The sequence below is a fragment of the Streptomyces anulatus genome (assembly GCF_014650675.1).
Classification (GTDB): Bacteria; Actinomycetota; Actinomycetes; order Streptomycetales; family Streptomycetaceae; genus Streptomyces; species Streptomyces anulatus.
Genome location: NZ_BMVK01000005.1, coordinates 114,089 through 229,431, shown reverse-complemented (window position 1 = coordinate 229,431; position 115,343 = coordinate 114,089). Strand labels below are relative to the sequence as shown.

87 protein-coding genes (2 of these 87 running past the window's edge) are annotated in these 115,343 nt (G+C 70.9%); 30 read left to right on the top strand and 57 right to left on the bottom strand.

Annotation, left to right across the window (positions count from 1 at the left end):
- Nucleotides 1–438, bottom strand: partial view of a uroporphyrinogen decarboxylase gene (gene hemE / locus IE272_RS15150; protein ID WP_056698400.1) — the 5' end (the start) only. 660 nt of this gene lie to the left of the window's left edge; 438 of the gene's 1,098 nt are visible here — the first part of the coding sequence; it begins with the start codon at nt 436–438; its stop codon lies off the left edge, out of view.
- 92 nt (nt 439–530) lie between these two features.
- Between hemE and IE272_RS15145 the strand changes: the two genes are divergently transcribed.
- From IE272_RS15145 to IE272_RS15105, 9 genes are all read left to right on the top strand, one after another.
- Nucleotides 531–1,187, top strand: coding sequence for a DUF3000 domain-containing protein (locus IE272_RS15145; protein WP_050357159.1), 657 nt, complete (start codon nt 531–533; stop codon nt 1,185–1,187).
- 215 nt (nt 1,188–1,402) lie between these two features.
- Entirely contained in the window at nt 1,403–2,065 is a 663-nt protein-coding gene (locus IE272_RS15140) for a response regulator transcription factor (RefSeq protein WP_003965521.1), read from the top strand.
- 114 nt (nt 2,066–2,179) lie between these two features.
- Nucleotides 2,180–3,451 (top strand): HRDC domain-containing protein, encoded by a 1,272-nt coding sequence (locus IE272_RS15135; protein ID WP_073959850.1) that lies wholly within the window; start codon nt 2,180–2,182, stop codon nt 3,449–3,451.
- A gap of 287 nt (nt 3,452–3,738) precedes the next feature.
- Nucleotides 3,739–4,965 carry a thiolase family protein gene (locus tag IE272_RS15130; protein ID WP_050357157.1) on the top strand — a complete coding sequence of 409 codons (1,227 nt, stop codon included), beginning with the start codon at nt 3,739–3,741 and terminating at the stop codon, nt 4,963–4,965.
- Nucleotides 4,962–7,091: a 3-hydroxyacyl-CoA dehydrogenase NAD-binding domain-containing protein gene (locus IE272_RS15125; protein ID WP_050357156.1), complete on the top strand. Its 2,130-nt coding sequence runs from the start codon at nt 4,962–4,964 to the stop codon at nt 7,089–7,091. The genes IE272_RS15130 and IE272_RS15125 overlap by 4 nt, the downstream gene beginning before the upstream one ends.
- 170 nt (nt 7,092–7,261) lie before the next feature.
- Nucleotides 7,262–8,305: a phage baseplate protein gene (locus IE272_RS15120; RefSeq protein WP_190007068.1), complete on the top strand. Its 1,044-nt coding sequence runs from the start codon at nt 7,262–7,264 to the stop codon at nt 8,303–8,305.
- Nucleotides 8,306–8,603: 298 nt separating this feature from the next.
- Nucleotides 8,604–10,619: a hypothetical protein gene (locus IE272_RS15115; RefSeq protein ID WP_056698413.1), complete on the top strand. Its 2,016-nt coding sequence runs from the start codon at nt 8,604–8,606 to the stop codon at nt 10,617–10,619.
- A gap of 102 nt (nt 10,620–10,721) precedes the next feature.
- Nucleotides 10,722–12,218, top strand: a complete 1,497-nt coding sequence (locus IE272_RS15110; protein ID WP_050357153.1) for a bifunctional cytidylyltransferase/SDR family oxidoreductase — start codon at nt 10,722–10,724, stop codon at nt 12,216–12,218.
- A gap of 35 nt (nt 12,219–12,253) precedes the next feature.
- Nucleotides 12,254–14,260: a glycosyltransferase gene (locus IE272_RS15105; protein WP_190007067.1), complete on the top strand. Its 2,007-nt coding sequence runs from the start codon at nt 12,254–12,256 to the stop codon at nt 14,258–14,260.
- Between the two features lie 77 nt (nt 14,261–14,337).
- On the opposite strand, the gene IE272_RS15100 is transcribed toward IE272_RS15105, so the two are convergent.
- Complete coding sequence (locus IE272_RS15100; RefSeq protein ID WP_179890671.1) at nt 14,338–15,477, bottom strand: PLL family lectin; 1,140 nt, start codon at nt 15,475–15,477, stop codon at nt 14,338–14,340.
- 339 nt (nt 15,478–15,816) lie between these two features.
- Here IE272_RS15100 and IE272_RS15095 point away from each other — a divergent pair, with 339 nt between their 5' ends.
- The 9 genes from IE272_RS15095 (at nt 15,817) to IE272_RS15055 (ending at nt 26,001) form a co-directional block, all read left to right on the top strand.
- The gene (locus tag IE272_RS15095; RefSeq protein WP_190007066.1) at nt 15,817–16,896 is read left to right on the top strand and encodes an LCP family protein; all 1,080 of its coding nucleotides are present in this window, start codon (nt 15,817–15,819) and stop codon (nt 16,894–16,896) included.
- Between the two features lie 39 nt (nt 16,897–16,935).
- On the top strand, nt 16,936–17,331 hold the full coding sequence (locus IE272_RS15090; RefSeq protein WP_050357149.1) for a PIN domain-containing protein: 396 nt from the start codon (nt 16,936–16,938) through the stop codon (nt 17,329–17,331).
- A gap of 244 nt (nt 17,332–17,575) precedes the next feature.
- Nucleotides 17,576–17,698, top strand: coding sequence for a hypothetical protein (locus tag IE272_RS39105; protein WP_256726093.1), 123 nt, complete (start codon nt 17,576–17,578; stop codon nt 17,696–17,698).
- 407 nt (nt 17,699–18,105) lie between these two features.
- Complete coding sequence (locus tag IE272_RS15080) at nt 18,106–19,302, top strand: glycosyltransferase (protein WP_190007065.1); 1,197 nt, start codon at nt 18,106–18,108, stop codon at nt 19,300–19,302.
- A complete protein-coding gene (locus IE272_RS15075) occupies nt 19,277–20,269 on the top strand; it encodes a DUF6895 family protein (RefSeq protein WP_190007064.1) in 993 nt (330 codons plus the stop codon). Before IE272_RS15080 ends, IE272_RS15075 begins: the two co-directional genes overlap by 26 nt.
- Nucleotides 20,266–21,456: a radical SAM protein gene (locus IE272_RS15070; protein ID WP_190007063.1), complete on the top strand. Its 1,191-nt coding sequence runs from the start codon at nt 20,266–20,268 to the stop codon at nt 21,454–21,456. The genes IE272_RS15075 and IE272_RS15070 overlap by 4 nt, the downstream gene beginning before the upstream one ends.
- Nucleotides 21,457–21,458: 2 nt before the next feature.
- On the top strand, nt 21,459–22,421 hold the full coding sequence (locus tag IE272_RS15065) for a DUF6895 family protein (protein ID WP_190007062.1): 963 nt from the start codon (nt 21,459–21,461) through the stop codon (nt 22,419–22,421).
- Entirely contained in the window at nt 22,406–23,866 is a 1,461-nt protein-coding gene (locus tag IE272_RS15060) for an MFS transporter (RefSeq protein WP_190007061.1), read from the top strand. The genes IE272_RS15065 and IE272_RS15060 overlap by 16 nt, the downstream gene beginning before the upstream one ends.
- Nucleotides 23,863–26,001 (top strand): prolyl oligopeptidase family serine peptidase, encoded by a 2,139-nt coding sequence (locus IE272_RS15055; RefSeq protein WP_190007060.1) that lies wholly within the window; start codon nt 23,863–23,865, stop codon nt 25,999–26,001. The genes IE272_RS15060 and IE272_RS15055 overlap by 4 nt, the downstream gene beginning before the upstream one ends.
- A 21-nt stretch (nt 26,002–26,022) precedes the next feature.
- On the opposite strand, the gene IE272_RS15050 is transcribed toward IE272_RS15055, so the two are convergent.
- From IE272_RS15050 to ngcE, 9 genes are all read right to left on the bottom strand, one after another.
- Nucleotides 26,023–27,489, bottom strand: coding sequence for an amino acid permease (locus tag IE272_RS15050; RefSeq protein WP_050357142.1), 1,467 nt, complete (start codon nt 27,487–27,489; stop codon nt 26,023–26,025).
- Between the two features lie 199 nt (nt 27,490–27,688).
- Entirely contained in the window at nt 27,689–29,602 is a 1,914-nt protein-coding gene (gene dxs / locus IE272_RS15045; protein ID WP_050357141.1) for a 1-deoxy-D-xylulose-5-phosphate synthase, read from the bottom strand.
- Between the two features lie 163 nt (nt 29,603–29,765).
- A complete protein-coding gene (locus tag IE272_RS15040) occupies nt 29,766–31,079 on the bottom strand; it encodes a sugar ABC transporter permease (RefSeq protein WP_190007059.1) in 1,314 nt (437 codons plus the stop codon).
- Nucleotides 31,076–31,864 (bottom strand): ATP-binding cassette domain-containing protein, encoded by a 789-nt coding sequence (locus tag IE272_RS15035; protein ID WP_007450432.1) that lies wholly within the window; start codon nt 31,862–31,864, stop codon nt 31,076–31,078. The genes IE272_RS15040 and IE272_RS15035 overlap by 4 nt, the downstream gene beginning before the upstream one ends.
- Nucleotides 31,865–32,144: 280 nt before the next feature.
- Complete coding sequence (locus IE272_RS15030; RefSeq protein WP_056698436.1) at nt 32,145–33,257, bottom strand: sugar ABC transporter substrate-binding protein; 1,113 nt, start codon at nt 33,255–33,257, stop codon at nt 32,145–32,147.
- A 120-nt stretch (nt 33,258–33,377) separates the two neighbouring features.
- The gene (locus IE272_RS15025; RefSeq protein ID WP_050357138.1) at nt 33,378–34,577 is read right to left on the bottom strand and encodes an ROK family transcriptional regulator; all 1,200 of its coding nucleotides are present in this window, start codon (nt 34,575–34,577) and stop codon (nt 33,378–33,380) included.
- A gap of 213 nt (nt 34,578–34,790) precedes the next feature.
- The gene (locus IE272_RS15020) at nt 34,791–35,729 is read right to left on the bottom strand and encodes a carbohydrate ABC transporter permease (protein WP_057666451.1); all 939 of its coding nucleotides are present in this window, start codon (nt 35,727–35,729) and stop codon (nt 34,791–34,793) included.
- The gene (locus IE272_RS15015; RefSeq protein WP_050357136.1) at nt 35,729–36,649 is read right to left on the bottom strand and encodes a carbohydrate ABC transporter permease; all 921 of its coding nucleotides are present in this window, start codon (nt 36,647–36,649) and stop codon (nt 35,729–35,731) included. The genes IE272_RS15020 and IE272_RS15015 overlap by 1 nt, the downstream gene beginning before the upstream one ends.
- A gap of 49 nt (nt 36,650–36,698) precedes the next feature.
- Nucleotides 36,699–38,144: an N-acetylglucosamine/diacetylchitobiose ABC transporter substrate-binding protein gene (gene ngcE, locus IE272_RS15010; protein ID WP_050357135.1), complete on the bottom strand. Its 1,446-nt coding sequence runs from the start codon at nt 38,142–38,144 to the stop codon at nt 36,699–36,701.
- Between the two features lie 505 nt (nt 38,145–38,649).
- Between ngcE and IE272_RS15005 the strand changes: the two genes are divergently transcribed.
- Nucleotides 38,650–42,534 carry a GH92 family glycosyl hydrolase gene (locus IE272_RS15005; RefSeq protein ID WP_190007058.1) on the top strand — a complete coding sequence of 1,295 codons (3,885 nt, stop codon included), beginning with the start codon at nt 38,650–38,652 and terminating at the stop codon, nt 42,532–42,534.
- A 96-nt stretch (nt 42,535–42,630) separates the two neighbouring features.
- Here IE272_RS15005 and IE272_RS15000 read toward each other — a convergent pair whose 3' ends face one another.
- The gene (locus IE272_RS15000; protein ID WP_050357133.1) at nt 42,631–43,248 is read right to left on the bottom strand and encodes a histidine phosphatase family protein; all 618 of its coding nucleotides are present in this window, start codon (nt 43,246–43,248) and stop codon (nt 42,631–42,633) included.
- A gap of 96 nt (nt 43,249–43,344) precedes the next feature.
- On the opposite strand from IE272_RS15000, the gene IE272_RS14995 reads away from it, so the two are divergent.
- A complete protein-coding gene (locus IE272_RS14995; RefSeq protein WP_190007057.1) occupies nt 43,345–43,956 on the top strand; it encodes an FxLYD domain-containing protein in 612 nt (203 codons plus the stop codon).
- Between the two features lie 82 nt (nt 43,957–44,038).
- Here IE272_RS14995 and acnA read toward each other — a convergent pair whose 3' ends face one another.
- On the bottom strand, nt 44,039–46,753 hold the full coding sequence (gene acnA / locus IE272_RS14990; RefSeq protein ID WP_050357131.1) for an aconitate hydratase AcnA: 2,715 nt from the start codon (nt 46,751–46,753) through the stop codon (nt 44,039–44,041).
- 326 nt (nt 46,754–47,079) lie between these two features.
- Between acnA and IE272_RS14985 the strand changes: the two genes are divergently transcribed.
- Complete coding sequence (locus IE272_RS14985) at nt 47,080–47,808, top strand: alpha/beta fold hydrolase (RefSeq protein WP_098891273.1); 729 nt, start codon at nt 47,080–47,082, stop codon at nt 47,806–47,808.
- A gap of 100 nt (nt 47,809–47,908) precedes the next feature.
- On the opposite strand, the gene IE272_RS14980 is transcribed toward IE272_RS14985, so the two are convergent.
- Nucleotides 47,909–48,343, bottom strand: coding sequence for a VOC family protein (locus IE272_RS14980; RefSeq protein ID WP_032791567.1), 435 nt, complete (start codon nt 48,341–48,343; stop codon nt 47,909–47,911).
- Between the two features lie 268 nt (nt 48,344–48,611).
- Between IE272_RS14980 and IE272_RS14975 the strand changes: the two genes are divergently transcribed.
- Nucleotides 48,612–49,052, top strand: a complete 441-nt coding sequence (locus tag IE272_RS14975) for a RidA family protein (protein ID WP_056698464.1) — start codon at nt 48,612–48,614, stop codon at nt 49,050–49,052.
- Between the two features lie 197 nt (nt 49,053–49,249).
- A complete protein-coding gene (locus IE272_RS14970; protein WP_007450457.1) occupies nt 49,250–50,779 on the top strand; it encodes a helix-turn-helix domain-containing protein in 1,530 nt (509 codons plus the stop codon).
- A 119-nt stretch (nt 50,780–50,898) separates the two neighbouring features.
- Here IE272_RS14970 and IE272_RS14965 read toward each other — a convergent pair whose 3' ends face one another.
- From IE272_RS14965 to IE272_RS39100, 12 genes are all read right to left on the bottom strand, one after another.
- Nucleotides 50,899–51,453, bottom strand: coding sequence for a hypothetical protein (locus tag IE272_RS14965; RefSeq protein WP_190007056.1), 555 nt, complete (start codon nt 51,451–51,453; stop codon nt 50,899–50,901).
- Nucleotides 51,454–51,571: 118 nt separating this feature from the next.
- Complete coding sequence (locus tag IE272_RS14960) at nt 51,572–53,359, bottom strand: carbamoyltransferase family protein (protein ID WP_190007055.1); 1,788 nt, start codon at nt 53,357–53,359, stop codon at nt 51,572–51,574.
- A gap of 22 nt (nt 53,360–53,381) precedes the next feature.
- A complete protein-coding gene (locus IE272_RS14955) occupies nt 53,382–54,611 on the bottom strand; it encodes a class I SAM-dependent methyltransferase (protein WP_190007054.1) in 1,230 nt (409 codons plus the stop codon).
- Between the two features lie 61 nt (nt 54,612–54,672).
- Nucleotides 54,673–55,449 (bottom strand): class I SAM-dependent methyltransferase, encoded by a 777-nt coding sequence (locus IE272_RS14950; protein WP_050357116.1) that lies wholly within the window; start codon nt 55,447–55,449, stop codon nt 54,673–54,675.
- Between the two features lie 39 nt (nt 55,450–55,488).
- Nucleotides 55,489–56,457, bottom strand: a complete 969-nt coding sequence (locus IE272_RS14945) for an NAD-dependent epimerase/dehydratase family protein (protein WP_050357795.1) — start codon at nt 56,455–56,457, stop codon at nt 55,489–55,491.
- Between the two features lie 16 nt (nt 56,458–56,473).
- Nucleotides 56,474–57,403: a glucose-1-phosphate thymidylyltransferase RfbA gene (rfbA, locus tag IE272_RS14940; protein WP_190007053.1), complete on the bottom strand. Its 930-nt coding sequence runs from the start codon at nt 57,401–57,403 to the stop codon at nt 56,474–56,476.
- The gene (locus tag IE272_RS14935; RefSeq protein WP_050357115.1) at nt 57,400–58,041 is read right to left on the bottom strand and encodes a dTDP-4-dehydrorhamnose 3,5-epimerase family protein; all 642 of its coding nucleotides are present in this window, start codon (nt 58,039–58,041) and stop codon (nt 57,400–57,402) included. The genes rfbA and IE272_RS14935 overlap by 4 nt, the downstream gene beginning before the upstream one ends.
- A 185-nt stretch (nt 58,042–58,226) precedes the next feature.
- Nucleotides 58,227–59,384, bottom strand: a complete 1,158-nt coding sequence (locus IE272_RS14930) for a nucleotide disphospho-sugar-binding domain-containing protein (RefSeq protein ID WP_056698513.1) — start codon at nt 59,382–59,384, stop codon at nt 58,227–58,229.
- A 90-nt stretch (nt 59,385–59,474) separates the two neighbouring features.
- Complete coding sequence (locus IE272_RS14925) at nt 59,475–60,608, bottom strand: nucleotide disphospho-sugar-binding domain-containing protein (protein WP_190007052.1); 1,134 nt, start codon at nt 60,606–60,608, stop codon at nt 59,475–59,477.
- A 13-nt stretch (nt 60,609–60,621) separates the two neighbouring features.
- Nucleotides 60,622–61,809, bottom strand: coding sequence for a cytochrome P450 (locus IE272_RS14920; RefSeq protein ID WP_057666442.1), 1,188 nt, complete (start codon nt 61,807–61,809; stop codon nt 60,622–60,624).
- Nucleotides 61,810–61,875: 66 nt separating this feature from the next.
- Entirely contained in the window at nt 61,876–63,081 is a 1,206-nt protein-coding gene (locus IE272_RS14915; RefSeq protein WP_190007051.1) for a nucleotide disphospho-sugar-binding domain-containing protein, read from the bottom strand.
- 58 nt (nt 63,082–63,139) lie between these two features.
- On the bottom strand, nt 63,140–64,384 hold the full coding sequence (locus IE272_RS39100) for a nucleotide disphospho-sugar-binding domain-containing protein (RefSeq protein WP_057666438.1): 1,245 nt from the start codon (nt 64,382–64,384) through the stop codon (nt 63,140–63,142).
- Nucleotides 64,385–64,475: 91 nt separating this feature from the next.
- Here IE272_RS39100 and IE272_RS14905 point away from each other — a divergent pair, with 91 nt between their 5' ends.
- Nucleotides 64,476–65,066 carry a TetR/AcrR family transcriptional regulator gene (locus tag IE272_RS14905; RefSeq protein WP_050357109.1) on the top strand — a complete coding sequence of 197 codons (591 nt, stop codon included), beginning with the start codon at nt 64,476–64,478 and terminating at the stop codon, nt 65,064–65,066.
- A 60-nt stretch (nt 65,067–65,126) separates the two neighbouring features.
- Here the strand turns inward: IE272_RS14905 and IE272_RS14900 are convergent, their stop codons facing one another.
- The 19 genes from IE272_RS14900 to IE272_RS14810 form a co-directional block, all read right to left on the bottom strand.
- Nucleotides 65,127–65,930, bottom strand: coding sequence for an SAM-dependent methyltransferase (locus IE272_RS14900; protein WP_050357108.1), 804 nt, complete (start codon nt 65,928–65,930; stop codon nt 65,127–65,129).
- Nucleotides 65,930–66,970 (bottom strand): Gfo/Idh/MocA family protein, encoded by a 1,041-nt coding sequence (locus IE272_RS14895; protein ID WP_190007050.1) that lies wholly within the window; start codon nt 66,968–66,970, stop codon nt 65,930–65,932. Before IE272_RS14895 ends, IE272_RS14900 begins: the two co-directional genes overlap by 1 nt.
- Nucleotides 66,967–68,367 carry an NDP-hexose 2,3-dehydratase family protein gene (locus IE272_RS14890; RefSeq protein WP_098891303.1) on the bottom strand — a complete coding sequence of 467 codons (1,401 nt, stop codon included), beginning with the start codon at nt 68,365–68,367 and terminating at the stop codon, nt 66,967–66,969. Before IE272_RS14890 ends, IE272_RS14895 begins: the two co-directional genes overlap by 4 nt.
- Nucleotides 68,368–68,394: 27 nt before the next feature.
- On the bottom strand, nt 68,395–69,150 hold the full coding sequence (locus tag IE272_RS14885; RefSeq protein ID WP_050357106.1) for an NAD-dependent epimerase/dehydratase family protein: 756 nt from the start codon (nt 69,148–69,150) through the stop codon (nt 68,395–68,397).
- Between the two features lie 55 nt (nt 69,151–69,205).
- A complete protein-coding gene (gene rfbH, locus IE272_RS14880) occupies nt 69,206–70,516 on the bottom strand; it encodes a lipopolysaccharide biosynthesis protein RfbH (protein ID WP_050357105.1) in 1,311 nt (436 codons plus the stop codon).
- Nucleotides 70,517–70,526: 10 nt separating this feature from the next.
- Nucleotides 70,527–71,525: a dTDP-glucose 4,6-dehydratase gene (gene rfbB / locus IE272_RS14875; RefSeq protein WP_050357104.1), complete on the bottom strand. Its 999-nt coding sequence runs from the start codon at nt 71,523–71,525 to the stop codon at nt 70,527–70,529.
- Between the two features lie 95 nt (nt 71,526–71,620).
- Nucleotides 71,621–72,670 (bottom strand): aldo/keto reductase, encoded by a 1,050-nt coding sequence (locus IE272_RS14870; protein ID WP_190007049.1) that lies wholly within the window; start codon nt 72,668–72,670, stop codon nt 71,621–71,623.
- Between the two features lie 11 nt (nt 72,671–72,681).
- On the bottom strand, nt 72,682–73,266 hold the full coding sequence (locus IE272_RS14865; protein WP_050357102.1) for an NADPH-dependent FMN reductase: 585 nt from the start codon (nt 73,264–73,266) through the stop codon (nt 72,682–72,684).
- A 55-nt stretch (nt 73,267–73,321) separates the two neighbouring features.
- Nucleotides 73,322–74,515, bottom strand: a complete 1,194-nt coding sequence (locus IE272_RS14860; protein WP_073959872.1) for an acyltransferase family protein — start codon at nt 74,513–74,515, stop codon at nt 73,322–73,324.
- A 91-nt stretch (nt 74,516–74,606) separates the two neighbouring features.
- Nucleotides 74,607–75,878 (bottom strand): MFS transporter, encoded by a 1,272-nt coding sequence (locus tag IE272_RS14855; protein ID WP_190007048.1) that lies wholly within the window; start codon nt 75,876–75,878, stop codon nt 74,607–74,609.
- A 112-nt stretch (nt 75,879–75,990) separates the two neighbouring features.
- On the bottom strand, nt 75,991–76,752 hold the full coding sequence (locus tag IE272_RS14850; RefSeq protein ID WP_190007047.1) for an SDR family oxidoreductase: 762 nt from the start codon (nt 76,750–76,752) through the stop codon (nt 75,991–75,993).
- Between the two features lie 74 nt (nt 76,753–76,826).
- Complete coding sequence (locus tag IE272_RS14845) at nt 76,827–78,335, bottom strand: FAD-dependent monooxygenase (protein ID WP_159392601.1); 1,509 nt, start codon at nt 78,333–78,335, stop codon at nt 76,827–76,829.
- A gap of 4 nt (nt 78,336–78,339) precedes the next feature.
- The gene (locus IE272_RS14840) at nt 78,340–79,287 is read right to left on the bottom strand and encodes an aromatase/cyclase (protein WP_050357098.1); all 948 of its coding nucleotides are present in this window, start codon (nt 79,285–79,287) and stop codon (nt 78,340–78,342) included.
- A 41-nt stretch (nt 79,288–79,328) separates the two neighbouring features.
- A complete protein-coding gene (fabG, locus tag IE272_RS14835) occupies nt 79,329–80,111 on the bottom strand; it encodes a 3-oxoacyl-ACP reductase FabG (protein ID WP_047179322.1) in 783 nt (260 codons plus the stop codon).
- 69 nt (nt 80,112–80,180) lie between these two features.
- A complete protein-coding gene (locus IE272_RS14830; RefSeq protein ID WP_050357097.1) occupies nt 80,181–80,444 on the bottom strand; it encodes an acyl carrier protein in 264 nt (87 codons plus the stop codon).
- Nucleotides 80,441–81,670 (bottom strand): ketosynthase chain-length factor, encoded by a 1,230-nt coding sequence (locus tag IE272_RS14825; RefSeq protein ID WP_190007046.1) that lies wholly within the window; start codon nt 81,668–81,670, stop codon nt 80,441–80,443. Before IE272_RS14825 ends, IE272_RS14830 begins: the two co-directional genes overlap by 4 nt.
- Complete coding sequence (locus IE272_RS14820; RefSeq protein ID WP_050357095.1) at nt 81,667–82,971, bottom strand: beta-ketoacyl-[acyl-carrier-protein] synthase family protein; 1,305 nt, start codon at nt 82,969–82,971, stop codon at nt 81,667–81,669. Before IE272_RS14820 ends, IE272_RS14825 begins: the two co-directional genes overlap by 4 nt.
- Nucleotides 82,968–83,297 carry a TcmI family type II polyketide cyclase gene (locus IE272_RS14815; protein ID WP_050357094.1) on the bottom strand — a complete coding sequence of 110 codons (330 nt, stop codon included), beginning with the start codon at nt 83,295–83,297 and terminating at the stop codon, nt 82,968–82,970. The genes IE272_RS14820 and IE272_RS14815 overlap by 4 nt, the downstream gene beginning before the upstream one ends.
- Nucleotides 83,298–83,345: 48 nt before the next feature.
- Nucleotides 83,346–84,815, bottom strand: coding sequence for an FAD-dependent monooxygenase (locus IE272_RS14810; protein ID WP_057666427.1), 1,470 nt, complete (start codon nt 84,813–84,815; stop codon nt 83,346–83,348).
- 846 nt (nt 84,816–85,661) lie between these two features.
- On the opposite strand from IE272_RS14810, the gene IE272_RS14805 reads away from it, so the two are divergent.
- Entirely contained in the window at nt 85,662–86,252 is a 591-nt protein-coding gene (locus IE272_RS14805; protein ID WP_190007180.1) for a hypothetical protein, read from the top strand.
- A gap of 110 nt (nt 86,253–86,362) precedes the next feature.
- On the opposite strand, the gene IE272_RS14800 is transcribed toward IE272_RS14805, so the two are convergent.
- From IE272_RS14800 to IE272_RS14745, 12 genes are all read right to left on the bottom strand, one after another.
- Nucleotides 86,363–87,121 (bottom strand): response regulator transcription factor, encoded by a 759-nt coding sequence (locus IE272_RS14800; RefSeq protein ID WP_229897316.1) that lies wholly within the window; start codon nt 87,119–87,121, stop codon nt 86,363–86,365.
- A gap of 572 nt (nt 87,122–87,693) precedes the next feature.
- Nucleotides 87,694–88,296 carry an NADPH-dependent FMN reductase gene (locus tag IE272_RS14795; RefSeq protein WP_050357091.1) on the bottom strand — a complete coding sequence of 201 codons (603 nt, stop codon included), beginning with the start codon at nt 88,294–88,296 and terminating at the stop codon, nt 87,694–87,696.
- Nucleotides 88,293–89,885, bottom strand: coding sequence for an MDR family MFS transporter (locus IE272_RS14790; RefSeq protein ID WP_050357090.1), 1,593 nt, complete (start codon nt 89,883–89,885; stop codon nt 88,293–88,295). Before IE272_RS14790 ends, IE272_RS14795 begins: the two co-directional genes overlap by 4 nt.
- A 243-nt stretch (nt 89,886–90,128) precedes the next feature.
- Entirely contained in the window at nt 90,129–96,542 is a 6,414-nt protein-coding gene (locus tag IE272_RS14785; RefSeq protein ID WP_190007045.1) for a non-ribosomal peptide synthetase, read from the bottom strand.
- Nucleotides 96,543–96,663: 121 nt separating this feature from the next.
- Entirely contained in the window at nt 96,664–97,977 is a 1,314-nt protein-coding gene (locus tag IE272_RS14780; RefSeq protein WP_079044289.1) for an MFS transporter, read from the bottom strand.
- A gap of 33 nt (nt 97,978–98,010) precedes the next feature.
- Nucleotides 98,011–98,229, bottom strand: a complete 219-nt coding sequence (locus IE272_RS14775) for an MbtH family protein (RefSeq protein ID WP_047179313.1) — start codon at nt 98,227–98,229, stop codon at nt 98,011–98,013.
- Nucleotides 98,226–99,461: an aminotransferase class V-fold PLP-dependent enzyme gene (locus tag IE272_RS14770; RefSeq protein WP_190007044.1), complete on the bottom strand. Its 1,236-nt coding sequence runs from the start codon at nt 99,459–99,461 to the stop codon at nt 98,226–98,228. Before IE272_RS14770 ends, IE272_RS14775 begins: the two co-directional genes overlap by 4 nt.
- On the bottom strand, nt 99,461–100,744 hold the full coding sequence (locus tag IE272_RS14765) for a phenylacetate--CoA ligase family protein (protein ID WP_050357086.1): 1,284 nt from the start codon (nt 100,742–100,744) through the stop codon (nt 99,461–99,463). Before IE272_RS14765 ends, IE272_RS14770 begins: the two co-directional genes overlap by 1 nt.
- The gene (locus IE272_RS14760; RefSeq protein ID WP_050357085.1) at nt 100,741–101,748 is read right to left on the bottom strand and encodes a TauD/TfdA family dioxygenase; all 1,008 of its coding nucleotides are present in this window, start codon (nt 101,746–101,748) and stop codon (nt 100,741–100,743) included. The genes IE272_RS14765 and IE272_RS14760 overlap by 4 nt, the downstream gene beginning before the upstream one ends.
- Nucleotides 101,745–104,864, bottom strand: coding sequence for a non-ribosomal peptide synthetase (locus IE272_RS14755; protein WP_229897315.1), 3,120 nt, complete (start codon nt 104,862–104,864; stop codon nt 101,745–101,747). Before IE272_RS14755 ends, IE272_RS14760 begins: the two co-directional genes overlap by 4 nt.
- The gene (locus tag IE272_RS14750) at nt 104,864–105,454 is read right to left on the bottom strand and encodes a DUF6817 domain-containing protein (RefSeq protein ID WP_050357083.1); all 591 of its coding nucleotides are present in this window, start codon (nt 105,452–105,454) and stop codon (nt 104,864–104,866) included. The genes IE272_RS14755 and IE272_RS14750 overlap by 1 nt, the downstream gene beginning before the upstream one ends.
- A 99-nt stretch (nt 105,455–105,553) precedes the next feature.
- A complete protein-coding gene (locus tag IE272_RS14745) occupies nt 105,554–106,960 on the bottom strand; it encodes a condensation domain-containing protein (RefSeq protein ID WP_098891294.1) in 1,407 nt (468 codons plus the stop codon).
- A gap of 1,557 nt (nt 106,961–108,517) precedes the next feature.
- Here IE272_RS14745 and IE272_RS14740 point away from each other — a divergent pair.
- The 5 genes from IE272_RS14740 to IE272_RS14720 all read left to right on the top strand — a co-directional run.
- Nucleotides 108,518–110,968: a sensor histidine kinase gene (locus IE272_RS14740; RefSeq protein ID WP_190007042.1), complete on the top strand. Its 2,451-nt coding sequence runs from the start codon at nt 108,518–108,520 to the stop codon at nt 110,966–110,968.
- Nucleotides 110,965–111,369, top strand: a complete 405-nt coding sequence (locus IE272_RS14735) for a roadblock/LC7 domain-containing protein (RefSeq protein WP_056698572.1) — start codon at nt 110,965–110,967, stop codon at nt 111,367–111,369. Before IE272_RS14740 ends, IE272_RS14735 begins: the two co-directional genes overlap by 4 nt.
- Before the next feature lie 132 nt (nt 111,370–111,501).
- Complete coding sequence (locus tag IE272_RS14730) at nt 111,502–112,707, top strand: ABC transporter substrate-binding protein (protein ID WP_056698575.1); 1,206 nt, start codon at nt 111,502–111,504, stop codon at nt 112,705–112,707.
- Nucleotide 112,708: 1 nt separating this feature from the next.
- Nucleotides 112,709–114,853, top strand: coding sequence for a branched-chain amino acid ABC transporter permease (locus tag IE272_RS14725; RefSeq protein ID WP_190007041.1), 2,145 nt, complete (start codon nt 112,709–112,711; stop codon nt 114,851–114,853).
- On the top strand, nt 114,850–115,343 hold the 5' portion of the coding sequence (locus IE272_RS14720) for an ABC transporter ATP-binding protein (RefSeq protein ID WP_190007040.1). The gene runs 364 nt beyond the window's last position; the window shows 494 of its 858 coding nt (coding positions 1–494); its start codon is at nt 114,850–114,852; the stop codon falls past the right edge of the window. The genes IE272_RS14725 and IE272_RS14720 overlap by 4 nt, the downstream gene beginning before the upstream one ends.

Here is a 115,343-nt window from a genome sequence, read left to right as displayed (position 1 = left end):
GGCCTCGGTGACGTACGGGACGTCCTCGGGGGTGAGGTCGCGCAGCCGGGCCAGGTCGGCGCGGGTGCGGATCGGCTCGGCGATGACGGGGCCGACGCCGGGCTTGATGTCGAGGTCGATGCCGATGGCCTTCAGGGGCACGACGATGTCGCTGAAGTAGATCGCGGCGTCGACCTTGTGGCGGCGTACGGGCTGCAGGGTGATCTCGGCGACCAGCTCCGGCATCATGCAGGAGTCGAGCATCGCGATGCCCTCGCGGACCTTCAGGTACTCGGGCAGCGAGCGCCCCGCCTGACGCATGAACCAGACCGGCGTGTGCGGGACGGGTTCGCGGCGGCAGGCCCGCAGGAACGCCGAGTCGTGGGTGGCGTGGCGGACCGCGTCGAGGCTGGCGGAGGTCGTCGTCTGCTGGCCCGAAGGGCTGTCGTTGGCACTCACGCACAGAATCTTCGCACGCGCGCCGAAGGAGCCCGGCCCCGCACGGGTGTCTCTCCCTGCGCGAGGCCCGGCTTCCGCCTACTCTTCCCCGCATGGCTCCGGCTCAGGGACAATTTTCCGATCATTCCGATGGCGTTGAAAGCAAGGACCGCGCGGAGGGTCCTTCCGTGCCGCCCGCGTTCCTGGCGGCGGTCGACGCTCTGCGTTCCGCGCGCCTGCGCCCGGAGCTGGAGGTGGAGGTGACCAGGCCGCCCCAGCGCCTCGCTCCGCACGCGTTCGCCCTGGAGGCGGCGGTGGTGGACGGCGAGGACGATCTCGCGGACGGCAGGCTGGTCCTGCTGCACGATCCGGCGGGGCACGACGCATGGCAGGGCGCGTTCCGGCTGGTGACGCTGGTCCGGGCGGAGCTGGAGCCGGAGATGGCGGCGGACCCGCTGCTGCCGGAGGTGTGCTGGTCCTGGCTGACGGGTGCGCTGGACGCGCGGGGCCTGTCGTACGGAGAGGCCGGCGGGACGGTGACACGCGCCGGATCGCACTACTTCGGTGCGCTGTCCGCGCGCCGCCCGGCGACGCAGATCGAGATCCGGGCCTCGTGGACGCCGAGGGAGTCGCGCGGCGGTGTGCCGGACACGGCGTCGCACCTGATGGCCTGGGGCGATCTGCTGTGCCAGATCGCGGGACTGCCGCCGTCCGATCCGGCGGACGCGGCGGTGGTGACGTTGCCGCAGCGGCGCGGGCCACAGGTTTAGTAACACTCCGTCACCCGTTTCGCACAAGCACCGGCTCTCTTTTCGTACAATCGATCGCGCGTCCTATTTGCCCGAATTGTTACGCATCAAATCGCGATCTTCCCCTAAAGGAGGACGGGTCCGCTGCCGAAGAGGTCAATGACCCTTCAAGCACGGTTCGCCCCCGGCTTCACCCCCCGAGCCGGCCCGTCCCGCCACTCCCCCCAGGAGGCCTGGTGTCCGTTCTCCTTGAGCAGCCCGCAAGCCTGGTCGCCTACCGCCCGAACAAGCCGACGGCCATGGTCGTCGTGGCCGACCCGCGCGTCCGTTCCACCGTCACCCGCCATCTGTGGGCCCTCGGAGTTCGTGACGTCATCGAAGCGTCGTCCATCGCGGAGGCACGCCCCCGCGTCGGCAACCCGCGCGACATCTGCATTGCCGACGTCCACCTGCCCGACGGTTCCGGGCTGACCCTGCTGTCCGAGACCCGCGCCGCAGGCTGGCCCAACGGTCTCGCCCTCTCCGCCGCCGACGACATCGGCGCCGTTCGCAACGCCCTCGCGGGCGGCGTGAAGGGCTACGTCGTCACCGGCACCCGAACCAACATCGGCCATCCCACCCGCCCCGGCGTCGCCCCCATCGGCGCCAACGCGGCCCGTATGCACCGCAGGCCTCCCGGCTCCCCGAGCCACCCGGGCGGCTACCGCGAACTGTCCGGACGTGAGGTGGAGGTGCTCCGCCTGGTCGCCGAAGGCCAGTCCAACAAGGCCATCGGCGTCTCGATGGGCCTCTCCGCCCTGACCGTCAAGTCCCACCTCGCCCGCATCGCCCGCAAGCTCGGCACCGGAGACCGTGCCGGAATGGTCGCGGTCGCCCTGCGGACGGGCATCATCCACTGACCGCACCCCGCCGGGACGTGCATCGATGCGCCTCCGGCTGGAATACGCGCATGGCCGCCCGTCGACGGAACGTTCCGTCGACGGGCTCCGTGCATACACAGATACCCTTGACACGTGACCGACGCCCAAGAGACCGCAGCAGACACTTCACTGCGAACCACCGGGGGCGCTCCCCCGGACGACGTCGCCCCGGCGCCGATCCCCTTGCTCGAACCGCGCGAGGGCATTCCCCCGGTGGTGACGTCCGACGACGCCCTCGCCGAGGTGGTCGCGGCCTTCGCCGCGGGCACCGGCCCGGTGGCCGTCGACGCCGAGCGCGCCTCGGGGTACCGCTACGGCCAGCGCGCCTATCTCGTACAGCTGCGCCGCGAGGGCGCGGGCAGCGCCCTGATCGACCCGGTCGGCTGCCCCGACCTCTCCGCCCTCGGCTCCGCGCTGTCCGGCACGGAGTGGATCCTGCACGCGGCGACCCAGGACCTCCCGTGCCTGCGGGACATAGGCATGACCCCCACCTCGCTGTTCGACACCGAGCTGGCCGGACGGCTCGCGGGCTTCCCGCGCGTCGGCCTCGGCGCGATGGTGGAGAACGTCCTCGGATACGCCCTGGAGAAGGGCCACTCCGCCGTCGACTGGTCCACCCGCCCGCTGCCCGAGCCCTGGCTGCGCTACGCCGCGCTCGACGTGGAGCTCCTGATCGACCTGCGCGACGAGCTGGAGGAGGAGCTGGAGCGGCAGGGCAAGCTGGAGTGGGCCCGGGAGGAGTTCGACGCCATCGCCTCCGCGCCGCCCGCACCGCCCCGCAAGGACCCCTGGCGCCGCACGTCGGGCATGCACAAGGTGCGCCGGCGCCGTCAGATGGCCGTCGTACGGGAGCTGTGGACCACCCGTGACCAGGTCGCCCAGCGCCGTGACGTCTCGCCGGGCAAGGTGCTCGGCGACGCCGCGATCGTCGAGGCCGCGCTCGCGCTGCCGGTCGATGTGCAGGCCCTGACCGCGCTGCCGGGATTCGGCCACCGCATGGGACGCCGTCAGCTGGAGCAGTGGCAGGCGGCCGTGGAGCGGGCCAAGGCGCTGCCCGAGTCGGAGCTGCCGCAGCCCGGCCAGCAGCCGGCCGGACCGCCTCCCCCGCGTTCCTGGGCCGACAAGGACCCGGCCGCCGCGGCCCGGCTCTCCGCCGCCCGTACCGCCGTCTCCGAGCTGGCCGAGCGCCTCCACATGCCCCAGGAGAACCTGATCACCCCGGACACCGTGCGCCGGGTCTGCTGGGAGCCGCCGAAGAACCCGACCCCGGGCGCCGTCGAGGACACCCTCGCCGGGTACGGGGCGCGGAACTGGCAGATCCAGCAGGTCGCCCCGCTCCTGGTGCGGGCGCTGGACGCCTCCTGATCCCGTGACGCAGCGGACACCCCCGGTCACCGGCCGGGGGTTTTCCGCTACCCGGGCCCGGTCCGCGGACCGAACCGATGGTCGAAATCACGCCAGGTTCTGGGCCCTTTCCTCCACCGCGGGGCGGCTTCGGCGGCCTGCACCGGGCGCCGGGGCGGTGTGACCTTCGACGCTCCGGCCGCGAGGGGTGGGCAGTCTGGTTACCCGCAAGTAGCATGAGGGCAGGCGGCGCGCCCCCGTGGCGTGCCCCGCAGCAGTGCCATCCCGCACCCTGGAGGAGAGCCACCGTGCCTCGTACCATCCGGGACGTCGTCTTCGTCGACGGCGTCCGCACCCCGTTCGGCAAAGCGGGCCCCAAGGGCATCTACCACGAGACCCGCGCCGACGACCTCGTCGTGAAGGCCATCCGGGAGCTGCTGCGCCGCAACCCGGACCTGGACCCCAAGAAGATCGACGAGGTCGCCATCGCCGCGACCACGCAGATCGGGGACCAGGGCCTCACGCTGGGCCGTACCGCCGGAATCCTGGCCGGTCTGCCGCAGTCCGTCCCGGGCTACTCGATCGACCGCATGTGTGCGGGCGCGCTGACCGCCGTCACCTCGACGGCCGGTTCGATCGCCTTCGGCGCGTACGACGTCGTCGTGGCCGGTGGCGTCGAGCACATGGGCCGCCACCCGATGGGCGAGGGCGTCGACCCGAACCCGCGCTTCGTGTCGGAGAAGCTGGTCGACGAGTCCGCCCTGTTCATGGGCATGACGGCGGAGAACCTGCACGACCGCTACCCCACGATCACCAAGGACCGTGCCGACGCGTACGCGGTGCGTTCGCAGGAGAAGGCCGCCAAGGCGTACGCCAACGGCAAGATCCAGCAGGACCTGGTGCCGGTCTCCGTGCGCCGCACCAACGCCGAAGCCGGTGAGACGGGCTGGGGCCTGGTCACCGCCGACGAGCCGATGCGTCCGGGCACCACGATGGAGTCCCTCGCCGGTCTGAAGACCCCCTTCCGCGCCCACGGCCGCGTGACGGCCGGTAACGCCGCGGGTCTCAACGACGGCGCCACCGCGTCCCTGCTCGCCGCCGAGGACGTCGCCCGCGAGCTGGGCCTCCCGGTCAGGATGCGCCTCGTCTCCTACGCCTTCGCGGGCGTCGAGCCGGAGGTCATGGGCTACGGTCCGATCCCGGCGACCGAGAAGGCGCTGGCCCAGGCCGGCCTGTCCATCGAGGACATCGGTCTCTTCGAGATCAACGAGGCGTTCGCCGTGCAGGTGCTCGCCTTCCTGGAGCACTATGGCATCGCCGACGACGACGCCCGCGTCAACCAGTACGGCGGCGCGATCGCCTACGGCCACCCGCTGGCCTCCTCCGGTGTCCGGCTCATGACGCAGCTGGCCCGGCAGTTCGAGGAGCAGCCCGAGGTCCGCTACGGCCTGACCACCATGTGCGTCGGCTTCGGCATGGGCGCCACGGTCGTCTGGGAGAACCCGCACTTCAATGCTGACGGAGGCAACAAGTGAGCTCCACCACTGAGCTTCTGAAGGGTGCGGCCGAGCTGTTCCCCGGCGAGGTCGTCACCCAGGCGCACGTACGCCACCTGGACCTTCCGGCCGGTGCGGGCAACTTCGCCCTCATCACGCTGGACAACGGCCTGGACCACACCAAGCCGACCACCTTCGGACCGCAGTCGCTGGCGAACCTGAACGCCGCGATCGACCAGGTCGAGAAGGAGGCTGCCGAGGGCACCATCACCGGTGTCGGCATCACCGGCAAGCCGTTCATCTTCGCGGTCGGCGCCGACCTCAAGGGCGTCGAGCTGCTCGGCCGTCACGAGGACGCGCTGGCCATCGGCAAGGGCGGCCACGACGTCTTCCGCCGCCTCTCCGGCCTCGCGGTCCCGACCTTCGCGTACTACAACGGCGCGGCCATGGGCGGCGGTGTCGAGGTCGGTCTGCACTGCACCTACCGCACCGTCTCCACGGCGCTCCCGGCGTTCTCGCTGCCCGAGGTCTTCCTCGGTCTGGTCCCCGGCTGGGGCGGCTGCGCGCTGCTCCCGAACCTGATCGGCGCGGACCGCGCGGTCTCGGTGATCATCGAGAACTCGCTGAACCAGAACCGTCAGCTCAAGGGCAAGCAGGTCTTCGAACTCGGCATCGCGGACGCGCTGTTCGAGGGTGCGGACTTCCTGGAGCAGTCGCTGATCTGGACCGCGAACGTGCTCAAGGGCACGGTCGCGCCTCAGCGCGCCGAGGTCGACCGCGGTGACGCCTGGGACGCGGCCGTCGCCCGCGGCCGGGCCATCGCCGACTCCAAGGTGCACGGTGCGGCCCCGGCCGCGTACCGCGCGCTGGACATCATCGCCGCGGCGAAGGACGGCGACCTGTCCGCCGGCTTCGACGCCGAGGACCAGGCGCTGGCCGACCTGATCATGGGCGGCGAGCTGCGCAGCGGCATCTACGCCTTCAACCTGGTCCAGAAGCGCGCCAAGCGTCCGGCCGGCGCCCCGGACAAGAACCTGGCCCGCCCGGTCACCAAGGTCGGCGTCGTGGGCGCGGGTCTGATGGCCTCGCAGCTGGCGCTGCTGTTCCTGCGCCGCCTGGAGGTCCCGGTCGTCCTCACGGACATCGACCAGGCGCGTGTCGACAAGGGTGTGGGCTACGTACACGCCGAGATCGAGAAGCTGCTCGGCAAGGGCCGTATCAACCAGGACAAGGCCAACCGCCTCAAGGGCCTGGTCTCGGGTGTCCTCGACAAGGCCGAGGGCTTCGCGGACGCGGACTTCATCATCGAGGCCGTCTTCGAGGAGATCGGCGTCAAGCAGCAGGTGTTCGCGGAGGTCGAGGCGGTCGCCCCGGCGCACGCGATCCTCGCCACCAACACCTCCTCGCTGTCGGTGACCGAGATGGCGTCGAAGCTGAAGAACCCGGAGCGGGTCGTCGGCTTCCACTTCTTCAACCCGGTCGCGATCCTCCCGCTGCTGGAGATCGTGCGCGGCGAGCAGACGGACGACGCCTCGCTGGCCACCGCGTTCGGTGTGGCCCGCAAGCTGAAGAAGACCGCGGTCCTGGTGAAGGACGCCCCGGCGTTCGTCGTCAACCGCATCCTCACCCGCTTCATGGGCGAGATCCAGAACGTCATCGACGAGGGCACCCCGGTCGAGGTCGCGGAGAAGGCCGTCGAGCCGCTCGGCCTGCCGATGTCCCCGCTGGTGCTCCTGGAGCTGGTGGGCCCGGCCATCGGTCTGCACGTCTCCGAGACCCTGAACCGCGCCTTCCCGGAGCGCTTCACGGTCTCCGAGAACCTCGCGGCGGTCGTGAAGGCCGGAAAGCGCGGCTTCTACGTCTACGACTCCGGTGCGCCGGTCCTCGACCCCGAGGTCGCCGCCCTCCTCAAGCAGGGCGACACCGTCCTGACCGAGGAGCAGACCCGCGACCGCGTGCTCGACGCGGTGGCGCAGGAGATCGGCCTGATGCTGGACGAGGGCGTCGTCGCCGAGGCCCAGGACATCGACCTGTGCCTGATCACCGGCGCGGGCTGGCCCTTCCACCTGGGCGGCATCACGCCGTACCTGGACCGTGAGGGCGTCTCCCAGCGGGTGAACGGCAAGCCGTTCCTGGAGCGGGGCGTGGCGAGCGTGCCGGCGTAACGCTCACGACGGACGGAACGCGAAGGGTACGGCTCGGCGACGAGTCGTACCCTTCGTGCCTGCCCGGACCGGTCCCGGTGGGGTGATGACAGAATGCCCTGATCTCACCCCTGAGCAGCCCGGGAAGTGGACGGTTGCCGTCCACGGGCGGAACGGCGTTCGCACACGGTATGACCGGCACCAGAAATCACATAAGCCGCAGAGCGGTCCTCCTCGCGGGCGGGGGCACGGCGATCGTCGCGACGGGTGGCGTGCTGACCTGGGTGAGCGGACGCGAGAACCGTGTACCGACCCCGGCGACCGTCGGGCTGTTCGCCGTGGACGATGCGGTGGCGCTGCTGCCGCCGAGCCCGTTGCGCACCGTCAGCGGGCCCCAGTCGTTCGCCTTCGACGCCGCGGGCGACCGGGTGTACGCGGTGCAGGTGATGGCGGACGGGCTCCGGCTCCCCGACGAGGAGGAGCCGGTCTCCGGTCACGACCGGAAGATGGCGGGCGACATGTGCGTCTCGGTGCTGTCCCTCTCGGGGCGTGCCGCCGGGCACATGTATCTACGGGGGTTCGGCCACGGGGTCTCGATGGGCGTGGAGTCCTCCGGCGAGGACGTGCTGCTCTGGGTGGAGTCCGATGTGGACGAGGGGACCGGTTACGGACGTGCCGTCGCCCGGGTCCCCTTCCGTGACGGGGCCGTCCTGGACAGTTCGTCGTCGGCCGTGCGGCACCACCGGCCGCTGCCGGGCAGCCGCCAGCTCCATCCGGCGTTCGACCCGGTGGACGGCCGGGTCCTGGTGAGCCACTGGATCGGCGAGGCGCACCACTACGCGGTCTACCGGACGGACGACTTCCTCGACGGGCGGTACGAACCCCTGCACACGGTCGTCGACGGCGCTCTGCGTGACGGCGAGTGGGTCCAGGGGTGCGCGCTGCACGGGAACCACATCTACCAGCTGACCGGCAAGGGCTACACGGACGAAGCCGGCGCCAACCCTCCGTCGGGCGGGGGCGACACCTACGTGTCGGCGCTCGACGTACGCACCGGCGAGGTCGCGGGCCGGCGCAAGGTGACCGTGGCGCCCGAGCTGGAATACCGCGAGCCCGAGGGGATAGCGGTGCGGGCCGCGCCGGAGCCGCAGCTCTGCGTGGGCTTCTCGGTCAAGACACCGGAGCACCGGCGTCTCGCCGTCTACGCGTGCCCGGCTCCGGGCGTCACCGCCTGAACCGGGACCACCGCCGTTACGTACGACGCAAATCCATCAATTCGGTCACGCGACAGCCAACCGTTCATAACTGTTCGGTATCCAGACGACAATTGTTCTACTTTTAACCCTTGAAAGTTCTCAGTTGAGTCCGCTCAGTGTCTAAAGTTTGACCGGATGCTTCACAAGTTCCTTACACACCGTCCGCACCTGAGCCTCACCGCGGAACGGCCCCACTGTGACGTGCGGCAGTCCCTGTTCCTGGCCGGCACCGTAGCCAGCACCGCACAAGATCATTAGAGGGAGGGGTCGGCAGCCCATGGGCAAGCAAAAACGTCAGGCCGTGCTGGGGGTCCTGATCACAGCTGCTCTGGTGCTCAGCTTCGTGGCCATGATGGCCGCGGTCGTGATGGTGTCGCTGCCCGTCTTCGCCTTCGCGGCGGCCGTCAGCTATCTGGCCGACCTGCTCCTGCACACCGCCGAGTCCTCCACCCTGGACCGGCTGAGGGACTCGCGCTTCGGGCTCACCATCCGCTTCCTGATCCGTCAGTTCCTGCTGCTCGCGCTCTGCGGCGCCATCATCGACCTCGACTCGTTCGTCATCCAGATGACGGCGGTGGGCCTGCTGCTGCTCTTCACCCTGCAGCTCGTCTACGGCGCGATGATCAAGCGGGTCAAGTCCGAACGCGCGGCGCTGCCCTTCACCACCCGCGGGCTGGACCTCGAAGCCCTGGGCATCCGCCGCCTGCCGCATCCGTTCCTCACGAGCAAGCACGTCCGCAAGATGCTGCACCTGGACGTCCCGCTGGTGGCCGGCGCGATCGGCACCGTCGCCACGGACGACTGGCAGTACGTGACCTTCGGCGGAATCGCCGCGGTCTGGCTCGCCTTCCTGGCCGTGCTCGTCCTGCTGCCCGGCGCCCGGAACGCGCTGATCCTGCCCACCCCCGACGAGGCCCTCGACGAGCTGAACTGGCAGCTCGGGCAGTACCGGCCGCAGGTCGCCCTGTACTTCACCTTCGCCGCCGTCTCCCGGGACTTCATGTACCAGGTGAACATGTGGCTGGAGTCGCTGGAGGAACTGGACCTGCGCCCCATCATCGTGCTGCGTGAGCGGGCCACCCTGCGCTTCCTGGACGCCACCTCCGTACCGGTCATCTGCGTCCCCAAGGCCGAGTACCTGGCCCGCGTCGAGATGCCCGAGCTCCGCGTCACGCTCTACCCCGGCAACGCCGGAAAGAACGTGCACATGCTCCAGCGGCACGAGGTCAAGCACGTCTTCATCGGTCACGGCGACAGCGACAAGCTGGCCAGCAGCAACCGCGTCAGCAAGGTCTTCGACGAGATCTGGGTGGCCGGACGCGCCGGACGCGACCGCTACGAGCGCATCAAGCACGCGGTGACCGCCCATCAGATCGTGGAGGTCGGCCGCCCGCAGCTGATGCCCCTGCGCCGCTGGACGGGTTCGGTCGACAACGAGATACCCACCGTCATCTACGCCCCCACCTGGGAAGGCTGGACGGACGACGCCTGCTACACCTCCGTCATCCCGGCCGGCGAGCACCTCATACGCACCCTGCTCTCGTACAAGGAGCAGCTGCGGATCATCTACAAGCCGCACCCGCTGACCGGCACCCGCTCCCCCGCGGCGGCGGCCGCGCACCGGCGGATCATCGCGCTCCTCCAGGAGGACAACACCCGCCGGTTCGGGCGCAAGATCCTCGACTCGAAGACCGCGGCCCGCCGGCTGGCCCGGATCGACAAGCGCCTCGCCGCACTCCAGGAGCGCGGCGTCCGCTCCAAGTACCCGGACCTGACGGAGGCGGAGCGGACGACCCGTATCCGCAAGTTCCGCCACCAGGCCGGCGCGCTCTACTGGGACTCGCTGCCCGTCGACGCGCACCATGTCGTGACCGACAAGGTGCCCACGCTGTACGACTGCTTCAACCACTCCGATCTGCTCATCGGGGACATGTCGAGCGTGGTCTCGGACTTCGTGGCGACCCGTAAGCCGTACGCCATCTTCAATCTCGAAGGGCTCCCCGACGCCGAGTTCCGGAACGAGCAGCGCACCGCGTACGCCTCGTACCTCCTCGACGCCGAGTGCAACGGTCTGGAGACGGCGCTCACCGCGATGCTCTCCGTGGACCAGGACGTGATGGCCCCGTACCGGGAACAGCTCAAGGAATACCTGCTGGGACCGGACAACCCGCCGTCGACCGTCCGCTTCGCCGAGGCCGCGAACACGCTGTACCGGTCCGGGATCCGGGACTTCCCCGTCGAGCACCCGGACCAGCCCGGCTTCCCCGAGCAGCAGCCGCGTCAGCCCGCCTGACCGCGTACCCGCCGCGCACACCCCGCAGAACTCCGCACCGCCCGGACGCTCCGTGTCCGGGCCTCGCGTCCTCCCTCATCCTCGACAGGAAGCAGGCTCCTCTTGACCACGCGCGCCAGCCGTCGCCGCACAGTCGCCGTCGTCCTCGCCGGTGGCACCGGGCAGCGCATCGGGCTCGCCATCCCGAAGCAGCTCCTGAAGATCGCGGGGAGGCCCATCCTGGAGCACACCCTGCGGGTCTTCGAGAACGCTCCGGACATCGACGACGTCATCGTGCTGATGACGCCGAGCCATGTGGCCGAGGCCGAGAAGATCGTCTCCGGTGCGGGGCTGCGCAAGGTGTCGGCGGTACTGGCGGGAGGCGGCACCCGGAGCGAGACGACGAACATCGCGATCGCGGCGGTGTCCGGGCGGCTCGGCGCCGACGAGGACTGCAATCTGCTGTTCCACGACGCCGTGCGCCCGATGCTGTCCCAGCGTGTGGTCAAGGAATGCGTGGCCGCGCTGGAGCGCTACCGTGCCGTCGACGTGGCCATCCCGTCGGCCGACACCGTGATCGTCACCCGGACGCACGGGGACGACGGGGAGTTCATCACCGAGGTGCCCGACCGCGCCCGGCTCCGGCGGGGGCAGACCCCGCAGGGCTTCCGGCTCTCCACCATCCGCGCCGCGTACGAACACGCCGCCGCGGACCCGTTCTTCCAGGCGACCGACGACTGCTCGGTCGTCGTGAAGTACCTGCCCGACGTCCCCGTCCACGTGGTGACCGGCGACGAGTACAACATGAAGGTGACCCAGCCCGTCGACGTCTTCATCGCCGACAAGCTGTTCCAGCTGGCCTCCACGACGGCTCCGGCACACAGCGGCGAGGAGTTCTACCGGGACCGGCTGGCGGGCCGGACCATGCTCGTCTTCGGCGGCTCGTACGGGATCGGCGGCGACATCGCCCGGATAGCGCGGGAGTACGGGGCGAACGTCTACGCCCTCGGGCGCTCCACGACCGGCACCCATGTCGAGAACCCCGACCACGTGGACGAGGCCTTCGCCAGGGCGTACGCCGAGACCGGCCGGATCGACTTCGTCGTCAACACGGCGGGCGTGCTGCGCATCGGCCGGCTCGACCAGGCCGACAACGCCACGGTCCGCGAGGCGATGGAGGTCAACTACCTCGCGCCCGTGAACATCGCCCGCACCTCGTACAAGTACCTGGCCGAGACCGGCGGACAGCTGCTGCTCTTCACCTCCAGCAGCTACACGCGGGGCCGCGCCGAGTACAGCCTGTACTCCTCCACCAAGGCCGCCATGGTCAACCTCACCCAGGCCCTGTCGGACGAGTGGGCCGAGGACGGCATCCGGGTCAACTGCGTGAACCCCGAGCGCACCGCGACCCCGATGCGGACCAAGGCGTTCGGGCAGGAGCCGGAGGGGTCCCTGCTCTCGTCCGAGGAGGTCGCGCGCAGCTCGCTCGACGTGCTCCTCTCCGCGATGACGGGGCATGTGATCGACGTACGGCGGCAGGACCCGACGTCGGCGCCCGACTCCGCCTTCGAATCCGCACTCTCGCAGGTCCTGAACCACTCCGAGAGTCAGACCGACTGAGCCGGGCCGCACGGCCACTGATCCAGGGGAACCCCGTGAAGATCGCATTCCTGATGTACAGCGCGTACGGGCAGGCCGGTACGTCCGTCGCCACGCAGACCCTCGCCAACTCCCTCGCCGCCCGGCAGCACGAGGTCGAGCTGGTGAGCACGTTCCAGTACCACGACACCCCGCCGCTGCGGTTCGACCCGGGCATCACGCTGCGCACCCTCATCGACACCCGTGACGGCTCGCCGGACCTCGCCCATCCGCAGCACCAGGTCGCCACCGAGCGCTGCCCCGGCGCCGGGTGGAAGCCCGACGACAAGAACCGCTACAGCCGGCTGATGGACGAGCGTGCCGCCGAGTACCTGAAGAGCGCCGATGCCGACGTCGTCATCGCGACGTCGCCCAGCGCCATCGCGCTCGTGGCCGCCCTGGGCACCGGCAGATACATCACGCTGGGCCAGGCGCACACGCACTACCACCACCAGAGCCGCGCCTCGCGGCAGATGCTGGACCTCGCCATCCCGCAGCTGGACGGCTTCGTCACGGTGACGTCGAAGGACGCCCAGACGCACCGGGACGCCTACGGCGCGGTCGGCACCGACTTCCACGCCGTTCCCAACGCGGTCACCGGTACGTTCATGCGGTCCGACGTACGTGAGTCGCGCATCGTCACCGCGTCGGGCCGGCTGGTCGACTGGAAGCGGTTCGACCTCCTCGTCGACGCGTTCGGGCGGCTCGGCGCGAAGTACCCCGACTGGACCCTGCGCATCTACGGAAGCGGTGCGGAGAAGCCGAAGCTCCGCAAGCAGATCGACGACATGGGCGCGACCGAGCGCATCCTCCTCATGGGGCACACGAAGCACCTTCGTGAGGAGCTGGCCAAGTCGGCGCTGCACACCTCGACCTCGACGGACGAGACCTTCGGACTGACGATCGTGGAAGCCATGACCTGCGGCGTCCCGGTGCTCAGCACCGCGGGCCCGCACGGCCCTTCCGAGATCATCTCCGACGGTGTGGACGGCGCGCTGTCCCCCGTGGGCGACGCGGAGACGTTCGCCAAGAACCTCGACTGGCTGATGGGGGACGCCGAGACGCGGGCGCAGATGGGTGCCAACGCGGTCGAGAAGGCCCGCAACTACAGCAACGAGTCGCAGGCCGTCACGTACGAGACGTATCTCGCCAGGCTGCTCACGGCCCGCGACTACCGCCCCGAGGCGCTGTGCCGGGCCACCTCCTCGGGGGACCTCGAACTCGTCGTCGACCCGACCCGGGCCACCGGCCACCGGTTCACCGTCCTGTGCGTGAACGCGGCGGACGGCCGGCAGGCCCTGATGACGGGTCCCGCGGAGCAGACGGCCAACGGGCACTACGCGGCCATCCCCGGGCAGCTCCGGCTGGCCACCGGGACCTGGAACGTCCTGCTGCGCCGCGAGGACGACGGGGTGATGCGCCGGATCAAGGTCAAGGAACTCCAGCAGTCCGCGAACTCGCTCATCTCCGGCGCGAGTTCCTCCCCGGTGCGCTTCCGGTCGTTCACGCGCTCGCCCGACGGCGGGTATCTCCAGATCGTCTCCCGCGAGCTTCCCGCGCACGCGGAGGTCCTCGGGATCGAGACGGCGGGTTCCCATCTCAACGTGCAGATGTTCGCCCTGGGAGTCGCCGCCGCGCAGGGCGGCCCGCAGGTCGACGCCGACGGGCACGGCGCGCACATCATCGCGCAGAGCCGGAAGAACAAGGAGTCGTTCTTCACGATCCCCTGCGCGTTCTCGAACGGTGGCGCCAGCTTCACCATCGATCTCCTGCAGTACGGCGACCGCTTGATCGAGCTCGACACCATCTGGGACCTGTCCCTGAGCATCCCGGCGAATCTGACGGTCTCGGGGACGGCGCACCGGCTGCGTATCGGCCGTTTCGCCGACGACATCGTGCAGCGGAAGCCCGTGAACGTCTTCCCCCAGCGGGTCGTCGCCACGCCCCAGGGCCGGTCGGTGAGATTCCACCCGTACTACACGGACAGCAACTACCTGTCGATCGGGCTGAAGCTCCTCACCTGAGCCCGCCACGCGGGCCCGGCCGGGCCCGGGAACACGAACGGCGGGAGCGCCCCGAGGGTGCTCCCGCCGTCGCCGTCTCACACGCGTACGGAAGGCTCCAGGGCGAGACCGGGCTCGCGCCGCTGGCGGGCCACGTGCAGGGCCCCGTCCTCGCCGATCAGGGCCAGCACCACACGCCCGTACACGTCGTGCGCGAGCGCGGGACCGCCCGCACAGCTCTCCCCGGTGGGCGACCACCACACGCCGCCGCCCTCGTTCTCCGTACCGCAGGCCGCGAGCATGACCTGGCCGTCGTGACCCCGGTGGGCGAGCACCGTGCAGTCGTAGCCGTCGAGCGCGGCGCGCAGGGCGGCCACCGGGACGTTCGACGCCGAGCCGCCCAGGGAAATGGCCCAGGTGCCCGGACGGTACGCCACGACGCCTCCCGTGCCCTCGTCCGCCCAGTAGAACGTCATCCGTTCCGGCGCGGTCTCCAGTGCGACGGCGCTCCCGGGGGCGTGGCCGAACGGGATGTCCTGGTCGCGCCGGAAGGCGCCGCCGGGCTCGCTCTGGGTCCAGCGCATCGTCAGACCGTCGCCGGGGGCGACCAGCTCGACGCGGCCGGTCGAGGTGGCGGCCGCGGCCGCGCCGTCCCGGACCTTTCCGACCTTCAGGTCCTGCCATCCCTGCCAGCTGCCGGCGGCGGTCTCGCGCCGCACGACGAGACTGCCGTTCGCGTTCCGTACGAAGACGTGGAGCGCACCGGACTGGCCCACCGCGGCCGCCGGGATGCCGATGCGCGCCGCCTTCTCGGGTTCCTTGTGCTGGTTCCCGAGCGACCGCCATTCGGTGAGGGGCCGGCCGGACTGGAACTGGGTGGCGCTCACCAGGTCGACGGCCTGGCCGTGGTCCCGCTCGACGGCACGGCGGCCGACGAAGTGCACGAAGCCGCCCGCGCCCTGGGCCACGGACAGATGTGTGAGATGCGGAGCCGGAAGAAGCACCGGGCCGGTCCACCGGGGTCCGCCGGGGGACTCCTCCGTCCAGCGCAGGAGTCCCTGTGCGGCCAACGCGTAGGCGGTGAGCCTGCCGTCCTTGCCCAGGACGAGCCACCGGCCGCCGGCGGTGGAACGGGCGCGGAGGGATGCGGGATCGTCGTGCTGTACGCGGGCGTCGTGGTCCTCGGCACCCGGGTGCGGGGCCCCTCTCCGGGCAGCGCGCTTGGATCTGACCGGCATGACGTGAGGTCGTCCTTCCCAGAAGTTCCTCGGCCCCGCCCCGGACAACGCGTTGGCGTTCCGACAGGCGGCAGACCGATACGCACCCATCATAGAATCTCTGTTCGGCCCGGAGTGCAGCGCTCCCCCGGCACGACGACGTGACGGAGGAGTCCACGCGGCATCGCGCCACGGGTGACGATCGTGTACGGGACCCGAAGAGTCCGTGAAGAATTACACAACATTCGAAAATCTGTCTATAGTGCACGCTCAAGCCCCCCACGCGCGTGGACCGGCCCCACCCGAGTCCCCAACTCCACACCGCCCTTCCGGGCCAAGAGAACAAGGGACTCCTGCAGGATGAGCAACGACGTCATGCCTCCGGGCCCACGCGCCTCCCGACGCTCGCCCAAGCCCCGCAAGCGGCGTCGCGGCCTCAAGATCACGCTCGGTGTCCTGCTCGTCCTGCTGCTCGCCGCCGGCGGAACCGTGTACTGGCTCTACAGCCAGCTCGACGGGAACATCAAGGGCGTCGACATCAACAAGGCGCTCGGTGAGGACCGCCCGGAGAGGCTGCCCACCAGTGGGCAGAACCTGCTGGTCCTCGGCTCGGACTCGCGTGCCGGGGCGGAGAACAAGGAGCTGGGCGGCGGCGGGGCCGTCAGCGGCGCGCGCTCCGACACCGCGATGGTGGTGCACATACCCGAGGGCCGGTCGAAGGCCGTCGCCGTCTCCATCCCGCGCGACACCCTGGTGACCCGGCCCGAGTGCGTCGGCGACAACGGATCCACGGTGTCCGCCAAGGAACGCGTCATGTTCAACTCCGTCTATTCCCAGGTCGGTCCGGCCTGTGTGGTGAAGACGGTGGAGAAGATGTCCGGCGTCCGCATCGACCACTACCTGGAGATCAACTTCGCCGGGTTCAAGGACCTGGTCGACGCCATCGGCGGGGTCACCGTCGACGTACCGCAGGACATCGACGACAAGGCCTCCGGGCTGAGCCTCACCGCGGGCCCGCAGAAGCTGAACGGCACCGAGTCCCTGGCGTACGTCCGGACCCGGCACGGCATCGGCGACGGCAGCGACCTCGGCCGCATCGGGCTCCAGCAGCAGTTCCTGATGGCCCTGCTGAGCGAGGTCAAGTCGCAGGACCTGCTGGGCAGTCCGGCGAACTCGTACAAGATCGCCAAGTCCGCCACCAAGTCGCTCACCACCGACTCGGGGCTCGCCTCGCTCACCTCGCTGGCGGAGTTCGCCCGCTCGATGAACGGCGTCGACCCGGCCTCGATGGAGACGATCATGCTGCCGGTGGCCTACGACAAGATCGACAAGAACCGGGTGATCGCGGTCGAGCCGCAGGCGGGTCAGCTGTGGAAGGCGATCCGCGAGGACACCGCGATCCCCGAGGAAGCGAAGAAGTCCCCCGCCACCGGGAACTGACGACCCGTCGCACCGCGCCCCTCGTGACACCCTGCGGGGATGAGCGAGGACGATGCGGTGCTGGTGATCATCGATGCCGCCAACGTGGTCGGTTCCGTGCCCGACGGGTGGTGGCGTGACCGGCGCGGGGCGGCGACCCGGCTGCGCGACTCGCTGGTCCCGTACGCGGCGGCCGGACTGCCGGGGCTGCCCGGCCCCGTCGAGCTGGTGCTCGTCGTGGAAGGGGCCGCCCGGGGCGTCGCCTCCGTGGCCGGGGTCCGGGTGGACCCGGCCCCCGGCAGCGGCGACGACCTGATCGCCGAGCTGGCGGCCGGGGCCGCCCCGGACCGGGACTGCGTCGTCGTCACCGCCGACCGCGGACTGCGGCAGCGGGTCGAGGCGTACGGGGCCCGGTGCGTGGGACCCCGTACGGTACGGCCGTCGCCGGACGCGTAGCGCCCCACCGGTCTTCACCTGCCGAGGCCGCTCCACCGGCCCGCATCCTCTGAAGCCGCTCCCCCAGGCACGCACTCCGTGAAGGCCGCTCCCCCACGCACGTACCCCGTGAAGGCCGCTCCCTCCGTGCCCGTGTCATGGGCCGTATACCGGCGTCGTGCCGACGATCAGGCGTTCCCATACCGCGCATCCGTACGTTCCTTCTCAGCCGGTGCAACCGACACCGTCGACTGAGGAGAAGAACATGCCTGAGAACCAGAGCCAGGAGCCGACCGAGGCCGAGGACTTCGAGGTCGTCGCGCACAGCGAGGACGGCGAGGACGAGGCGGGCGTCTGCGTCACCAACAACAGCGACATGCTGCAGTAACTCGCCCCGTCGAGTTCAGTTCACCGCGCGGGCCCCGGCGCTCGGACCGACCGTTCCGGGCGCCGGAGTCCCTGCCATCGTCGGGCCCGCCCGCTGTGAGGCGTGAGGCCCGACCGCTGCGGCCCGGCCGCCGTCAGGCGCGCCCGCCGTCAGCCCCGGCCGCCGTGAGGCCCGCCCCGTCGGCCTTCCGCCCTGTCAGCCGCGCCACCGCCGGCCACCGCCCGCCACGCCACGAGGGAGCACCGCGTGACCCCCGCCGCCCTACCGGCACAGCGCCGGCGCCCGCACCGGGCCCCGCAGCACGCGGTGCACGCGGTGCACGCGGTGCGGGAACTCCCGGCATCGGCCGCTCCGCTCCGGTACGCCTCGTCCGGCATCCGGCCGGCCCGCCCCGGCCGGGAGGCGTCATGAGGATCCTGCTGTGCCCGCTCAGCGACGGCGGCTACCTCTACCCGACGATCGCGGCCGGTCGTGAGCTACGGCGCCGCGGCCATCACGTCAGCGTGCTGGGCAGGTCCGGCGCCGCGCCCGTCGCGGCCGACGCCGGACTGCCGTTCGCGGCGACGGAGGACTTCGGCGAACGGCGCGCGTTCTCCGTCGCGTGGTGGGGCAGTTCCGCCATGGCCCAGTACCGGGCGACCGTGCGCGCCGCCCGCGCGGACCGGGCCGACCTGCTCATCACCTCCGTGCTGTGCCACGGCACCCTGCTCGCCGCCGAAGTGCTCGGCCTTCCCGTGGTGGTGGTCGGGCTCTCGGTCCATCTGTGGGACTACCGGGCGGGCGGGGACGACGAACCGCCGCTGGGCAGGCCCCGGCGGAACCGCACCCGCGAGATGCGTCAGCAGTACGCCGAGGTGCGGGAACAGGCCGGGCTGCCGGCGCGTGGCTCCCGGTGGGGGGACGACCCGCTGCCGGGCGACGCCCTGCTGCTGCGTGGCGACCCGGCGCTGGAGTACCCGGGCGCCGAACTGCCGGACCGGGTCCGGCACGTGGGGCCCCTGCGCTGGGAGCCGACGCCCGGAGCGGGCGAGGTCGAAGCGGTCCGGGAGCAGGTGGCGCGGTCCGGGAAGCCCGTGGTGTACGTCCACCTCGGGCGCGTCTTCGAGGGCGGCAGCCGGTGGCCCCACCTCAACGAGACCTTCACCGGCGGCCGGTTCCAGGCCGTGGTCGAGCAGGGACGCTCCCCGAGCCCCGAACCGGCCCCGGGCGCCGACATCCTGACGGTGCGCAAGCCGTGGATGGGCCCGCTGATCGACCTGGCCGACATGGTGCTCACCAGCGGCACCTCCGCCCCCGTGCTGGCCGCCCTGGTACGCGGCCGCCCCCTCGCGGCCTCGCCCAACGGCTCCGAGCAGCCGCTGCTCACCGGTGCCTGCATGCGGGCCGGTGTGGGCGTGCACCTGCCGAAATCCGCACGGCCGGACTGGCCGGCGCTGCTGGAGTCGGCCTGGCGGGACGACGCCCTGCGCGACCGCGCCCGGACCCTCGGCCGGAGGCTGGCCGCGATGGACGGCGCCGCCCGTGCGGCCGACATCGTCGAGCGGGTGGCCCAGCACTCCGCGATCCCGAAGGAAGACCATGACTACGCGAACGTCAGGCCCTGACGCGGACGGCGGGACGACCGCCGCCGGGGAGACCGTCGCGACCCTGGCCGCGGGGACGGGCCGGTGGCTGGGGCTCCACGCGGGCCGTCTCGACTCCCCGGCCGGCCGCGCCGAACTGCCCGTGACGCCGAGGGTGAAGGCGCTCCTGCAACTCGCGCTGCTCTGCCGCTGCTGGCGGAAGGCCGCGCCGGACGACCTCGCCATGGAGCCCGTGCTCGCGGTCGTGGAACACGCCTGGCGGCGGCCGGACTTCCCGCGCCTCCTCGCCCATTCCCCCGACAGCGCACGGCCGTTCGGTCTGATCTGGGCGGCCCTGGCACCGGCCGGGGCCGTCACCGACGCCCGACGCGGCGTGCTCGACCGGCTGTCCGCCGACGGCTATCTGATGCCTCGCCGGAAGTCGCCCTACCTCCACCTGGGAACCCGGTTCTACGCCGAACTCGCGGGCGTCGGCCACGAACTGGCCTCGTACGAGGAGCTGTACGCGTGCAGCATGCTGGCGCGCGCCGACCGCGTGCCGGTGGCCGAACTGGACGTCTGCCAGGTGACGGACACCGTGTTCTACCTCTCCGACTACGGCTTCCGCGACACCGGCCTGGACGCGGAGGCCCGGGAGCGGGCGCTGCGCGTGGTGGAGCGGCTCACCGACCACTGCGTACGCGAGGGCGCGTGGGAGTACGCGGCCAAGCTGCTGCTCGCCCGGCACTGCCTGGGCTCGGACCCGCTGCGGACGCCCTCGGGGACGGCGGCCCTCGGGATGCTCGCGGGGGCCCGGTCGCCGGACGGCTCGATACCCGGCAAGACCGCCCGGGGGCGGGCCCCGGCTTCCGCCGCTCCCCAGCAGTACTTCCGGTGGGCGTATCAGCCGACGCTCGTCACGGCGCTGACGACTCTGCTCCTCACGAACGGCCGCCACCCCCACCCCGTCCCGACCACGGCACCACCCACAGCTCGGAGGACGCGATGAGCCTGCAACAGGTCCAACTCCCGGACGGCGCACGCCTCCTCGAAGGCAAACGCAACTGGTGGTTCCTCGGCCGGGGCGGCGTCGTCCGCCTCGGCGGCCGGCACGTCACCCCCGATGGGGGCCTGCGGCCCGACACGGAGCGCCGGCTGCGCGAGCGCGGCATGTTCGCCTCCCCGCCGGCCCGCTCCTACGCGCTGACCGTCCTCACCAGCACCAACTGCAACCTGGGCTGCGGATACTGCTTCCAGAACACCGCCCAGGACGCCACGAACGGCAGCCGTCCGCCCCGGATCGCCCGGACCCGTCTCACCTCGGAGACCATCACCTCGATCCTCGGGTTCACCGAGCGGCAGATGGCAGCGGCCGAACTGGACCGGCTGCGGATCCTCCTGTTCGGCGGGGAGCCCCTGCTCAACCCGCGCGGCTGTCTGGAGCTGCTGGAGCGGGCCTCGGGCATCGGGATGACGTCGGCCTGGATGATCTCCAACACCACCCTGCTCACCCCGCGGCTCGCGGGGCGGCTCTCCGACCTCGGGCTCGACTCCGTCCAGGTCACCTTCGACGGCGACCGCGCCGACCATGACCGTATCCGGGTCAACAGAGCCGACAACGGCGGCACTTACGACAAGATCGTCCGCAACATCGTCGCGGCGAGCGAGGTCACGCCGATCCGGTGGACCCTTCGGGTCAACGTCTCCCAGGAGACCTTCGACGGCGTCGACGCGCTCATCGACCGGCTCGCGGCGGAGCTGGACCCCTCCCGGTGCGCGCTGTACTTCGCCCGGGTCGGCGACGTGGGCATCGGCTACGCCAACGACCTGCTGCACACGGGCGAGCTCTCGGCCCACTTCACCCGGTGGCAGCGCCGGGCGCTCGAACTCGGCTTCACCGTGAGCCGTCCCGGCGCCCGCCGGCCCTGCCGCACCTGCGGCCACACCGAGGGCCGCTACGGCGCGGTGATCAGCGCGGACGGCACCCTGGCCAGCTGCTGGGAGACCGCGGGCAAACCCGACTGGGAGGTCGGCACGGCCGCGAGCGGCTACCTGCCCGCCGACGCGACCCGCGACCGCTGGATCGCCTGCGAGGACCTCTACCGCTACGACGAGGACACCCGCGTCCTCGCGCGGTTCCGCGACGACGTGGACGCGACCCTGCTCGACTACCTGGACGAGACGGAGCGCCTGTAGCCATGACGTCATCCCTCGACCAGCTCTCCGTCGGCACGCTCGACTGGTTGGGAGCGAACCTGGACCACTTCGACCCGTTCGCGGCCGGCGCGGGGACGGCGACGCACCAGCAGGCGGCGAAGGCCGTGCTGGAACTGGCGCTGCTCCGCCACTGCTCGACCTGGACCGGCGGACCCCACGGCGAGCGGCTGGGCGGGGCGACCGCCCTGCTGCGCAAGCTCTGGCAGCGCCCGGAGTTCCCGCGGCTCTTCGACGCCCACCCTCCTTCCGCTCCCACCTACGGACTGGCCTTCGCCGCGCTCGCCCCCGACGGGATCGACGACACGGTGCGCCGGGCCACGCTCGCGCGGCTCGCTCCCGACTTCCTCTCGCCGGCCGGCAAGTCGCCGCTCAAGCGCATGGAGATCCGCTTCTACGCGGACAAGGCGGGTGCGAGCCACACCATCGAGCCGTACGCCGGACTCGTCGGACAGAGCCCGCTCGTCACCCTGACCGCCGCGACGCCGGGGGACGCGGCCGAGGGGGAGGCGGCCGACGGGGACACGGCACCGCTCACCGACTCCGAGGGGTACTCCCTCACCCACGCCGCGTTCTTCCTCGGCGACTACGGGCGGACCCCGACCGGTCTGGACGGGGACGCCCTCGCACACGCGCGGGAGCTGGTCCGCCGGATGCTGGACCACTGCGTCGGGCAGGACCGGTGGGACCTGGCCGCCGAACTCGTCATCTCGCAGTTCATCCTGGGTCTCGATCCGCTGCGCACCCCCTCGGGGGCCGCGGCCGTGGAGTGCCTGGTGCGGGCCCAGCGGTCCGACGGGGCGATACCCGGGCGGTCGGCCGCGCTCATGGCGTCCCCGTCGGCGCCGGCCGGGGAGTTCTTCCGGAAGGCGTACCACACGACGCTGGTGACCGCTCTCATGACACTGGTCCTCTCCTCGGGGAGGCCGTCATGGCACCGCGACTGACCCTCATCAGCCCCGACTTCACGCGGCTCTGGTTCGGACAGGCCGTCTCGTCCATCGGGGACATGGTCTTCAGCACCACCCTGATGCTGTGGGTGGCCACCGTCCTGGCGAAGGACGAGAGCTGGGCCCCGGCGGCGGTGAGCGGCGTCCTGGTGGCGGGCGGCACCGCCGTGCTGGTCGTCGGTCCGATCGCGGGCGTCTTCGTCGACCGCTGGGACAAGATCCGCACGATGCTCGGCACCGAAGTGCTGCGCGGCGGTCTGGTGGCCCTGCTGGCCGCCGTCTCCTTCCTGCCGGCCGACGCGCTGCCGGCCGGGGTGTGGCTCGCCCTCGTCTACGGCACCGTGCTGCTCCTGCACGCCGCCGCCCGGTTCTTCGCACCGGCCCGCTTCACGATCATCGCGGACCTGGTGACCGGTGATGCCGACCGCGCCAGGGCGGCCGGCATCACCCAGGCGACCAGTCAGACGGCCCTGATCGTCGGCCCGCCGCTCGCCGCGCCCCTGTTCTTCACGCTGGGCGTGCAGTGGGCCATGCTCTTCAACGCGCTCTCCTACCTGGTGTCGTACATCGCGATCCGTTCGGTACGGGTGGCCCCCTCCGCCAAGGCTCCGGTCGCCGGGAGCGGCACGGAGAAGGCCGCCGGCCGCCGGTCCGGCGTGCTGCGGGAGCTCGTGGCGGGCCTCCGCTTCTTCGGGCGCAGCAAGTTCCTGGTCGCGCTGCTGGTCTTCGCCGTGATCGGCCAGTTCGGGGCCGGTGCGCTGAACACGCTCAACATCTTCTTCACGACCGAGAACCTCGGGATGTCGGCCCGGCTCTTCGGTTACGTCGGCATGGCCATCGGGGTGGGCGGCATCGCCGGCGCGCTGTGCGCCGGCCGGGTGGTGCAGTGGATCGGGGCGCGGCGGACGACGTGGGTCAGCCTGCTGGTGAGCGGCGCCCTGCTGATCGCCTACTCCCGGCAGACCGGATTCATCGGCGGCATCATCCTGCTCGTCCTGTTCACCATTCCCCTCACCGTGCTGAACACCGCGATGGCACCGCTGCTGCTCTCGGCGGCGTCCGCCGAGTACCGAGGGCGGGTGGTCGCCGTGTTCCAGCCGATGACGCAGCTGGCGGCGATGGTCGCGGCGGCGCTGTCCGGCTGGCTCGCGGGCACCGTGCTGCGGGACTTCGACGGCTCGGTGGCAGGCCTCCGGTTCGGTCCCATCGACACGATCATCGCCGTGGCCGGGCTGTGCATCCTGCTGTCCGGTCTCTACGCCCGCGGCGCCCTGCCCGACGCGGAGGCCGGCGAGGACGGTGAGCCCGCCGGAGGACCGGCCGGTGAGGAAGAGGCCGGAGAGGAAGAGGCCGGTGAGCTCGCCGGACCGGCCGAGGAGGCGACCGCGAAGGCCGCCGCCGCCGGAACCCCCGCCCCACCACGACGAGGGAGCACCGAGTGACCTCCGCAGCCCGACCGGCACAGCACGCATACCCCCGCACGGCCCGGCAGGACGTCGTGGACGAGCTGCACGGGGTACGCGTCCCCGACCCGTACCGCTGGCTGGAGGACGCGACGGCGGACGCGGTGATCCGCTGGGACGCCGAGCAGGAGGCCCTCTACGCGGCGGAGCGGGCGGCCTGGCCCGGCCGGGAGCGCTGGGAGGCGGAGGTGGCGGCGCTCACCGCGGTCGATCGCGCGACACCGCCCAGGGTCCGCGGCGGCAGGGTCTTCTGGCTGCGCCAGGACGCGGGCCAGGAGCATCCCGTGCTCATGGTGGCGGAGCCCGGGGCGGATGCGGGGCGGGTGCTGCTGGACCCCCAGGTCCTCGATCCGTCCGGCCGCACCGTCCTCGACGCCTGGCAGCCGTCCCTGGAGGGCGGTCTGCTGGCCTTTCAGATCTCCCGGGACGGCACCGAGGACTCGCGGCTCCACGTGATCGACGTAGCGACCGGGAAGGTCGTCGACGGGCCGGTGGACCGGGTGCGGAGGTCGTCGGTCGCCTGGCTGCCCGGCGGCGGGGCGTTCTACTACGTCCGGCGGCTGGACCCTCGGCTGAACCCCGGCGAGGAGCAGTACCACCGCCGGGTCTGGCTGCACCGGGTCGGGACCGCGCCCGGCACCGACGCCCTGGTCTTCGGCGAGGGCCGGGACAGGACCCAGTTCTACAGCGTGTCGGTGTCCGTCGACGGCCGCTGGCTCGGGGTCAGGGCCACGCTCGGCACCGGCCGCCGCACCGACCTCTACCTGGCCGACCTGACCGCGGGACCGCTGGAGAGGCCACCGCTGGTGCCGGTCCAGGAGAACACGCCGGCCGCCACCCATCTGCACGTGGCGCCCGGCACCGGTCCGCAGGACCCGGTGTGGCTGCGCACCGACCACGGCGCCGCGCGCGGCCATGTCGTGGCATGCCCGCCGGACGCGCTCCACCGGGGCCCCGAGGCGTGGCGGGAGGTGGTCGCGGGACGTCCCGACGCGGTCCTCACCCACTTCGCGGTGGTCTCGGGACCCGAGCTCGACCACCCGCTCGGCCTGGCCGCCTGGACCCGTCACACGGTGGCGGAAGTGACCGTGCACGATCTGACGGACGGCAAGCAGGTGGCCTCGGTACCGCTGCCGGGCAGCGGCACCGTCGGGGGCTTCGCGGCCGGACCGGCCGGCAGCCACGAGGCCTGGTTCACCTACACCGACTTCGTGACGCCGACGCGCATCCTCCGCTTCGACGGGCGGACGTGCCGCGTGACGCGCTGGGAGCACGGCGCCCGGCACGCGCCGGAGGCCGAGGGCGCGGTCACCCGGCAGGTCGCCTTCCCGTCCCGGGACGGGACGACGGTACGGATGTTCGTGATCTCCCCCACCGGCCGCCCCGACGTGCCGCGCCCGGCCCTGCTCACCGGATACGGCGGCTTCGGCCAGATCATGTCGCCCCGGTACCGGCCCCAGGTCCTCGCCTGGGTCAGGGCGGGCGGCGTCTTCGCCTGGGCGGGGCTGCGCGGCGGCGGCGAGGAGGGCGAGGAGTGGCACCTCGCCGGCAGCGGGGCCAACAAGCAGAACACGTTCGACGACTTCGCCGCCGCCTCCGACCATCTGCTGGCGGCCGGCTGGGCCGCACCGGGCCGGGTCGCGGTCATGGGCTCCTCCAACGGCGGGCTGCTGGTCGGCGCGGCCCTCACCCAGGAGCCCGGGAAGTACGCCGCCGCGGTCTGCCGGGTCCCGCTCCTGGACATGGCCCGCTTCGAGTCGTCGGGGCTGGGGCCCAGCTGGGTGCCCGAGTACGGCAGTGTGCGTGACCCCGCACAGGCGCGGACACTGCTGAGCTACTCCCCGTACCACCGCGTCACGCCCGGCGTCAGCTACCCGGCGGTGCTGCTGGCCGCCTCGGACGGCGACACCAGGACCGATCCGCTCCACGCGCGCAAGATGTGCGCCGCCCTGCAGCACGCCACGTCCGGGGCCGGGCCGGTCCTGCTGCGCCTGGAGCGCGGCGTCGGGCACGGTGCCCGCGCCGTCTCGCGCGTGGTGGCGCTGGAGGCCGAGTGCCTCGCGTTCCTGGCCGGGCAGGTGGGGCTGCGGGCGCCGGGCGGGGCCGCTCCGTGAGGACCCGGCCCGGCGCGGACGTCAGCGGCCCTCCTTGGCCATGCGGCTGTGGGAGCGCCCGTACACGAAGTAGATGATCACCCCGAGGACCATCCAGGCGCCGAAGCGCACCCAGGTCTCCACCGGCAGGTTGAGCATCAGCCAGACCGAGGCGGCCACCGAGGCGATCGGGAGTACCGGCACCCACGGGGTACGGAACGCGCGGGGCAGGTTCGGCTGGGTGCGGCGCAGGACCAGCACGCCGAGGGCGACGATGACGAACGCGAAGAGCGTGCCGATGTTCACCAGGGTGGCCAGCTCCTCGATGCTCGTGAACCCGGCGATGATCGCGATCAGTACGCCGAGCAGGATCGTCGGGCGGTAGGGCGTGCGGAAGCGCGGGTGCGTCTTGGAGAAGAAGCGCGGGAGCAGGCCGTCGCGGCTCATCGCGAAGAAGACCCGGGTCTGGCCGAGCAGCAGGATCATGCAGACGGTGGTGAGACCGACCGCCGCGCCGAAGCTGATCAGCCCGGCGTAGAAGGGGTGCCCGGTGGCCTTGAAGGCGTCGGCGAGCGGGGCGCTGACGGAGAGTTCGCTGTAGTGCTGCATGCCGGTGACCACGATCGAGACCGCCACGTAGAGGACCGTGCAGATGATGAGCGATCCCAGGATGCCGCGCGGCATGTCGCGCTGGGGCAGCTTGGTCTCCTCGGCGGCGGTGGCCACCACGTCGAAGCCGATGAAGGCGAAGAAGACGATGGAGGCGGCGGTGAAGATGCCCATCACGCCGAAGTTCGTGGGTTCGTAGCCGAACAGCAGCTGCACGAGCGGGGCGTCCCAGCCCGAGCCGGCGGGCTGCTTCTCGGCCGGCGGGATGAAGGGCTTGTAGTTCTCGGCCTTGATGAAGAAGAGGCCCGCGATGATCACCATGAGGACCACCGCGACCTTGATCGCCACCACGACGGAGGTGACCCGGGCGGACAGCTTCATGCCGACGACCAGGATGACGGTCAGCACCAGCACCAGGGCGAAGGCCAGGATGTCGAAGCCGAAACCTTCCGCCACATCCGTCCCCGAGAGCACTTCGGGCATCGTCCAGTCGACGTTGTCCATCAGTGAGCGGACGTAGCCGGACCAGCCGACCGCGACCACCGCGGTGCCCAGCGCGAACTCCAGCACCAGGTCCCAGCCGATGATCCAGGCCACCAGTTCGCCCAGCGCGGCGTACGCGAAGGTGTACGCGGAGCCGGCCACGGGGACCGTGGACGCGAACTCGGCGTAGCAGAGCGCGGCCAGCGCGCACACGACGCCCGCGACGGCGAACGCGATGGCGGTGGCGGGGCCCGCCGTCTCCTTGGCGACCTGTCCGGTGAGGACGAAGATGCCGGTGCCGATGATGACGCCGACCCCGAAGACCGTCAGGTCCAGGGCGGAGAGGGACTTCTTGAGCGCGTGTTCCGGCTCCTCGGTGTCCAGGATCGACTGTTCGACGGACTTGGTGCGGAACATGCCGTTTCCGCGGGGTGGTGTGACCTGCGCGCTCACCTGCGATACCTCCACGCATTGGTTGTGAACGCCATTATGGGGGCCGTGCCGCACGTGATCGCGCCATCTGGCCCGTTTCACGCGAATGGGCCGGGAGAACCACCCGTACAGGGGCGGTTCTCCCGGCCCATCGGCCGAACGGAGAGAGGTGAGCGGGGGCGTCCTAGTCGCGGGCGGGCTCCACCGCGCGGCTCTCGAAGCGGCCGTCGAGCTTGGCGACCAGGCCGGTGACCTGTCGGGCGATGTCCGGCGCGGTCAGTCCGATCTCGGCCATGACCTCGCCGCGCGAGGCGTGGTCGAGGAAGACCGGCGGGATGCCGAAGTCGCGCAGGGGTACGTCGACCCCGGCGTCGCGCAGGGACTGGGCGACGGCGGAGCCGACGCCTCCGGCGCGGCTGTTGTCCTCGACCGTGACGACGACGCGGTGGCGCTCGGCGAGCGGGGCGAGCGCCTCGTCGACGGGCTTGACCCAGCGGGGGTCGACGACGGTGCTGGAGATGCCCTGGGCGTCCAGCAGGTCGGCGATCTCCAGGCACATCGGGGCGAGCGCGCCGACGGAGACGATCAGGACGTCCGGGCGGGCGGCCTTCGGCTCGCGCAGGATGTCCATGCCGCCGGCCTTGCCGACCGCCTTGACGGCGGGGCCGACCGCGCCCTTGGAGAAGCGGACCACGGTGGGCGCGTCGTCGACGGCGACGGCCTCACGCAGCTGGGCGCGGACCTGGTCGGCGTCGCGCGGGGCGGCGATCCGGAGCGTGGGCACGCACTGGAGGATCGACATGTCCCACATGCCGTTGTGCGAGGCGCCGTCCGTGCCGGTGATACCGGCCCGGTCCAGGACGAAGGTCACGCCGCACTTGTGCAGGGCGACGTCCATCAGGACCTGGTCGAAGGCGCGGTTGAGGAAGGTGGCGTAGACCGCGAAGACCGGGTGGAGTCCGCCGGTGGCGAGGCCGGCCGCGGAGGCGGCGCCGTGCTGCTCGGCGATGCCGACGTCGTAGATCCGGTCCGGGAAGGCGGCCTCGAACTTGCCGAGGCCGACGGGCTGGAGCATGGCCGCGGTGATCGCGACGATGTCCTCGCGCTCCTCGCCGAGCTTGACCATCTCCTCGCCGAAGACAGAGGTCCAGTCGAGGCCGGAGGTGGAGATCGGCAGGCCGGTGTCCGGGTGGATCTTGCCCACCGCGTGGAAGCGGTCGGCCTCGTCCTGGAGGGCGGGGGTGTAGCCGCGGCCCTTCTCGGTGAGGCAGTGCACGATGACGGGGCCGCCGAAGCGCTTGGCGCGCTGGAGCGCGGATTCCAGGGCCTCGATGTCGTGGCCGTCGATCGGGCCGACGTACTTCAGGCCGAGGTCCTCGAACATGCCCTGCGGGGCGATGAAGTCCTTGAGGCCCTTCTTGGCGCCGTGCAGGGTCTCGTAGAGCGGGCGGCCGACGACGGGCGTGCGCTCCAGGATGTCCTTGCCGCGGGCCAGGAACCGTTCGTAACCGTCGGTCGTACGGAGCGTGGCGAGGTGGTTGGCCAGGCCGCCGATGGTCGGGGCGTAGGAGCGCTCGTTGTCGTTGACGACGATGACGAGGGGGCGGTCCTTGGCGGCGGCGATGTTGTTCAGCGCCTCCCAGGCCATACCGCCGGTGAGCGCGCCGTCGCCGATGACCGCGACGACGTGGTCGTCCTTCTTCAGGACCTCGTTGGCCTTGGCGAGGCCGTCGGCCCAGCCGAGGACCCCGGAGGCGTGGCTGTTCTCGATGACGTCGTGGTCGGACTCGGCGCGGGAGGGGTAGCCGGAGAGGCCGCCCTTGCTCTTGAGCCGGGAGAAGTCCTGGCGGCCGGTGAGCAGCTTGTGCACGTAGCTCTGGTGGCCGGTGTCCCAGAGCACCTTGTCCCGGGGCGACTCGAAGACCCGGTGCAGGGCGATGGTGAGCTCGACGACGCCCAGGTTGGGGCCGAGGTGTCCGCCGGTCTTGGACACCGCGTCCACGAGGAAGGTGCGGATCTCGTCCGCGAGCTGGTCCAGCTCGCCGAGGCTGAGCCGGTCCAGGTCGCGCGGTCCCTTGATGCGGGTCAGCAGATCCACCCGTGCCTCCTTGCGTTTGAGCTGATCGAGCGTGCCGATCCGATGAGTCTAATGTTCCGCTCGCGGCGGCGGGCATCGGGCAGCCCTGTTCGAACGGGAAATGCCCGACACGCGCAGGCGCCCGGCACCCCTGGGGGCACCGGGCGCCTGCGCGGATGTGCGGTCAGGCGCGGCCCGCGGTCTTCTGGGTCTTACGGGTGACGGAGTCGATGACGACCGTGGCGAGAAGCACAGCACCCGTGACCATGTACTGGATCGGGGTGGCGATGCCTTCGAGCGACAGGCCGTACTGGATCGAGACGATCACCATGACGCCGAGCAGGGCGTTCCAGGTGCGGCCGCGGCCGCCGAAGAGGCTGGTGCCGCCGATGACGGCCGCCGCGATGACGTTCATCAGGAGGTCGCCGGTGCCGGAGCCCTGGTTGGCCGCCGCGATCTTGGAGGCCCAGAACAGGCCGCCGATCGCCGCGAAGGTCCCCGCGACGGAGAAGACGGAGATCCGGATCGCGGTGACGTTGATGCCGGCCCGCCGGGAGGCCTCGACGCTGCCGCCGAGCGCGAAGATCTTCCGCCCGTAGGCCGTACGGCGGAGCACGAAGTCCGTGCCGACCAGGACGATCAGGAAGAGGACCAGCGCCAGCGGCAGGCCGCGGTACTGGTTGAACATGTACGCGGCGGCGAAGCCGAACACGGCGATGACGGCGGTGCGCACGAGGATGTCGGCGAGCGGGCGGGCCGGGATGCCGGCCGCCTCGCGGCGACGGGTGTCCAGGAAGGCCGCGGCGAAGTAGCCGACGACCGCGATGGCGGCGAGCCCGTAGGCGGCGGCGACGTCGGTGAAGTAGTACGTGGTCAGCTTGCCGACCACCCCGTCGCCGTCCAGGTTGATCGTGCCGGAGTCGCCGAGCAGCTGGAGCATGAAGCCGAGCCAGAACAGCAGGCCCGCCAGGGTGACGGCGAAGGCGGGCGCCCCGACCCGGGCGAAGAAGAAGCCGTGGATCGCGCCCATCACCGCGCCGCTGACGATGGCGACGAGGATCGCCAGCCATTCGTTCATGCCCTGGGTGACGCTGAGCACCGCGACGAGGGCGCCGGAGACACCGGAGACGGAGCCGACGGAGAGGTCGATCTCGCCGAGCAGCAGGACGAAGATGATGCCCACGGCCATCATTCCGGTGGCGACCATCGTGGTGGCGATGTCGCTGATGTTCTTCGCGGAGAGGAACTCGGAGTTCATGCTCTGGAAGACGATGGCGATGATCGCGAGCCCGACGATCACCGGGATCGAGCCCAGGTCGCCGCCGCTGATCTTGCGCTTGAACTCGGTGACGTAGCCGCCGAGGCCCTGCTCGCGGATGAGCAGGCGGGGGTCGATCACCGTGGCGGCGCCCTCGGCCGCGTCCGGGTTGCCGACCGGCGGCGCGTCGGCCGTGGCGTCGGCCTTGTCCAGCGAGGTGGCGGACTTGTCGGTGGTCACTTGGAAACCTCCGCGTTGCGCGCCGCACGTCGGGTCACGGCGTTGTCCGTGGCGCCCGTGATGGCGGAGATGATCTCTTCCTGGGAGGTGGTCTTCACATCGAAGACACCGTTGTTCCGGCCCAGCCGGAGCACGGCGACCTTGTCGGCGACGGCCTTCACATCGGCCATGTTGTGGCTGATGAGGATGACCGCGTGGCCGCGCTCGCGCAGTCGCTCGACGAGGTCGAGGACCTGGGCGGTCTGCTCGACGCCGAGGGCCGCGGTCGGCTCGTCGAGGATGACGAGCCGGGGCTCGCCGAGCATCGACCGGGCGATGGCCACGGTCTGGCGCTGGCCGCCGGAGAGCGAGGCGATCGGGATGCGGACGCTCGGGATGCGGATGGAGAGCGTGGACAGCAGCTCGCGGGAGCGGCGCTCCATCTCGACCTCGTCCAGGATGCCGAACCTGCGCAGCTCCCGGCCGAGGTAGAGGTTGCCGACGACATCGATGTTGTCGCACAGCGCGAGGTCTTGGTAGACGGTCGCGACGCCGAGGTTCTGGGCGTCGTGCGGCTTGTTGATCTGCACGGCCCTGCCCTCCCACTCGATGACGCCGTCATCGATGGGGTGCACTCCGGCGATCGTCTTGACCAGCGTTGATTTACCGGCGCCGTTGTCGCCCACCAGGGCGACCACCTCGCCGGCGTGGACCTCAAGCTCTACATCGGTGAGTACCTGGACGGCACCGAAGCGCTTGGAGACCCCTCGCAACGCCAACACGGGCGTAGCGGACACATGAACCATCTCCTTCGCCGCCTGACCGGCGGGGATGCCGCGCCCGGGGGAAGGCGCGGCGGTGTCGAGCACAGAGAGAAAAGCGGGGTGAAGCGTTCCGTCCGACGCCCCGCCCGGTAGCGGGACGGTTGGTGTGCGGGGCGCCGGACAGGCTTCGTGGCGCGCGTGCGGGCCGGGGTGCGGCGGGCACGTGCGCGGGCGGCGGTGCCGCCGGCGCCCTCGCGGGAATCGCGGGGGCGGGGCGGCGGGCGGGACCCGGCGGCTCGGGGGCGGGCCGGGTCCCGGGTGCCTACTTCAGACCGATCTTGTCGCAGTCGGCCTTGTACTTGGCCGAGCAGATCTCGTCCAGCGTCCAGATGCCGTCCTTGATGACGGTGTCCTTGATGTTGTCCTTGGTCAGCGAGACGACCGGGACGAGGACCGTCGGGATGCCCTTCGCGGAGGCGCTGTCGACCTTCGAGGTGGCGATGGAGTCGAGCTTCTCGCCCTTGGCGAGGGCGACGGCCATCTCCGCGGCGACGATGCCCTCGGCCGGGTAGGACTTGTAGACGCTCATGAACTGCTCACCGGTGACGATGCGCTGCACGCCCGCCAGTTCGGCGTCCTGGCCGGTAACCGGCGGGAGCGGCGAGAGACCGGCGCCCTTGAGGGCGGTGATGATGCCGCCCGCCATGCCGTCGTTGGCGGAGTAGACGCCGTCGATCTTGTCCTTGCCGAGCGCGGTGATCGCCGCTTCCATGTTGGCGTTGGCGTTCTCCGGCTTCCACTCCTTGGTGTCGTACTCCTTGCCGTACTTCACCTTGCCGTCGAGGACGGACTTGGCGCCCTTCTTGAAGAGGGCGGCGTTCGGGTCGGTGATCGCGCCGTTCATCATCACGATCGTGCCGCCGTCGGCCTTGTCGCCCAGGGCCTCCAGCAGGGCGGTGCCCTGCGCGCGTCCGACCTCCTCGTTGTCGAAGGAGGTGTAGGCGTCGATGGGGCCCTCGGCGAGGCGGTCGAAGGCGACGACCGGGATGCCCGCGTCCTTGGCCTTCTTGACGCTGTTCTCGATCGCCTTGGCGTCCACAGCGCCGATGATGAGCGCGTCGACCTTGTTGGTGATCATCGTGTCGATCTGCTGCGACTGGGTGGTCGCGTCCTGCTTGGCGTTGTTGTAGGTGACCTCGGCCTTGCCGTTGGTCAGCTCGCTGATCTTCTTCTCGATGATCGGCCGGTCGAACTTCTCGTAACGGGCCGTCTGGTTCTCGGGAAGGAGCAGACCTATCTTCAGGTCGTCGCCCTTCTTCTCCGAGCTCTGTTCGGCCTTGTCGCCGGACTCCTTGGCGCTCCCGCAAGCGGCCAGCGAGATCGCCATCGTGGTGGCGGCAACGGCAACGGCGGCACGACGCATACGCGTGTTCATTCTCGAACCTCCCTGACGAGGCCGCGACGTTGCGGCCGAGGTGGCTGGAAGTCAACTCGGCCCCAGCGTCAGCGTCAAGGAGTAAATCCTTAACGAGATGACAACGGTGCCATTCGTTATCTAAGTGAAGGCAGGAGTCGCCGTGGGGAGGGTGCCCTCCAAAAGGGTTGAATCCCCCATCTCGCTCAGCACCAGGGCGAGTGCGCCCAGGACTTCGGCACGCCCGCCGAGCGCGCCGGGCAGCACCGAGAGCTGTCGCGCGGCGCTGGGAATCGCGTAACGCGACACGGAGTCCCGTATGGGCCCCAGGACCAGCTCCCCGGCCTCCGCCAGCGATCCGCCGAGCACCACACGGCTGGGGTTGAGCAGGTTGCACAGGTTGGCCACACCGCTGCCTATGTGGCGGCCCACGTCGCCGATCACCCGGCGGCAGCCCGGATCGCCCTCCCGCGCCAGCTGGACCACCCGCTCCATGGTGAGCCCGGGGCCGTGGCTGGGCTGGAGCAGCGGCAGGACGTAGCGGGCCGCGGTGAACGTCTCCAGGCAGCCCCGGTTGCCGCAGCGGCACACCGGGCCCGACTCGTCGAGCGTGATGTGCCCGATCTCGCCGGCCGTGCCGCCGGGGCCCCGGTAGATGGTCCCGTCGATCACCAGACCGGCGCCGACGCCGCTGGCCACCTTGATGTACGCCAGGTCCTTGACGCCCCGCCCGCTCCCCCAGACCAGCTCGCCCAGCGCCCCGAGGTTGGCGTCGTTGTCGACGTACACGGGCACGCCGAGGCGGCCGGAGAGCTCCTGGCTGGGGTTGATGCCCGTCCAGCCCGGCAGGATCGAGGTGGAGCCCAGGGTGCCGGACTCGACGTCGATGGGCCCCGGTACCCCGAGACCGATGCCGATCACCTTGTCCGGGCCGATCCCCGTGGCCGCGATCAGCCGCTTGACCAGCACTTCCGCCCGGTCGAAGCCCTCGGCGGACGAGGCGTCGACGTCCAGCGGCTCGGACTCCTCGGCGAGCACCTGGTGGGCGAGGTTGCCGACGGCGACGCGCAGGTGCGTATGGCCGAAGTCGACGCCGATGACGATGCCGGCGTCACCGCTGAGGGAGACGCTGCGGGCCCGCCGGCCGCCCGCCGAGGTGGGGGTGACCTCGACCGTTCCGCCGTCCTTCAGCTCCCGGACGATATTGGAGACGGTGGCCGCGGAGAGCCCGGTGCTCCGGGCGATCTCCGCCTGGGTGAGCGATCCTGCCATCCGTACGGCGCGTACGACCCGCTCCAGATTGGCCCTGTGCAGCGATGTCTGCGACCCGGGAGTCTCCATCGACTCATCCACTCCTGCCCTTGGCGGGCGGTCCTGAAGACCGCCCCGGCCGGGGCCGCAGCGATGAGACCCCGGCTTCCTCCAACATGTGAACTCTAAGCTGACCGTTCGGGGGTGCCTCCCGTCAAGACCTGAGCACCCGCGCACCCCGCAACGGCCCGGTGCCCCGGCGGAGGAGTCCGCCGGGGCACCGGGTTGTTGTGGATACGTGACCTACTTCAGGGCGCCCGCCGTCAGACCGGAGACGACCTGGCGCTGGAAGATGATGTACGCCGCCAGCACGGGCAGCATCGCGATCACCAGGCCGGCGAAGAGGCCGGAGTAGTCGCCCTTGTAGCCCTGGCTGGAGGCCAGCTCCACCAGGCCCTGGGCCAGTACCCGCTTGTCCGGGTCGGTGTTCAGCACCGTCGGCAGCATGTACTGGTTCCACTGCCCCAGGAAGTTGAAGATGCCGACGCTGATCAGGCCGGGCTTGGCCATCGGCAGCATGACCTGGAAGAACGTACGGGTGTGCGAGGCCCCGTCGATGATCGACGCCTCCGCCACCGAGGTCGGCAGCGTACGGAAGAACGAGGTCAGGAAGAACACGGTGAACGGCAGCGAGTACGCGATGTACACGAGGATCAGCCCGTGGATCGTGTTCAGCAGCCCCATGTTGTCCATGACGTAGAACAGCGGGACCAGCGCCAGCATGATCGGGAAGCTCATGCCGCCGACGAACAGGAAGTAGATGAACCGGTTGCCCGGGAACTCGAAGCGGGCGAGCACGTAGGCGGCCATGGACCCGAGGACCAGGGTGCCGGTGAGCGACCCGCCGACCACCAGGATCGTGTTCAGGAAGTACTCGCTCATGTGGGCCTGGCTCCAGGCCCGGCCCCAGCTGTCGAAGTTCAGCGAATCGGGCAGCGACCACGGCGTGTTGAAGATGTCCGCGTCCGTCTTGAACGAGGACATCACCGCCCAGAACAGCGGCAGGACGACCATGATCGCCCACAGGATCAGCATCCCGTGCGAGAAGACGTTGAGGACCTGGCCCTCGCTCTTCTTCGCGGGGGCCGAGGGGCTCTTGCCCACCGGCCCGGTGCGCTGGGCGGGCACCTTCGTCGCTTCGGCGCCGGAGGGCCCGGAGGGAGGGGTGTCAGTGGTCTTCATCAGAACTCCAGCCGCTCGCGCCGGCCCACCCGCATGACGACGGCGGCGAACGCCAGCGTCACGATGAGCAGAGCGACACCGATCGTGGTCGCGTAGCCCGCCTGTCCGTCACGGAACGCCGACTGGTACACGTACAGCGGCAGGACGGTGGTCGAGTAGTCGGGCCCACCGGGACCGACGCTCATGATGTGGACGATCGCGAAGCCCTCGGCGCCGAGCGCCAGGATGCCCATGTAGACCCACCCGGACTGGACCGTGTCCCACAGCAGGGGCAGCGTGATCCGGAAGAAGGTCGTGAAGCGGCTCGCCCCGTCCAGCAGGGCGGCTTCGTAGAAGTCCTTGGGGATGGAGGCCATGCCCGCGGAGAACAGCACCACGAAGAAGCCGGTCGTGCACCAGACGAGGACCGCCATGATGCACCACAGGGCCAGCTGCGGATCGCCCAGCCAGTCCGGTACGTCGTTGATCCCGACGGCCTTGAGCGTGCCGTTGATCATGCCCTGGGCCGGGTCGAAGGCGAACTGGAACAGGATGGCCACGATCGCGATCGAGAGCACCTGCGGGAAGAAGTACGCGATCTTGTAGAAGCCCGAGCCCCGTACGCCGGTGACGGCGGCGCCCTTACGGCGCCGCCCGCCCACGTTGAGCATGAAGGCGAAGAAGAGCGCGAGCCCCAGCGTCACCAGCGGCAGCAGCACGGCCAGCAGCACGCTGTGCTGCAGCGATTTCCAGAAGATGTCGTCATCGAGCATCTTGGTGTAGTTGTCGAACCCGACCATCTTGAAGTCGGGACTCAGCCCCGTCCAGTCCGTGAACGAGTAGTAGATGGACTGGATGAAGGGCCAGATGACGAAGATGACGTACAACGCCATCGGGACCACCAAGAACCCGACTATGAACCGGTATTTACCGTGTTGCATCGTTACCGACTCCGACCTTCCCGTGCTGCCCGCCGCTGGTGACGCGTGGTCACTGGTGCTTGAAGTGCTTGATGGACTGGTCCTTGGCGGTCGCGTCGGCGAAGGCCTGGATCTTCTTGATGGTCTCGGCCGGCTTGGCGCGGCCGGCCATCATCTCGCCGAGCGCGGCGACACCGATCTGCTCCTTCTGGAGCTTCACGTACCAGTCCTGCAGGCGCGGGTTGACCACGTTGGTGCCGGCCTTCTCCAGCGCGGCGACACCGGACTTCAGGCCGTCGGACAGCTCGATGCCGTCCGTGCCGCCGTTGAAGGCGGAGAGCGACTTGGTGCTGGTGGTGAAGGACTTGGAGGAGGCCTCGCTGAGCATGATGCGCAGCTGCTCCATGCCGCCCTCGGGGTTCTTCGCCTTGCTCGGGACGATGAACGGCTCGCCGCCGGACGCCCAGAGCGTGCCGAAGGGCAGCTTGTCCGAGGAGTCGAGGCTGGAGGGAGCGCCCACGGACAGCTTGAAGTCCTTGGGGATGATCGCCGCTTCCTCGTTCTCGACCCAGGAGCCGTTCGGGATGAACAGCGCCTTGCCGCGGGCCCACGCTCCCTGGGAACCGCGGTGGTCCAGGCCCGGGGTGCCCTTGAGGATGTAGTCCTTGGCGACGAGCTCGTAGTACGCCTCGAAGGCCGCCTTGACCGCCGGGTGCTCCCAGGCCTTCGGCTCCAGGTTGTCGATCGCGTCGAGGACCTCGACGCCGCCGATCTTGGCGATGAAGGGGTACAGCGAGAAGGGGAGGTAGTAGGGGTGCTTGCCGGGGTAGGTCCAGCCGGCGATGCCCTCCTTCTTCGCCTTCGCGCAGAGCGCGAGCATGTCGTCCCAGGTCTCCGGGTACGCGGAGTCGAGCTTCTCCAGCGCGGTCTGCGAGTACCAGACGCCGTAGACCGTGTACGCGTAGTACATGATCCAGACCGGGTCGCCGTCGAACTGGCCCATCTCGATGATGCCCGGCCGCAGGGTGTCGCGGACCTTCTTGGCGGGGTCGTCGATGGAGGGGGCGTCGAGCAGCGGGGTCAGGTCGGTGAGCTGCTTCTTGCCGACCAGGACGCCCATGTCCATCTGCTGGGCGCCGGAGTTGTCGATCAGGTCCGGCGGGGTACCACCGTTGAACCGCGGCTGAAGAACCGACTGGATCTTCTGCGTCGCGGAGAACTTGACCTTCGCGTCGGGATAGGTCTTCTCGTAGACGGCCTTGGCGTCCTCGGCGTACTTGGTGCCGAAGCCACCGTCGAAGATGACGATGTCCAGCGGTGCGCTGCCGTTGACGGCCAGCGGGTTCTTCTCGGTCTTTTCGCCCTTTTCGACCTTGTCGTCGCTGCCGCTGTCGCCGCTCGCGCAGGCGGACAGGAAGCTCATCGTCGGAACAGCGATCAGGCCGAGTGCGGCAGAACGCTTGATCAGATCGCGACGGCCAAGGCCCTCATTGTTGTGGGCGGAGGTGGATCCCATGCTCAAGTCCTCGCCTTCTCCAGGACTCAGGCGGTGTACCGGTCACCCGTCGAAAATTCGCCTCAGGCGAAGGGCCCCGCCACCGCGGTCAGTTGCGCTTGGGTCATGCGGATATGCAGATGTACCGGACGGGCCGGTGCAGTGGGGATGCCGGGAGACCGTACAGCGAGGACACCCCTGGCGTCCTCGCAACCGTCCCTGTTTCCCCCGCGCGCACGTCCGCGTGAAGCGGCCGTGCAGGTGCCGACAGGTATAGTCCACTTGTCGCCAACTGAGCAAGATCGAATGCAGGTTTGGGCGGCAGTCTTTCCCGAGTTGAGACCTCACGGACACCTCGGCACCCCGCGCCCTCTTCCCGCGGCGGCTATTTCCCCATTCCGGCCGATTCGCCGACGAGCCCCGCGACAACACCCTTGACACGTCGCGCCACTTGGATCCCTACTGGACCTTGCATCCCGCTATGACAACGTTGTCCATGCATTTTCCCGGGGAGGAACGGCTCGGCATGCAGCCACCACGCGGCCTCAATCACAGATCCGACCAGGCCCCTCAAGCGGCCCCCCGCCCGGCCTCCCGCCGGAGACGGACCCCCACAGCAGCCGCCCTGGCGGCTTCCCTCGCCCTGGTGGTGATCGCCCCCGCGGTCGCCACCGCCCAGCCCTCCTCGCCGGACAGGAAGCCGTCCGGCGACCGGACGTTCAGCACCTCGTTCGAGGCGGACGAGAGGCAGCCGGACTGGCGCAGCACCGTCGAGGAGGGGCCCGACGGCAAGAAGCGGTCCTCCGGCGTCGACGGGGGCTTCTCCTCCGGCATACCGGGCAATGTCACCGACCGGGTGACGGAGCTGCGCGCGAGCGCCGAGAACACCGCCGGCGGGGAGGTCAAGGAGAACCTCGTCGACGTCGAGCCGGGCTCCAAGTGGCTGACGTTCAAGCCCACCGGCTGGGTCGAGTTCGATCTGGACGAACCGGTCAAGGTCGTGACGTACGCCCTCACTTCGGCCAACGACCACGCCGAGCGCGACCCGAAGGACTGGACGCTCCAGGGCTCGGCGGACGGCAAGGAGTGGACCGACCTCGACACCCGCACCGGCGAGACCTTCGCCAAGCGCCACGAGACGAGGACGTACGACTTCTCGGGCGACACCGCTTACCGGCACTTCCGGCTGGAGATCACGAAGAACAACGGCGCGTCGGACGCGCTGCAGCTCGCCGACGTTCAGTTCTCGAACGGTGACACCTCCGCGCCGGTGCCCGACGAGATGCGCAGCCAGCCCGACCGCGGTCCCTCCGGCTCCCCCACCGCGAAGTCCGGGGCCGGATTCACCGGAAAGAAGGCACTGCGTTACGCGGGCACCCACACGCCCGACGGACGTGCCTACTCGTACAACAAGATCTTCGACGTGAACACGGCCGTCACCAAGGACACCGAGCTGTCCTATCTCGTCTACCCGCAGATGGGCGAGACGGACCTGAACTACCCGGCCACGCACGTCGCGGTGGACCTCGCCTTCACCGACGGCACGTACCTGAGCGACCTGAAGGCGACCGACAGCCACGGCGGGCTCCTGACGCCGCAGGGCCAGGCGGACGCCAAGCGCCTCTACGTCAACCAGTGGAACAAGGTCGCCGCCCGCCTCGGCACGGTCGCCGCGGGCAAGACGGTCGACCGGATCCTGGTGGCGTACGACTCCCCCAAGGGGAAGGCGAAGTTCCAGGGCTGGATCGACGACATCACGATCGCCCCGAAGAAGCCGGAGAAGCGCAAGGCGCATCTGTCGGACTACGCGCTGACGACCCGCGGCACCAACTCCAGCGGCGGCTTCTCGCGCGGCAACAACATTCCGGCCACGGCCGTCCCGCACGGCTTCAACTTCTGGACGCCGGTCACCAACGCCGGCACCACCAGCTGGCTGTACGACTACCACCGGGGCAACAACGCGGACAACCTCCCCACGCTCCAGGCCTTCGCCGCCAGCCATGAGCCGAGCCCCTGGATGGGCGACCGGCAGACCTTCCAGCTGATGCCGTCGGCCGCGAGCGGCACCCCGGACGCGTCCCGCACCGCCCGCGCGCTGCCGTTCCGGCACGAGAACGAGACGGCGAAGCCGCACTACTACGGCGTCACGTTCGAGAACGGCCTCAAGGCCGAGATGACGCCGACCGACCACGCGGCCCGGATGCGGTTCACGTACCCCGGCAAGGACGCGAGCCTGGTCTTCGACAACGTCTCGAACGACGGCGGTATCACCCTCGACCCGAAGACCGGATCCTTCTCCGGCTACTCGGACGTCAAGAGCGGCCTGTCCACCGGGGCGACCCGGATGTTCGTGTACGGCGTCTTCGACGCGCCGGTCACCGACAGCGGCAAGCTGAAGGGCGGCGGTGGCGACGACGTCACCGGGTTCTTCCGCTTCGACGCGGGCAAGGACCGCACGGTCAACCTGCGGCTGGCCACCTCGCTGATCGGCGTCGACCAGGCGAAGCAGAACCTGGCCATGGAGATCCCGGAGTCCACCTCCTTCGACCGGGTGCAGCGCAAGGCGCAGAGCGCCTGGGACGACATCCTGGGGACGGTCGAGGTCGAGGGCGCGAACGCCGACCAGCTGACGACGCTCTACTCCAGCCTGTACCGGCTCTACCTCTACCCGAACTCCGGCCACGAGAAGGTGAAGGGCAAGAACAGGTACGCCAGCCCCTTCTCGAAGGCGACCGGTGAGAACACCCCGACGCAGACCGGCGCGAAGATCGTCGACGGCGAGGTGTACGTCAACAACGGTTTCTGGGACACCTACCGCACGACGTGGCCCGCCTACTCCTTCTTCTCCCCGAAGAAGGCCGGCGAGCTGGTGGACGGTTTCGTCCAGCACTACAAGGACGGCGGCTGGACCTCGCGCTGGTCCTCCCCCGGCTACGCGGACCTGATGACCGGCACCAGCTCGGACGTGGCGTTCGCCGACGCGTACGTCAAGGGCGTGAAGTTCGACGCCGAGGCGGCGTACGACGCGGCGCTCAAGAACGCCACCGTGGCCCCGCCGTCCTCGGGCGTCGGCCGCAAGGGCCTGGAGACCTCGGTCTTCACCGGCTACGCGGACACCGAGACCCACGAGGGCCTGTCCTGGTCGCTGGAGGGTTACGTCAACGACTACGGCATCGCCCGGATGGGCGAGGAGCTGTACAAGAAGACGAAGAAGGCGCGGTACAAGGAAGAGTCCGCGTACTTCATGAACCGGGCGCAGAAGTACGTCAAGCTCTTCGACGACAAGGCCGGGTTCTTCCAGGGCAAGAAGCCGAACGGCGACTGGCGTCTGCCCTCCGGCGAGTACGACCCCCGCGTCTGGGGCTACGACTACACCGAGACCAACGGCTGGGGCTACGCCTTCACCGCCCCGCAGGACAGCCGGGGCCTGGCCAACCTGTACGGCGGCCGCGACGGGCTCGGCAAGAAGCTGGACACGTACTTCTCGACGCCGGAGACGGCGGGCCCGGAGTTCGTCGGCAGCTACGGCGGCGTCATCCACGAGATGACCGAGGCGCGTGACGTACGGATGGGCCAGTACGGGCACAGCAACCAGGTCGCCCACCACGCCACGTACATGTACAACGCGGCCTCGCAGCCGTACAAGACGCAGGAGAAGGTCCGTGAGGTGCTGGGCCGGCTGTACGTCGGCAGCGAGATCGGGCAGGGCATCCACGGCGACGAGGACAACGGCGAGCAGTCGGCCTGGTTCCTCTTCTCCTCGCTCGGCTTCTACCCGCTGGTCATGGGCAGCGGGGAGTACGCGATCGGCTCGCCGCTCTTCAAGAAGGTGACCGTCCGCATGGACAACGGCCGCAAGCTGGTCGTGAAGGCCCCGAAGAACAGCGACAGGAACATCTACGTACAGGGCGTGAAGGTCAACGGCAAGAAGTGGACCTCCACGGCGCTCCCCCACGACGTGCTGGCCAAGGGCGGCACGCTGGAGTTCGACATGGGACCGAAGCCGTCGGCGTGGGGCACGGGCAAGGACGCGGCCCCGGTCTCCGTGCAGAAGGACGACAAGGTCCCGACGCCCAAGGGCGACGCGCTCAAGGGCGACGGCGCGCTGTTCGACGACACCTCGGCCACCTCGGCGACGGTCGGTTCGGTGGAGCTGCCGGTGCCCTCGGCGACGAAGGGGATCCAGTACACGCTGACGTCGGCGGCTGCCGACAAGGCCCCGAAGGGCTGGATGCTCCAGGGCTCGGCCGACGGCGAGAAGTGGACGGACATCGACCGCCGCTCCGGCCAGTCGTTCGCCTGGGACAAGCAGACCCGGGTGTTCTCGGTGGACAGGCCCGGCTCGTACGAGAAGTACCGGCTGGTGCTGACGGGTTCGGCGACGCTCGCGGAGGTGGAGCTGCTCTCCTGATCGTGACGCGGTGAGCGCCGGCGGCCGGTACCCCGAAGGGCGGGGTGCCGGCCGTCGGCGTTCACGCCTGCTGGAGGCGCTCGGGCAGGACGGAATTCAGTGCGGCTGGAGGCTTTCCGGCAAGGCCACGTTGAGCGCGGCGACGACCGGCCGGCCGTGTTCGGTGCCGAGCCGGGACAGGGCGCCGGTGGCGAGCTGGAAGAGCCGTCCCTCGGCCGGGGTCAGGCCGAGGTAGCGGGCGGTGAGGACGCGCAGGAAGTGCGAGTGCGCGACGAGCGCGATGTCCGCGCTCCCGATTCCGTCGGCGGCGGACCGGACGCCCGCGAGGACCTGGTCGGCCCGCTGCCCGATCTGTTCGGGGCTCTCGCCGGGGTGCTCCTCCGAGCCGGGGTCGACGCCGTCGGTCCACAGGTTCCAGAAGGGCCGGGTGCGGCGGATCGCCGGGGTGGTGATGCCCTCGTAGCCGCCGTAGTCCCACTCCCGCAGCTCGGGGGTGACCCGGGGATCGGGGAGTCCGGCCAGTTCGGCGGTGCGGCGGGCCCGGATCATCGGGCTGACGAGGGTGAGCCCGATGTTCCGGTCGGCCAGCAGCGGGACGAGCGCGCGGGCCTGGCGCTCCCCGACGTCGGTGAGGGGGAGGTCGGTGTAGCTGGTGTGCTGTCCGGAACGCGACCACTCGGTCTCGCCGTGCCGGATGAGGATCAGCTCGCCCATGGGTCCGTTCGCTTTCTGTACAGGTGGCGCGGGTGGTGCGGGTGGGGCCCCGTACCGTAAGTCCCTCACTTGATCCTTTTCCCGTGGGGGGACCGCATGTCCGACTACTTCCCGCCTCCGCCGCCCGAACAGCCGCAGCCGGAGCACCCGGCTCCGGTGGGTGCGTCGCCGCCTTCGCCGTGGGCGGCCCCCGCCGCACCGCCGGGAAAGCAGCGTACGGGGCTGATCGTGACGCTCGCCGTGGGCGGCGGGCTGGTCGTGGCGGGGGCGATGGTGGCGCTCGTCTACGCGTTGATGGACTCGGTCTCGGACTCCATCGCGCTGCCGCCCGAGCGGTCGGACGCGCCCTACTCCGAACCGTACGACGAGGAGCCGTACGCCGAGGAGCCGTCCTACGAGGAGCCGGTGGAGCCCGACGCGGCCGGGCCGCCCGCCGAGAAGGACGTCACGGTCACGAAGTGCACGCGCGACTCCCTGATCGGCTGGCCGCACGCGGACCTGAGGATCGTGAACAGGTCCGGGAGTCCGGCGGCGTACATCGTGTCCATCACGTTCGTGGACGCGGACGGCACGGTGGTGTCCGACGGCGTCGCGACCACCGAGGAGGTCGCCCCCGGCGCGTCGGTCGAGGTGAGGGCCCAGGGGTCCGGCGAGGTGGCCGCGGGCACGGAGTGCCGGATCGCCGAAGTCGACCGGCATGCGCTGTGACGGCCCGTCAGTCGGCGGTACGCGGAAGGGCCGCACCCCGGGGGAACCCGGGATGCGGCCCTCACCGCTCGGTCCGGTCCGCCTACTTGCGGATCAGGCTGCGGAGCACGTACTGCAGGATGCCGCCGTTGCGGTAGTAGTCCGCCTCGCCGGGGGTGTCGATGCGCACGACGCCGTCGAACTCCACACCGGTGTCGGTGGTGACCTTGACCGTGCGCGGGGTGGTGCCGTTGTTCAGCTCGGTGACGCCGGTGAAGGAGAAGGTCTCCTCGCCGGTGAGGCCGAGGGTCTCGGCGGTCTGGCCCTCGGGGAACTGGAGCGGGAGGACGCCCATGCCGATGAGGTTCGAGCGGTGGATGCGCTCGTAGGACTCGGCGATGACGGCCTTGACGCCGAGGAGCGCGGTGCCCTTGGCGGCCCAGTCGCGGGACGAGCCGGAGCCGTACTCCTTGCCCGCGAGGATCGCGAGGGGGGTGCCGGCGGCCTGGTAGTTCTGCGAGGCGTCGTAGATGAACGACACCGGGCCGTCGCCCTGCGTGAAGTCGCGGGTGTAGCCGCCCTCGGTGCCCGGCGCGATCTGGTTGCGCAGGCGGATGTTGGCGAACGTGCCGCGGATCATGACCTCGTGGTTACCGCGGCGCGAGCCGTAGGAGTTGAAGTCACGGCGCTCGATGCCGTGCTCCGTGAGGTACTTGCCGGCCGGGGTGTCGGCCTTGATGGCGCCGGCCGGGGAGATGTGGTCGGTGGTGACCGAGTCGCCGAGCTTGGCGAGCACCCGGGCGCCGGTGATGTCCTCGACCGGGGTCGTCTCCATGGTCATGCCCTCGAAGTACGGGGGCTTGCGCACGTAGGTGGACTCGGAGTCCCACTCGAAGGTGTTGCCGGTCGGGATCGGCAGCGCCTGCCACTGGGCGTCGCCCGCGAAGACGTCCTGGTAGGACTTGTTGAACATGTCCTCGCCGATGGCGTTCGCCACGACGTCGTTGACCTCGGCCTCGGAGGGCCAGATGTCGGTCAGGTAGACCGGCTTGCCGTCCTGATCGACGCCGAGGGCGTCCTTGGTGATGTCGACCTTCATCGAACCGGCGATGGCGTACGCGACGACCAGCGGCGGGGACGCCAGGTAGTTCATCTTGACGTCGGGGTTGATCCGGCCCTCGAAGTTACGGTTGCCGGAGAGCACCGAGGTGACCGCGAGGTCGTTCTCGTTGACCGCCTTGGAGACCTCCTCCGGCAGCGGGCCGGAGTTGCCGATGCAGGTGGTGCAGCCGTAGCCGACGAGGTTGAAGCCGACCTTGTCGAGGTACGGGGTCAGACCCGCCTTGTCGAAGTAGTCGGTGACGACCTTCGAGCCCGGGGCGAGGGTGGTCTTGACCCACGGCTTGCGGGTCAGGCCCTTCTCGACCGCCTTCTTCGCCACGAGCGCGGCGGCGACCATGACGTAGGGGTTCGAGGTGTTGGTGCAGGAGGTGATCGCGGCGACGGTGACGGCGCCGTGGTCGATCTCGTACGTCGAACCGTCGGGGGCCGTGACCGTGGTCGGCTTCGACGGGACGCCGTTGGAGGACGCCGGGGAGTCGGAGGCCGGGAAGGACTCCTTGCCCGCCTCCTCGTCGTCGGAGACGTAGTTGCGGACGTCGCGGGCGAACTGCTCCTTGGCGTTCGCGAGGACGATGCGGTCCTGCGGGCGCTTCGGGCCGGCGATGGAGGGGACGACCGTGGAGAGGTCGAGCTCCAGCTTCTCGGAGAAGTCCGGCTCGGCGGCCGGGTCCAGCCAGAGGCCCTGCTCCTTGGCGTACGCCTCGACGAGGGCGACCTGCTGGGCGTCGCGGCCGGTCAGACGCAGGTAGTTCAGCGTCTCGTCGTCGATCGGGAAGATCGCGGCGGTGGAGCCGAACTCGGGCGACATGTTGCCGATGGTGGCGCGGTTGGCGAGCGAGGTGGCGGCGACGCCCTCACCGTAGAACTCGACGAACTTGCCGACGACGCCGTGCTTGCGGAGCATCTCGGTGATGGTCAGCACGAGGTCGGTGGCGGTGGTGCCGGCCGGGAGCTCGCCGGTCAGCTTGAAGCCGACGACGCGCGGGATGAGCATGGAGACCGGCTGGCCGAGCATCGCGGCCTCGGCCTCGATGCCGCCGACGCCCCAGCCCAGCACGCCGAGGCCGTTGACCATGGTGGTGTGCGAGTCGGTGCCGACGAGGGTGTCGGGGTACGCCTGGCCGTTGCGGACCATGACCGTACGCGCCAGGTGCTCGATGTTCACCTGGTGGACGATGCCGGTGCCCGGGGGGACGACCTTGAACTCGTCGAAGGCGGTCTGGCCCCAGCGCAGGAACTGGTAGCGCTCCTTGTTGCGGCCGTACTCCAGCTCGACGTTCTGGCCGAAGGCTTCCTTGGTGCCGAACTTGTCGGCGATGACGGAGTGGTCGATGACCAGCTCGGCCGGGGCCAGCGGGTTGATCTTCGCCGGGTCCCCGCCGAGCTCCTTGACGGCCTCACGCATGGTGGCGAGGTCCACGACACACGGCACGCCGGTGAAGTCCTGCATGATCACGCGGGCCGGCGTGAACTGGATCTCCTGGCTGGGCTGCGCCTGGGAGTCCCAGCCGCCGATGGCCCGGATGTGGTCGGCGGTGATGTTCGCGCCGTCCTCGGTACGGAGCAGGTTCTCCAGCAGGACCTTCAGGCTGTACGGGAGGCGCGCGGAGCCCTCTACCTTGTCCAGCTTGAAGATCTCGTACGACTCGTCGCCCACGCGCAGCGTGCTGCGGGCGTCGAAGCTGTTCGCCGACACGACAGTCTCCTTCTTCAATGTGCGCGTATCTCCGCGCCGCGCCTCCTTGGCAGTCGGCGCCGCGTTTTGCCGTCTACGGCCCCGACCATCCGCTAAGGTAAGGATTAGTTAGGTAACCCTTACCGGGCGGCGGCTGCGGTGCGCCTCGGCAGATATCTCGATGTCGAGATAACTCTAGTACATAGCCGCCGCTCGGTCATGCCCAGGTGCCCCACCACACCACCGGACGCGCCGGACCGCCTCGATCCGACGGGGGACCGCGCGGGTAGAGTCCGAGTGAGGACGACATCACCGGGGGGGCGATGACGACAGCAGATGCGTCACCCATGGCCGCGGATGCGCTGCCCATGGTCTTCGTGCACGGGACACGCTTCAGCGCGGGACAGTGGAGCACCCAGCTCGCCGCGCTCCGGAACGAATTCCCGGTGGCCGCCGTCGACCTTCCGGGCCACGGGGAGCGCTCTGACCAGCCCTGGAGCCTGAGCTCCGCAACCGAGATCATCGCCTCGGCGGTGGACTCGCTCGGCCGCGGCCCGGCCCTGGTCGTCGGGCACTCACTCGGCGGATACGTCGCGCTGGATTTCGCGCGGCGCCGACCCGAGCAGCTCCGCGGACTGGTCCTCGCCGGCGCCAGCGCCGCCACCCGCGGCGCGTGGACGATGCCGTACCGGTGGGTCGCCGGGCTGGTGCCCCGCATACCGGCGGAGCGGCTGACCCGGTGGAACGACCGGTTGCTGCTGCGGCACTATCCGCCGGACGTGGTGGAGGCGACCATCCGCTCCGGCTACGCCTTCCACACCCTGCCGGCCGCCTGGGGCGAGGTACTGGGACGCTTCGACGCGGGCGCGATGCGCCACGTGGCGGCTCCGGCACTGATCCTCAACGGCGAGAAGGACAGCCTCTTCCGGTCCGGCGAGGCGGACTTCGCCCGCGCGCACCCGCATGCTCGTGTCGAACTGATCCCGAGGGCAGGACATCTCGCGAACTTCGACGCGCCGGACGCCTTCACCGATGCCGTACGCCGCTTCGCACGGCAGCTCACGGCGGGCCGCTGAGCACCGCTCACACCGCGCCCGCACGCAGAACGGGCTTTTCGGAACGGCCGGCCCGCAGGCCCTGCCTCGCGGGGACAGGGCCCGAGGGGGCCCGAGGGTGTCAGTCGAGGCAGAACTCGTTGCCCTCGATGTCCTGCATCACGAGGCAGGACTCGTTCTCCTCATCGGCGAGCAGCAGGCGCTGCCGCACCGCGCCGAGCGGGATCAGCCGCGCGCATTCGGCCTCCAGCGCGGCGAGGCGCTCCTCCCCCACGAGTCCGGTGCCGACCCGCACGCACAGATGCACCCGGTTCTTGACGACCTTGCCCTCGGGAACGCGCTGGAAGTACATGCGCGGGCCCACACCCGAGGGGTCCTGGCAGACGAACCCCGCGTCCCGCTTCTCGGGCGGCAACGAGAGGTCGTAATCGCCCCACGTGGCGAACCCCTCGGGCGGCGGCGGTACGACGTACCCCAACACCTCGCACCAGAAATACGCGACGCGTGTGGGCGACGCGCAGTCGAAGGTGATCTGAACCTGCCTGATCGAAGCCATCGGGCCACCCTAGTGGCGCACCTGTTCGGCGGTCCTCCGATTTTCGTCGGCGCGGAGCGGGCGATGGCCGGGTAGGGGACCGGTCGGGAAAATAGGGAAGCGGAACGTGAAGTGCGCTGAAAGGATGGCGCATTCCGGGGTCGGCCGACCCGGCGCAGTACACACGGCCCGGTCGCCGGAACCTGCCATCCAACCCCGGCCACCCGAACCCGCCATCCGGCCCGCCGGCCCGCCGGCACGCACCCCAGCACCAGGAGACACACCCACCGTGACCCGCACCAGCGCCGTTTCGCTGATCCGTTCCCGCTCCCTCTCCGACGTGGCCGAATACGCCTATGCGGCCACCGCACCAGCGGAGTCCCGGCTGATCTTCCTCGCCGGTTCGTGTCCGCTCGACGAGCACGGCAACACCGTGGCCGTGGGGGACTTCGCGGGCCAGGCGGCGAAGGCCGTGGAGAACCTCCGGACCGCGCTGGCCGACGCGGGCGCTTCGATCGAGGACGTCATCAGCACACGAGTCCTCGTGGCGTCGGCCCGGCAGGAGGATCTCGTGGCCGCCTGGGGGGTGGTCCGGGACTCGTTCGGCGAGCACGACGTGCCGAGCACCCTGATGGGCGTCACCGTGCTCGGCTACGCGGACCAGCTCGTCGAGATCGAAGCCGTGGCCGCCGTTCTCGACGCCCCGACGGCCGGCGCCCCGTCGGCGTAAGGCGGGGTGAAACTCCGCACCACCGTGCCTCCGCGCCTCCGCGCCTCCGTGCCCCGTACGGACGCGCGGAGCGCGCCCTTCGGTCCCGCGCGGGCGACGATGGGGAGACCCGGCGCATGCGGGGCCGGTACACACCCGTCACTCGAACGGCACACCCTCACATCATCCTCATCTCATATCTGAGATAACCTGCCGTCATGTCAGACGACTACCTCGTACGCATCGGCAAGCTCATCCGTGACGCCCGTCAGCACCGGGGCTGGACACAGACGCAGCTGGCCGAGGCGCTCGCCACGAGCCAGAGCGCCGTCAACCGCATCGAGCGCGGCAACCAGAACATCAGCCTTGAGATGATCGCCCGCATCGGTGAAGCCCTCGACAGCGAGATCGTGTCGCTCGGTTACGCCGGGCCCATGCATCTGCGGGTCGTCGGCGGCCGCCGGCTCTCCGGCGCCATCGACGTCAAGACCAGCAAGAACGCCTGCGTCGCGCTGCTGTGCGCCTCGCTCCTCAACAAGGGGCGCACGGTCCTGCGCCGGGTGGCCAGGATCGAGGAGGTGTTCCGGCTCCTGGAGGTGCTGAACTCCATCGGAGTACGCACCCGCTGGGTCAACGACGGCGTGGACCTGGAGATCGTGCCGCCCGCGCAGCTGGACCTGGAGGCGATCGACGCCGACGCCGCGCGCCGCACCCGCTCGATCATCATGTTCCTGGGCCCGCTGCTGCACCGGATGGAACAGTTCACCCTGCCGTACGCGGGCGGCTGCGACCTCGGCACCCGGACCATCGAGCCGCACATGATCGCGCTGCGCCGGTTCGGCCTGGAGATCGCCGCCACGGAGGGTCTGTACCACGCGCAGGTGGACCGCTCCGTCTCCCCGGGCCGGCCCATCGTGCTGACCGAGCGCGGCGACACCGTGACCGAGAACGCCCTGCTGGCCGCCGCCCGCCACGACGGCACGACGGTCATCCGCAACGCCTCGTCCAACTACATGGTCCAGGACCTGTGCTTCTTCCTGGAGGCGCTGGGCGTACGGGTCGACGGGGTCGGCACGACGACGCTCACCGTGCACGGGGTCCCGCAGATCGACGTGGACGTGGACTACTCCCCCTCCGAGGACCCGGTCGAGGCGATGAGCCTGCTGGCCGCCGCGGTGGTGACCGAGTCCGAACTCACCATCCGCCGGGTGCCGATCGAGTTCCTGGAGATCGAGCTCGCGGTCCTGGAGGAGATGGGCGTCGACTGCGACCGCACCCCGGAGTACGCCGCCGACAACGCGCGTACCCGCCTGGTGGACCTGACCGTGCGGCCCTCCAAGCTGGAAGCCCCGATCGACAAGATCCACCCGATGCCGTTCCCCGGCCTCAACATCGACAACGTCCCGTTCTTCGCGGCGATCGCCGCCGCCGCGCACGGCCAGACCCTGATCCACGACTGGGTCTACGACAACCGTGCGATCTACCTCACCGATCTCAACCGCCTCGGCGGCCGCCTCCAACTCCTCGACCCCCACCGGGTCCTGGTCGAGGGCCCGACCCGCTGGCGCGCCGCCGAGATGATGTGCCCGCCAGCACTGCGGCCCGCCGTGGTGGTGCTGCTGGCGATGATGGCGGCGGAAGGCACCTCCGTACTCCGCAACGTCTATGTGATCAACCGCGGTTACGAGGAGCTGGCCGAGCGGCTCAACTCGGTGGGCGCGCAGATCGAGATCTTCAGGGACATCTGACATCCGAGTGCCGCCGCTCCCCGTCCGGCCTGCCGCTCAGGGGGTCGGGGTGGGGTGCGGCGGCGTCTCCGGGACACGACCGGTCGCCGACGCTCCGCTCGCCGGTGGACCCGTTGAGTTCATCGCGTTCGCAGCCTGCGGTTTCGGGCTCGGTCCTTCGCGACGTTCCGGATCTTCTTTCTGCTGCCCGACCCGGCGAGCAGGGCGAGTACCTCCGGCGAGGTCGACTCGTGGGCGAGGAGGCGCTGCATCCAGTCCGTGACCTCCGCCAGCTCGGCGGGGGTCGGCACGTGGCCGTCCTCGATGGACAGGTGGAACAGCCAGTCGTGGACGCGGCGGCGGATGAACGCGCGGTACCCCTCCGCCCTGAGCCGGTCGGTCTCCGACAGCAGTCCGGCCGACCACTGCCGGAACTCGGCAGGACCGGTCGCCTTCCTCGCGATGCCGTCCACGAGGGCGACCACCGCCGTCTTGGACACCATCTCGTCGGGGTCGCGCAGGATCGTGGCCACGATCGCGCGGTCCCGGTCGCGGCTCCGTGAGGAGGCGGTCACCAGGGCGATGCGTCGGTACGCGGACGAGCGCACATGCTCGTCCGCTACGGCGTCGTCGACGTCCACGTCGAGGATGGCGGCCCCCGCGAGCAGCTCGGACACATCGGAACGCAAGGTCATCGCGTCGTTCCTTCCCGTGGATTCGGTGCTCGGGCGGCGAAAGTACCCCGGCGGGAAACACGAAGAGCGGCCCGCCGGGGTTCCCGGCGGGCCGCTTTTCGGATGGTGCGGGTCGGTGTCAGTTCTTGGAGACCACGAAGTCCCCGATGACCAGATGATCGATGTCCGTGCCGAGGAAGCACGCGACGGCGTCCTCGGGTGAGCAGACGATCGGCTCACCCGCCACGTTGAAGGACGTGTTCACCAGACACGGCACCCCGGTCCGCGCGGTGAACTCCGACAGCAGCTCCGCCAGGAGCGGATTGCCCTCCTCCGTGACGGTCTGGATGCGGGAGGTGGCGTCCACGTGGGTGGCCGCCGCGATCTTCTCGGTGTATTCCGGACGGACCGGGAAGACGAAGGTCATGTACGGGGACCGGTCCTTCTTGCCCAGTTCGAAGACCTTCGCGGCGTCCCGTTCCAGCACGATCGGCGCGAAGGGCCGGAACGGCTCCCGGTGCTTGACCCGGTTGTTGATGACGTCCTTCATGTCGGCGTGGCTGGGGTCGGCGAGGATGCTGCGGTTGCCGAGCGCCCTGGGCCCGAACTCCGTGCGGCCCTGGAACCAGCCGACGACCTTCTTGGCGGACAGCAGGTCCGTGGTCCTGCGGGCCACCTCGGCGGTCGGTATCTCCTCCCAGACGAGTGCCGGTTCGTGCCGCTGGAGGACCTTCCTGATCTCGTCGGCGTCGTACGCGGGGCCGGTGTAGGGCGCCAGCGCGGCGGTGACGGGTTCGGGCTGCTCGAACGCGACGTGTGCGGCGGCGCCGATCGAGACGCCGGGGTCACTCGCTCCGAAGCTCACCTCCATCCGCTCGAACGGCGTCTCCTCCAGCAGCTTGGTGTTGTTGACGCAGTTGAGCGCCAGGCCTCCCTCGAAGATCAGGTCCCGCAGGTCGGTCGCCCCGGCGAGCGCCCGCAACTGGTGGGCGGTGACCGTCTCGACCATCTGCTGGGCCGCGCAGGCCAGGCGCACCCGGTAGTCGAAGGTGTGGCGGGTGGCGTCGTCGCCCCCGAACAGCTCGTCGAGCAGGCCGTCGTAGGCGCGCGGTCCACGCCGGTCGTGGGCCAGACGCAGGCTGTAGCGGCCGCCCTCCTCCAGGGTGACGACCTCACCGAGCAGGGGGTTCTTCGCGGGGGCCTCGCCGAATCCGGCCAGCCCCATCACCTTGTACTCGTCGTTGTTGGGGACGAATCCCAGGTAGCGGGTGATCGCGCCGAAGAGCTGGGCGATCGAATGGCCGGCGTCGATGGTGAACCGGTCGAAGACCTCGACCTTGCCGTTCCGGACCTCGCCCATGATGGCGCTGTTCCGTTCGGCCGTTCCGTCGTTCACGAGGAACGCGGCGTCCGCGGCCCCCGAGAACAGCCGGCCGCACGCCAGGTGGGCGTGGTGGTGCGGCACGGTGACGAGTTTGGCGTCCGGCAGGGCGTAGCCGGTGGACCGGGTGAAGTCCTCCACCAGCGCGCTGCGGCCGATCGCCCCCAGGTAGAGCTCGCCGAAGGTGGTGAGGGTCCGGAGCCGGGCCTCGGCCGGTTCCGGGGAGCCGGCGACGCCGGTCACCACGGCGTCCGCGTACTCCTCGTCGTGGTTCCAGCCGAAGGCGAACCGGTCCACGTCGTCGATGTCGAGACCGGCCTGGTCGAGGCACCAGCGGATGGCCAGCGCCGGGAAGGCGCTGGTCTTCTTCTGCCGGTTGAGGCGCTCCTCCTCCACGGCGGCCACCAGTCGGCCGTCGACGAAGAGGCAGGCCGCGGCGTCATGGCCGATGAGGTTGTGCCGGTCGACGCTCTCGGGGGTGTGGCCGTACAGCCGGCCGAAGAGTTCCGCCACCCGCGAGAAGCCGTTGTATCCAAGAACGATCATCGCACTTCCTTGTGAACGTGGCTCATACGATGGTCAGGTCCGGCAGCGGGAAGACCAGCTTGCCGCCGTTCTCGGTGAACTCCTGTTCCCGCTCGATGAATCCCTCGCGGTAGATCCAGGGCAGCACCAGCAGTTGATCGGGCCGGTGCGCCTTGGCCTCCTCCTCGGAGACGATCGGAATCGCGGTGCCGGGTGTGAAGCCGCCCCACTTCTCCGGGCTGACCTCGCCGATGCACGGCAGGTCCGCCTCGGTGAGCCCGCAGAACTGGAGGATGACGTTGCCCTTGGTGGAGGCCCCGTAGCCCAGGGTGGTGAGGCCATCGCGGCGGGAGCGGTCCAGGAAGTCCCGCAGCTGGTCACGCGAGGTGAGCGAGCGCGTGGCGAAGGCTTCGAAGGGGGCCGCGGTGCCCAGTCCGAGGGCTGCCTCGTGGGCCCTGATGCGGGCGAGGCCGGCCTCGTCCACCCGGTGCCGGCTGGACCGTTTGGCCAGCACTACGCAGAGGCTGCCGCCGTACACGTCGGTGAGTTCGGCCTTGATGGCCCGCAGTCCGACGCGCTCCGCCATCCACTCGATCTGCTGGAGGGCGTAGTACTCCAGGTGTTCGTGGCAGATCACGTCGTACGCCGCCGCCTGGAGCATGGCCGGGAGGTAGCTCTGCTCCATCAGCCAGACGCCGTCCTCGTCCAGGATGTCGTGCACGTCCTGCATGAACTCCAGGGGGCGCGGCAGGTCGTAGAACATCGCCACGGAGGTGACGATCTTGGCGCGGCGGGAGCCGAACCGTTCCTCGACGAGCTTGCGCGAGAAGAAGTCGGGCAGCAGCTCGGCGCCCGGCGGGTAGTGCGAGCGGAACTTCTCGCCGGTCGGGTCGACGCCGACGAGGGTGGGGCCCTCCGCGTAGCCGCGCAGCAGCGTGGCGTCGTTGCTCCCGATGTCGACGATCAGATCCCCGGGGCCCGGCTGCATCAGGGCGGTGAGGTCGGCGACCTTGCCGTGCAGGTGGTTGCGCATGAACTCGCGGATCCCGGAGCGGTATCCGTACCCCTCGCCGTACATGAGCGACAGGTCGGCCGTGTGGCGCAGTTGCACCAGGCCGCAGCCGCCGGGTGAGCACCGCACCAGGTCGAGGGGGACCTGGGGCACGTCCTCGTCCCGGCTCCGCGGGAAGACCCCGGTCAGCGCCTGCGGGCCCAGGTCCAGCACCGGAAGCAGTTCGCTGTTGCCGCAGGCGCGGCACTCCTCAATGATCATTCCTTCTCCAAGTCGGGCTCAGGCAGCGGGGACCGGCGGCGGGATCGGCTGACGCCGGACGTCAGTTCTCGCCCCACACCAGGTAGATGATCGGGGACTCGCGGTGGGGCAACTGATGGAGTTTGACGCTGCCCAGGTCCAGGAACTCGGTCAGCGCCTTGGTCTCGCCCGGCCACTTGGGGTGGGCCAGCTCGTCGAAGGCGATGATGCTGCCCTTGGCCAGGTGCGGGCGCAGCGCGTGCAGCGTCTCCAGGGTCGGTTCGTACAGGTCGAGGTCGATGTAGGCGAGCGCGACGACCGTCTCGGGGTTCTCCTGGAGGTACTGCGGGACCGTCTTTCGTACGTCGCCCTGGACGACGAAGCTGCGCTGGGTGTGGCCGTACGGTTCGTTCGCCTCGTGGGCCGCCAGCACCTGGCGCAGGTGGTCGACCTCGTCCTCGGGGACGGCGAACCGGCCGGCGACCGCGCTGGGGGTGGCCCGGTCGATCTCGGAGACGTCCGGGAAGCCGGTGAAGGTGTCGAACCCGATGACGCGGCGCAGCGAGTTGTAGGGCTCGTAGATGCTGCGCAGTGCGGTGAAGGCGGCCAGGTGCCGTCCGTGCAGTACGCCGAACTCCATGATGACGCCCGGCACTTCGACGATGCGCCGGTACAGCGCGTCCATGGCCAGCAGGTCCGCCAGCTGGGGGCGGCGCAGATAGACGGGCAGGTTGTCGATCAGGTATTCGGTCGGGATCGGTGTCCTGGCCAGCAGTTCGGTCAGCCGCAACCGTGAGTCGCGCTCCCCCTGCGACTCGTGCGGCACGGTGCGCGGGTCCTTGTACTCGATGTCCGTCATCTCTTCCTCTCTCGGGTATGGGCAGGACGGCGACGGCCGTCAGCGGCTGGTCTCCCCCGCGTCCCACATGTCGCGCAGCGACTGCTTCAGCGGGACGAGGGGGCTCCAGCCGAGCAGTGCGCGGGCCCGGCCGATGTCGGCCTGGATCCAGTCGGCGCCCAGGCTGCGCAGCTGCCCGGTGGATTCGCGGACTCCCGAGTCGGGCAGGCCGGCCGCCGCCAGGGCGTGTCCGACCAGCTCCCGCATGGACACGCAGACGCCGCTGCCGATGTTGAAGGCGTGCCCGCTCACCGGCCGTCGCGCCGCGAGGACCGCGGCCTCGGCGATGTCCCGGACGTCGATCCAGTCGCGCATCGCACCGCCCACGGTGATCGCCGGCGGCTCACCGGCGGCAGCGGCGGCGCGCAGGGTGGGCAGGAGCTTCCCGGCGAACCCCGCCGGCGTGGGATACGGCCCGCAGGTGTTGACGAGCCGGAGCACCACCGCGCTCACGGCTCCCGAGCGCGCCGCGTCCAGGACGGCCCGGGAGCCGGCCAGTTTCGCCCGTGCGTAGGCGTTGACGGGCGCGGGTTCGACGTCCTCGTGCAGCGGGACGCCGCTGTCGCCGGGACCGTACTCGTGGATGGTCCCGATGTGGACGAGCCGGGGTGCGCGCGCCGCGCCCGTCAGGGCGTCGACGAGTCTGCGGGAGAGCCCCTCGTTGGCGTCGAGCAGTTCGACGGCGCGTGCCTCGCCGCCGTCGGCGACGCCGGTCGTGTCGGTCGCGCCCGCCATGTCGGTGGCGTTGACGACGACATCGGCGCGTTCGTCGTCGAACAGCGCGCGCAGCACGGGCGGCCCGGCCGTCCGGAGGTCGAGCGAGCGGTGCGGGTGGGGCGTCACCCGGGGGGCGTGGCGGCGCGCCACCGTGACGACCCGGTACCCCCGGCCGGCGAAGGCGGCGCAGATGTGCCGCCCGATGCATCCGGTGCCGCCCAGGACGACGACGGTGGGGGCGTCGCCGGTCACTTCGGCCGCCCCCCGGTCATCGGGGTCCGGCACTGGTGGGCGTGGCGAAGGGTTCTGCATGGTTCCTCCGGGACGGGACGCGGTCCGCGCCGACGAGGTCGAGGAGGTAGTCCCCGTACTCGCCGGCCTGTTCGTGGGCGAGCAGCCGGCACTCCTCGGCGTCGATGAAGCCCTTGCGGTACGCCACCTCCTCGACGCAGCCGATCCTGACCCCCTGGCGCTGTTCGAGGATCTGTACGTACTGACCGGCCTCCAGCAGGGAGTCGTGGGTGCCCATGTCGAGCCAGACGAAACCCCGTCCGAGCTCGGCCAGATGCGCCCTGCCCTGTTCCAGGTAGATCCGGTTGATGTCCGTGATCTCCAGCTCGCCGCGCTCCGAGGGCACCAGGTCCTGGGCCATCCGGACGACGTCGTTGTCGTACATGTAGAGGCCGGTGACCGCGATGTTGGAGCGGGGCTCGCCCGGCTTCTCCGCCAGGCCCACGAGCCGGCGGTCGGCGTCCAGTTCGGCGATGCCGTACCGCCAGGGGTCCTGCACGGGGTAGCCGAACAGCGCGCAGCCGTCCAGTTGCTCCACCGTCCTGCGCAGCAGGTCGGAGAACTTGTACCCGTGGAAGACGTTGTCGCCGAGGATGAGGGCGACCTGGTCGTCCCCGATGTGGTCGGCGCCCAGCAGGAACGCCTCGGCGATGCCGTTGGGTTCTTTCTGCTCGGCGTAGTCGATGCGCACGCCGAGGCTCGATCCGTCACCGAGAAGCCGTCGGAACATATCCAGGTGACCGGGTGCGGAGATCAGGAGAATGTCCCGGATTCCGGCGAGCATGAGCACCGAAAGCGGGTAGTAGATCATCGGCTTGTTGTAGACGGGGAGAATCTGCTTGGAGACCACCCCGGTCAGTGGCTTGAGCCGCGTTCCGCTGCCGCCGGCGAGAATGATTCCCTTCATGCCGTACGTCCCGTCGCCCTCGGCTCCGCACCGGCGCCGGCGCTCAGCGCGGCCTCCAGTTTCAGGCTGTGCTCGTAGGACGGCAGCAGACCGCGCCCGGCCGCCTCTTCGAGGGTGAGGGCGCGGGTGTCGCGCTCGGAGAGCAACGGCTCGATGTCCTCGGGGATCGGCAGGCCGAGGGCCGGGTCGAGGGGCGACAGCGCCAGCTCGTTGTCCGCCACGTACGGCGTCGAGGTGAGGTACGACATCACCGTGTGGTCGGTGAGCGCGACGAACGCGTGCCCGACGCCCACCGGCAGGTAGACGGCGCGGAGTTCCTCCGGGTCCAGGAGGACCGCGTCCCAGCGCCCGTAGGTGGGCGAGCCGGTCCTGATGTCCACGACGATGTCGAGCGATCGGCCACTGGCGCAGTACACGTACTTGGCGGCGCCGGGGGGCGCCCCGGTGTAGTGGATGCCCCGGACGACTCCGCGCCGGGACACGCTGTGATTGCTCTGGGCGACCGGGAAGAACGGTGCGCCGTTCGCTGTCTCGAAGACAGACTGCTGGAATGGGGTGGCAAACACCCCGCGGTCGTCGGAGAACGCCCGCGGAGTGAATTCTATGGCGCCTTCCACAGCGAGCTTTCGCGCTTTCATGCGTCCCTCCTGAACGTGACGGGCGCGGAAATTCAATTCACAGGAATGCGATGCTACGGAAATCTATCTTCGTATTCCTGGAGGGGTCAATACGATTCTTGCAAGGATTCACTCAGAGAATCGGTGCGGAAAGTCCGAGGAATGTCAGACGATCTACAAGCGACCGGGTCCCGGCGGCGTCCGCTTCAGACGCGGGCCAACTTCTCCAGGACGGCGACCAGATCGTGCGGTGTGGGCATGGCCTCGATCTCGGCCCGCAGCTCCCCGGCGCGCGCGGCGTGACCCCGGTCCGACAGCACCTGGCGGGCGGCCTCGCCCACGGCGCCCGGCCGGTCGTCACCGGTCGGCAGGGTGACCGCCGCACCGTACGCGGCGAGCAGGCGGGCCGCGTCGGCGAGCATGTCGGCCCCGGGGACGACGACCTGGGGGACGCCGGCGCACATCCCGGTCAGGCTGGTGACTCCGCCGCCGTGGTGGACGAGCAGGTCGCAGGTGGGCGCGACCACGTCCAGCGGCATCCAGCCGACCTGCAGTCGGCCGACGTCCCGGCACTCGGACCGCACGTCGTCGATCAGCGCCTGCGGTGCGGCGACCAGCACTTCGGCGTCGAGCGGGGCGAGCTCGCGGACCGTCCTGGTGAGGAACGAGAAGAGTCCGTGCCCGCCGGCGCGGGTCACCTGGCTGCCCGCGGTGACACAGATGCGCCGGTGCTCGCCCCGGGTGTACATCCAGGGTTCGAGCACCCGGTGCAGATTGCCCAGCACGAACCGCATCGGTTCGGCGGGGGCCGCCTCCCGGGGCCGCAGCCCGGGCGGGCAGACGTCGATGAACAGGTCGGGCCCGGGAAGCACGTCCAGCCCCAGCAGGGCCAGTTCGGGGGCCAGTTCCCGGCTCGCGCCGGGGTGCACACGGCGGGCGTCTATCGCGTCCCAGGCGAGCCGGACGTACGGAACGCCGAGATGGCGCGCCAGCAGTGCGGCCGCGTAGGTGCTCGTGCCGCCCACGACGAGGTCCGGGCGCCACCGTGCCGTGAAGTCCCGCAGCAGCGGCAGGCTCTCCGCCGCCATTCTGCCGAACCAGCGACCGGTGAACTCGGCCTGTTCGGCGACCGGCCTGCCGAGCGGCAGATCGACCGGCCGCCCCTGCCGGTCGTGCGAGATGAAGTGCCGCAACGGGCTTTCGGTGACCGGCACCGCCGGCAGCGCCGACGCGGTGATCGCAGGCATGACCTCGTGGTTGGCGGCCATGAACACCTGGTGTCCGGCGGCACGCACGGCAGTGGCGAGCGGGGCCAGGGCGAAGACGGTGGCCTGCCCTCCACCGGTGACGAAGAGTACGCGCATCCTGCTCTCCTCATGAGGCGGTCGGTTCGTGGAGCGGTCGGACGGGGAACGGCCCGGCGGAGAAGGGCCGGACGGCGGAGCGCCCGGGGTTCACGCCAGGGAGGTCACGAGGTCGAGGACCTCGACCGGCGCCGGCATCCCGTCGATCTCCCGGGCGAGATCGCCCGCACGCTCCGCGTAGGAGGGCTTGTGGAGCAACTCCTCCAGCGCGTCGGCGACCCTGTCCTCGGTCGCTTCGTCGGGCAGCAGGCTGATCCCGCACCCGTACGCGGCCACCAGCCGGGAGGACTCCCGGACCTTCGCCTCCTGCGGCAACAGCAGTTGGGGGACGTGGGAGAGCGCGGCGGTCAGCCCGGTGAGGCCGCCCGCGTGGTGCACGACCAGTGCGCAGGTCGGCATCACCACGTCCAGCGGGAACCAGCCGGCCCTGATGTCGCCGAACTCCGCGCGGAGCGCGTCGGCCGTCTCCTGCGGTGCGGGGACGACGACCTCGGCCCCCAGCGCCCGCAGGTGCTTCACCATGGAGCGGATCAGCTCGAAGTTGTTGTCGCGGGCGGCCATGCTGCCGCCCGTGACGCAGACCCTGCGCCGCTCGCCGGGGGTGTACATCCAGGGCTCGGTGGTGCACTGGGAGTTGACCGGGATGTAGCGGATCTGCTGGGCGGGAGCGGCGTCGGCCTGGCGGATCGAGGGCGGGCAGTTGTCGATGAGCATGGCCGGGGGCGGTATCCGGTCGAGGCCGAGCCGGCCCAGTTCCGGGGCGAGTTCGGCCTCGCTGCCGATGTGGATACCCCGAGTGTCGAGGGCCGTCCAGGTGTGCCGCACCCATGGCACGGACAGCTCGTGGGCCAGCAGGGCCGCCGCGTAGGCGTGGGGGCCGCCGATCACCACGTCCGGCCGCCAGGCCGCCGCGACCTCGCGGAGCGTGACCAGGCTCTCGGCCGCCACGCGTCCGAACCAGCGGCCGGTGTACCGGATGAACTCGGGATGGTCCACGTCGTCCGGGACGTGCTCGCGTTCGCCGGAGCGCCGGGTCGCCTTGAGGTCGGCGAGCGGGGTGGTCGTCGCGGCGAGCGCGGGAAGCCCGACGCCGGTCACGACGGAGGTCCGCTCCCGTACGGTCGACATGAAGACCTGGTGTCCCGCGTCGCGGGCCGCGAGGGCGAGCGGCGCGAGGGCGAAGACGTTGGACGGGGTGGGCCCCGTGACGAACAGCAGCCTCATCTGTTTCTCGCTCTCAGGTCAGCAGGTGCAGCTGTTCCACACCCATCACGTTGGCGCCGGGCATGAACACGGGGTCGCGGTCCGGGTCGCGGCGGAGTCCGGGGTAGCGGTCGAAGAGGATGTCCAGGGCGAGTCGTCCTTCGAGCCGTGCCAGCGGGGCGCCCATGCAGAAGTGCGAGCCCCGGCCGAACGCCAGGTGGGCGTTGGCCCGGCGGTCGATGTCGAAGGTGTGCGGGTCGCCGAACTGCCGTGTGTCGCGGCTGGCGACGGCCGTCCAGACCATCACCACCTGCCGGGCGGCGATCTCGGCGTCGCCGATGCGGGTCGCTTTGGTGGTCACCCGGCGGAGCGACGCGAGGGGGCTGAAGAGCCGCAGGGACTCCTCGATCGCCGACGGGATCCGCTCGCGGTCCTCGCGTACGGTCTTCATCGCCTGCGGGTGGGCGTCCAGGCACAGGATGGTGTTGCCCAGCAGCATCGTGGTGGTGATGTGACCGGCCACCAGCAGGACGAAGGCGAAGTTGACCACTTCGGCGGTGCTGAGCCGCTGGCCGTCGACCTCGGCCTCGACGAGGCGGCCCAGCAGGTCCTCCCGGGGCGTCACCCGCCGGCTCTCGACGTGCTCGCGCAGATAGCCGGAGAGGTTCTCGATCTGTTCGAACGTCAGCGCCCGCTGGGCGCGCAGTTCGGGGGTGTCCTCGCCGGTGGAGAAGCTCTGGTTGTTGGCCAGCAGCTTGGAGACCCATTCGCGGAACAGATGGCGGTCCGAGCTGGGTACGCCGAGCAGTTCGGCGATGACGATGACGGGCAGGGGGTGGGCCAGCTCCTCCACCAGGTCGAAGGAGCTGCCCGGCTCGGTCCCGTCGAGGAGTTCGAGGGTCAGTTCCTTGATGCGCGGTTCGAGGGCGGCGACCATGCCCCGGGTGAACACCCCGCTGACGATCTTGCGCAGCTTGGTGTGGTCGGGCGGGTCCATCGTCGTCAGGTTTCCGGGGAAGATCTGGCGCTTGCCCTCGGGTGCGAGGACGCTCAGATCGGAGGAGAAGGTCTCCGGGTCGCCGAGCGCCTGGAGCGACTCGTCCCATCCGTAGATGTTCCACAGGCCCTTCGCCTCGTCGTGGACGACCCTGCCGGGCGGCTCCTCGCCGCGCATCCAGAACTGGTCCTGGTGGAAGGTCCATGGCGTGCCGGTCGCGGTCATCGTCGTGCCTTTCGCTCGGTGTGTACCGGTGGGCCCGGGTGGGGGCCGCGCCGGTGCGGTGCGGGGTCAGAAGGAGGCCGGGGACGCCTTCCCGGCGAGCCGTTCCAGTGCGGGGACCACCTCCGCGGGGCTGGGCATGCGCTCCATGTCGGCACGCAGCCGGGACGCCCCGGCGGCGTACGAGGGGTCGTCCAGCAGCAGCGACAGGGACGCGCGCAGTACGGCGGGGTCGTCCTGCTCGGCGACCGTGGCCAGGCTGACTCCGGCCCCGCAGGCCGCGAGCCGCTCGCCGTGCGCGAAGCAGTCGGCCATCTGCGGCAGGGCCAGTTGGGGTACCCCGTGCAGGGTGGCGGTCATGGTGGTGGCCGATCCGCCGTGGGTGACGATCGCGTCGCAGGAGCCGAGCACCGCGTGCAGCGGGAAGGGGTCCAGCATCCGCACCCGGGCCGGTACGGGTCCCACCGCGGCCCGGTGTTCGGCGCCGACGGTGGCGATCAGTTCGACGTCCGGCACTCCCGCCAGGGCGTGCAGCAGGGCCCTGACGAACGGGACGCCGTGGTAGGCGAGGGTCCGCCGGCCCAGGGAGACCACCACCCGCCGGGTGGTGGTGCGCGGGGCGCCCCACTCCGCGCGCACCCAGTCGGGCATCGCCCCGCTGCCGTTGAAGGGCACGTACCGCACCGGGGTCCCCGGCCGTATCCCGGGCAGTTGGAGAGCGGCGGGGCACGGGTCGAGCACAACCGCGGGGTCCGGGAGGGTATCCAGACCCAGCGTCCGGCAGAAGTCGGCCAGTTCCTCGCGGGCGGCGGGGATCCGGGGGGTGCCGACGGGGTCGACTCCCCAGCGGTGGTGGACTACCGGGATCCCCAGGGCGCCGCCGATGACGAGGCCGCTGTAGTCCAGCGGGTCGGAGAGGACGAGGTCGGGCCGGTAGTCGCGGGCGAAGGCGAGATACTCCCCCGCCATGGCCCGCGCCCGCTCGATCCAGACGCCGCCGAAGCCGCCCTTGACGGGGGGCGCGGTGCCGGGGGCGCTGCCGGGGCGGCTCTCCAGCGGACGCTTGCCGGGGGCCAGGGAGTTCAGCACCAGCTGTTCGGTGTCGAACGGTTCGCCGAACGCGACCATGCTCAGCCCCGTGGTCCTGGCGGACTCGGCGCTGTCGGGCTGGCCGGCGACCAGCACTTCGTGGCCCGCGGCGCGCAGCGCCCAGGCGACCGGTGCCAGGGGCGGCAGATGGCTCGGATCGGGAGTGGTCATCACCAGGACGCGCATGGCGGGGTTCCTTGTGTCGTCGACGGGTGCCGGGCGGGCAGCGGGGGCGTGCGGATGTTCAGCCGACGAGCCCGGACAGGACGGACACGAGGTCGGCGGGGGTGGGCAGGGACTCCATCTCGTCCCTCAGAGCGCGGGCGGAGGCCCGGTGGGCCGGGTCGCCGAGCAGCCGGGTGACGGCCCCGTGGACGGCCGCCGCGTCCGCTTCGGCGTTGACCAGGGAGCGGGCGGCGCCCGCGGCGGCGACCCGGTCGGCGATCACTTCCTGGTCGGATCCGGCGTGGATCGCCAACTGCGGGATGCCCGCTGCCAGTCCGGTCATGGTGCAGCCCGCTCCGCCGTGGTGGACGACCAGGTCGCACTCCGGGAGCAGCAGGCTGAGCGGAGTGCGTTCCAGCAGCCGGACGTGCGGCGGCAGCGCGGGTCCGCTCTCCACCCGGGCGCGGTCGTCGCCGGTGAGGGTGAGCAGCACCTCGGCGTCGATGTCGGACAGGGCCTCGACGACGCGGGGCACGGCGAACGACGCGGGTCCGTGCACCCCGCTGACGGAGGTGCCCCAGACGACGCACACCCGGGGCCGGCCGTCCTCGCGGGGGGACTGCCGGGGCGGGACGGCCCCCGGTCCGTTGTACGGCAGGTGCCTCACCGGAATCCGTTCGGCCTTCAGCGGCGGCTGTACGGAGATCGGCGACGGGTCGATGACGTGGGTGTAGACGTCGGCGTCCATCGGTCCCGCGCCGTGCCGCTCGAAGGCCCCGACCGGGTCCATCGGGACGAAGCTCGATCCGGGCGGGGCTCCGGGCACCGGGTCCTGGGGTCCGCACGGCCCCCACAGGTGCAGCAGGGCGGGGATCTTCAGCGCCCCTGAGACCAGGGGGCCCTCCAGGCTCATCAGGTCGTGCACGACCAGGTCGGGCCGCCATCCGCGCGCGAAGTCCACGGCCGCATCGGCGCTGCGGTTGACGACCCCGACCGCCCAGTCGCGGTTCCTGGCCGACCACTCCGCCATGTCGAACTCGTCGAGGGAGCGCAGCGGTTCGCCGGTGAGCGGGTGCGGGGGCGGGGTGGCGAACGGCCAGGTCCCCACCTCGGCCTTGCGATAGTTGTGCAGCCGGCCCCGGACGGTCATGTCCATCGCTTCGAGCAGCGGCACCGGCATGAGCCCCGCGTGGGTCACCGGTCCGGTCTGGCACGGTGTGCAGACCACCTTCACCTGGTGTCCGGCCGCCTGGAGCGCCCAGCCGAGAGGCACCATGGAGTACCAGTGACCGGGCCAGTTGGAGACCGTGAACAGAACGCGCATCGGGGTCCTTTCAGGTGGGGACCGTAGACTCGACCGGGTGGCCGCTTACCGGCCGACAGGTAGGTGGGACGAGCGACCGAGGAGTGAGCGCGTGGCCGAGAACGGTGCCCGGAAGAGCCGCGGGGAGACCCGTCGGCGCATCCAGGAGGTGGCCCTCGACCTCTTCGCCGAGCAGGGTTACGAGAAGACCTCCCTGCGGGAGATCGCCGAGGTGCTCCAGGTCACCAAGCCCGCGATCTACTACCACTTCCAGTCGAAGGAGGAGATCCTCCTCAGCATCTTCCAGAACCTGGGACGCCCGGTGGCCGACGCCATCGCGTGGGGCGAGGTGCAGCCCAGGACCCTGGAGACCAAGCGGGAGCTGCTGCGCCGGTACGGGGCCGCGCTGGACGCCACGGTGCCGCTGTTCCGGTTCATGCAGGAGAACGAGGCGACGCTCCGCGATCTGGAGGTGGGGCGGGAGTTCAAGGACCAGATGACCGCCATCGGCGAACTCCTCAGCGATCCGGGCTCCTCACTCGTGGAGCAGCTGCAGTGCATGGGCGCGCTGCTCACCCTGCATTTCGGCACCTTCGCGCTGCCGCACTTCGAGGGTTCCGACGAGGAGAAGCGCGAGGCGCTGCTCTCCATCGCGACGGAGATGGTGGAGCGGGCTCACGGCCCGCGGGAGCCGCAGGGCTGAGCCGGGGCGACGGCCTCGGCGATCGGAGCCGGCCGGGCCCCCGGCTCCCCCGCCGGCCGTTCACGGTTTGCGGGCGAGGGCCGCGTAGAGGTTGGACCGCTCCTGCTCGCCGCCGGACGTGGCGTCGGGCCGCCACCGGGGCGCGTACACGAGGCCCGGGTCGAGCAGGGTGAAGTCGCCGGTGAGCCGGCGCACTTCGGCGCCGGTGCGCGGCACGATCGGGGTCCGGCCGCTCGCCCGGAACATCTCGACGGTCCTGCGCATGGTGTCCGGGTCGTTGTCCCAGGTGAAGCAGGACAGGGCGAGGTGGCTTCCGGGGGCGAGGGCGTCACGGTAGCGGGCGGTGAGGCCCCAGGGGTCGTCCTCGTCGTGGAGGAACTGGGTGACGCCGAGCATGAGCAGCCCCACCGGCTCGCTGAAGTCGATCAGTTCCCGGGTCGCATCGGCTCCCAGTACGGCTTCCGGGTCCCGTACGTCCGCGCCGACCAGGGCCGTTCCCGGGACGCCGCGCAGCAGGAGTCCGGCGTGGGCGATCGTGGCCGGTTCGTTGTCCACGTAGACCACGCGGCAGGTCCGGCCGCTCTCCCGGGCGATCTCGTGGACGTGCCCCATGACGGGCAGCCCCGAGCCGAGGTCGACGAACTGCCGGACGCCGGCGTCGATCAGGTGGCGCACCATGCGCCCGAGGAGGTCCCTGTTCTGCCGGGCCATGATGTTCGCGGGCAGGACGGAGAGCACCTGGTCGCCGAGGGCGCGGTCCGCCTCGAAGTGGTGGCTGCCGCCCAGCAGGTAGTCGTACGCCCGGGCGGCGCTGGCGCGCTCGCGGTCGGTGTCCTCGGGGATCCACTGCACAGAGGCGGACATCACTGACTCCTTGGTTGGTCGGGGCTGTCGGGGTTGTCGGGCCCGGTTTCCAGCCGGCCCGCCGTCCGGCGGATGGCGTCGAGCAGCTCCGCCTGGCGGAGCGTCACCGCTTCGTCCGGGGAGCGGCCGGCGCGTACGGCGGCGGCGAACGCCGATACGGTGTTGGCCACCTGGTCGTCCGGCTCCAACTCGACGTCCTCGGCCTCGCCGTCCCGTTCGACGCGCAGCACGGGCACGTGTGCGGCGGGCGGGGTGAAGGCGTGTTCCACCAGGATCCGGCCGCGCTCCCCCCACACCTCGTACAGGGAGCGGTAGCTCTGCCCCATGCCGAAGGCGCAGTGGACGCTCGCGCCTCCGGGGGTGCGGAGCAGCGCCGCGCCGGAGGTCTCCACCTCGCTCCCGGGGGCGGCGGTGAGCACCGCGCCCGCGACCCGGAGGCCGTCGCCCAGCAGGTGCAGTGCGGCGCGCACCGGGTACACGCCCATGTCTCCGAGCGCTCCGCCGCCGAGTCCGGCGCTGTGGCGGATGTCGCCGTCGGGCGGGCGCGGCACGGTGAACGCCGCGTGGAACGCCCGTACTTCGCCGATCGCGCCGTCCTCGATCAGGCGCCGGACCGCGGTGTGGCGGGCGTGGTGCACGAACATCACGTTCTCGCTCAGCACGAGGCCCTCGTCGCGGGCGAGCGCGAAGAGCCCGCGGGTGGTCGCCGCGTCGGTGCTCAGCGGCTTCTCCGCCAGTACGTGTTTGCCCGCCTTCAGCGCGGCGCGCACCCACGGGGCGTGCAGGGCGGCGGGAAGCGGCACGTAGACGGCGTCGACGTCGTCCCGGGCGAGCAGCGCCCCGTAGCCCTCCACGGCCCGGCAGCCGTAGGGAGCGGCGGCCTCCTCGGCGGTGGCGAGAGCGCGGCTCGCCACGGCGACGAGCCGGGTGTCCGGGCAGGCGGCGAGTGCGGGCAGCAGCCGGCGGCGGGCGATGGACGCCGCGCCCAGGACGCCGACCCGGACGGGACCGGACCGCACCGGGGGGCGGGGTGCGCTCATGAGGTGAGCCCCATGGCGCCGAGGCAGGCGAGGAGGGTGCGGGCCTGCACGTTGAGGTAGTGGCCGTGCCGGACGAGCGAGGTGAGCTGGCCGGGGGTGACCCACTGGTAGCCGGGGGGCGGGTCGAGCGGCGCCTGCGACTCGTCCGCCTCGACGACCAGATACCTGCTCCCGGCGTTGAGGAAGCGGCCGCCCTCCTCCGAGTGCACCGCTTCGTAGCGGATGCGATCGGGGCGCGCCGTACGGACGAGGTCGAGGAACGGGGGCTGTTCCGCGACCGGCAGGTGGGCGTAGTTGGCGGGGGTGTACTGGACCGTGGGGCCCAGTTCGACCGCGTCCAGGAAGCCGCCCTCGACCCGGGCGTGCGCCAGCACGTGCGGCACACCGTCGAAGTGACGCAGGACGAAGGCGGCGATACCGTTCCGCACCGGTTCGAACAGCGGTTGGGTCCACCCGGTGACTTCGCGGTTGCCGGCCCGGACGGAGACGGCGACCACCTTGAAGTACCGTCCCTCGTCGTGCTCGATGGTCTCCTTGCCGCGGGTCCAGCCGGTGACGTCCGCGAGCGGGACGCGTTCGGCGCTAACGGTGTGCCGGGCACGCTGGCCGGTGAACCACGAGTGCAGTTCGGCGTCGCGGAGCTTGGCCCTGCCGTGCGGGTCGGCGTACGGCACCGCGGACAGCACGGTCCGGGTGTCCATGTTCACCACGTCGTCCTGGTGGAGGAGCTGGGCCAGCTGCCCCAGGGTGAGCCAGCGGAAGTCCTCGTGCGGCTCCACGTCGGCGGTCGTCTCGACGATCATGTTGCGGTTGCTCTTGCGGTAGAACCAGGAGCCGTGCTCGGACTGCAGCACGTCGGCGACGACGCTGCCGGCTTCGGGGCTGACGAAGTGGTCGATGTACCGGACGGGCGCGCCCCGGTGGGCGCCCGTGTAGTTGCTGCGGGTCGCCTGGACGGTCGGCGAGAGCTGGAGGAGGTTGGGGTTGCCGGGCTCCATCTTGGCCTGCATCAGGAAGTGCGGGACGCCGTCGAACTCCTTGACCAGCAGCCCCAGGATGCCGACCTCGGGCTGCTTGATGATCGGCTGACGCCAGGTCGTCACGGTCCCGTCGTCGTCGGTGACCGTGGCGTCCAGTCCCTCGACGGAGAAGAACCTTCCGCTGCTGTGGACGAGGTTGCCGGTGTCGGGGGCGAAGTCCCAGCCGCGGAGTTCGGCGAACGGGATGCGGTCGACCCGGAAGTCGTGGGCGCGCCTGCGTTCCTCCAGCCAGGCCGGCACGTCGTCGGTGCGGATCGCCGCCCCTTCGAGGGCCTCGGCGGACCGGGCGTACCGCTCGACGGCCGAGGCCTCCCGGCGCGGCCGGAGCACGGGGTGGGTGAGCGTGGTTGCGGACATGGCGGGCATGGTGGGCCAACCTTCGGGTCAGGGCGTCGCCGTGGGGACGGCCGCCGTCAGAAAGGCGTCGAGCACCCGGCGGTGGTAGCTCGGCCCGAAGCCCATGGCCTCGGTCTCGGGCACCAGGGCGCGCAGCTTGTCGGTGGAGATGGTGTGATGTCCGCCCCGGTCCCGGTACACCCGGCGCGCGGCGAGGCCGGTGCGCTCCTCGATGTGGTCGATGATCCGCTCGATCGGCACGGCGTTGCCGGAGGCGACGTTGACCTTCTCCCGGCTGAGGCCCGCGCCGAGCAGTCGGTCGACGATGGTGACGACGTCGTCGATGTCGATGAGGTCGCGGGTGGCGCCCCGGTGGACGTGGACCGTTCCGGTGCGCATCTGGCGCACGAGGGTCGGCAGCAGTTGGTGCGGCGGCTGCCCCGGTCCGACGAGGTGTCCCAGACGCAGGGCCAGGTAGTCGACGCCGGAGGCCTCCAGCCGTTTCTCCAGCGCCAGCTTGTGCGTGCCGTACGGGGTGCAGGGGACGACGGGGCGGTCCTCGCGGCCGGGGCCGTCCACCTTTCCGTACATGCCGGTGGAGGCGGTGGAGAAGAACACCAGGCGGTCGCCGGAGGCCAGGCAGGCGGCGATCTTCTCCTCCACCAGGGCGGCTTCGCGGGCGAAGTCGGCCGGCGAGGTGTGCGCGGCCCAGGACACGCCGGCGGCGAGCACCAGCGTGCCTCCGTGGCGCCCGGCCAGCGAACGCAGGTGCCGGGCGAGGAATCCGTTTCCCACTATGTCCATGTCGGTCCTGATCGCTGGGGCGGTCGGGTTCGGGCCGCCCCACGGGGGCGGGCGATCACCCGCGGGCCTGTACGAACTCCCGGATCGACGCGACGACGTAGTCGATCATTTCGTCCGTGAGGGCGGGATAGACCCCGATCCAGAAGGTCTGGTCGGTGATGAGGTCGCTGTTGGTCAGCTCGCCCACCACGCGCTGCGGCTGCCCGATGTAGGCGGGGTGGCGGGTGAGGTTGCCGGCGAAGAGCCGCCTGGTGCCGATCTTGCGGCTCTCCAGGAAGTCGACCGTCTCGGCCCTGCTGAAGGGGGCCTCGGGATCGATCGTCAGGACGAAGCCGAACCAGCTCGGGTCGCTGCGCGGGGTGGCCTCGGGCAGCACCAGGTGGGGTACGTCCGCCAGCCCGTCGCGCAGCCGCCGCCAGTTGCGCCGGCGCGCCGCGCAGAACTCGTCCAGCTTGGCCAGCTGGCTGAGGCCCAGGGCGGCCTGGAGGTCGGTCGCCTTCAGGTTGTACCCGACGTGGCTGAAGATGTACTTGTGGTCGTAGCCGACGGGGAGCGTTCCCATCTGGTACTCGAACCGCTTGAGGCATTTTCCGCTCTCGCCCGGCTCGCACCAGCAGTCGCGGCCCCAGTCCCGCAGGGACTCCACGATGCGTGCCAGCGCCAGGTTGGCGGTCAGCACGCAGCCGCCCTCGCCCATCGTCAGGTGGTGTGCGGGGTAGAAGCTGACGGTCGACAGGTCTCCGAAGGTGCCGGTGAGCTGCCCGTCGTAGAGGGACCCGACGGCGTCGCAGTTGTCCTCGATCAGGAACAGGTCGTGATCGGACGCCAGTTGGGCGATCTCGGTGGCCTCGAAGGGGTTGCCGAGGGCGTGCGCGATGATGATCGCCCTGGTCCGCGGTCCGATGGCCCGGGCCACGCGGTCGGCGGTGGTGTTGTAGGTGCCGATCTCCACGTCGACGAAGACCGGTATCAGCCCGTTCTGGAGGATCGGGTTGACGGTGGTGGGGAAGCCGGCCGCGACGGTGATGACCTCGTCACCCGGCCGCAGCCGCCGGTCCTCCAGCAGGTGCGAGGTGAGCGCCGAGACCGAGAGCAGGTTCGCGGACGACCCCGAGTTGGTCAGATGCGCCTTGCGGCGTCCCATCCTGCGGGCGAAGGCGGACTCGAATCTGCGCGAACTCACTCCCGCGGCGATGCGCATGTCCAGCGCCGCCTCGGCGAGCGCCGCTCGATCGTCCTCGTCCAGTACCGCGCCGGAGGGCCAGATCTCGGTGACGCCCGGCACGAACCGCCGGTCCGGCTGTGCCTCGTGGTGGTACTTGCGTACCTCGTCCAGCAACAGCGCCTTGCGATCGAGGGGGTCCACTTGGTCTCCTTCAGGTCAGGACGCTGAGGTCCGGGCGCTCGGCCACGGCCGCCGCGTCCTGCCACCAGTCGGTGTGCTCCCGGTACCAGGCGACTGTCTCGGCCAGCCCCTGATCGAACGTGATCTGCGGCGCGTATCCCAGCTCCTCGCGGATCTTGGTGTCGTCCAGCGAGTAGCGCAGGTCGTGCCCCTTGCGGTCGGCCACCCGCCGCACCAGCGACTCGTCGGCGCCGCAGAGGTCGAGCAGCCGTCCGGTGAGGTCCAGGTTGGTCCACTCGTTGCCGCCGCCGACGTTGTACGTCTCGCCCGAGCGGCCCTTGTTCAGTACGAGGTGGAGAGCCCGGCAGTGGTCGTCCACGTGCAGCCACTCGCGCATGTTGCCGCCGTCCCCGTACAGCGGCACCGGCATGCCGCGCAGCAGCCGGGTCGCGAACAGCGGAATCAGCTTCTCGGGGTGCTGGTGCGGACCGTAGTTGTTGGAGCAGCGGGTGACCGAGACGTCCAGGCCGTGGGTGCGCCAGTAGCTGCGGGCCACCAGGTCGGAGGCCGCCTTGGACGCCGCGTAGGGCGTGTTGGGGGCCAGCGGCCGGTCCTCGGTCCAGGACCCCTCGGAGATCGATCCGTACACCTCGTCGGTGGAGACGTGGACGACGCGTTCCACGTCCGCGCGCAGCGCCGCTTCGAGTACGGACTGCGTGCCCAGCACATTGGTGCGGTAGAACTCGGCGGGGCCGGTGAGGGAGCGGTCCACATGGGACTCGGCGGCGAAGTGCACCACCGCGTGGACTCCGTCGGCCAGCTCCCGCACGGTCTCCGTGTCGCACACGTCGCCCCGTACGAAGCGCAGGCGCGGGTGGGACGCGGGCAGGTTGGCGCGGTTGCCCGCGTAGGTGAGGGCGTCCAGGACGACGACCTCGGCGTCCTCCCAGCCCTCGAACCGGTTCTCCAACAGCATCCTGACGAAGCGGGAGCCGATGAAACCGGCGCCGCCGGTGACCAGCATTCTCATGTCTCGCTCTCCTTCCGGGTACGTCCTCGGGATTCGTCCTTGGGGTACGTGCGTGCCGCGCCCGCGTGGTCCCTCCGTCGCGCCGGGCCGTCGCGTCACAGGAGGGTGGCGACCGTGCGTCCCGGCCCCCGGCGGCGCTCCAGGTCCGGCCAGCGGTCGCTGTAGGCGCCCTTGGTGAACTTGCTGTGGCGCATCAGCTCCCTGGGGAAGCCGAGGGAGACCTCGCTGAGGGAGTCGAGGCGCCGGGTCTGCTCCTCGTCGAGCCGGACGCCGAGAGCGGCGAGGGAGTCCTGGAGCTGTCCGGGCCGGGTCGCGCCGAGGATCGGCAGGACGGCCTCGGGCCGGGCGCGCAGCCAGGCGAGTGCGACCTGCGCGGGGGTCCAGCCGCCTTCCTCGGCGACGGCCACGACCTCCCGTACGACGGCGGTGTCGTGCTCGTCGTCGCCCGCCCAGTTCTCCACCGAGAGCCGGCCGCTCTCCCCGCGCAGATATTTGCCGGTCAGCCGCCCCTCGGCCAGCGGACCCCAGGCGAAGGCGCTGACGTCGCAGGCGGCGGCCATCGGGAGCAGGTCCCGTTCGGCGGTGCGTTCCAGCAGGTTGTAGCGGACCTGGAGGCCCGCGAACGCCGACCAGCCGCGCAGCTCGGCGAGCATGTTGGCGCGGGAGACCTCCCAGGCGGGCCAGTTGGAGGCCCCCACGTAGAGGACCTTGCCGGCCCGGATCTGGTCGTCGAGGGCGCGCATGACCTCCTCGACGGGGGTGAACGCGTCCCGGGCGTGCAGCCAGAGCACGTCCACCCGGTCGGTCCGCAGCCGCCGCAGGCTGCTGTCGAGCGAGGCGACGAGGTTCTTGCGGTGGTTGCCCGCCGAGTTCACGTCGCCCGGCCGGGTCATGGTGTTGTACTTGGTGGCCAGGACGAACTCGTCGCGCCGGCCGGCCAGTACCTCGCCGAGGCACTCCTCCGAGCGTCCCCCGCCGTAGACGTTCGCGGTGTCGATGAAGTTGCCGCCCGCCTGCGCGTAGCGGTCGACCATGAGCGAGGCGTCCTCCTTCGAGGCGCCCCACCCCTCGACCCCGAAGGTCCCGGCGCCCAGGCAGAGTTCGGAGACCCGTACGCCGGTCCTGCCGAGGAGGTCGTACTTCATGCCCACGCCGTTCACTCCCCGTACGGCTGGTCGGCGCGCGCCTGCCGCAGGGCCCGCCCCCACCATCCGAGCTGGTCCAGCAGGACCTTGGCGGCGGCTCCGCAGCTCTCCGGGTCGCGGGGGCCGGGCCCGTCGAAGGTGGCGGCGCCGCCGTGGAAGCTGACAGTGTCGCGGACCGTGACGGCGTGGAGTTCCGCGAAGACCTGGCGCAGTTGTTCCACCGCGCGCAGTCCGCCGGCGATGCCGCCGTACGACACGAAACCGACCGGCTTCGCGGCCCACTCGGTGAGGTGCCAGTCGATGACGTTCTTCAGGGCCGCCGGGAAGCTGTGGTTGTACTCGGGGGTGACGACGACATAGGCGTCGGCCCGCTGGAGCCGGGGCCGGGACCGCGCGAGCAGGGCGGTCATGTCGGCCGTGGGGGTGCGGCTGGGCCCGGCCAGGTCGAAGGGCAGCTCGGCGAGGTCGATCACGTCGAGGGTGAGGTCGGGGCGCTGGGCGGCCAGCTCGGCGAACCAGGCGGCGACGGTGTGACCGAAGCGTTCGGTCCTGACGCTGCCGATCAGCACGGCGATATGGAGGGGCTGCTGCGACATGCGAGTCCTTGTCGGGTGGGTGGGGCGGTGCGGTCGGTGGTCGGGGGCCGCGTCCTCAGTGGGCCGCGGGGGCTTCGGCTGCCCGTTCCGGCCGGACGGCCGCCTGCTCGGTGCGCCGGGGTCCCGGCGGGCGGCCCCAGCGGCGCATGACGGGGCGTTCGACGATCGCGTACAGGGCCCACGCGGCGAGCACGGACACGACGAGGGCCGCAGCCAGGAAGAGCAGGCCGCCGGGTGTGCTCCAGGCGGGTCCGGAGGGCTTGCCGAAGATGTTGGGGTCCGAGCCGAACAGCCGGTGACCGTAGATCAGGATCAGATAGTGGACGCAGTAGAAGGCGAACGAGATCTCCCCGAGCCAGACCATGGGGCGCTTGCTCAGCAAGCTCTCGCGGCCCCGGGCGTCGGCGGCGGCGGCGGCCGGGATCAGCAGGGCCAGCGGGACGACGGTGATCGCCACGTAGTTGTAGAGCGGGTTGTGGTCGATCAGTACGGCGCCCACGTAGGCGGCGATCGTCAGGAGGGCCGGCGGTATCACGCCGAGCCCGATCCACCGGCCGGACAGCACGATGCGCGCCAGCAGCATGCCGAGCACGAATTCGAGGAGCCGGGCGACGGGGAAGACGTACACGAACCAGATCTGGGTCCAGGAGATCTTCATGAACATGAAGCCCGGGGTGTCCGGCAGCAGCATCTGCGCGATCAGCGGCATCAGCATGATGACCAGCACGACGCCGCCCGCCGCGTACCAGAGCACGGCCGGCCCGATCCGGCTCACGCCCTTGATGAGCAGCGGAAAGGACAGGTAGAAGAGGAGCTCCACGGAGAGCGACCAGCTGACGGTGTTGGCCGTTTCGACGTAGCCGCTGTCGGGCACCCAGGCGTGCACCAGGAACAGGTTGGCGAGCGTCTCGGGGAAGGCGACCGCGGTGCTGGTCACCGTCAGCAGGACGATGGCCACGACGAACGTCACCAGGTGGTTGGGGAAGATCTTCAGCAGCCGCCGCCGCCAGAATCCGCGGACGGTGTCGGCGGGACGCACCGACCAGGTGAGGACGAAGCCGCTGAGCATGAAGAAGAAGGAGACGCCGACCGCGCCGGCGTTGCCGAACCAGCGGTAGTAGTCGGCTGCGACCCCCTGGTCCTTGAAGACGCCGGCGGCGGCCCCGTGCACGGAGAACACCAGCAGGGCGGCGAGAAAACGCATCCCGGTGAGCGAGGGAAGTCTGGAGGTGGCGTTCGATGGCGCCATGGCACGTCTGCCTTACTCGGTCGCGACGACCGGGGAACGGGGGCGGAAGGGAGGCGGAACGCCCCCTGGGGAGGGGCGCGGGCGGTACGGCTCAGCGGTCGTCGGCGACGGCCGGGCGACGGGCGGTGAGGCCGCGCAGGGCGACCAGCAGGCCCAGCGCCGCGAGGGCGCAGAGCAGGAGCAGGGCGGGCCGGTGGGCGGCGTCCCCCACCGGACCGCCGTCCCCGGGCCCGAAGGTGAGCAGCGCGGCCACGGCGGCGGGCACCGCGACCGCTCCGGCCTGGACCGCCGTCTGGTAGGTGGCGGTGGCCGTCCCCCGGTCGGCCGTCCCGACGGCCCGGCCCGCCTGCGCGTTCAGCGCCGCGAAGGCCGGTACGAATCCGAGGCCGACCAGTGCCAGCGTCGGCAGCAGGTCCGCGGTGTAGGACCTCGGCAGGTCGAGGCGTGCGTACAGCAGCAGGCCCGCGAGGTGGAGCGCCGCGCCGAGGACGACGAGCCGGGGGGCGCCGAACCGGGCCACCGCACGCCCGGCCGAGAGCGCTGTCACCGCCAGGGGCAGGCAGGCCGGGAGGAAGGCGGCCGCGGTCTGCCAGGGACTCCAGTGCAGGAGGTTCCAGGCCTGGTGGGCCATCAGGGACAGCAGCCCCAGGTAGGTGCCGTTGAGGATCGCCGCACCGAGCGCCGGACGCAGCAGCGCTCCGTTGCCCAGGAGCCGGCGCACCGTCGGAGCGATCGGCTGCGCGGGCCCCGGCTGTTGCCGGGGGACGGCTGCGGCCGCCAGGACGAGCAGCACCGCGGCGACCGGGGCCGTGGCGACGAAGGTCCAGTGCCAGTCGTGCGGTGCGAGGGCTCCCGCCAGAAGCAGGCCCGTGGTGAATCCGATGCCGCCGCAGAAGGTGTACACGGACAGGGCACGGGCGCGCGCCGACGCTTCCCCGTAGGTGGTGGAGATGATGGCCAGGCCGGTGGGCGCGGTCAGGGCGGCGCACATGCCCTTGACGATCCGGCTGCCCAGGAGGAGCAGCGGGTCGTCCGTGAGTCCGCCGGCCAGCGAGGCGAGGACGAAGAGGGCCAGCGCCCCCAGGTACAGCCGGCGGTGTCCGAACCGCGCCACCAGGCGCCGGCCCGGCAGGAGCAGGGCTCCGAAGCCGAGCGCGAACCCGCCCATGGCCCACTGGACCTGCCAGGGGGACAGCCCTAGGTCGGCGCCGATCGACGGCAGGGCGACGACGACCACGGACACTTCGAGACCGTCGATGAGCATGTTGCCGGCGAGGACGAGCAGCAGGAAGCGGCCTGCCCACGGCAGGGGCGGGGCGCCGGGCGACGGGCCGGCCTTCGAGGGGACGGGGGACCGCGACATCGGGTGTTCACCGCCTTGGGTTCGGGACGACTCGGTTGCGGAAGCCCGGGGTTCGGACCGCGCGGGGTTCGGACCGGTTGGGCTCGAACCCCGTGGGCTCGGACCGTGCCGGTCAGCCGAGGAGTGTGCCGCCGGTGGCGTCGATGAAGGAGCCGGTGATCCAGCGGGCGTCGTCGGAGGCGAGGAACGCCACCACGTCACCGACGTCCGCGGGCTTGCCCACCTGTCCGAAGGCCGACATCTGGGCCATCTGCTCCACCGCCTGCGGGATGTCGAACACCGGGCTGCCGTTGTCGGTGATCCCCGGGGCGACGCTGTTCACGGTGATGCCCCGGGCGCCCAGGTACTTCGCGAAGTGCAGGGCGATCTGTTCGACCGCGCCCTTGGTCATCGCGTAGGCGGCCTCCTCGGGGTTGGCGAACCGGGTGAGCCCGGAAGAGATGTTGATGATGCGCCCGCCGTCGGCGAGGAGTCCGAGCGCGCGCTGGACGATGAAGAACGGCGCCTTCGCGTTGATGGCGAAGAGCCGGTCGAAGAGCTCGGGTGTGACCTCCTCCGGGGGGACACCGCCCATGATGGCCGCGTTGTTGACCAGGATGTCGAGGGTGGCGACCCCGGTCCGTTCCTTCAGTCCGCTCTCCAGCGCCTCGAACAGCGTGTCGACGTCGCCGGGGACGCCGAACTCGCTGCGGACGGCGAACGCGCGGCCGCCCGCCGCCTCGATGTCGGCGACCGTGCTCAGGGCGGCGTCCTCGCCGGTGGCGTAGTGCACGGCCACCAGAGCGCCCTCCCGCGCGAGCCGCAGTGCGGTCGCCCGTCCGATGCCCCGGCTCGACCCGGTGACGAGTGCGGTCTTGTTCACGAGCTTTCCCACGGTTCCTCCAGTAGTCGTTGGGTCGTTCTTGCGATGGGCCGTCCGCCGACGGGCCGTCCGGTGGTCGCGCCGTGCTACCGGCGTGCCGCCGGGCCGAACCAGCGCCGCAGCGCCTCCTCCAGTTCCGGAACGGTGCCGTCGGCCCAGGCCACATGGCCGTCCGGCCGCAGCAGCGCCGAAGTGAACTCCGGTGCGGCGCCGCCCGGTTCGGGCGTCGCGGCCACCACGTCCACCCGGCCGTCCCGCCACGGCGCCACCGCCGCCAGGACCGGGGCCGGCCGGCCGCCCAGGTCGACGAGGACTCCGCGACCGGGCCGCAGAGCGGCGAAGCTGCTGCCCGGGCCCTCGGCGGTATCGGTGCCGGTGCCGAACCGGAGGTACGGGACGCGGGCGCCGACCAGGCGGTGGGCGCCCGGTTCGGCCGCGTACCGTACGTCGACGCCCGCGATGGTCCCGGCGAGATGGGCACGCACCCGGGGCTCCCGCAGGAGTTCGCCGAAGAGGGAGCGCACCTGTTCGGTCCCGGAGCCGCCGAGCAGCAGCAGCGCCTGGGCGGCGATGTTGTCCAGCACCCGCCGCCCGGCCGGGTGGCGTTCGGCGTGATAGCTGTCCAGCAGCCCGGGTCCCGCGGTCCCCCGGACCTCGGCCGCGAGCTTCCAGCCGAGGTTCGCGGCGTCCTGCAGCCCCAGGTTGAGGGCCTGGCCGCCCACCGGCATCTGGTGGTGGGCGGCGTCGCCCGCGAGCAGGATCCTGCCCCGGCGGTACTGGGAGGCCTGCCGGAGCGCGTCGCCGAAGGAGTTCAGCCACAGGGGGGCTCCCCCGCCGATGTCGTCGCCCGTCACCCGCCGCCAGGTGTCCGCCACCCGGGCGAACGACGGGGGTCCGGGCTCCCGGCCGACGGGGGCCCCGTACTCGTGCACCATGACCCGGGTGACGCCGCCGGGCCCCCGGGCGGAGATGGCCAGTCCCCCGGGGTGACGTTCGAAGCGCCGGTCGGGCACCTGAACGTCCGCCACGTCCGCGCGCAGCAGTTCCCTGGTGGCGTCCCGGCCGGGGAAGGCGAACCCGGCGAGCTCCCGGACGGTGCTGGACTCGCCGTCGCAGCCGACGACGTACGCGGCCCGGACGCGCAGCGCGGACGCCGCCCCTCCGGGGCCCGGTTCCGCCTCGGCGGTCGCCTCGACGGTGTGCGGCGCGGTCCTCAGATCCGTCAGCCGGTGGCCCTTGACCACTCGGGCCCCGAGCCGGGTCGCCCAGCCCTCCAGCAGTTCCTCGGTGCGGACCTGGGGGACTTTCCACTGGCCGGAGTACGGGCTGTCCGTGGTGAGGTCGAGGCGCGTGCCGCCGAAGTGTCCGGGGCCCCCGGCGGGCGGGGTGCCCAGCTCCTCCAGCAGTCCGCGCTGGTCGAGGAGTTCCATCGTGCGGGCGTGCAGGGTGGAGGCCCGGGACTCGGTGAGCGGGCCGATGCGTCGCTCCAGCACGACGACGTCGGCGCCACCGAGGGCGAGTTCACCGGCGAGCATCAGGCCGACCGGCCCGGCGCCCACCACGAGCACCTGGGTGTCGATGTCCGGTGCGCTCACCACGTCAGCGCCGCTGTGCCCGGGCGTAGTCGCTCGCGTGGCCGAGCGTGGCGCGGCTGTTGGTGCTCAGCGCGGAGTGTACGTACGCACGCGCCTCCTCCACGCCCGCGTCGGGTCCGAGCACGGCGGCGATGTTCTCCGTACGGAGTACGACGGTGTGCTGGGACGTCGCCACGACCTCCGGCCCGTCCTGTTCGAAGGTCCACAGCCCGGTGTGCAGCGACATCAGCGCCGGCAGAGTGGTCTGCTTGTAGGCGATCCGTTCGGAGGGCAGGCAGACCCGGTAGGACTCGGTCAGGTGCGTCGAGCCGTCCTTGGCCCGGGTCTCCATCTTCAACACCTGTAGTCCGGAAGGCTGTTGCGACAGCTGGACCGAGGCGACGTGCGGGAGCCGCTCGGACCAGAGCTGGGCCTCGTCGATGAAGTCGTACATGTCCTCGGCGGACCCGGTGGCCCGGACGGTGTCGGAGAAGGAGAAGGTCCACGCCTCGGCGGCGTGCGCGTTCTCGACGTTGTCCTTGAGGGCAGCGAGCTCCGAACGGGAGTTGCGGTCCACCGCCTCCTCGATCCAGCGCAGCCCCTCCGGATCGTCGTCGACCGCCCGGTAGTCGTGCAGCAGCCGGACCCGCGACCGGTCGGGTCCGAGCGGCTCCACCACCCAGGCTCCACCCATGGCCGCCACCGGCGGGGTGGAGACCTCCTGGCGGAAGTCGATCCGCAGCCCCTCGGGGTCCAGGGTGCGGCGCGAGGTCCAGTGCTTGGCCTCACCGTTGGCGGTGGCCCAGATGCGGATGCGTTCCCGGGCGCCGTCGTGCTCCACGCGGTCGACGTGGATGGTCGGAGGGAAGATCCGGGGCCAGTTCTCCACCTCGGCGATCAGCCGGTAGACGGCGGCGGCGGGAGCCGAGACCGTGATGTCGTGCTCTACCTCGTGCGCACCGGGTGCGGGCATGCGGGTGCTCCTTCCGTGAGGACATGGGGGGTGCGGGCCGATCAGAAGTTGCCCAGGCCGCCGCAGACGTTGAGGGCCTGCGAGGTGAGCGAGGCGGCGGTGTCGGAGGCCAGATAGCCCACCAGTCCGGCCACTTCCTCGGGGGTGGAGTAGCGCCCCAGGGGGATCTTGGCGCGGAACTTCGCCCCCACCGCCTCCTCCGTGGTTTCGTACGCGGCCGCGTAGCCCTGCCGTACGCGCTGTGCCATGGGCGTCTCGACGTAGCCCGGGCAGACGGCGTTGACGGTGATCCCGGTGGGGGCGAGCTCGTTGCCCAGGGCCTTGGTGAACCCGACTACACCGTGTTTGGAGGCGGAGTACGGGGCGCCGAGCACCACGCCCTGCTTGCCGGCCGTGGAGGCGATGTTGATGATCCGGCCCCGGCTCTTCTCGCGCATGCCGCCGGCCCGCAGCACCTCGCGGGTCACCGTGAAGACGCTCGTGAGGTTGGTGGCGATGACGTCGTCCCACAGCTCGTCGGCGATGTCGGCGGTGACTCCGCCGCCGCTGCGGCCCGCGTTGTTGACCAGGACGTCGATCGTGCCGTACCGGTCCACCGCCGCCGCGACGAAGGCCGCGACCTCGGGGCCGGAGCGGACGTCGCAGGCCAGGCCGTCGGCCTCCAGGCCCTCGGCGCGCAGCTCCTTGACGGTCGAGGCGATGTTGTCGGCGCTGCGGGCCCCGATGAAGACGGCGTGGCCCTGGGCGCCCAGGAGCCGGGCGACGGCCAGTCCGATACCGCTGGTGCCGCCGGTGACGAGCGCGACGCGCTGCTGATCCGGCACGTGTTCCTCCTTGTTGGGCGTGGTCCGTGAATCGGTGCGTGTCTCAAGTGAGGTGGGGATCCGTACGGTTCAGGCGGCGGCCGTCGCCAGCTCCCCGTTGACGATCTCCAGCAGGGCGCGAGGAGTCTTCGAGCCGGTGAGGGAGCTGTCGTCGAGGGTGATTCCGTACTCGCGCTCGATCCGGCTGCCGGTCTCCAGCAGAGCCAGCGATTCGAGCCCGAGGTCCTCGAACGCGGCGTCCAGGGCGTCGTCGCCCAGGACGTCGTCCTCCAGGCCCGCCGCCTCGCGCAGAATGATCCTGAGGTCGTCGAAGGTGAAATGCCGCTGGGTCATCGGTCTCCTTGTCGGGTTCGGGGGGCGCGCAGCACCATCGCGGAGTTGAATCCGTGATGGCCGCGCGCCAGGACGAGCACGGTCCCGAGCCGCGCGGGGCGCGTCTCGCAGACCAGGTCGAGGGCGAGGCCGGGGCTCGGCGACACGTTGACGGTGGGCGGGATCACGCCGTCCCTCATGGCGAGCAGGGCGCCGGCCAGATCGAGCGGTGCCGCTCCGGAGTGCAACCGTCCGGTCATCGTCTTGGGGACGCTCACGGGAACGCCCCCGGCGCCGAACACCTCGGTCAGCGCCAGGGCCTCCGCCCGGTCCAGGTCCGGCAGTCCCGCGCCGTCGGCGAACACGGCGTCCACGTCGTCGGCGGTGATGCCCGCGTCCCGCAGGGCGATCTCGATCGCGGTGCGCAGGGTCGGCGGCCGGCCGCTGTCGGGGGCCGGGTCGAACGTGGACCCGTAGCCGGCGATCTCGCCGAGACTGCGGGCGCCGCGCCGGTGTGCCGCCTCCTCGTCCTCGACGACGAGGAGCGCCCCGCCCTCGCCGGGTACGTGTCCGTGGGCCGCGGCGTCGAAGGGGAGGTAGGCGCGCGCGGGGTCACGGGTGGTGCTGAGCCGCCCGGCGGACATCTGCGCGACCCAGCCCCAGGGGCAGAGCGAGGCGTCGATCCCCCCGGTGAGGACCATGGGGATGCCCTTGCGGACCTGGCGGCGCGCCTGGGCGACCGCGTCCAGGCCACCCGCCTGATCGCTGACGACCACGCTCCCGGGCCCCTTCATCCCGTTGCGGATCGAGATCTGGCCGGTGTTGACCGCGTAGAACCAGGCGAACGACTGGTAGGCGCTCACGTACTGGCTGCCCTTGCTCCACAGCGCCCGCAGTTCGTTCTGTCCGAACTCGAAGCCGCCGGAGGAGCTCGCGGTGGCGACCCCCATGTCGTAGGCGGGCGTCTCCTGGGTCCGCACGCCCGCGTCGGCCAGCGCCCAGTCCGCGACGACCAGGGCCAGCCGCGTCATCCGGTCGGTCTGCGGCAGCAGCCGGCCCGGCAGATGGTCCTCGGCGACGAACCCGGGGACCTCGCCCGCGAGTCCGGCGGGGTAGGACGAGGCGTCGAAGCGGCTGACGGGTCCGATGCCGCTCCGGCCGGCGGTGGTGGCCGACCAGTAGTCCTGTGTGCCGAGGCCGTTGGGCGAGGCCACGCTCAGGCCGGAGACCACGACGGTCCCGCTCATGCGGCTCCTCCTTCCGGCCGGGTCAGCACCATGGCGCTCTGGAACCCGCCGAATCCGCTGCCGACGGTGAGCACCGAGTCGGTGGACCAGTCGCGTGCGGTCAGGGGGACGTAGTCGAGGTCGCATTCGGGGTCGGGGTGGTGCAGGTTGGCGGTCGGCGGCACGACGTCGTGCTCCATGGCGAGCGCGCAGGCGGCGATCTCGATGGAGCCGATGGCGCCGAGCGAGTGGCCCACCATGGACTTGATGGAGCTGATGGGCACCTGCCGGGCGTGCTCGCCGAGGCTCTTCTTGAAGGCTGCCGTCTCGTGCCGGTCGTTCTGCCGGGTGCCGGATCCGTGGGCGCTGATGTAGTCGATGTCCGCGGGGTCGGTGCGGGCCTCGTCGAGGGCGACGCGGATGGCCTCGGCCATCTCCGTGCCGTCCGGCCGCAGTCCGGTCATGTGGTACGCGTTGCTGCGCGTCGCGTAGCCGCTGATCTCCGCGTAGACGTGGGCTCCCCGGTCGAGGGCGCTTCCCAGCTCCTCCAGGACGAAGACCGCGCTGCCCTCTCCCAGGACGAACCCGTTGCGGGTGGCGTCGAAGGGTCGGGAGGCGTGCGCGGGGTCGTCGTTGCGCGGGGTCGTCGCCTTGATCGCGTCGAAGCAGGCGAGCGTGATCGGGGAGATCGGGGCGTCCGTGGCTCCGGCGATCATGATGTCCGCGGAGCCCTCCCGGATCAGTTCGGTGGCGTACCCGACGGAGTCGATGCCCGAGGTGCACCCGGTGGATATCACCGTGGTGGGGCCTTCCGCCCCGACCGTCCAGGCCACTTCGGCGGCGAACGAGCTGGGGACGAAGGCGTCGTACAGGAACCGGGGCGCGTAGGTGTGGCTGACCAGTTCCAGCCGGCCCCGGTCGCTGAGCACCCGGTACTCCTCGTCGAGGCTCATGGTGGCGCCCACGGCGCTGCCGATGGCGACGCCGGTACGGTGCCGGGGCAGCCGGTCCTTGTCCAGGCCGCTGTCGTCGAACGCCTCCCGGGCGGCGATCACGGCGAACTGCGCGGCGCGGTCCATGCGCCGGATCTCCTGCGGGCCGAGGCCGAGCGCCTCGGCGTCGAAGTCGATCTCCGCGGCGATGCGGGAGCGGAAGGGGGTCGGGTCGAAGGTGCTGACGGCGCGGGTCGCGGTGCGGCCGGCGGTGAGCAGTTCCCAGAACGCCTTCGTTCCGACTCCGCCGGGGGCGAGCACCCCGATACCGGTGACGGCGACCCGCCGTCCGCCGGCGGCGGGGTGTGCGCGGTCCGGTCGTACGGTCATCGGGACGCCTGCCAGGAATAGAAGCGCCGGGCCATCGCGTCGGCCGGGGAGCGCCAGGTCTCGGGGTCGTACGCGTCGATGAAGGGCCGCAGGTCGGCGCTGATCCGCTCGAAGCGGGGGTCGGTCTTCGCCTCCTCGATCCGCTGGTCGCCGTCGGCCGCTTCGAAGTCCTGGAGGTGGAAGTACAGCCCCTGGTAGGAGAAGAGCTGCCGGCGGCGGGTGCCCATCCGGTGCGGCATCTCCGTGGTGTCGAAGTCCCGGAAGAGCCGGCCGACGTCACCGGCCGACGAGGGGTCCATCCGGGCGACGATCAACGTGCTGTGCATGGTGGCTTCCTTCTTTCGCCGGTCTTTCACTGGTCTTCCGTCGGTCGGTCAGCGGGCCGGACCGAACCAGCGGTCCAGGGCCTCGGTGAGTCCGGCGCGGCTGCCGGGCGAGATCCAGGCCACGTATCCGTCGGGCCTGACCAGCACGGCCCGGGCGTCGGACAACGGGCCCTGCGGCGGGGCGTCGTGGAGGGAGGCGGTGACGGTGTCCACCCGGTCGCTCCAGCCGGTGGCGGCCTCGCGCAGTTCCGCGTCGTCGGCGATGTCGAGCAGAACGCCCCGGGCCGGGTGCAGCAGTTCGGTGGTGCTGGTCTTGCCGTCGGCCCGGACCAGTTCCTGGTGGGGCATGCGCATGCCGAGCAACGGGTGGTCCCCGCCGTCGACCTCGTAGCGGATGTCCAGGCCGGAGACCATGCCGGCCAGGTGCCGGGAGACCTCGTCGTACCGGATCAGTTCGCTCAGCACGTCCCGCAGCGGCTGCATCTCGTCGCCGCTGAGGAAGAGCATCCCCTGGGCCTGCGTGTTCATCAGCAGCCTGCGTCCCACCGGGTGGCGCTCCTCGTGGTACGTGTCGAGGAGTCCGGCCGGCGCACGGCCCGAGACCACGGCCGCGAGCTTCCAGCCGAGGTTCACCGAGTCCTGCACGCTGACGTTCATCCCCTGGCCCCCTGCCGGGAGGTGGACGTGTGCGGAGTCGCCCGCGAGCAGCACCCGGCCGCGCCGGTAGGCGGACACCTGGCGGGCCGGATCCCCGAAGGCGCTGACCCAGACCGGTTCTCCGTGCGAGATGTCCTGTCCGGTGAGCCGCTGCCACGCGGCGGCGACCTCCTGGTACGGGGGCGGCCCGGTGCGGCGGCGGGCGGGGGCGCCGCGCTCGCAGACGATGATGCGGTCGACCCCGTCGCCCAGCGGCGCGGACATCACCATCCCGAGGGGCACCGTCTCGCCGATGGGGCGAGGGGTGATCTCGCAGCCACGGATGTCGGCGAGGAACATCTCCCGGTTGGCGGAGGTGCCGGGGAAGTCGAACCCGGCCGCCTTGCGGACGGTGCTGCGTCCGCCGTCGCAGCCGACGACGTAGCGGGTGGTGAGGCTGCGGGGCCCGTCGGGGCCCTCGACCTCCACGACGACGTGGTCGCCCTCGTCCGTGAGAGCCCGGACCGTGTGGCCCCGCAGGAGTTCCGCTCCCTGTCCGAGCGCCCACTCCTCCAGTACGGACTCGGTCTTGGACTGCGGAACGGCTTTGACGCCGTAGTGCGCTCCTTCGAGTACCCCGAAGTCGACCGGCCGACCGCCGAAGTGCCCCTGGGTACTTGTCTCGACGGGGCCGAAAGCGGGCAGAATTCCGCGCTGGTCGAAGACCTCCATGGTCCGGGCGGTGAAACCCAGCCCGCGGGACTCCCCGGTGCGTTGGGGAAGCTGTTCGAGCACCATGACGTCGACGCCGCCGAGCCGCAGCTCACCGGCCAGCATCAGACCGGCCGGACCCGCGCCCACGACAATGACAGATGCATCCATGTGTATCTCCCTGGGACAGAACCGCGGAGCCCGGCGCATAGGCCGTAGAGGCTCTCCTGGGATGTGCTCTGCTGGAGCGAACGCTTCGACAGCAGTGGGGAAGTTACTTCAGAGCTTCTTCGCAAGCCCGAAGAAAGTCAAGCAGCAATTTCGCTTGTCCGGGCCCGCAGCTTCGCGCGGAATCAGGGATTACCGGCTTCGAAGACAGAACTGAGGAAGCTATCCATGACTCTCTTCGGCGCGGCCTACAGATATCAACACCGTCAGTCGACGGATATCTCAAGAACCGTCAGGAGGGCGTGAAGCGCTGCATGGAAACGCAAGAGGAACGTCAGAGGACTGCAAAGAAGTGACCTGCACCACATGCGGATGGAGGGCCCCGACAGATCTGACATGGATCCCACACTCGTCTGTAAATCGTCTGACGCAGATAAATTCCCGTGCCGCCACTCTCAGGGCCGGTCAAGATGCATTGCGGGCGCGGACCGCCCGTCGTTAGCCTGGCCGCACGCATCGAAGGAGTGAGCAGATTTGCCCGAGAAGACGCACGTCGCGGCTACCCGAACGAATTGCCCGGGATACGCATGCCCGACGGCTCCCGCATCCGAGAAGGCGCCGGGAGCCGGGATCGCAGATATGCGGAGCGCCCGGGGGACGGCCCCGCTGACGCTGTGCCGCGCGTGCATCGATTTGCTGAGGGCGACCCTGTGCGCCCTGCCCCAGCTGTACGGGGAATGCGGCCGGCTCCTCACCGGTGTCGTCTCTCCCCGGACGGAAAGGACGAGCGGGGGTGGCCGGGCGCCGGGAATTCCGCTCAACACCTCGGCCGTGGAGGCGCGTTCAGCCATGATCACGACACTCGCGTCGTGGGCCGGCCTGGCGGCGGAGTCCGGTGGGCGGCCCGGTCCGGAGCGGACGGTGCCGGCTCTGGCCCGCTGGCTCGGCGAGGAACTGCCCCGGATCGCCGTGCACCCGGCGGCGGGCGAGTTCTCGAAGGAGGTGCACCGGCTCGCCGCGGGGGCCCGCCGGGTGGTGTCGCCGGGTCCGGCGCACCGGGCCACGGTCGGCACCTGCGTGGAGCCCGGCTGCGACGGGAAGCTCGTGGCCACGACGGGGGCGGGCCCGGGCGGGCTGGGCGAGATCCGGTGCGACAGGGACGGGGCCCACTCCTGGACGGAGTACGACTGGAGCCGGCTGCGTCGGCGGCTGGCCGCCCGGAGCGCGGTCCGGGCGGGGGCTGCCGCGGGGGCCCCGGCGACCCGGTGGCTCGCGCCCCAGGACGTCTCCCTGCTGTGGCGCGTACCCCTCGGCAGTGTGTACCGGCTCGCCAGCGAACAGAGCTGGCGGCGGGAGCGGCGCGGTGGGCGGTCCTATTACGACGAGCAGGACGTGCGGCGCACCCTCGACGGGCGCCTGACCGGTCCCGCACGCTCCTGACCTGGGGAGGCGTGGGCGCCGCCGCCCCGGGGCAGTGCGTGGGCGCACCCGGGACGGGCGCGCCCACGCACGCGGTGCCGGTGGGTCGGCGTCACCGGCCGCGCGAGCACTCAGCCGCCGAAGCGGAACCCCACGCCACGCACCGTGATGATCCACTCGCTGGAGCCGAGCTTCCCCCTGATCGAGCTGGCGTGCGTGTCGATCGTGCGGGTGAGCCCGCCGACGAGGCTCCCGCTGCCCGGCTTCACCCCCCAGATCTGCCGCATCAACTGCTCACGGGTGAAGACCGTGGCCGGCTGGGACGCCAGGAGATGAAGCAGATCGAATTCCTTGCGGGTCAGCTTCACGGGTTCGTCGTCCAGATACACCTGACGCCCCTCGCCGTCGATACACAAGGTCCCGAAAGACATCACACGATCGCGGCGAACGCTCGGGCTCGCGCGTCGCATTACCGCATTGATTCGGGCGATTAATTCACGGAGACCGTACGGCTTCACAATACAGTCGTCGCTTCCCGCCTGCAGAGAGAGAACCCTGTCGATTTCCGCACCCTGCCCCGTGAAGGAGATAATAGGGATGTCGCTGCTCTGCCTTATCGTTCGACACACTTCCAAGCCGTCGATGTCCGGCAGTTCGAGATCCAGAAGAATGAGGTCAAATTCTTCGTAGGATCGCAGGGCACTGGCACCACTGTCAGCCACTTCCATCTCGTACCCGTGCCGCAGCAAGGCCAAGCGAAGATCCTCCCCCGATTGCTTGTCGGATTCGGCAAGTAGTACCTGCATCGGTCGCCTCTCTATCCAACACATGGGGTGGACGACGGCGGCTGATGGAATCAGTTCCCCCTCCATCGGGAAGTCAATTCCCATGGTCCTTACTTTCTGCAACCATTCGCACCCCATCATCCACCGGGAAGTAAAATAGCAAACAGCCTTACCGTCTTGTCAAGAAGTATCGGGGCGCACGACAGTGGCATATGTCCATATGTGCCGCTAACGCGTCTCCCTTCATTTGCCATCGCGAACGGTGCAACGATTGAAAGCACCTGTGGCGAAGTTTGCGAATTCCGAACCCAGCGATGGTTTCACCGCTCAGAGGCACGGGTATCACGGCCGGCGCTCGACTCTCCGCCATTCGCGATGACCGGCGAGGTCCGGACCCCGATCTTCCGACTCCTGACGGGAGATGGGAAGAGCGTTGACGCAGGCGACCACGGACAGGGCTCGGCGGGCGCGGGGGCCGTCGACAAAGGGAATTGATAGCTCCGCAAATTGTCGACTTCCCGAGACCTCTTCGAGTGCCCCGCACATCAAGATACTTTGCAGGCGCGTGATCTCGTTGTCATGGCACACGGACGGGCCCCGGCGCGGAGCGCCGGGGCCCGGAAATGCGTAATCGGTGAAGGAATGTGGGGAAGGTCGGAAGATACTGGGGTGGAGCCCTACACTCCCGTCGACTGCGCCACGTAGGGGCGCTCGGCCCTGGCCGTCCGCAGGGTCGTCCCCCACCACGCGAGCTGGTCCAGCATGGCCTTCGCCGCGAGCGCGGGACCCTCGGTGTCCCTGACCTCGCCCTGCTCGTCGAACCGCTCCCACGCCTGGTGGAAACTGACGGTGTCACGGACGGTGACCGCGTGCAGCTCGGCGAAGATCTGTCGCAGATGCTCCACCGCGCGCAGGCCCCCGCTCATCCCGCCGTACGAGACGAAGCCGATGGGCTTGGCCTGCCACTGGGTGCGGTGCCAGTCGATCAGGCTCTTCAGGGACGCGGGGTAGCTGTGGTTGTACTCGGGCGTCACGACGACGAACGCGTCGGCGGCCTCCATCCGCGCGGCGAGAGCGCCGACCGCTTCGAGCACCGGGAGCGAGGCGGTCGGCGACGGGCCCTCCGCGTTGAGTCCCGCCTGCGCGGCGTCGATGACCTCCACGTCGAAGTCGGCGTGCTGCTCCAACTCCGCGAGGAGCCAGCGGGCCACCGTCGGGGCGAACCTGCCCTCCCGGTGGCTGCCGATGAGAACGACCAGGCGCAAAGGGGTGTCTGTCATGTGGGGTTCCTCTTCCCATTCCTGCTCTCGGCGGGACCGGTGTGGCCGGCCCCGGTACTCGCACTCCCACCGGAGTCCTGCGGGGCGCCCGCGGAACGCAGCGGCACCTCCCGCAGGAAGAACGCGGCCGCCAACGCGACGGCGGCGAGCACTCCGGTGAAGACGAAGACGTGGGAGGCGCCCTGCGCCACCGCGCTCTGATACGACTCCCGTACCGCGGCGGGAAGTTGCGCGAGCGCGGCGGGGTCGAGGGTGGCGGCCCCCTCGGGGGACGGCGCGGCGCTGTCCGGGGCCGGGACCCGCGAGACCGCCCCGGCGAAGAGCGCACCGCTGACGGCGACGCCGATGGAGCCGCCGAGGGTCCGGGCGAGCGTCGCGGCGCCGGAAGCCGCGCCCAGATCCTCGATAGGCGCGCTCTGCAGGGAGATCAGGATCGTCGTCTGGGTCAGCAGGCCCATGCCGATGCCGAGGGCCGCCATGCAGGCCCCGGAGAAGTAGGGGCTGGTGTCGCGGTCGACGGGGACCAGCAGGAACGAACCCGCCACCAGGAAGAATCCACCCAGCAGGACGACGATCTTGTACTTGCCGGTCGCGGTGATGAAGCGTCCGGCGAACAGGCCGACGAGGACCATGGCCCCGAACATCGGCAGGAGCAGCAGCCCGCTTCCGGTCGCCGACGAGCCCTGGGACGACTGCCCCAGGATCGGCAGGAAGGTGACGGCGCTGGTCAGCACCGCGCCCAGGAGCAGCCCGACCAGGGTGATGAGGGAGAAGTTGGCCGTCCTGAACAGCGCGAGGGGCAGCACCGCCTCGTCCGCCCGCCGCTCCACCACGAGCAGCGCCAGGAGGGCGGCGACTCCGCACGCCGCCACGGTCAGCAACACCGGTGAGGTCCAGGCGAGTTCCCTGCCGCCCCAGGTGGTCACCAGGACCAGCGCGGAGACGGCCACGGCCAGCAGCAGCACACCCGGGTAGTCCACCCGCGCTCCGGACCTCGGCGTCCGGGGCAGGCGCAGTCCCGAGATCAGCAGCAGGGCGAGCGCGCCGACCGGCACGTTGACGTAGAAGCACCAGCGCCAGCCGAGCTGGTCGGTGATGACACCCCCGACCAGCGGCCCGCTCACCATCGCGAGCCCCATGACCGCGGACATGACGCCCTGGTACTTGCCCTGCTCACGGGGCGGGATGAGCGTACCGATCAGTGCCAGCGCACCCACCATCAGTCCGCCCGCGCCCAGCCCCTGGAGGGCCCGGAAGACGATGAGCTGGGTCATGTCCTGGGCCGCGCCGGACAGTACGGAGCCAAGGACGAACACCACGATCGAGATCGCGAAGGCGCCCTTGCGGCCGTACATATCGCCGAGCTTGCCCCAGACGGGCGTGGTGACGGCGATGGCTAGCAGATAGACCGTGACCACCCAGGACAGCCGGTCGAATCCGCCGAGTTCGCCCACGATCTGCGGCATCGCGGTGCCGACGATCATGCCGTCCAGAGCGCCCAGCAGCATGGCCAGCAGAGCTGCCGCGATGACGGCGTAGAGCTGCCGTTTCGGCACGGCTAACGCGGGCGGCGCCTCGTCCTGCGGCATGGTTTCGTCTCCTGCGTCCGAACGCGACTCACCGGGACTTTACTTACCGGCAGGTCAGTGACTCCGAAAGGCTAGGGCGCGACGCGGCGCCCTGTCAAGGAACTGACTTGCCGACCGGTAAGTAAAGGAGGACGGATCGCCGCCCGGGAACTCCCTTTTCCCGCAGGCCGGTTGCAGGTCCGAAGGTCGGAGCGCGGAAGAAGCGCGGGAGGGGGCGTCCGGCTCCCCTCCCGCGCTCCCCCGTCAGCCCTGGGGCCGCCGCCTGCGCAGAGCGGGGCGGGCGGGGACCGCGTCCTGCAACCGCTCCGCCAGACCGGCCACGGTCGGCGCCTCGAAGATCATCTGGATGGACGCCTCCACCTTCAGCAGCGTGCGCACCTTGTTGAGCAGGCGGGTCGCGAGCAGCGAGTGCCCGCCGAGCTCGAAGAAGCTGTCGTGGATGCCCACTTCGGGCAGACCCAGGACATCGGCGAAGGCCTTGCAGAGGACCGTCTCGCGCTCGTCGCGCGGGGCGGTCCGGGACACCGCGCCGTCGTACGTGGGGACCGGCAGGGCCCGCCGGTCCAGCTTGCCGTTGAAGGTCAGCGGCAGCGTGTCCAGGCCGACGAACGCCGCCGGGACCATGTAGTCCGGCAGCGCGGCCGACAGATGACGCCGCAACTCGGCGGCCGGAGGCAGGGTTCCCTGGGGCAGCGGGGCCAGGTAGGCGGCCAGCCGTCGGTCGCCGGGCCGGTCCTCACGGAGGACGACGGCCGCGCTGCCCACCCGGGGGTGGCGGTTCAGGACGGACTCGATCTCACCGAGCTCGATCCGGAACCCGCGCAGCTTGACCTGGTCGTCGGCACGGCCGAGGAAGTCCAGCGTGCCGTCCGGCAGCCAACGCACGAGATCGCCGGAGCGGTACATGCGGGACCCCGCCGGGCCGAAGGGGTCGGCGACGAAGCGCTCGGCGGTCATGTCGGGCCGGTTGAGGTATCCGCGGGCCAGACACGAGCCGGCCAGGTACAGCTCGCCGGACACCCCGGGCGGCACCGGACGGAGCCCGTCGTCCAGGACGTACACCCTGGTGTTCAGGATGGGCGAGCCGATGGGCGCGGCCGCCTTGGCGGGCCAGTCCTCGACCCGGTCCGGGAGCGTGTACCCCGTCACGATGTGGGTCTCGGACGGGCCGTAGTGGTTGTGCAGACGGACGCGGGGGTAGCGGCTGTGGAACCTCCGCACGGTGTCGGTCAGTCGGAGCGCCTCCCCCGCCTGCATGATGTGGCCGAGGGAGTCGAGGGCGAGGCCCTGCTCCATCGCCGCTTCGCAGACCGCTCCGACCACCAGGTCCGGTGCGAGGAACTCGTGCACGTCGTGCCGGTCCAGCCAGCGGGCGAGGGCCGAGGGGTCGAGGCGCGTCTCGTCGTCCGGGACGCACGCGGTCTTGCCGTTGAACAGCACGGACAGCATCTCGTGCTCCGAGATGTCGAAGCTGATGGCGCTGAACTGCGCCACCCGGGCCCCCGGACGTACGGGAATCACGGTGGGGTTCCACGCGAGCAGGTTGCGCAGGGCGAGGGCCGTCTGCACCACGCCCTTGGGGCGGCCGGTCGAGCCCGAGGTGTAGATCACGTAGGAGCTCGTGTCCGGCAGCAGCGGGCCGGTGCGGTCACGGTCGTCGGGATCGGTGGCCGCCTCGCGGGACAGCGTCCGGACGGTGTCCGGGGCGTCCAGCGACAGGGTGTCGACGCCGTCGGGAAGCGGGCCCACGGACGCGCGGGTGATGATCAGCGCCGGCGCGGCGTCGGACAGGATGTAGCGGATCCGCTCGGCCGGGTAGGCGGGGTCGATCGGCAGATACGCCGCACCGGCCTTCAGGACGGCCATGAACGTGACGATCAGATCCGCCGACCGGGGCAGCAGCACCGCGACGTACCGGTCCGGGCCGATGCCGCGCCCGATCATGTGGCGGGCGAGCCGGTTGGCCCGGATGTTCAACTCCCGGTAGGTCACCGTGACATCGCCGTCCAGCACCGCGACGGCCTCCGGGGTCCGCGCGACCTGCCGCTCGAACGCCTCGGGCAGCCGGTCACCGGGCGGCGGCGCCGCCGTGCCGTTCCACTCGGTGAGCACCCGGTGGCGCTCCCCCGGGGTGAACAGGTCGGCATCGGCGACCCGGCGGTCCGGCTGTGCCACGACGGCCTTGAGCAGGACCAGCAGCCGGTCGGCGAGGGACCTGACGGTCCGCGCGTCGAAGACGTCGGTGGCGAACTCCACGACCCCGTCGATACCGTCGGCGGCCCCGTCGGCGGAGGCCTCGGTGAAGCTGAACAGCAGGTCGAACTTGGAGGTGCCGGTCGTGCCCTCCTCGACCGCCACCGTCAGACCGGGGAGGGTGAAGGCGTCGTACTCGTCGATGGTCTGCATGACGAGCATGACCTGGAACAAGGGGCTGCGGGACAGCGAACGGGCGGGGTTGACCGCTTCGACGACCTGCTCGAAGGGGACGGACTGGTGGGCGAAGGCCGCCAGGTCGGCGGCGCGCACCCGGGCGAGCAGCTCCTCGAAGGTGGGGGCGCCGGAGAGGTCGGTGCGCAGCACCAGGGTGTTGGCGAAGAAGCCCACCAGGTCGTGCAGCGCCTCGTCCTGCCGCCCGGCCACCGGGGTGCCCAGCGGTATGTCCCCGCCGCCGCCCAGTCGGCCCAGGAGGGCCGAGAGCGCCGCCTGGAGGACCATGAAGACGGTGGTTCCGGTGCGGCGTGCGAGGAGGACGACCGCGGCGTGGGTCTCGGCGTCGACCGTCAGGGGGACCGTGTCTCCCCGGTAGGAGGCCACCGCCGGACGGGGCCGGTCGTAGGGCAGGTCGAGCTCCTCCGGAAGGTCCGCGAGCTCCCGGGTCCAGAAGGCGAGCCCCTCCGCCGCGCCGTCCTGCGCGGGACGGTTCTCCTCGCGCTGCCACAGGGCGTAGTCCGCGTACTGCACCGGCAGTTCGGGCCACGCCGGCGCCGTGCCGCCGCACCTCGCCCCGTACGCCGCCGCCAGGTCCTGCGCCAGCGGCCCGGTGGACCAGCCGTCGGTGGTGATGTGGTGCATCACCAGCAGCAGCACGTGTTCCCCGGGCGACACCCGGAACAGCTCGGTGCGCAGGGGAAGGTCGCGGGTCAGGTCGAAGGGCCGCAGCGACGCGGCGCGCAGGGCGGCGTCGAGTTCCTGGCCGGCGGCCTCGGTGACGACGAACGGGGGGTGCGCCGGATCCCCCTCCAGCACCAGCTGGTGGGGCGTGCCCTCGTGCTCGGGGAACACGGTCCGCAGGCTCTCGTGCCGCGTCACCACGTCCCTCAGGGCCGATCGCAGCGCCGCCACGTCGAGCGGTCCGGAGAGCCGCATCACCATGGGGATGTTGTAGGTCGCCGCCTGATCCTCCAGTCGCGACAGGAACCAGAGGCGCTGCTGGGCGAAGGAGAGCGGCACGTGTGCCGGGCGCGTTCGCGGCGTCAGCCGCCCGCCGGTCGGCCGAGGCGCCGACCGCTCCAGCCACCCGGCCAGTCCGGCCGGGGTGGGCGACTCGAACAGCGCCCGCAGGGGCACGTCCGCCCCCAGCTCCGCCCGCAGCCGGTTGACCAGCCGGGTCGCCAGCAGCGAGTGGCCGCCCAGGGCGAAGAAGTCGTCGTCCGCCGTGACCGAGGGAAGGCCCAGGACGTCGGCGAACGCCGCGCACAGGGCGGCCTCCCGGGCGGTGGCCGGCCCCCGGCCGGTTCCCGCCGTGTAGTGCGGGGCCGGCAGCGCGGCCCGGTCCAGCTTGCCGTTCAGTGTCAGCGGCAGCTCCGGGAGCACCACCACCGCGGCGGGCACCATGTATCCGGGAAGCCGTTCGGCGGCGAACGCGCGCACCTCGGCGGCGAGCGCGGCCTCGTCGGGGGTCCGGCCGGAGTCCGTGGCGGGCACGGCGTAGGCGACCAGTCGGCTGTCCCCCGGCGCGTCCTCGCGGAGCACCACCGCCGCCTGGCGCAGGCCCGGGTGCCCGGCCACCACCGCGGACACCTCGCCCGGCTCGATCCGGAATCCCCGGATCTTCACCTGATCGTCCGTCCGGCCGACGAATTCCAGGTTCCCGTCCGCCCGCCACCTGACCCGGTCCCCGGTCCGGTACATCCGCTCACCGGGCTCGCCGAACGGGCAGGCCACGAAGCGCTCCGCGGTCAGCCCGGGCTTTCCCAGGTACCCCCGTGCCAACCCCGCGCCGGCCACGTACAGTTCACCGACCACCCCGACCGGCACCGGGCCGAGGGAGCCGTCGAGCACATAGGCGCGGGTGTTGGCGATCGGGGCGCCGATCGGTACGGTGCCCGATCGCGGACCGGGGCGGCAGCGCCACGAGGTGGCGTCCACCGTCGTCTCGGTGGGGCCGTACGTGTTGAACATGACCCGCCCCGGCGACCAGCGTTCCACCACCTCGGGCGGGCACGCCTCTCCCCCCACCTCCAGGACGACGTCGGTCCCGATGGCTCCGTCCGGCATCGTCGCCAGCGCCGCCGGAGGCAGCGTCGCGTGCGTCACCCGCTGGTCGGTCAGGAACGCGGCGAGCTCGGCGCCGAGCCTCCGGTCCTGGTCCACGATCACCAGGGCCGCTCCCGACAGCAGGGCCAGCGTCCACTCCGAGCAGAAGTTGTCGAAGCCCACCGACGCGAACTGCGCCACCCGGTGGCCCGGTTCCACGCCGAACCGGGCGTGGCTGGCCGACAGGTTGGCGAACCCCCCGTGGGAGACGACGACGCCCTTGGGGCGGCCGGTGGAGCCGGAGGTGTAGATGATGTAGGCCGCCTGCTGCCGTCGGGGTGGCGGCGGCCGGTCCCCGGCCCGTGCGTCCCGCGCCTCCGGCGGCTCGGGCCCGTCCAGCACCAGCAGCGGTACCTCGCAGCCCTCGGGCACCGCCGGAGCGCAGAGTGACGTGGTCAGCAGGCAGACGGGCCGGGCGTCGTCGAGCGTGTGGACGATCCGCTCCACGGGGTACTGCGGGTCGACGGGCAGATAGGCGCCGCCGGCCTTGAGCACCGCCAGGATCGCCACGATCAGTTCGGGGGTGCGCTCCATGAACACCGCGACCACCGACTCCGGACCCACGCCCTGCTCCGCCGCCAGCCTGCGGGCCAGCCGGTCGGCCCGCGCGTCGAGCTCGCCGTACGTCAGTTCGGCGCCGCCGCCGACGAGGGCGACGGCCTCCGGGGTCCGGGCCGCCCGCGCCTCGAACAGCTCCGGGACCGTGGCCCCGGACACCGGGAGCGCGGTGTCGTTCCACTCCTCCAGCACACGGCGCCGCTCGGCCGCGTCGACCAGGTCCAGTTCACCGATCCGGGACCGCGGGTTCCCGGCCATCTCCTGGAGGACCCTCCGCAGCCCGACCGCGAGCCGCCCGGCGGTCTCCCGGTCGAACAGGTCCGCCGTCGCGGTGAGGCTCCCGCGCAGTCCTGCGGGCGCGCCCCCTTCGTCGGTCTCCTCCTCCAGGACCACTTCCAGGTCGTACGCCGTCGCCGCTTCGCCGGCCGCCGCCGGGCTCACCCGGACCCCGGGCAGCTCCAGCAGCCGGGCCGCGGAGGCGGCGGCACCGCCCAGGGTGAGCGCGATCTGGAACAGGGGATGGACGGCCGGGTGGGGGCCGGGGGCCAGCTCCGCGACCAGGTGCTCGAACGGTACGTCCCCGTGGCGCGCCGCGCCCAGCTCCACCTCGCGCAGCCGGTCCAGCAGCCGCGTCGTGGTCGGGTCGTCGGACAGGTCGATCCGCGTCACGCGGAGGTCCCCGCCGCACCCGGCGGCCCGGTCCGCCGCCTCACCGGCACACCCCGGCTCCGCCGAACCGACCGGGATGTCGCTGCCGGCGCCCAGCCGGTACAGCAGGGCCGCGAGTCCTGCCCGCAGGACCGCTCCCAGCGGGACGCCGTGGGCCTCGGCCAGCGACGCCAGACTTCGGTGCAGCGCGGCGGGCACCGCCACATCGGCCCGGTTCCCGCGGTGCGAGGCCACGGCCGGACGCAGCCGGTCGGCGGGCAGCTTCAGCTCCTCCGGCACCCCGTCCAACACGCCTTTCCAATACGCGAGTCGACGAGCGGGATCACGGTCCGGGCCGTCCGCAGGACCGCCCACCGGACCGGAGCGGCCGACGAGCTCGGACGGCAGGTCGGACCGCTCGTCCAGGAGCGGCGCGCGCCCCTCCCGGCGAGCCGTGTACGCCGCCGACAGGCCCCGTACCAGCGTCGCGGCGAACCGGTCGTCCGCCGCGACGCGGTGGACGACCAGCGTCAGCACCTGCTCGCCCGGCCCGGTGGCGGCGAGCCAGGCCCGTACGGGGATCTCCGACCGGAGGTCGAAGACGTACGCCCGCGCCGGCTCGGCCCGGTGCAGTTCGAAGGGGATCCCGTCGGCCGGGAGAATCCGACGGACCCGTGTCCCGTCCTCGGTGGGAAACACCGTGCGCAGTGCCTCGAACCGCTCGACGACGTCCCCCAGCGCCGCCGTGAGCGCCTCCCGGTCCACCTCACCGTGGAGCGTCCACGCCAGCGTCAGACAGTTCTCCGCGCCCGGCCCCTGCGCCCCCGGGCGGTCGAGGAGCCGCTGCTGTGCGAAGGACGGCGGAAGGCGTTCCGGAACGGACTGGTCCACTGTGCCTGGCCGTGCGCTGAACATGTCTGCTCCCATGGGTCACACTCACGAATTCCATTACCGGGCCGGCACGACGCGACGCCCCGCCCGGGACCTCTTCCGCAGTGGGCGGCCGGGGGCGGGGCGTCGCGTGTGTGCCCGGGACTCAGGGCTGCTGGAGGCGGTGCGCGATGTCCGCCTCGGCCTCGGGCGTGAAGACACGCACCAGAGGCACGAAGACGACCAGTGATCCGATCGCGAAGACGGCCAGCGCCGCCGGCGTCGAGAACCACTCCGCCAGCAGACCGGACAGGCCGGCGCCCACCGGGATCGCGCCGAAGGCGAACAGCCGGAACACCGCGCCGAACCGGCCCATCATCTGCATCGGGACGAGGGTCTGCATGACGGTACGCACGTTGATCGTCCACAGGGTGCCGCCCATGCCGCCGAGGAAGGCGGCCGCGCCGACGACCCACACCTGGGTCGTCAGCGCCGGGGCGACGACGAGCACAGAGGTCAGGACGACGGTGCAGACCATCGCCCAACGGCGGCCGAACAGCCGGTTGAACGGGCCGACGACGACCGTGCCGAGAATGCCGCCCACGCCGAGCGCGCCGACCAGCAGACCGTAGTCCGCCGCGCTCAGGCCCATGGGACCGGTCGCGTACAGCGGCATGACGGCGTACCAGGCTCCCCAGCAGGAGCCCAGCACCGCCACCGCGAGAGCGAGCACCCGCAGCAGTCGTTGCTGCCACAGGAACCGCAGACCCTCGCTGATCTGCGCGTGAACGGGCGGTGTCACCTCGTCCGGCGCGACCGCCACCCGGAACCGGCCGACCAGGAACACCAGGATCACCGCGGTCAGCGTGTATCCGACGAACGTCGCGCCGAGGGCGAACGACGCGCCGACGCCGACCAGCAGCCCCCCGATGAACGGGCCGGCGAACTCCTGGCACACGGTCTCCGCGCCCGCCACCCAGGAGTTCACCCGCTCCCGGCCGGACGCCGCGACGACGTCCGGCACGAGCGCCGCGGCCGATGTCATGGCGAGCACCTCGGCGACGCCGAGAACGGCGCCGCACACGTAGATGGCCGGCAGACTCAGCGCGTCGGAGGCCGCCAGAGCGACCAGGACGCCCACGACGACGATCTGGATGCCGTTGGCCGCCCACACCAGCTTGCGCCGGTCGTAGCGGTCCACCAGGACCCCCACGTGCAACGCGGTGAGCAGCCACGGCAGGGACAGCGTGAGCATGACGCCCGAGATGAGAGCCGGAGAGCTGGTCAGCGTGGTGGCCACCAGCGGAAGGGCGATCTTCATGACCCCGTCCGCGAGGTTGGACAGGGCCGTGAACCCGACCAGGACCGCGGTGTTGCGCCCGCTCGTCTCGCGCGCGACCGCCGCTCCCGCCGTGTCGGCCGGAAGGTCCTGTTGCGACGGCACCGTCGGCTCCTCCGCTCTCTTCGGGCTATTGGTCATCAGTACTCCGTTCGGGAAAGGTCACACCCGCCGTCAGCGGCTGTGGTCGGCCATGTGTTCGCGGAGGCTCCTGGGCCGCAGATCGCTCCAGTGAGCCTCGACGTACTCCAGGGCCGCCTTCCGCTCACCGGGACCGAAGACGGACCGCCAGCCGGCGGGCACGTCGGCGAAGGCCGGCCACAGCGCGTGCTGTTCCTCGTCGTTGACCAGCACGTGGAACGCGCCGTCGCCCTCGAAGGGGTTGGCGGTCATGTTCGCCCGGCTCCCGTCCGCGCCGCCGGCGCCATCCAGCTCAGCAGTTCGTCCAACGCCCCGTAGAAGCCCTCGATCTCCGAGACATCGTTGTACACGTACGCCGACACGCGCAGGACTTCGCCGCCGGCCAACTCCGTGACCAGGGGCTGCGCGCACATGTGACCGCTGCGCACCATGTAGCCGTGGGAGTCGCTCAGCAGACGGGCGACCTCCCCCGCGGGAACACCGTCCGCCAGCCGCAGGGTCGCCAGCGGGATACGGTCCTTCACGTCCGGAGGGCCGATCAGGCTCACACCGGGACGGTCGATCGCGCCGCCGACCAGGGCCGCGCAGAGGTCCTGGCCGTGCTGGTGCTGAGCGCCGGCGTCCAGCCCTTCGAGGTACCGGATCGCCGCCGCGCAGCCGATGACCGAGGCGATGGCCGGAGTTCCCGACTCGAACTTGAACGGGGTCCGCCGGTCGACGCTGCCGTCGAGGTCGACCCAGTCGACCATGCCGCCGCCGACGTTCTGGGGGCGCAGCTTCGCGAGGAGTTCGCTGCGGCCGAAGAGGCAGCCGACGCCGGTGGGCCCGAGCATCTTGTGCATCGAGAACGCCATGAAGTCGACGTCCAGCTTGTGCACGTTGACGCGTTCGTGCGGCAGGGACTGCGCGGCGTCGAGGACGATGACCGCGTCGCAGGCGGCGCGGACCTCCTCGATGAGCTCCTCCACCGGGTGGATGACCCCGGTGACGTTGGAGCAGTGCGTGAGCGCCACCACCTGGGGACGGCCGCGCAGCAGCTCCCTGAAGTGGTCGCGGTCCAGGCGGCCGTAGCCGTCCACCCTGGTGAGATCGAGCCGGCCGGCCCTCCGCCAGGGCAGGATCTGGGAGTGGTGCGCGTCCATGCAGCCGACGATGTAGGCGTCCGGAGGCAGCTCCAGGCCGCCGGCGACCAGGTTGATGGCCTCGCTGGTGTTGCGGAGCAGGACCACCTCGTTCGCGGCCGCGCCGATGTGCCGGGCGAGCACCGTGCGGGACGCCTCGTAGGCGTCGGAAGCCTCTTCGGAGAGCCGGTGCTTTCCGCGGTGGATGTTGGCGCCGTTGGTCTCGTAGTACTCGGTGACGGCGTCGATCACGGAGCGCGGCTTCAGGGTCGTCGCCCCGTTGTCCAGGTAGGAGATCGTCTGGCCGTCGATCTTTCGCCGCAGGGCCGGAAAGTCGTCACGACAGGAACTCTGAACGGTCATCACACGCCCTCTGCGGAGATGTGGGAGAGACATGGCTGGAACTTGCCGCTGCGTTCGCTGGAGATGTAGTCCACGGCCTCCACGTGGACGCGGTTCGGCGTCAGGGTCTCGACCAGGCGGGCTTCGAGGGCCGTGACGTCGTCGGGCCGGGCCTTGGCGTTGGGGATGTACCGGAAGGAGCACGCACCCGTGCTGTCCTGCTCCAGCTTGTAGAGGTCCATCCAGGGCGCCGGGCCGACCGCGACGTCCACGGCGGCGGGCGTGACGATCCGGCCGTCCGACAACCGCACCATGTGCGTCGCCCGGCCCTCGACCCGCACGACCGGCAGTTCGCTGCCGCAGGCACAGGGGCTCCCCAGCGGGGTGAAGTGGTCACCGGTGGCGTACCGGACGCGCGGGATGAGCCCGTCGTCGATCGTGGTGACGTACAGCTCGCCCGTACGGCCGTCCTCGACGGGCTTCCCGTCCTGGACGAACTCCACGTAGAAGTCACGGTTGTTGATGTGCCGCTGCCCGAGGTGGCACTCGAACCCCAGGTAGCCCAGCTCGGACATGCCGATCATGTCGCCGATCGGCGTGTCCAGCCCCATGAACTCCTCGATCTGACGCCGCGCCACCCGCGTCATGAGGGTGTATCCGCACACCGTGTGCAGCCGTCGCGGAGAGGTGATCTTCCGGTCGAGGCGCCGCGCCCACCTGGTCAGGAAGGCGAAGTGCGTCGGGTCCACCACCAGCAGGTCGGGCTGGTAGCTCTCGATCTCGTCGAGGGCCTTGACGATCTGCCACTCCGGTGTCGCCAGGAGGTCGTGGGCGACGGTCAGCACCAGCGTGCCGTCCGGGAGGATCCGGTCCTCCATGGAGGAGAAGCCCGTCGCGCACTCCACGTCCGAACAGTTCGGCGGCGCGAACCGGCAGATCCGGGGCCGGCTGCCCGGCTGCCAGAGCTCGTCGAAGCGGCGGTTGACGCCGAGTCCGGTCGCCTGCCGCCTGGCCAGGTCGTAGGACATGATGGCGCTGTTCAGCCGGTCGCCGGACGTGCCGGAGCTCTGGAAGCGCATGACGTTGGGCGAGTTGAGGTGGTAGCCCTGCGCCAGGACGCCGGCGGGGTAGTTCCGCCGGTAGTGCACCTTCGAGGTCGGGGCGATCCGCTGGAAGTCCGCCGCGTCACGGATGTCCTCCGGCCGGAGGCCGAGTTCCTCCATGTGACGGCGGAAGAAGACGGTGTTGTCGTAGGCGTAGGCGATCTCCTCGCGGACAGCCTCGAACGTGGCCGCGTCGCTCATGCCATGGCCACCATCACCGAGCGGGGCCCGGAGTAGGGCCTTCTCCCGTGCGCGAACTGCTCGTTGTCGACGATCACGACGTCGCCCGCCTCCCAGGGGAACGCGATCTCCTCCGCGGCGTAGGCGGCCCGGACGTTCGCCAGGTCCGCGGCGTCCAGCGGGCTGCCGTCGCCGTACAGGGCGTTGCGCGGCAGCTCGTCCTCGGAGAAGCTCTCGCGCAGTTCGCGCTCGACGCTCGCGGGAAGCGAGCTGACGTGGAACAGGTGCGCCTGGTTGAACCAGACCTTCCGGCCGGACGCCCGCGACTCCACGGTCGCCTGCACCACGTGCCGGGTGCGCAGCCGCTCTCCGCCCAGCCACTCCGCCTGGATGCCGTTCTTCTCGCAGAAGGCCGAGACCTCGTCCCGGTCCTCCGTCTGGAACGCCTCCTGCCAGCTGAGGTCGAGCCCGAGGCCGAAGTTGCGTACGTACATCACGCCGTCCCGCTCGAAGCGCTCACGCGTCGCGTCGGGCATCCTGTCGTGGATGCGGGCGCTGTCCGCCAGCGGCGTCTCCCCGCCCTCGGTCGCCGGGACCATGCAGGCGAGGAAGAGGGTGTCCGGCCACGAGGCGGTGTAGGACATCTCGTTGTGCAGCGGAATGGTCTGGTCGGACGGGTACTCCGTCGAGGTGAAGACCTTGTCCTCGACCCGGGTCCGCGGGGTGGACCGGTTGTCGTAGTCGCGCAGTTCGCCGGCGAAGGCGGTGGCGAGCTCGCCGAGCCCCGTGGCGTCGAGCGGGCTGAAGCCGCGCAGCAGCACCGCCCCGTGCTCGACGCGCAGTTTCGCCAGGGTCTTCCCCGAACTGGCCAGCCACTCGCGCGCGTCCAGCCCGGGGACGGCCGGCGTGCACGAGACCGCCCGCGTCCCCTCCAGCAGCGGGGCCACCCTGACGAGCTCCTCCCCGCTGACCGAGATGGACTTCCGTGCGCGTCCGAAACGCTTCGTACCTGCCTCTGGGCTCAACGCTCTTCTCCCGTCTTCTTGGCGAGCAACTCATCGATGAATTCGGAGAGTTCCGACACGACGGGGCGTTCGAAGAGGTTGCGCAGCTTCACGCTCACCTTGAACTCGTCGCGCAGCCGGGCGATCAGCTGGGTCGCCAGCAGCGAGTGCCCGCCGACCTCGAAGAAGTCCGCGTCGGCCCCGACGTCGTTCAGCAGCAGGAGCTGCGCCACGATGTCGGCGACCTTCTTCTCGGTCGGGGTCCGGGGCTCGACACTCGACGTCGAGCCCGCGCTGTAGGTGCCGGGCGCGGGCAGCATCGACGCGTTGATCTTGCCGGTGCTGGTCATCGGGAAGGCGTCCAGGGCCACGAACTGCGTGGGAATCATGAACTCCGGAAGGCTCTCCGCCAGGAACTCCCTGATCCACTCGGCGGATCCGCGGCTGCCCTCGGCGTCGGTCAGATAGCCGACGAGGTGCATGGCCGTGCTCTCGCCGGTCACCACGACCAGGCTGCCCGTCACCCGCGGGTGACGGCGCATGACCGCCTCCACCTCGCCCATCTCGACCCGGAATCCGCGTATCTTGATCTGCCGGTCGACGCGTCCGAGGAACTCGAAGCCCAGGTCGGGCAGCATCCGCACCTTGTCGCCGGAGCGGTACATCCGGGCCCCGGGGACCGTGCTGAACGGGTCCTCGACGAATCGTTCCTTCTGGTCGGCCGTCCCGTCGAGATACCCCTGGGACACCGAGGACCCGCCGATCCAGAGCTCGCCCGGGACGCCGGGAGGCAGCGGCCTGCCCTGCGGGTCCAGGACATAGGCGCGCGCGTGCCGCATCGGCCTGCCCAGCGGCACGGTGGAGGCCAGGTCGGCCAGCTCGCCGGAGGTGACCTCGCCGCAGAGCACGCCGACGGTGGTCTCGCTCGGACCGTAGTGGTTGTACAGCTTGCAGTCGCCGAGGAAGGCCCGGAACAGGTTGTACGTACCCCATCCCAGCGGCTCGCCGCCCATCACCAGAGCCGTGCGCGGCATCAGCCGCTCCGGCGCCTCGGCCACCGTGAAGACGGCCTCCAGGTGCGTCGGGGTGATCTTGACGAGGTCGTAGGTCTCCTCGGTCAGCAGTTCCGCGAGCGCCTGCGCGTCCGCGGAGACGCCGGGAGCGACGACACGGAGCGTTCCGCCGGTCATGAGAGGCGGGAAGAGCGCGGTGTTGCCCAGGTCGGTGCCCAGGGAGCTCAGGGCGACCGAGTCGATCGCGCCGGTGAGCCCCAGCCGGTCCATGACGCCGTCCAGGTAGGCGGCGAGCTGTCCGTGGCCGACGAGCACCCCCTTGGGCAGGCCGGTGGAGCCCGAGGTGAACAGCACGTAGGCGGGCGACTCGTCCGTCGTCGCGACATCGGGGCGCTCGTCACCGCGCTGCTTGCAGACCGTCAGCTCCGGGTCGACGAGGACGATGTCGCAGCCCGCGGGAACGTCCGACGCCGTCCCGTCCGTGGCGACCACGTGCCGGAAGCCCACGGCGGTCGCGATGGCGGCGCGGCGCTTGGGCGGCAGGTTTGGGTCCACCGGTACGTAACCGGCGCCGGCCTTGGCGATGGCGAGCATTGCCACGAGGGCCACGTCGGACCGCTCCAGGCAGAGGCCGACCAGGTTCCCGGGGGCTACGCCGCGTGCGATCAGCTCGTTGGCCAGGCGGTTGGCGGCCCGGTCGAGCGCACGGTAGCTCCAGGTGCCCGTGTCGGTCCTGAGCGCCGTGGCGTCGGGGGTGCGTTCCGCGGCCTGTTCGACCTGTCGGTGCCAGTGTGCCGGGGCGCTGTCCCGGGTCCGCGTGACATGGGTGGCCTCGATGAGCGCGCGGGACGCGTCCGCGTCGAGCATGGCCGGCGCGGACAGGGCGACCGACCGGTCGCCGCCCAGGGCTTCCAGGGTGGCCCGCAGACAGGCCGCCAGCGCCTCGGCGCCGCCCTCGGCCATGCCGTCGGCCTGGTGGCGCAGCGTGAGGCGGATCTCCTCCCCCGTGCCCCGCACCTCCAGAGCGACCTTGTGGGCGTCGTCGGACGGCTGGATCCGCAGGTCCGAGAAGGCCGGCGCGCCCGGCCGGACGAGGCTCGCCACGTCGCTGAAGGTGAAGCCCGGCAGGCTCGCGGCGAACTGCCGCGGCGCCTCCGCGGAGCCTTCCTCCGGCTGTTCGAACGCACTGACCTGCCGGCCCACCGAGCTCAGCAGCTCCTGCAGGGTCGTCGCCTCGGCGACGTCGGCGAAGACCGGTACGGGGCTCTCGAAACGCCCGATGGACGTGGCCAGTTCACTGAACGTACGGCGCGGGAGCGTCGTGTCGACCGCGAGGCTGTCCGGTCGGCCGGTGGCGTGCCAGAGGGCCCCGAGCCAGCCGGCCAGCAGGACGCCGCGCAGGCCGGAGTCGCACGAGTCACCGAGGTCGCGCAGCTTCCGGGCCAGGCCCGCCGGGACCGTCCACTCCAGGTCCTCGCGGCCGGCGCCCGCCGAGCGGAGTTCCAGCGGGAGGTGGAGGGGAGGCAGCGCGGCCAGGCGTGCCTGCCGTTCGGCCGCGCGCTCCTTGTCCGCCCCGGTCGGTACCGCCTCTTCGAACTGCCACTGGGCGTAGTCGGCGTACTGGGCGATGTCGTCGCGGGTCCAGTGCTCGCCCTTCAGCCGGGCGGCGCAGGCCTGTTGCAGATCCCGGAGGAAGACCTCGACGGAGGCGACGTCCATGCTCATGCGCGGCGCGGAGACAATCAGCGAAACACCCTGATCGGTGTCGGTCCGGCCGAAGAGCACGAGGTCGAGCGCGCTCTCCTCGGAGCTGACCTGCTGTGCCTCGCGGACGGCCGTGGCCAGGGCGGCGGAGTCACCGGAGCGCTCCGATACGCGGATGCGCGGTTCGTCCTCGATGACCATCAGCAGCGCGCTGTGCTCGCCGAGGATCTTGCGGTAGTCGGTGCGCAGGATCTCGTGTGCCGACGCCACGTCGTGGGCCGCGCTCTCGAGCACCGCGCGTTCGATCGGCTCCGCGAGGCGCACCTCGGCCACGGTCCGGCCGGCCAGTCCGGCCGCGTCGGGGCCGAGGACGTGCTCCTGCTGCCTGGACAGCCGGAAGCCCTCCCAGGATTCCGTCATCAGCTCTGTACCGGATCGATCCACAGTTCTTCTCCCGTAATCTTGTTCCACGTGTTGATTGCGTCGGGGCCGAGGTATTCGGCTGCCACCTTCCAGAACCCCGCGAATTCCGTCGGCATGTCGAGCACGGTGTGGCCGACCTGCGTCGGCATGTGCGCCAGGACGTCGCCCAGCTTCATGCGGAGGATGTCCAGGAACTGCTCCCGGTCCAGGGGAATGTCCTCACCGGTCCGCCGGTCCTTGAGCTCCGGCACCCCGTTCGGACGCATCACCTTGCGGAAGCTCTTTCCGAGGGACGCGTAGCTCATGACCGAGAAGGTGAAGATCACCTGCTCGACGTCGGGGCCGACGACCGCCCGGACCTCGGCGCGCCTGCTGTCCGGGATCAACTCCACGTCGTCGTTGTGCAGCCCCTCCGTTCCGTAGGCGCCGTGGAAGAGGCCGGCCATGCAGATGTTCTCGGCCGCCTTCATGTCCTGGAGGATTTCGCAGGCACGGAACATGTGATCCACCAGAGTCACGTCCTGGTGTGCGACCTTGTGCATTCCCAACCGCACCAGGTCGTCTCTGTACGTTTCGACGTCGATCATTCACGACTCCTTTCTCGGTCCCTCTGTGCTGAGCTGCGGTGCTGCTGTGCCGCTCGCGGTGAGTTCATCGCTGACGGCGTTGCGCTTCGCTCGATCCGTTCATGGCGCGTTCTGCCTCTCGGGGGCGGAGTCCGCTGTCGTCCGGGATCGCACCGGCCTCCTTCGCACCGCCGTGAACGCACGACGGGAGTTCATGGCGGACAGGGGCAGCTCCGGTTGGGCCGCGGCCGTTCGCAGGAGCAGGACGAATCTCTCCACGAGGCTCTGCATCGTGGATCGTTCGAAGAGGTCGGTGCTGTAGAGGAGTTCTCCGGCCACGCCCAGGCAGTCGCCTTCCGGGGACTTCGCCTCGGTCAGGCCCAGCCACATGTCGAAGCGCACGACGGGGAAGTCGACGGGGTACTCCGTGCACTCCACCCCCGGCAGCCGAAGCGTGTCGCCCTTCTCGGCCACCATGAGCACGACCTGGAAGAGGGCCTGCCGGGACAGCGAACGTTGCGGGTTGAGTTCTTCCACCACGCGGTCGAACGGCACGTCCTGGTGGCTGATGGCGCCCAGCGCCATGTCCCGGACCCGGTGCAGCAGTTCCTCGAAGGTCGGATCACCGGAGGTGTCGACGCGCATCACCAGGGTGTTGACGAAGAATCCGACCAGGTCGTCCAGCGCCTCGTCGGAGCGGTCGACGGTGGGCGTGGCGATCGGGATGTCGTGCCCCGCTCCCAGGCGCGTCAGCAGGGTCGCGAAGGCGGCATGGAACACCATGAACAGGCTGGTTCCGGTTCGCCGGGCCAGGGCGGTCAGGCCTTGATGCAGTTCCACGTCCAGGGAGAACGGCACCAGTGCGCCGTGCCGCGAACTGACGGCCGGACGCGGCTTGTCGTACGGCAGGGCGATCTGTTCGGGAATTCCTTCGAGCGCCTCCCGCCAGTACCCCAGCTGCCGGCTGATCAGGCTCTGCGGGTCGGAGACCTCGCCGAGCACCTCGCGCTGCCACTCCGCGTAGTCGGTGTACTGCACCGGGAGGGGTTCCCACCCGGGCTCCCGCCCCTCGACGCGGGCGCGGTACGCCGTCGACAGGTCCCGGAACAGCGGGTCGAGCGACCATCCGTCGGTCGCGATGTGGTGCATCACGAGCAGCAGCACCTGGTCCTGCGGCCCCAGCTCGAAGAGGGTCGCCCGGACGGGGAGTTCCCCGGCCAGATCGAAGCCCCGCGTCGCCTCGGCCGCCAGGCTCTCCGCCGGGTCGCCGACCGCCGCCACCACCTGCAGCGGAACCTCGACCTCGTCGGGCTCCAGGACGCGCTGCCAGGGAACCCCGCCCTCGTCGACGAACAGCGTACGAAGGGTTTCCTGGCGCAGCACCGTGTCCCGCAGGGCCGCGACCAGCGCCGTTCGGTCGACGGGTCCCCGTAAGCGAACCGCCACCGGGACGTTCCACGTCCCGCTCGCGTCCTCGAGCTGGTTGAGGAACCATAACCGCTGCTGCGTCAGAGATAACTGGATCAAGTCGGGCTCTCCTCCGGAAGCAGCTCAAGAAGACGGCTGCGCATGGGCCATGGGCCGGTCGGCCATGGTCGGCCGGTTCGGTGACGTATCGTCAGACGCCCCTCTCGGGGCATGACAGGGGTGCCTGGATCGCACGAGGGCACGACGGCATCGCGTCGCGCGGCCCGCACAGGGGTGATGGATCCGCCCCCGTTCGGGGCGGGCGCGATGGACCGTCCGACTGGAGTCGGCCGGGTCATGACAGGTCGGAAAGCCGCGTCCCGGGTCCGGGCATCGCCGGCTCAGGACGTCATCGGATCAGAACTTTCGAATCAGGTGCTTCCTCGGCCCGGGCTCCTCTGGAGCCTCTCGGGCCACGATCACCCTGCCCGCTGCGGCACCCCGCACGACGTGGGCGGGCGGCACGACAGCCTCAAGGGCACAGGGCGGACCGGCGCAGCTTCCGCTGCGACGTCCCGGCCGCGCGGGACGGGACCACTCGGGATCAGCACGGAACCGACGCGAGCCAACAGACCGGCGCGTCCGGGCGGACCGGCGGCCGGTCCCGGCGGGACGCCGCCCATGCCGCACGAGACCTTGCCGTCTCGTGCTCTTCACCTCCGGCACTTTCGGCCGGACCCCCTACCCCGTAACGACTCCACGACTGATCGAATAATTCGGCAATGTAAACACCAGCGGATATGGAGCAACCCCGCATCGCTTTCCCCCGTTCAATGCCTGGCGACTGCAACAGTCTCATGGGCGCCCGTCGGATGACGCAAGCAAATTAGGTAAAAGGATTGCCAGTAAATAGCCCGACACGACGTCGGCGGCACCCCAAACCCCATCCGACCTGGGAAAACATGGCGCAGCCAATGCTACCCACAGCTTCACTCACTTCACTCTGTCAGCAAGAGTCGGCGCGTTGTGTCCCATATTTGCCCCACTATGGGTCCATCTATGTCCATGCGACCAAAATAAGGCTCCTCACATCGGGCAGAATGACTCCCATAGGGTCGAGAAGGGAGGTCGAGCGCGAAAGAACCCACACTTGTTCAATTTTCATTCACCGTGCAGAAAATTCGACTTCGCGCAGGGGAAGAAGGGTTCCGTCGGCGGGATACCGCCCGCGAGGTCCTTATACGGCCCCGGAGCGACGCACGGCGAAGGGCGCAGCGGCGCTGTCGTTGTCGGCGATCCGGCCGGCCGGGTCTCCCGGCCCGGGCGCCCTCGACGGGCCCCGGAATGCACGCCTCCAGCGCGGGTGCCGGGGCGCGGGAGGCGAACGGGGCAGGCCGCCGGTCCTCACACAGTCAAGAACCGTTGGTTTGTGCTCACTTGTGAGCGAAGACGGAGCATCTCTGTGCGGTCGGTGCGCAGATTTTTCGAGGATTCACCCATCCGGAAGCGCGGACTACGGCATAGGATCATGCCGCGCGTCCCTGGGGCCCCTTCTGCCCCACCAGCATCGTTCCCCCACCAGCACGCCCTCACCGACGCCCCCCACCATCCGTTAACAGGTACAGGTATCTGCGTGTCACCGATAGTCAAGCCCGGTTCCGGCGACGGAGCCGCGCAGTGAAAATCAATCGTCGCCTCGTACTCCTCGTCACCGCGCCGCTCACTGTGGCCGTCGCCTTCTCGGTCCTGGCCCTCGCACCCGCGACCAACCAGGCACTCCAGGCCGACCGGCTCACCTCGATGGTCGAAGCCGCTGACGGAGCAAGCGAGTTGGCCAACCGGTTACAGCGTGAACGGGCAGCGGCCACCGCCCTGATCTCCGAACAGGGAGACGCGGAAGCATTCCGGTTACGTACGAACGCCACCGACAAGAGCATCGCCGGATTCCGCAGCCGGACCAAGGGACTCTCCTCGGTACCCGGCAGCGCACAGGGCGCTCTGGACCGCATCGAGCGCTTCGTCGAGGAGATGCCCGGCCTGCGCGCCCAGGTCCGCTCGGGAAGCAGCACCGTCTCCGCCCTCGCCTTCGGCTACCGGATCGTGATCGCCGACCTCAACAGCTACCGCGACGGCATCGCGCAGGCCGACGGCGTGGACGCCGACATCGCGGACCGGATCCGTGCCGCCGCCGCCCTGTCCGAGGCCGCCGAGCGCACGGCCCAGCAGCAGGTCACCGTCATGAGGGCGCAGGCGGCGGGTGGCTTCACCACCGCCTCCCAGCGGACCTTCGACGCCGGCCGGATGGGCTACACCGAGTCGACCGGCGTCATGTTCGACCTCGGGCCGGGCGAATGGCGGACCTGGCTGGAGCGCACCCTCTCCGGAGCGAAGGCGCTGGAGGCCAGACGGCTCGAGGACGAGATCGGGCGGACGGGCACCGGCAAGGACCTCACGGTCGCCCCGGAGGAATGGCAGAAGGCCGCCAACGACCGCCAGGAGCTGCTGCGTTCGGTCGAGAAGCGGGTCGACGCCGCCGTCCTCGCCCAGGTCTCCGACGCACGCACCACCCTCATCTGGACGGCCGCCGCGGAAGTCGCGCTGGTGGTACTGACCCTGGTCGGCGTCGTCGTCGTCGCGATCCGTCTGGGCCGCGTCATGATCCGGCGGCTGCGCGATCTGCGCAACGCCGCGCACGAGGTCGCCCACTCCGGCCTGCCCGCCGTGATGAACGAGCTGTCCCAGCCCGGCGCACTGCGCGGCGCGACGCCCGAGGAGGTGGCCCGGCGAACCGGCGACCCGGTCAGGACCACGGGCGAGGACGAGATCGGCGAGGTCGGAGAGGCGTTCAACGCCGTCCACCACGAGGCCGTCCGCCTGGCAGCCCAACAGGCACATGTCCACGAACAGTTGGCCGAGACGCTGGTCGGTGTCGCGCGCCGTGGAGCACGGTTGACCGCTGTCATGGTGTCCGAGCTGGACACGGTGCAGCGCGACGAGGCCGACCCCGTGCGGATGAAGACCCTCTTCGCTCTCGACCACCTCGCCATCCGCATGGAGCGCAACACCAACAACCTTCTGGTGCTGGGCGGTTACGGGAACGCCCGGGTTCGCTCGGCCGATGTGGGATGCTCCACCGTCATCGTGGCCGCCGCCCAGCAGATCGAACGGTTCGACCGCGTCTCCCTCGGCGCGATCGAGTCGGGGATCGGGGTCACCGCCCGCGCCGTGCACGACGTGGCGCACATCCTGGCGGAACTGCTCGACAACGCGACCCGGTACTCACCTCCGGACAAGCAGGTCGGGGTCGCCGTCTGGCGACTCTGGGACCGGGCCGTCGTGCAGATCGTCGACGAGGGCGTGGGCATCACGGCGGAACGCCGCGCGGTCCACAACGCCGCGCTGCTCGAACCGCAGGCCGGCATCGGCGACGTACGGTCCATGGGTCTGCATGTGGTGGCACGGCTCGCCGCACGCCACGGCATCGTCGTCGAACTGCGCGACTCCTCCGGACCCGGCACCATCGCCGAGGTCACGCTCCCCGCGAAGGTGCTGGCACTGGACCCGGAGGAAGCCCGGACGCCTCCGCCGGGCGCGGTCGGCAACGATGTCGGCTACGAGACGCCCCGGCCGATCACACCGCCGGGGCCGGGGGGCCACCGGCAGCGGCCGGCCGGAGCGAGCGCGCGGCCCGGCCACGACAGCGCCCCGATCGGGACGGGCGTCGGTCTCGTCGGAGCCGGCGCTCCCGTCGGCGGCGACCGGGAAGCCCCGCCCGGCCACGCGGGGCCCCGCGATGGCGGGCCGGGCGGCGGCACACCCGAGCAGGGGCCCGGCAGCACGCCCGCGCCGCATCCCGTGCACGACGAGCCGGTGTCACGTGTCGCCGGCGTCAGCTCCTCGGGGCTGCCCGTGCGGCAGCGCCGAGCGCCTCAGCAGTGGCCCGCCGCGGGCAAGCGGGAAGGCGCCGAACAGCGCCCGGGCACCGGCGCTCCGCGGCCGTCGCCCCGCCGCCGGGACTCCCGCCAGGTCTCCGACGTACTGGCGGCCTACGCCCAGGGGATCAACCGGAGCACGAACCACCGGGGGCGTTCCGCCCCGGACGACAACACCGAACGGACCGAGAAATGACCACCTCCTCCGACCTGAGCTGGATCCTGAGCGATTTCGCCGGGCGTCTCCCGGAAGTCACCCAGGCGATAGCCGTGTCCGTGGACGGACTCGCACTGGCCTACACCGGTGTGGAACGCGACGACGCCGAGCGGCTGGCCGCCATCGCATCCGGCGTCGTCAACCTGCTTTCCGCGGCAGCCCAGTTGACCAACACCGACCCCGTGGAGCACAGCCTCACCGCGATGGAGGGCGGCTACATGTTCTCGATGGCCGTCTCCAGCGGCGCCTCGCTCCTCGTCACCACCACCAGGGACGCGGACATCGGCGAGGTCAGCTACATGATGTCCGAACTGATCAACCAGGTAGGAGACTCGCTGTCCCCCCAGGTCCGCGATCCGGGCTTCCCGACCCGTCGCTGATCGCCCGTCGGGCCTCCTTCCGCCCCCGCACTGCTCGCCGGTCCGGACTCCCACGGGTGCGGCGGTCACCCGCCGCACCCGTCCCGACCGGCTCCCGATGCCCCCGCCCCCGACACTGTGATGAGAGCCCCCATGTTCTTCTCCGCCCTGACCCGTCCCCACCGCCGCAGATTCCGGCCGGCCGGCGCCGCCGCCCTCGCCCTCGGCCTGGCGGCCGTCACCGGTTGCAGCGGCGACAGCGGCGCCGACGACGACACCGTGAAGGTCGGCCTGGTGGCTTCCCTGTCCGGCACCTACGAGCCCGTCGGCACGGAACTGCGGGACGGCTTCAAGCTGTACCTGGAGACCCATGGCAACAAGCTGGGCGGCCGGAAGGTCGAACTCATCGTGGCGGACGAGGGCGACGGCCCGCCGACCGCCGTGCCGGCGGCCACCAAGCTGGTCAAGAAGGACAAGGTCGACGTGTTGACCGGCCTCGTCGGCGGCGGCTCGGTCAACGCGGTGCTCCCGTTGGTCCAGCAGGCCAGGATCCCCTTCCTGGGATCGAACGCCCGGCCCCCGGTCAAGGACATCGAGTACGTGTGGACGACGAGCTTCCTGTCCGACGAACCGGGCAGGGCCATCGCCCCGTACATCAAGGACAAGGTCGACGGACCGGTCTACGCGATCGGCCCCGACTACCAGGGCGGCTACGACGAACTGCGCGGCTTCACCGACGAGTTCAAGCGCGTCAAGGGGAAGCTCGCCAACCCGGACGGCAAGACCACCTGGACGCCGTTCCCGAAGACGACCAACTTCATGCCGTACTTCGCGGAGATCGCCAAGACGGACGCCAAGGCGGTGTACTGCTTCTACGCCGGCAAGGCCGCGATCGACTTCGCCAAGCAGTACGCCCAGTCGGACATCGCCGATCTGCCGCTGTACACGGCCTTCGTCACCGAGGGCAGCGTTCTCCAGGCCCAGGGCGCCGCGGCGAAGGACATCTACTCCGTCCTGAACTACGCGGCCGACCTCGACAACGAGGCGAACCGCACGTTCGCCGCCGACTGGACGGCGGAGCACGACACGCAGCCCACCACCTACGCGATGGCGTCGTACGACGCGGCCGCCGTACTGGACAAGGCCATCGCCGACGCGGCGAAGGACGGCGACGTGACGCCGCAGACCATCAACAAGGCCATCGCGGGCCTGGGGCAGATCGACAGTCCGCGCGGCGCCTGGGAGTTCGGCGACAAGGCCCACTCGCCGGTGCAGACGTGGTACCTGCGCCAGGTGCGGCCGGACGGCTCCCAGTTGGCCAACGTCATGGTCCAGGACCTGGCGACGCTCGGCAGCTGACATGGATCTCCTCGATGCCCACCTCATCCCGGCGGTGGACGGAGTGGCCTTCGGGCTGCTGCTGTTCGTGGTCGCCGCCGGCCTGAGCCTCGCCTTCGGCACGGCGGGTGTGCTGAATCTTTCGCACGGCACGCTGTACGCGATCGGCGCCTACACGGGGGCCGAGCTGAGCGACGGGACCTGGGGCGGTCTCGCCCTCGGCCTGGCCGCCGGAACCGCGGCGGCGTGCGTCGCCGGGGCGGGGCTGTCCGCCGCGACGGCCCCGCTCGCCCGGCGTGGGCATCTCGCGCAGGCACTGCTGACGTTCGGGCTCGCCCTGATCGGCGGTGACCTGCTCATCCAGCTTTTCGGGGCAGACGAACTCCCCGTGCGCGTCCCCGAGGCGCTCGACTCCTCCGTGATGCTGCTGGGGCACCGCTACCCCGCCTACCGGCTCTGCTTCATCGTGATGGCCGTGCTGCTCGCGGCGTTCGGGACCTGGGTGCTGACCCGGACCCGTATGGGCGCCGCGGTACGGGCCGCCGCCGACGATCCGCAGATGCTCGCGGCCACCGGTCGCAACCCCCGTGCGGTGCACACCGGCGTCCTCGCGGCGGCGGGTGCGCTGGCCGGGGCGGCGGGCGTGCTCGGGGCCCCGATCATCGGCCCCGGCCCCGGTACCTCCGAGAACGTGCTGATGCTGTCCCTCGTGGTGGTCGTGCTCGGCGGGCTGCGCTCCTTGTGGGCGACCTTCTTCGCGGCGGTCGCGGTGGGCGAGGTGCAGACGCTGGGCGTCTCGCTGGTGCCCGATCTGGCGCCGTACCTGCTCTTCGCCGCGATGGCGGCGGTGCTGGTGCTGCGCTCCCGCTTCGCGGAACCGGCGACGGCGCACGGCCCCGAGGGCCCCGCCCCGGACCCGGTCGCCCGCCTCCGGGGGCACCTGGCGGGCCGTCTGCGACGACGCCCGCGCGGGACGCCGGGGACGGCAGAGGCGGCGAAGGCGTCAGGGACGGCCGAGGCACCAGGGACAGCGGGGGCCTCGGGCGCGGACCGGGCGGCCGAGACGGCGGGGACGGACCGGGCCGGGGCAGCGCCCCGCGGGTACGGGAACCGCGTGCCGAAATGGATCGGCCGACTGCCGGGAGGGACCGCGTGGCGGCAGGCGGCCCCGCTGCTCGTCCTGCTCGTGGTGCTGATCTCCCTGCCGGCCCTGCTCGACGCGTACAGCATCTCGCTGGCGGGTTCCGCCCTGGCCCTGGGGCTGCTCGCCGTCAGTGTCACCATCCTGACCGGCTACGCCGGACTGCCCACCCTCGGGCAGACCGCGCCGTTCGCCGTGGGCGCGTACGCCACCGCGAACCTCGCGGACGCGGGGTGGACCGTGGGCCCCGTCCAGATCGTCCTCTCGGCGCTCGCCGCCGCCGTCTTCTCCGCAGTGGTGGGGCCCGCGGTGATCCGGGCCCGCGGCACCACCGTACTGATGATCACGCTCGCCATCGGGGAGCTGACCGGCGCGGTCGTCAACCAGCTCAAGTCCGTCACCGGCGGCGCCGACGGTCTCGTCGGCTTCCCGGCCACGCGGGCGCTGTGGGGCGGGGAGGGGATGCTGGAGGAGAGCGAGCTGTACAACTACGCGCTGGTCGTCGCCGTCGTCGCGGTCTCCGTCACCCTGCTCGTCCTGCGCTCCCCGGCGGGGAAGCTGCTGACCGGCACCCGGGGCGCCGAGGCGCGGATGCGCGCCTCCGGACACCCGGTGGGGCGCTACCTGCTGGTGGCCCACATCTGCGCGGGCGCCCTGGCCGGGGTGGGCGGTTCGCTGATGGTGACCGTCCAGCAGTACCTCTCCCCCGCCGACGTCGGGTTCGAGATCGCCGCGTTCGCCCTGCTGGCGGTGGTCATCGGCGGTACGACATCCGTGATCGGCGCCCTGCTGGGCGCCGGGCTCATCGTCGCCACCCGCGACTGGGTCGCCGGTTCCTGGCCCGGCCACGGGCCCCTGCTGCTCGGCGTGCTCTTCGTCGCCACCGTGTACGTGCTGCCGCGCGGCCTGGCGGGTCTGCGCGGCGGGAACGACGGCGGGAACGGACGATCGTCCGGGGCTCCCGCGCCCGAGGACCGGCCCCCGTCAGCGCCCGCCCCGAACCCCGCCGGGAAGGTCTCCCCATGACACCAGCACCGACCGCCGCCGCACCGGCGCCCCCCGTACTGGACCTCACCCGGCTCACCCGCCGGTACGGCACGCTCACCGCCGTCGACGACGTCGGCCTGCGGCTCCCGGCGGGCGCCCGGCACGCCGTCATCGGACCCAACGGCGCCGGCAAGACCACCCTGCTCAACCTCATCGCGGGCACGGACCGGCCCGACCACGGCACGATCGCCCTGGACGGCACCGACATCACCCGGACGCCCCCGGCCAGACGCAGCCGTCTCGGCATCGCCCGGAGCTTCCAACAGCCCTCGGTGATCGCGGAGTTGTCGGTGCTGGACAACATCGTCCTGGCCGGCTGGCCGCACCACCCGAAGCGCCGCGGCGCCTGGCGCAGCCCGTCCCGCTACCGGCTGCACACCGAGGCCGCGGGCCACCGTCTGGAGACCGTCGGCCTCGCGGACCTCGCCCACCGCCCGGCGGCCGCACTCTCGCACGGCCAGCGCCGCAT

Bases quoted from the DNA above. Each gene is read 5' to 3' on its own strand.
- IE272_RS14795 (WP_050357091.1), bottom strand. From the start codon at position 88,296: ATGACAGACACCCCTTTGCGCCTGGTCGTTCTCATCGGCAGCCACCGG.
- IE272_RS15090 (WP_050357149.1), top strand. From the start codon at position 16,936: ATGAGCGAGGACGATGCGGTGCTGGTGATCATCGATGCCGCCAACGTG.
- IE272_RS14840 (WP_050357098.1), bottom strand. From the start codon at position 79,287: ATGCCCGCACCCGGTGCGCACGAGGTAGAGCACGACATCACGGTCTCG.
- IE272_RS14780 (WP_079044289.1), bottom strand. From the start codon at position 97,977: ATGACCAATAGCCCGAAGAGAGCGGAGGAGCCGACGGTGCCGTCGCAA.
- IE272_RS15050 (WP_050357142.1), bottom strand. From the start codon at position 27,489: ATGTTCCGCACCAAGTCCGTCGAACAGTCGATCCTGGACACCGAGGAG.
- IE272_RS14955 (WP_190007054.1), bottom strand. From the start codon at position 54,611: ATGATCATTGAGGAGTGCCGCGCCTGCGGCAACAGCGAACTGCTTCCG.
- IE272_RS14830 (WP_050357097.1), bottom strand. From the start codon at position 80,444: ATGACCCAGCGGCATTTCACCTTCGACGACCTCAGGATCATTCTGCGC.
- IE272_RS15020 (WP_057666451.1), bottom strand. From the start codon at position 35,729: ATGAAGACCACTGACACCCCTCCCTCCGGGCCCTCCGGCGCCGAAGCG.
- IE272_RS15035 (WP_007450432.1), bottom strand. From the start codon at position 31,864: ATGGTTCATGTGTCCGCTACGCCCGTGTTGGCGTTGCGAGGGGTCTCC.
- IE272_RS14825 (WP_190007046.1), bottom strand. From the start codon at position 81,670: ATGAGCGGGACCGTCGTGGTCTCCGGCCTGAGCGTGGCCTCGCCCAAC.
- IE272_RS39105 (WP_256726093.1), top strand. From the start codon at position 17,576: ATGCCTGAGAACCAGAGCCAGGAGCCGACCGAGGCCGAGGACTTCGAG.
- IE272_RS14865 (WP_050357102.1), bottom strand. From the start codon at position 73,266: ATGTCGCAGCAGCCCCTCCATATCGCCGTGCTGATCGGCAGCGTCAGG.
- IE272_RS14820 (WP_050357095.1), bottom strand. From the start codon at position 82,971: ATGACCGTACGACCGGACCGCGCACACCCCGCCGCCGGCGGACGGCGG.
- IE272_RS15095 (WP_190007066.1), top strand. From the start codon at position 15,817: ATGAGCAACGACGTCATGCCTCCGGGCCCACGCGCCTCCCGACGCTCG.
- IE272_RS14730 (WP_056698575.1), top strand. From the start codon at position 111,502: ATGTTCTTCTCCGCCCTGACCCGTCCCCACCGCCGCAGATTCCGGCCG.
- IE272_RS14870 (WP_190007049.1), bottom strand. From the start codon at position 72,670: ATGAAGTACGACCTCCTCGGCAGGACCGGCGTACGGGTCTCCGAACTC.
- ngcE (WP_050357135.1), bottom strand. From the start codon at position 38,144: ATGGGATCCACCTCCGCCCACAACAATGAGGGCCTTGGCCGTCGCGAT.
- IE272_RS14960 (WP_190007055.1), bottom strand. From the start codon at position 53,359: ATGATCGTTCTTGGATACAACGGCTTCTCGCGGGTGGCGGAACTCTTC.
- IE272_RS14735 (WP_056698572.1), top strand. From the start codon at position 110,965: ATGACCACCTCCTCCGACCTGAGCTGGATCCTGAGCGATTTCGCCGGG.
- IE272_RS14790 (WP_050357090.1), bottom strand. From the start codon at position 89,885: ATGCCGCAGGACGAGGCGCCGCCCGCGTTAGCCGTGCCGAAACGGCAG.
- IE272_RS14885 (WP_050357106.1), bottom strand. From the start codon at position 69,150: ATGGACATAGTGGGAAACGGATTCCTCGCCCGGCACCTGCGTTCGCTG.
- IE272_RS15060 (WP_190007061.1), top strand. From the start codon at position 22,406: ATGGCACCGCGACTGACCCTCATCAGCCCCGACTTCACGCGGCTCTGG.
- IE272_RS14750 (WP_050357083.1), bottom strand. From the start codon at position 105,454: ATGATCGACGTCGAAACGTACAGAGACGACCTGGTGCGGTTGGGAATG.
- IE272_RS15015 (WP_050357136.1), bottom strand. From the start codon at position 36,649: ATGCAACACGGTAAATACCGGTTCATAGTCGGGTTCTTGGTGGTCCCG.
- IE272_RS14725 (WP_190007041.1), top strand. From the start codon at position 112,709: ATGGATCTCCTCGATGCCCACCTCATCCCGGCGGTGGACGGAGTGGCC.
- IE272_RS14950 (WP_050357116.1), bottom strand. From the start codon at position 55,449: ATGACGGACATCGAGTACAAGGACCCGCGCACCGTGCCGCACGAGTCG.
- IE272_RS15080 (WP_190007065.1), top strand. From the start codon at position 18,106: ATGAGGATCCTGCTGTGCCCGCTCAGCGACGGCGGCTACCTCTACCCG.
- IE272_RS15065 (WP_190007062.1), top strand. From the start codon at position 21,459: ATGACGTCATCCCTCGACCAGCTCTCCGTCGGCACGCTCGACTGGTTG.
- IE272_RS15005 (WP_190007058.1), top strand. From the start codon at position 38,650: ATGCAGCCACCACGCGGCCTCAATCACAGATCCGACCAGGCCCCTCAA.
- IE272_RS14855 (WP_190007048.1), bottom strand. From the start codon at position 75,878: ATGTCGCGGTCCCCCGTCCCCTCGAAGGCCGGCCCGTCGCCCGGCGCC.
- IE272_RS14930 (WP_056698513.1), bottom strand. From the start codon at position 59,384: ATGCGCGTACTCTTCGTCACCGGTGGAGGGCAGGCCACCGTCTTCGCC.
- IE272_RS14810 (WP_057666427.1), bottom strand. From the start codon at position 84,815: ATGGATGCATCTGTCATTGTCGTGGGCGCGGGTCCGGCCGGTCTGATG.
- IE272_RS14775 (WP_047179313.1), bottom strand. From the start codon at position 98,229: ATGACCGCCAACCCCTTCGAGGGCGACGGCGCGTTCCACGTGCTGGTC.
- IE272_RS14890 (WP_098891303.1), bottom strand. From the start codon at position 68,367: ATGTCCGCAACCACGCTCACCCACCCCGTGCTCCGGCCGCGCCGGGAG.
- IE272_RS14755 (WP_229897315.1), bottom strand. From the start codon at position 104,864: ATGACGGAATCCTGGGAGGGCTTCCGGCTGTCCAGGCAGCAGGAGCAC.
- IE272_RS15120 (WP_190007068.1), top strand. From the start codon at position 7,262: ATGACCGGCACCAGAAATCACATAAGCCGCAGAGCGGTCCTCCTCGCG.
- IE272_RS14970 (WP_007450457.1), top strand. From the start codon at position 49,250: ATGTCAGACGACTACCTCGTACGCATCGGCAAGCTCATCCGTGACGCC.
- IE272_RS14805 (WP_190007180.1), top strand. From the start codon at position 85,662: ATGATCACGACACTCGCGTCGTGGGCCGGCCTGGCGGCGGAGTCCGGT.
- IE272_RS15000 (WP_050357133.1), bottom strand. From the start codon at position 43,248: ATGGGCGAGCTGATCCTCATCCGGCACGGCGAGACCGAGTGGTCGCGT.
- IE272_RS15145 (WP_050357159.1), top strand. From the start codon at position 531: ATGGCTCCGGCTCAGGGACAATTTTCCGATCATTCCGATGGCGTTGAA.
- IE272_RS14900 (WP_050357108.1), bottom strand. From the start codon at position 65,930: ATGTCCGCCTCTGTGCAGTGGATCCCCGAGGACACCGACCGCGAGCGC.
- IE272_RS14800 (WP_229897316.1), bottom strand. From the start codon at position 87,121: ATGGGAATTGACTTCCCGATGGAGGGGGAACTGATTCCATCAGCCGCC.
- IE272_RS14985 (WP_098891273.1), top strand. From the start codon at position 47,080: ATGGCCGCGGATGCGCTGCCCATGGTCTTCGTGCACGGGACACGCTTC.
- IE272_RS15070 (WP_190007063.1), top strand. From the start codon at position 20,266: ATGAGCCTGCAACAGGTCCAACTCCCGGACGGCGCACGCCTCCTCGAA.
- IE272_RS14860 (WP_073959872.1), bottom strand. From the start codon at position 74,515: ATGGCGCCATCGAACGCCACCTCCAGACTTCCCTCGCTCACCGGGATG.
- IE272_RS14980 (WP_032791567.1), bottom strand. From the start codon at position 48,343: ATGGCTTCGATCAGGCAGGTTCAGATCACCTTCGACTGCGCGTCGCCC.
- IE272_RS14770 (WP_190007044.1), bottom strand. From the start codon at position 99,461: ATGACCGTTCAGAGTTCCTGTCGTGACGACTTTCCGGCCCTGCGGCGA.
- IE272_RS14920 (WP_057666442.1), bottom strand. From the start codon at position 61,809: ATGACCGCGACCGGCACGCCATGGACCTTCCACCAGGACCAGTTCTGG.
- IE272_RS15100 (WP_179890671.1), bottom strand. From the start codon at position 15,477: ATGCCGGTCAGATCCAAGCGCGCTGCCCGGAGAGGGGCCCCGCACCCG.
- IE272_RS14915 (WP_190007051.1), bottom strand. From the start codon at position 63,081: ATGCGCGTCCTGGTGATGACCACTCCCGATCCGAGCCATCTGCCGCCC.
- IE272_RS14965 (WP_190007056.1), bottom strand. From the start codon at position 51,453: ATGACCTTGCGTTCCGATGTGTCCGAGCTGCTCGCGGGGGCCGCCATC.
- rfbB (WP_050357104.1), bottom strand. From the start codon at position 71,525: ATGAGAATGCTGGTCACCGGCGGCGCCGGTTTCATCGGCTCCCGCTTC.
- IE272_RS15075 (WP_190007064.1), top strand. From the start codon at position 19,277: ATGACTACGCGAACGTCAGGCCCTGACGCGGACGGCGGGACGACCGCC.
- IE272_RS14935 (WP_050357115.1), bottom strand. From the start codon at position 58,041: ATGAAAGCGCGAAAGCTCGCTGTGGAAGGCGCCATAGAATTCACTCCG.
- rfbA (WP_190007053.1), bottom strand. From the start codon at position 57,403: ATGAAGGGAATCATTCTCGCCGGCGGCAGCGGAACGCGGCTCAAGCCA.
- IE272_RS14995 (WP_190007057.1), top strand. From the start codon at position 43,345: ATGTCCGACTACTTCCCGCCTCCGCCGCCCGAACAGCCGCAGCCGGAG.
- IE272_RS15025 (WP_050357138.1), bottom strand. From the start codon at position 34,577: ATGGAGACTCCCGGGTCGCAGACATCGCTGCACAGGGCCAATCTGGAG.
- IE272_RS14815 (WP_050357094.1), bottom strand. From the start codon at position 83,297: ATGCACAGCACGTTGATCGTCGCCCGGATGGACCCCTCGTCGGCCGGT.
- IE272_RS15030 (WP_056698436.1), bottom strand. From the start codon at position 33,257: ATGAACACGCGTATGCGTCGTGCCGCCGTTGCCGTTGCCGCCACCACG.
- IE272_RS14895 (WP_190007050.1), bottom strand. From the start codon at position 66,970: ATGAGCGCACCCCGCCCCCCGGTGCGGTCCGGTCCCGTCCGGGTCGGC.
- IE272_RS14765 (WP_050357086.1), bottom strand. From the start codon at position 100,744: ATGAGCGACGCGGCCACGTTCGAGGCTGTCCGCGAGGAGATCGCCTAC.
- IE272_RS14785 (WP_190007045.1), bottom strand. From the start codon at position 96,542: ATGTTCAGCGCACGGCCAGGCACAGTGGACCAGTCCGTTCCGGAACGC.
- IE272_RS14925 (WP_190007052.1), bottom strand. From the start codon at position 60,608: ATGAGGCTGCTGTTCGTCACGGGGCCCACCCCGTCCAACGTCTTCGCC.
- IE272_RS39100 (WP_057666438.1), bottom strand. From the start codon at position 64,384: ATGCGCGTTCTGTTCACGGTCTCCAACTGGCCCGGTCACTGGTACTCC.
- IE272_RS15115 (WP_056698413.1), top strand. From the start codon at position 8,604: ATGGGCAAGCAAAAACGTCAGGCCGTGCTGGGGGTCCTGATCACAGCT.